The organism is Bradyrhizobium sp. dw_411, assembly GCF_018449695.1.
GTDB lineage: Bacteria > Pseudomonadota > Alphaproteobacteria > Rhizobiales > Xanthobacteraceae > Bradyrhizobium.
The window spans coordinates 1-112,631 of the sequence record NZ_JAAVUY010000009.1 but is presented as its reverse complement, the minus strand read 5'-3'; the positions used below and the strand labels follow the sequence as shown (position 1 = coordinate 112,631).

115 protein-coding genes and 1 riboswitch (1 of these 116 running past the window's edge) are annotated in these 112,631 nt (G+C 61.6%); of the genes, 57 read left to right on the top strand and 58 right to left on the bottom strand.

The features are described 5' to 3' along the window. From HB676_RS17175 to pqqA, 8 genes are all read right to left on the bottom strand, one after another. A protein-coding gene (locus HB676_RS17175) for an FAD-dependent oxidoreductase (RefSeq protein ID WP_213739030.1) crosses the window boundary here: on the bottom strand, nt 1–1,070 show its 5' portion. 730 nt of this gene lie to the left of the window's left edge; only the first 1,070 of its 1,800 coding nucleotides appear in the window; its start codon is at nt 1,068–1,070; its stop codon lies beyond the left edge, outside the window. 223 nt (nt 1,071–1,293) lie between these two features. Further along, on the bottom strand, nt 1,294–1,956 hold the full coding sequence (locus tag HB676_RS17170; RefSeq protein WP_213739029.1) for a DUF4286 family protein: 663 nt from the start codon (nt 1,954–1,956) through the stop codon (nt 1,294–1,296). Nucleotides 1,957–1,965: 9 nt separating this feature from the next. After that, nucleotides 1,966–2,964, bottom strand: a complete 999-nt coding sequence (pip, locus tag HB676_RS17165) for a prolyl aminopeptidase (RefSeq protein WP_213739194.1) — start codon at nt 2,962–2,964, stop codon at nt 1,966–1,968. Continuing rightward, entirely contained in the window at nt 2,954–4,177 is a 1,224-nt protein-coding gene (pqqE, locus tag HB676_RS17160; RefSeq protein ID WP_213739028.1) for a pyrroloquinoline quinone biosynthesis protein PqqE, read from the bottom strand. The genes pip and pqqE overlap by 11 nt, the downstream gene beginning before the upstream one ends. Further along, nucleotides 4,174–4,485 (bottom strand): pyrroloquinoline quinone biosynthesis peptide chaperone PqqD, encoded by a 312-nt coding sequence (pqqD, locus tag HB676_RS17155; protein ID WP_213739027.1) that lies wholly within the window; start codon nt 4,483–4,485, stop codon nt 4,174–4,176. The genes pqqE and pqqD overlap by 4 nt, the downstream gene beginning before the upstream one ends. Before the next feature lie 11 nt (nt 4,486–4,496). Further along, complete coding sequence (pqqC, locus tag HB676_RS17150; protein ID WP_213739193.1) at nt 4,497–5,249, bottom strand: pyrroloquinoline-quinone synthase PqqC; 753 nt, start codon at nt 5,247–5,249, stop codon at nt 4,497–4,499. 14 nt (nt 5,250–5,263) lie between these two features. After that, entirely contained in the window at nt 5,264–6,193 is a 930-nt protein-coding gene (gene pqqB / locus HB676_RS17145) for a pyrroloquinoline quinone biosynthesis protein PqqB (RefSeq protein WP_213739026.1), read from the bottom strand. 168 nt (nt 6,194–6,361) lie between these two features. Further along, nucleotides 6,362–6,442 carry a pyrroloquinoline quinone precursor peptide PqqA gene (pqqA, locus tag HB676_RS17140; protein ID WP_084807017.1) on the bottom strand — a complete coding sequence of 27 codons (81 nt, stop codon included), beginning with the start codon at nt 6,440–6,442 and terminating at the stop codon, nt 6,362–6,364. Between the two features lie 298 nt (nt 6,443–6,740). Between pqqA and HB676_RS17135 the strand changes: the two genes are divergently transcribed. The 11 genes from HB676_RS17135 (at nt 6,741) to HB676_RS17085 (ending at nt 19,224) form a co-directional block, all read left to right on the top strand. Continuing rightward, nucleotides 6,741–6,992 (top strand): hypothetical protein, encoded by a 252-nt coding sequence (locus HB676_RS17135; protein ID WP_213739025.1) that lies wholly within the window; start codon nt 6,741–6,743, stop codon nt 6,990–6,992. A gap of 152 nt (nt 6,993–7,144) precedes the next feature. Further along, nucleotides 7,145–8,404: a PQQ-dependent sugar dehydrogenase gene (locus HB676_RS17130; RefSeq protein ID WP_213739024.1), complete on the top strand. Its 1,260-nt coding sequence runs from the start codon at nt 7,145–7,147 to the stop codon at nt 8,402–8,404. A 73-nt stretch (nt 8,405–8,477) separates the two neighbouring features. Further along, a complete protein-coding gene (locus tag HB676_RS17125) occupies nt 8,478–9,053 on the top strand; it encodes a c-type cytochrome (RefSeq protein WP_213739023.1) in 576 nt (191 codons plus the stop codon). Between the two features lie 86 nt (nt 9,054–9,139). Beyond that, entirely contained in the window at nt 9,140–10,540 is a 1,401-nt protein-coding gene (locus HB676_RS17120) for an amidase family protein (protein WP_213739022.1), read from the top strand. A gap of 32 nt (nt 10,541–10,572) precedes the next feature. Then, nucleotides 10,573–11,049, top strand: coding sequence for a glutathione peroxidase (locus tag HB676_RS17115; protein WP_213739021.1), 477 nt, complete (start codon nt 10,573–10,575; stop codon nt 11,047–11,049). After that, nucleotides 11,046–11,315, top strand: coding sequence for a DUF3297 family protein (locus HB676_RS33870; RefSeq protein WP_346347360.1), 270 nt, complete (start codon nt 11,046–11,048; stop codon nt 11,313–11,315). The genes HB676_RS17115 and HB676_RS33870 overlap by 4 nt, the downstream gene beginning before the upstream one ends. A 127-nt stretch (nt 11,316–11,442) precedes the next feature. Continuing rightward, nucleotides 11,443–12,612 (top strand): mandelate racemase/muconate lactonizing enzyme family protein, encoded by a 1,170-nt coding sequence (locus HB676_RS17105; RefSeq protein WP_213739019.1) that lies wholly within the window; start codon nt 11,443–11,445, stop codon nt 12,610–12,612. 299 nt (nt 12,613–12,911) lie between these two features. Then, a complete protein-coding gene (locus HB676_RS17100; protein WP_346347359.1) occupies nt 12,912–15,305 on the top strand; it encodes a TonB-dependent siderophore receptor in 2,394 nt (797 codons plus the stop codon). Nucleotides 15,306–15,446: 141 nt separating this feature from the next. Next, a complete protein-coding gene (locus tag HB676_RS17095) occupies nt 15,447–15,686 on the top strand; it encodes a hypothetical protein (RefSeq protein ID WP_213739018.1) in 240 nt (79 codons plus the stop codon). Between the two features lie 257 nt (nt 15,687–15,943). Continuing rightward, a complete protein-coding gene (locus HB676_RS17090) occupies nt 15,944–18,523 on the top strand; it encodes a TonB-dependent receptor (protein WP_213739017.1) in 2,580 nt (859 codons plus the stop codon). Nucleotides 18,524–18,534: 11 nt separating this feature from the next. After that, complete coding sequence (locus HB676_RS17085; protein ID WP_213739016.1) at nt 18,535–19,224, top strand: Fe2+-dependent dioxygenase; 690 nt, start codon at nt 18,535–18,537, stop codon at nt 19,222–19,224. Between the two features lie 47 nt (nt 19,225–19,271). Here HB676_RS17085 and HB676_RS17080 read toward each other — a convergent pair whose 3' ends face one another. Further along, entirely contained in the window at nt 19,272–20,627 is a 1,356-nt protein-coding gene (locus HB676_RS17080; RefSeq protein WP_213739015.1) for a malonyl-CoA decarboxylase, read from the bottom strand. 268 nt (nt 20,628–20,895) lie between these two features. Continuing rightward, nucleotides 20,896–21,696: a helix-turn-helix transcriptional regulator gene (locus HB676_RS17075; RefSeq protein ID WP_249780298.1), complete on the bottom strand. Its 801-nt coding sequence runs from the start codon at nt 21,694–21,696 to the stop codon at nt 20,896–20,898. Nucleotides 21,697–21,791: 95 nt separating this feature from the next. On the opposite strand from HB676_RS17075, the gene HB676_RS17070 reads away from it, so the two are divergent. The 5 genes from HB676_RS17070 (at nt 21,792) to HB676_RS17050 (ending at nt 28,845) form a co-directional block, all read left to right on the top strand. Further along, nucleotides 21,792–22,970: an MFS transporter gene (locus tag HB676_RS17070; protein WP_213739013.1), complete on the top strand. Its 1,179-nt coding sequence runs from the start codon at nt 21,792–21,794 to the stop codon at nt 22,968–22,970. Between the two features lie 178 nt (nt 22,971–23,148). Next, the gene (locus tag HB676_RS17065) at nt 23,149–24,630 is read left to right on the top strand and encodes a caspase family protein (protein ID WP_213739012.1); all 1,482 of its coding nucleotides are present in this window, start codon (nt 23,149–23,151) and stop codon (nt 24,628–24,630) included. Between the two features lie 90 nt (nt 24,631–24,720). Beyond that, the gene (locus HB676_RS17060; protein ID WP_249780297.1) at nt 24,721–26,709 is read left to right on the top strand and encodes a KUP/HAK/KT family potassium transporter; all 1,989 of its coding nucleotides are present in this window, start codon (nt 24,721–24,723) and stop codon (nt 26,707–26,709) included. Between the two features lie 196 nt (nt 26,710–26,905). Continuing rightward, nucleotides 26,906–28,213 (top strand): MFS transporter, encoded by a 1,308-nt coding sequence (locus HB676_RS17055; protein WP_213739011.1) that lies wholly within the window; start codon nt 26,906–26,908, stop codon nt 28,211–28,213. Nucleotides 28,214–28,218: 5 nt separating this feature from the next. Beyond that, complete coding sequence (locus HB676_RS17050; RefSeq protein ID WP_213739010.1) at nt 28,219–28,845, top strand: DJ-1/PfpI family protein; 627 nt, start codon at nt 28,219–28,221, stop codon at nt 28,843–28,845. Between the two features lie 30 nt (nt 28,846–28,875). Here the strand turns inward: HB676_RS17050 and HB676_RS17045 are convergent, their stop codons facing one another. Then, the gene (locus HB676_RS17045) at nt 28,876–29,043 is read right to left on the bottom strand and encodes a hypothetical protein (RefSeq protein WP_213739009.1); all 168 of its coding nucleotides are present in this window, start codon (nt 29,041–29,043) and stop codon (nt 28,876–28,878) included. 252 nt (nt 29,044–29,295) lie between these two features. On the opposite strand from HB676_RS17045, the gene HB676_RS17040 reads away from it, so the two are divergent. Beyond that, nucleotides 29,296–30,039, top strand: coding sequence for an ABC transporter substrate-binding protein (locus tag HB676_RS17040; protein WP_213739190.1), 744 nt, complete (start codon nt 29,296–29,298; stop codon nt 30,037–30,039). 53 nt (nt 30,040–30,092) lie between these two features. Here HB676_RS17040 and HB676_RS17035 read toward each other — a convergent pair whose 3' ends face one another. After that, nucleotides 30,093–30,992 (bottom strand): AraC family transcriptional regulator, encoded by a 900-nt coding sequence (locus HB676_RS17035; protein WP_213739008.1) that lies wholly within the window; start codon nt 30,990–30,992, stop codon nt 30,093–30,095. A gap of 197 nt (nt 30,993–31,189) precedes the next feature. Between HB676_RS17035 and HB676_RS17030 the strand changes: the two genes are divergently transcribed. Further along, nucleotides 31,190–31,945, top strand: a complete 756-nt coding sequence (locus HB676_RS17030; protein ID WP_213739007.1) for an SDR family oxidoreductase — start codon at nt 31,190–31,192, stop codon at nt 31,943–31,945. Between the two features lie 58 nt (nt 31,946–32,003). Next, nucleotides 32,004–32,786, top strand: coding sequence for an N-acyl homoserine lactonase family protein (locus tag HB676_RS17025; RefSeq protein ID WP_213739006.1), 783 nt, complete (start codon nt 32,004–32,006; stop codon nt 32,784–32,786). Nucleotides 32,787–32,901: 115 nt separating this feature from the next. On the opposite strand, the gene modA is transcribed toward HB676_RS17025, so the two are convergent. Continuing rightward, the gene (gene modA / locus HB676_RS17020) at nt 32,902–33,690 is read right to left on the bottom strand and encodes a molybdate ABC transporter substrate-binding protein (RefSeq protein ID WP_213739005.1); all 789 of its coding nucleotides are present in this window, start codon (nt 33,688–33,690) and stop codon (nt 32,902–32,904) included. Nucleotides 33,691–33,927: 237 nt separating this feature from the next. Further along, the gene (phaZ, locus tag HB676_RS17015) at nt 33,928–35,151 is read right to left on the bottom strand and encodes a polyhydroxyalkanoate depolymerase (RefSeq protein ID WP_213739004.1); all 1,224 of its coding nucleotides are present in this window, start codon (nt 35,149–35,151) and stop codon (nt 33,928–33,930) included. 215 nt (nt 35,152–35,366) lie between these two features. Here phaZ and HB676_RS17010 point away from each other — a divergent pair, with 215 nt between their 5' ends. Together HB676_RS17010 and HB676_RS17005 are read left to right on the top strand one after the other, a co-directional pair. Beyond that, on the top strand, nt 35,367–36,020 hold the full coding sequence (locus HB676_RS17010) for a glutathione S-transferase family protein (protein WP_213739003.1): 654 nt from the start codon (nt 35,367–35,369) through the stop codon (nt 36,018–36,020). A gap of 317 nt (nt 36,021–36,337) precedes the next feature. Then, nucleotides 36,338–37,480, top strand: coding sequence for a hypothetical protein (locus HB676_RS17005; RefSeq protein ID WP_213739002.1), 1,143 nt, complete (start codon nt 36,338–36,340; stop codon nt 37,478–37,480). A 255-nt stretch (nt 37,481–37,735) separates the two neighbouring features. Here HB676_RS17005 and HB676_RS17000 read toward each other — a convergent pair whose 3' ends face one another. Further along, nucleotides 37,736–37,939: a hypothetical protein gene (locus tag HB676_RS17000; protein WP_213739001.1), complete on the bottom strand. Its 204-nt coding sequence runs from the start codon at nt 37,937–37,939 to the stop codon at nt 37,736–37,738. A gap of 184 nt (nt 37,940–38,123) precedes the next feature. On the opposite strand from HB676_RS17000, the gene HB676_RS16995 reads away from it, so the two are divergent. From HB676_RS16995 to HB676_RS16970, 6 genes are all read left to right on the top strand, one after another. Further along, nucleotides 38,124–38,501, top strand: a complete 378-nt coding sequence (locus HB676_RS16995) for a hypothetical protein (protein ID WP_213739000.1) — start codon at nt 38,124–38,126, stop codon at nt 38,499–38,501. 248 nt (nt 38,502–38,749) lie between these two features. Next, nucleotides 38,750–39,583 (top strand): AraC family transcriptional regulator, encoded by an 834-nt coding sequence (locus HB676_RS16990; RefSeq protein ID WP_213738999.1) that lies wholly within the window; start codon nt 38,750–38,752, stop codon nt 39,581–39,583. Nucleotides 39,584–39,826: 243 nt separating this feature from the next. Then, nucleotides 39,827–40,756 (top strand): SMP-30/gluconolactonase/LRE family protein, encoded by a 930-nt coding sequence (locus HB676_RS16985; RefSeq protein WP_213738998.1) that lies wholly within the window; start codon nt 39,827–39,829, stop codon nt 40,754–40,756. A gap of 178 nt (nt 40,757–40,934) precedes the next feature. Continuing rightward, entirely contained in the window at nt 40,935–41,528 is a 594-nt protein-coding gene (locus HB676_RS16980) for a GNAT family protein (RefSeq protein WP_213738997.1), read from the top strand. Between the two features lie 20 nt (nt 41,529–41,548). Then, nucleotides 41,549–43,189 carry a GMC family oxidoreductase N-terminal domain-containing protein gene (locus HB676_RS16975; RefSeq protein ID WP_213738996.1) on the top strand — a complete coding sequence of 547 codons (1,641 nt, stop codon included), beginning with the start codon at nt 41,549–41,551 and terminating at the stop codon, nt 43,187–43,189. 89 nt (nt 43,190–43,278) lie between these two features. Then, on the top strand, nt 43,279–44,034 hold the full coding sequence (locus tag HB676_RS16970) for a hypothetical protein (RefSeq protein ID WP_213738995.1): 756 nt from the start codon (nt 43,279–43,281) through the stop codon (nt 44,032–44,034). A gap of 8 nt (nt 44,035–44,042) precedes the next feature. Here HB676_RS16970 and HB676_RS34260 read toward each other — a convergent pair whose 3' ends face one another. Beyond that, nucleotides 44,043–44,609, bottom strand: a complete 567-nt coding sequence (locus HB676_RS34260) for a TetR/AcrR family transcriptional regulator C-terminal ligand-binding domain-containing protein (protein ID WP_213738994.1) — start codon at nt 44,607–44,609, stop codon at nt 44,043–44,045. Nucleotides 44,610–44,824: 215 nt separating this feature from the next. On the opposite strand from HB676_RS34260, the gene HB676_RS16960 reads away from it, so the two are divergent. Then, nucleotides 44,825–45,964 carry an MFS transporter gene (locus tag HB676_RS16960; RefSeq protein ID WP_213738993.1) on the top strand — a complete coding sequence of 380 codons (1,140 nt, stop codon included), beginning with the start codon at nt 44,825–44,827 and terminating at the stop codon, nt 45,962–45,964. 188 nt (nt 45,965–46,152) lie between these two features. Here HB676_RS16960 and HB676_RS16955 read toward each other — a convergent pair whose 3' ends face one another. Further along, the gene (locus HB676_RS16955; protein ID WP_213738992.1) at nt 46,153–46,995 is read right to left on the bottom strand and encodes a MoxR family ATPase; all 843 of its coding nucleotides are present in this window, start codon (nt 46,993–46,995) and stop codon (nt 46,153–46,155) included. Between the two features lie 91 nt (nt 46,996–47,086). Beyond that, nucleotides 47,087–47,332, bottom strand: coding sequence for a GlsB/YeaQ/YmgE family stress response membrane protein (locus HB676_RS16950; RefSeq protein WP_213738991.1), 246 nt, complete (start codon nt 47,330–47,332; stop codon nt 47,087–47,089). Between the two features lie 152 nt (nt 47,333–47,484). Between HB676_RS16950 and HB676_RS16945 the strand changes: the two genes are divergently transcribed. The 3 genes from HB676_RS16945 to sseA all read left to right on the top strand — a co-directional run bounded on the left by HB676_RS16945 (nt 47,485) and on the right by sseA (nt 50,204). Next, entirely contained in the window at nt 47,485–48,660 is a 1,176-nt protein-coding gene (locus HB676_RS16945) for a VWA domain-containing protein (RefSeq protein ID WP_213738990.1), read from the top strand. Nucleotides 48,661–48,803: 143 nt separating this feature from the next. Beyond that, complete coding sequence (locus tag HB676_RS16940; protein WP_213738989.1) at nt 48,804–49,220, top strand: rhodanese-like domain-containing protein; 417 nt, start codon at nt 48,804–48,806, stop codon at nt 49,218–49,220. A 120-nt stretch (nt 49,221–49,340) separates the two neighbouring features. After that, a complete protein-coding gene (gene sseA, locus HB676_RS16935) occupies nt 49,341–50,204 on the top strand; it encodes a 3-mercaptopyruvate sulfurtransferase (RefSeq protein WP_213738988.1) in 864 nt (287 codons plus the stop codon). 5 nt (nt 50,205–50,209) lie between these two features. On the opposite strand, the gene HB676_RS16930 is transcribed toward sseA, so the two are convergent. Further along, nucleotides 50,210–51,010, bottom strand: a complete 801-nt coding sequence (locus HB676_RS16930; RefSeq protein WP_213738987.1) for a hypothetical protein — start codon at nt 51,008–51,010, stop codon at nt 50,210–50,212. A 421-nt stretch (nt 51,011–51,431) separates the two neighbouring features. Between HB676_RS16930 and HB676_RS16925 the strand changes: the two genes are divergently transcribed. Then, entirely contained in the window at nt 51,432–52,700 is a 1,269-nt protein-coding gene (locus tag HB676_RS16925; RefSeq protein ID WP_213738986.1) for a L,D-transpeptidase, read from the top strand. Between the two features lie 80 nt (nt 52,701–52,780). Here HB676_RS16925 and HB676_RS16920 read toward each other — a convergent pair whose 3' ends face one another. Next, nucleotides 52,781–53,740, bottom strand: a complete 960-nt coding sequence (locus HB676_RS16920) for a D-2-hydroxyacid dehydrogenase family protein (RefSeq protein WP_213738985.1) — start codon at nt 53,738–53,740, stop codon at nt 52,781–52,783. A 14-nt stretch (nt 53,741–53,754) separates the two neighbouring features. On the opposite strand from HB676_RS16920, the gene HB676_RS16915 reads away from it, so the two are divergent. Continuing rightward, on the top strand, nt 53,755–53,901 hold the full coding sequence (locus HB676_RS16915; protein WP_213738984.1) for a hypothetical protein: 147 nt from the start codon (nt 53,755–53,757) through the stop codon (nt 53,899–53,901). Here the strand turns inward: HB676_RS16915 and HB676_RS16910 are convergent, their stop codons facing one another. Next, complete coding sequence (locus HB676_RS16910; RefSeq protein ID WP_213738983.1) at nt 53,902–54,108, bottom strand: hypothetical protein; 207 nt, start codon at nt 54,106–54,108, stop codon at nt 53,902–53,904. A 229-nt stretch (nt 54,109–54,337) separates the two neighbouring features. Between HB676_RS16910 and ettA the strand changes: the two genes are divergently transcribed. Then, nucleotides 54,338–55,987: an energy-dependent translational throttle protein EttA gene (ettA, locus tag HB676_RS16905; RefSeq protein WP_213738982.1), complete on the top strand. Its 1,650-nt coding sequence runs from the start codon at nt 54,338–54,340 to the stop codon at nt 55,985–55,987. A 5-nt stretch (nt 55,988–55,992) separates the two neighbouring features. After that, nucleotides 55,993–57,222, top strand: coding sequence for a lytic murein transglycosylase (locus HB676_RS16900; protein ID WP_213738981.1), 1,230 nt, complete (start codon nt 55,993–55,995; stop codon nt 57,220–57,222). 405 nt (nt 57,223–57,627) lie between these two features. Here the strand turns inward: HB676_RS16900 and HB676_RS16895 are convergent, their stop codons facing one another. Further along, nucleotides 57,628–57,792, bottom strand: a complete 165-nt coding sequence (locus tag HB676_RS16895; RefSeq protein ID WP_213739212.1) for a hypothetical protein — start codon at nt 57,790–57,792, stop codon at nt 57,628–57,630. Nucleotides 57,793–58,078: 286 nt separating this feature from the next. Between HB676_RS16895 and HB676_RS16890 the strand changes: the two genes are divergently transcribed. Continuing rightward, nucleotides 58,079–58,702, top strand: a complete 624-nt coding sequence (locus tag HB676_RS16890; RefSeq protein WP_213738980.1) for a cyclic nucleotide-binding domain-containing protein — start codon at nt 58,079–58,081, stop codon at nt 58,700–58,702. Between the two features lie 159 nt (nt 58,703–58,861). Here HB676_RS16890 and HB676_RS16885 read toward each other — a convergent pair whose 3' ends face one another. The 3 genes from HB676_RS16885 to HB676_RS34090 form a co-directional block, all read right to left on the bottom strand. Beyond that, nucleotides 58,862–59,143, bottom strand: a complete 282-nt coding sequence (locus HB676_RS16885) for a hypothetical protein (RefSeq protein ID WP_213738979.1) — start codon at nt 59,141–59,143, stop codon at nt 58,862–58,864. A 246-nt stretch (nt 59,144–59,389) separates the two neighbouring features. Further along, nucleotides 59,390–59,707, bottom strand: a complete 318-nt coding sequence (locus HB676_RS16880) for a hypothetical protein (protein ID WP_213738978.1) — start codon at nt 59,705–59,707, stop codon at nt 59,390–59,392. Nucleotides 59,708–59,807: 100 nt separating this feature from the next. Next, nucleotides 59,808–59,933, bottom strand: coding sequence for a hypothetical protein (locus HB676_RS34090; protein ID WP_275944945.1), 126 nt, complete (start codon nt 59,931–59,933; stop codon nt 59,808–59,810). Between the two features lie 128 nt (nt 59,934–60,061). Here HB676_RS34090 and HB676_RS16875 point away from each other — a divergent pair, with 128 nt between their 5' ends. The 3 genes from HB676_RS16875 (at nt 60,062) to bfr (ending at nt 61,311) form a co-directional block, all read left to right on the top strand. Beyond that, complete coding sequence (locus HB676_RS16875) at nt 60,062–60,220, top strand: hypothetical protein (RefSeq protein WP_213738977.1); 159 nt, start codon at nt 60,062–60,064, stop codon at nt 60,218–60,220. Between the two features lie 125 nt (nt 60,221–60,345). Beyond that, a complete protein-coding gene (locus tag HB676_RS16870; protein WP_213739189.1) occupies nt 60,346–60,618 on the top strand; it encodes a (2Fe-2S)-binding protein in 273 nt (90 codons plus the stop codon). A gap of 207 nt (nt 60,619–60,825) precedes the next feature. Further along, complete coding sequence (gene bfr, locus HB676_RS16865) at nt 60,826–61,311, top strand: bacterioferritin (protein ID WP_213738976.1); 486 nt, start codon at nt 60,826–60,828, stop codon at nt 61,309–61,311. Between the two features lie 142 nt (nt 61,312–61,453). Here the strand turns inward: bfr and HB676_RS16860 are convergent, their stop codons facing one another. The 5 genes from HB676_RS16860 to HB676_RS16840 form a co-directional block, all read right to left on the bottom strand. Continuing rightward, a complete protein-coding gene (locus HB676_RS16860; protein ID WP_213738975.1) occupies nt 61,454–62,059 on the bottom strand; it encodes a pyridoxamine 5'-phosphate oxidase family protein in 606 nt (201 codons plus the stop codon). 68 nt (nt 62,060–62,127) lie between these two features. After that, on the bottom strand, nt 62,128–62,547 hold the full coding sequence (locus HB676_RS16855) for a DoxX family protein (protein ID WP_213739188.1): 420 nt from the start codon (nt 62,545–62,547) through the stop codon (nt 62,128–62,130). Between the two features lie 136 nt (nt 62,548–62,683). Further along, entirely contained in the window at nt 62,684–63,037 is a 354-nt protein-coding gene (locus HB676_RS16850) for a hypothetical protein (protein WP_213738974.1), read from the bottom strand. Nucleotides 63,038–63,203: 166 nt separating this feature from the next. Next, complete coding sequence (locus HB676_RS16845) at nt 63,204–64,274, bottom strand: alpha/beta fold hydrolase (RefSeq protein WP_213738973.1); 1,071 nt, start codon at nt 64,272–64,274, stop codon at nt 63,204–63,206. A 157-nt stretch (nt 64,275–64,431) separates the two neighbouring features. After that, the gene (locus tag HB676_RS16840) at nt 64,432–64,677 is read right to left on the bottom strand and encodes a DUF2188 domain-containing protein (RefSeq protein ID WP_213738972.1); all 246 of its coding nucleotides are present in this window, start codon (nt 64,675–64,677) and stop codon (nt 64,432–64,434) included. A 122-nt stretch (nt 64,678–64,799) separates the two neighbouring features. On the opposite strand from HB676_RS16840, the gene HB676_RS16835 reads away from it, so the two are divergent. Next, the gene (locus HB676_RS16835; protein WP_213738971.1) at nt 64,800–65,066 is read left to right on the top strand and encodes a DUF2277 domain-containing protein; all 267 of its coding nucleotides are present in this window, start codon (nt 64,800–64,802) and stop codon (nt 65,064–65,066) included. A gap of 181 nt (nt 65,067–65,247) precedes the next feature. Here the strand turns inward: HB676_RS16835 and HB676_RS16830 are convergent, their stop codons facing one another. The 3 genes from HB676_RS16830 to HB676_RS16820 all read right to left on the bottom strand — a co-directional run bounded on the left by HB676_RS16830 (nt 65,248) and on the right by HB676_RS16820 (nt 67,000). Then, the gene (locus HB676_RS16830; RefSeq protein ID WP_213738970.1) at nt 65,248–65,745 is read right to left on the bottom strand and encodes a collagen-like protein; all 498 of its coding nucleotides are present in this window, start codon (nt 65,743–65,745) and stop codon (nt 65,248–65,250) included. A 111-nt stretch (nt 65,746–65,856) separates the two neighbouring features. Continuing rightward, nucleotides 65,857–66,108, bottom strand: a complete 252-nt coding sequence (locus HB676_RS16825) for a helix-turn-helix domain-containing protein (protein ID WP_213738969.1) — start codon at nt 66,106–66,108, stop codon at nt 65,857–65,859. 124 nt (nt 66,109–66,232) lie between these two features. Continuing rightward, the gene (locus HB676_RS16820; RefSeq protein WP_213738968.1) at nt 66,233–67,000 is read right to left on the bottom strand and encodes an SDR family oxidoreductase; all 768 of its coding nucleotides are present in this window, start codon (nt 66,998–67,000) and stop codon (nt 66,233–66,235) included. A 203-nt stretch (nt 67,001–67,203) separates the two neighbouring features. Between HB676_RS16820 and HB676_RS16815 the strand changes: the two genes are divergently transcribed. Further along, nucleotides 67,204–67,599: a hypothetical protein gene (locus HB676_RS16815; protein WP_249780296.1), complete on the top strand. Its 396-nt coding sequence runs from the start codon at nt 67,204–67,206 to the stop codon at nt 67,597–67,599. A 51-nt stretch (nt 67,600–67,650) separates the two neighbouring features. On the opposite strand, the gene HB676_RS16810 is transcribed toward HB676_RS16815, so the two are convergent. The 3 genes from HB676_RS16810 to HB676_RS16800 form a co-directional block, all read right to left on the bottom strand. After that, a complete protein-coding gene (locus HB676_RS16810; protein ID WP_213738966.1) occupies nt 67,651–67,995 on the bottom strand; it encodes an enhanced serine sensitivity protein SseB C-terminal domain-containing protein in 345 nt (114 codons plus the stop codon). A gap of 85 nt (nt 67,996–68,080) precedes the next feature. Continuing rightward, a complete protein-coding gene (locus tag HB676_RS16805) occupies nt 68,081–68,332 on the bottom strand; it encodes a hypothetical protein (RefSeq protein ID WP_213738965.1) in 252 nt (83 codons plus the stop codon). A 202-nt stretch (nt 68,333–68,534) separates the two neighbouring features. Beyond that, a complete protein-coding gene (locus HB676_RS16800; protein ID WP_213738964.1) occupies nt 68,535–68,921 on the bottom strand; it encodes a RidA family protein in 387 nt (128 codons plus the stop codon). Between the two features lie 127 nt (nt 68,922–69,048). Here HB676_RS16800 and HB676_RS16795 point away from each other — a divergent pair, with 127 nt between their 5' ends. Beyond that, a complete protein-coding gene (locus tag HB676_RS16795; protein WP_213738963.1) occupies nt 69,049–69,483 on the top strand; it encodes a hypothetical protein in 435 nt (144 codons plus the stop codon). Nucleotides 69,484–69,567: 84 nt separating this feature from the next. On the opposite strand, the gene HB676_RS16790 is transcribed toward HB676_RS16795, so the two are convergent. The 11 genes from HB676_RS16790 to HB676_RS16740 all read right to left on the bottom strand — a co-directional run bounded on the left by HB676_RS16790 (nt 69,568) and on the right by HB676_RS16740 (nt 79,090). Continuing rightward, nucleotides 69,568–70,359 carry a hypothetical protein gene (locus HB676_RS16790; RefSeq protein ID WP_213738962.1) on the bottom strand — a complete coding sequence of 264 codons (792 nt, stop codon included), beginning with the start codon at nt 70,357–70,359 and terminating at the stop codon, nt 69,568–69,570. A gap of 53 nt (nt 70,360–70,412) precedes the next feature. Next, a complete protein-coding gene (locus tag HB676_RS16785; RefSeq protein WP_213738961.1) occupies nt 70,413–70,670 on the bottom strand; it encodes a hypothetical protein in 258 nt (85 codons plus the stop codon). Between the two features lie 218 nt (nt 70,671–70,888). Then, the gene (locus HB676_RS16780; RefSeq protein ID WP_213738960.1) at nt 70,889–71,548 is read right to left on the bottom strand and encodes a hypothetical protein; all 660 of its coding nucleotides are present in this window, start codon (nt 71,546–71,548) and stop codon (nt 70,889–70,891) included. Between the two features lie 43 nt (nt 71,549–71,591). Next, the gene (locus tag HB676_RS34255; protein WP_213738959.1) at nt 71,592–73,118 is read right to left on the bottom strand and encodes a S8 family serine peptidase; all 1,527 of its coding nucleotides are present in this window, start codon (nt 73,116–73,118) and stop codon (nt 71,592–71,594) included. Nucleotides 73,119–73,208: 90 nt separating this feature from the next. After that, nucleotides 73,209–73,439, bottom strand: a complete 231-nt coding sequence (locus tag HB676_RS16770) for a hypothetical protein (protein ID WP_213738958.1) — start codon at nt 73,437–73,439, stop codon at nt 73,209–73,211. A 214-nt stretch (nt 73,440–73,653) separates the two neighbouring features. After that, nucleotides 73,654–75,567 carry a phosphomethylpyrimidine synthase ThiC gene (gene thiC, locus HB676_RS16765; RefSeq protein ID WP_213738957.1) on the bottom strand — a complete coding sequence of 638 codons (1,914 nt, stop codon included), beginning with the start codon at nt 75,565–75,567 and terminating at the stop codon, nt 73,654–73,656. Between the two features lie 149 nt (nt 75,568–75,716). After that, nucleotides 75,717–76,343: a thiamine phosphate synthase gene (locus tag HB676_RS16760; RefSeq protein WP_213738956.1), complete on the bottom strand. Its 627-nt coding sequence runs from the start codon at nt 76,341–76,343 to the stop codon at nt 75,717–75,719. Continuing rightward, nucleotides 76,330–77,112 carry a thiazole synthase gene (locus tag HB676_RS16755; RefSeq protein ID WP_213738955.1) on the bottom strand — a complete coding sequence of 261 codons (783 nt, stop codon included), beginning with the start codon at nt 77,110–77,112 and terminating at the stop codon, nt 76,330–76,332. The genes HB676_RS16760 and HB676_RS16755 overlap by 14 nt, the downstream gene beginning before the upstream one ends. Nucleotides 77,113–77,164: 52 nt before the next feature. Further along, on the bottom strand, nt 77,165–77,362 hold the full coding sequence (gene thiS / locus HB676_RS16750) for a sulfur carrier protein ThiS (RefSeq protein ID WP_213738954.1): 198 nt from the start codon (nt 77,360–77,362) through the stop codon (nt 77,165–77,167). Beyond that, nucleotides 77,353–78,393: an FAD-dependent oxidoreductase gene (locus tag HB676_RS16745; RefSeq protein ID WP_213738953.1), complete on the bottom strand. Its 1,041-nt coding sequence runs from the start codon at nt 78,391–78,393 to the stop codon at nt 77,353–77,355. Before HB676_RS16745 ends, thiS begins: the two co-directional genes overlap by 10 nt. Next, nucleotides 78,381–78,532, bottom strand: a riboswitch (TPP riboswitch). (Overlaps the previous gene by 13 nt.) A gap of 57 nt (nt 78,533–78,589) precedes the next feature. Then, nucleotides 78,590–79,090 carry a lytic transglycosylase domain-containing protein gene (locus tag HB676_RS16740; RefSeq protein ID WP_213738952.1) on the bottom strand — a complete coding sequence of 167 codons (501 nt, stop codon included), beginning with the start codon at nt 79,088–79,090 and terminating at the stop codon, nt 78,590–78,592. Nucleotides 79,091–79,312: 222 nt separating this feature from the next. Here HB676_RS16740 and HB676_RS16735 point away from each other — a divergent pair, with 222 nt between their 5' ends. Beyond that, nucleotides 79,313–80,794: a hypothetical protein gene (locus HB676_RS16735; RefSeq protein ID WP_213738951.1), complete on the top strand. Its 1,482-nt coding sequence runs from the start codon at nt 79,313–79,315 to the stop codon at nt 80,792–80,794. Between the two features lie 158 nt (nt 80,795–80,952). Next, on the top strand, nt 80,953–81,153 hold the full coding sequence (locus HB676_RS16730; RefSeq protein ID WP_213738950.1) for a hypothetical protein: 201 nt from the start codon (nt 80,953–80,955) through the stop codon (nt 81,151–81,153). A gap of 126 nt (nt 81,154–81,279) precedes the next feature. On the opposite strand, the gene HB676_RS16725 is transcribed toward HB676_RS16730, so the two are convergent. Both HB676_RS16725 and HB676_RS16720 read right to left on the bottom strand, forming a co-directional pair. Next, nucleotides 81,280–82,614 (bottom strand): ATP-binding protein, encoded by a 1,335-nt coding sequence (locus HB676_RS16725; protein WP_213738949.1) that lies wholly within the window; start codon nt 82,612–82,614, stop codon nt 81,280–81,282. Beyond that, a complete protein-coding gene (locus tag HB676_RS16720) occupies nt 82,611–83,357 on the bottom strand; it encodes a response regulator (protein ID WP_213738948.1) in 747 nt (248 codons plus the stop codon). The genes HB676_RS16725 and HB676_RS16720 overlap by 4 nt, the downstream gene beginning before the upstream one ends. A 168-nt stretch (nt 83,358–83,525) precedes the next feature. Here HB676_RS16720 and HB676_RS16715 point away from each other — a divergent pair, with 168 nt between their 5' ends. From HB676_RS16715 to HB676_RS16700, 4 genes are all read left to right on the top strand, one after another. Beyond that, nucleotides 83,526–84,188 carry a hypothetical protein gene (locus HB676_RS16715; RefSeq protein WP_213738947.1) on the top strand — a complete coding sequence of 221 codons (663 nt, stop codon included), beginning with the start codon at nt 83,526–83,528 and terminating at the stop codon, nt 84,186–84,188. Nucleotides 84,189–84,223: 35 nt separating this feature from the next. Continuing rightward, nucleotides 84,224–84,898 (top strand): formyltransferase family protein, encoded by a 675-nt coding sequence (locus HB676_RS16710; RefSeq protein ID WP_213738946.1) that lies wholly within the window; start codon nt 84,224–84,226, stop codon nt 84,896–84,898. A 68-nt stretch (nt 84,899–84,966) separates the two neighbouring features. Continuing rightward, nucleotides 84,967–85,341: a PRC-barrel domain-containing protein gene (locus HB676_RS16705; protein WP_249780295.1), complete on the top strand. Its 375-nt coding sequence runs from the start codon at nt 84,967–84,969 to the stop codon at nt 85,339–85,341. Nucleotides 85,342–85,507: 166 nt separating this feature from the next. Further along, the gene (locus tag HB676_RS16700; RefSeq protein WP_213738944.1) at nt 85,508–86,038 is read left to right on the top strand and encodes a PRC-barrel domain-containing protein; all 531 of its coding nucleotides are present in this window, start codon (nt 85,508–85,510) and stop codon (nt 86,036–86,038) included. Nucleotides 86,039–86,216: 178 nt separating this feature from the next. Here the strand turns inward: HB676_RS16700 and HB676_RS16695 are convergent, their stop codons facing one another. From HB676_RS16695 to HB676_RS16685, 3 genes are all read right to left on the bottom strand, one after another. Further along, the gene (locus HB676_RS16695) at nt 86,217–87,431 is read right to left on the bottom strand and encodes an ABC transporter substrate-binding protein (RefSeq protein ID WP_213738943.1); all 1,215 of its coding nucleotides are present in this window, start codon (nt 87,429–87,431) and stop codon (nt 86,217–86,219) included. A 170-nt stretch (nt 87,432–87,601) separates the two neighbouring features. Next, the gene (locus tag HB676_RS16690) at nt 87,602–89,158 is read right to left on the bottom strand and encodes a DUF4403 family protein (RefSeq protein WP_213738942.1); all 1,557 of its coding nucleotides are present in this window, start codon (nt 89,156–89,158) and stop codon (nt 87,602–87,604) included. 248 nt (nt 89,159–89,406) lie between these two features. Beyond that, nucleotides 89,407–90,105, bottom strand: a complete 699-nt coding sequence (locus HB676_RS16685) for a L,D-transpeptidase (protein WP_249780294.1) — start codon at nt 90,103–90,105, stop codon at nt 89,407–89,409. Nucleotides 90,106–90,386: 281 nt separating this feature from the next. Between HB676_RS16685 and HB676_RS16680 the strand changes: the two genes are divergently transcribed. The 3 genes from HB676_RS16680 (at nt 90,387) to HB676_RS16670 (ending at nt 92,949) form a co-directional block, all read left to right on the top strand. Next, the gene (locus tag HB676_RS16680) at nt 90,387–91,442 is read left to right on the top strand and encodes a glycosyltransferase family 1 protein (RefSeq protein ID WP_213738941.1); all 1,056 of its coding nucleotides are present in this window, start codon (nt 90,387–90,389) and stop codon (nt 91,440–91,442) included. 67 nt (nt 91,443–91,509) lie between these two features. Next, on the top strand, nt 91,510–92,196 hold the full coding sequence (locus HB676_RS16675; RefSeq protein ID WP_213738940.1) for a methyltransferase domain-containing protein: 687 nt from the start codon (nt 91,510–91,512) through the stop codon (nt 92,194–92,196). Between the two features lie 132 nt (nt 92,197–92,328). Further along, a complete protein-coding gene (locus HB676_RS16670) occupies nt 92,329–92,949 on the top strand; it encodes a hypothetical protein (RefSeq protein ID WP_213738939.1) in 621 nt (206 codons plus the stop codon). A 186-nt stretch (nt 92,950–93,135) separates the two neighbouring features. On the opposite strand, the gene HB676_RS16665 is transcribed toward HB676_RS16670, so the two are convergent. After that, on the bottom strand, nt 93,136–94,800 hold the full coding sequence (locus HB676_RS16665) for an aminotransferase class III-fold pyridoxal phosphate-dependent enzyme (protein WP_213738938.1): 1,665 nt from the start codon (nt 94,798–94,800) through the stop codon (nt 93,136–93,138). Between the two features lie 34 nt (nt 94,801–94,834). Here HB676_RS16665 and asd point away from each other — a divergent pair, with 34 nt between their 5' ends. Together asd and HB676_RS16655 are read left to right on the top strand one after the other, a co-directional pair. Then, a complete protein-coding gene (gene asd / locus HB676_RS16660; protein WP_213738937.1) occupies nt 94,835–95,707 on the top strand; it encodes an archaetidylserine decarboxylase in 873 nt (290 codons plus the stop codon). Nucleotides 95,708–95,832: 125 nt separating this feature from the next. Next, nucleotides 95,833–96,588, top strand: a complete 756-nt coding sequence (locus HB676_RS16655; protein ID WP_213738936.1) for an NUDIX hydrolase — start codon at nt 95,833–95,835, stop codon at nt 96,586–96,588. A 231-nt stretch (nt 96,589–96,819) separates the two neighbouring features. On the opposite strand, the gene HB676_RS16650 is transcribed toward HB676_RS16655, so the two are convergent. Beyond that, nucleotides 96,820–98,031, bottom strand: coding sequence for a FecR domain-containing protein (locus HB676_RS16650; protein ID WP_249780293.1), 1,212 nt, complete (start codon nt 98,029–98,031; stop codon nt 96,820–96,822). 209 nt (nt 98,032–98,240) lie between these two features. Next, complete coding sequence (locus HB676_RS16645) at nt 98,241–98,579, bottom strand: hypothetical protein (RefSeq protein WP_213738935.1); 339 nt, start codon at nt 98,577–98,579, stop codon at nt 98,241–98,243. A gap of 355 nt (nt 98,580–98,934) precedes the next feature. Here HB676_RS16645 and HB676_RS34250 point away from each other — a divergent pair, with 355 nt between their 5' ends. Further along, complete coding sequence (locus HB676_RS34250; protein ID WP_213738934.1) at nt 98,935–102,504, top strand: autotransporter domain-containing protein; 3,570 nt, start codon at nt 98,935–98,937, stop codon at nt 102,502–102,504. A 10-nt stretch (nt 102,505–102,514) separates the two neighbouring features. Here HB676_RS34250 and HB676_RS16635 read toward each other — a convergent pair whose 3' ends face one another. Then, on the bottom strand, nt 102,515–103,246 hold the full coding sequence (locus HB676_RS16635; RefSeq protein WP_213738933.1) for a DUF2147 domain-containing protein: 732 nt from the start codon (nt 103,244–103,246) through the stop codon (nt 102,515–102,517). 514 nt (nt 103,247–103,760) lie between these two features. Here HB676_RS16635 and HB676_RS16630 point away from each other — a divergent pair. Together HB676_RS16630 and HB676_RS16625 are read left to right on the top strand one after the other, a co-directional pair. After that, entirely contained in the window at nt 103,761–105,020 is a 1,260-nt protein-coding gene (locus HB676_RS16630; protein WP_213738932.1) for an extensin family protein, read from the top strand. Between the two features lie 120 nt (nt 105,021–105,140). After that, the gene (locus HB676_RS16625) at nt 105,141–106,112 is read left to right on the top strand and encodes a Dyp-type peroxidase (protein ID WP_213738931.1); all 972 of its coding nucleotides are present in this window, start codon (nt 105,141–105,143) and stop codon (nt 106,110–106,112) included. 6 nt (nt 106,113–106,118) lie between these two features. On the opposite strand, the gene HB676_RS16620 is transcribed toward HB676_RS16625, so the two are convergent. Together HB676_RS16620 and HB676_RS16615 are read right to left on the bottom strand one after the other, a co-directional pair. Then, nucleotides 106,119–107,258 (bottom strand): transporter substrate-binding domain-containing protein, encoded by a 1,140-nt coding sequence (locus HB676_RS16620; RefSeq protein ID WP_213738930.1) that lies wholly within the window; start codon nt 107,256–107,258, stop codon nt 106,119–106,121. A gap of 122 nt (nt 107,259–107,380) precedes the next feature. Then, nucleotides 107,381–108,436 carry a TIGR03032 family protein gene (locus HB676_RS16615; protein ID WP_213738929.1) on the bottom strand — a complete coding sequence of 352 codons (1,056 nt, stop codon included), beginning with the start codon at nt 108,434–108,436 and terminating at the stop codon, nt 107,381–107,383. A gap of 463 nt (nt 108,437–108,899) precedes the next feature. Here HB676_RS16615 and HB676_RS16610 point away from each other — a divergent pair, with 463 nt between their 5' ends. Then, entirely contained in the window at nt 108,900–112,553 is a 3,654-nt protein-coding gene (locus tag HB676_RS16610) for an autotransporter outer membrane beta-barrel domain-containing protein (RefSeq protein WP_213738928.1), read from the top strand. Nucleotides 112,554–112,631 lie beyond the last annotated feature (78 nt).

The window sequence follows — 112,631 nt, the reverse complement described above, 5'->3', positions numbered from 1 at the left end:
TCGATCCAGGGGAACGCATTTTCCTGGCCGACCGCGACCAGCACGTCGTCGCAGGCGATGGTCTCGTCCGGTTCGCCCGAGGGCACCAGCGAGCGCTTGCCCTTGGCGTCGTATTCCGCCTTCACCTTCTGGAAAGTGACGCCGGTAAGCTTGCCCTTGTCGTGGGTGAACGCGACCGGCACCATGAAATTGAGGATCGGAATGTCCTCGTGAAGCGCGTCTTCCTTCTCCCAGGGCGATGCCTTCATCTCCTCGAAGCCGGAACGCACGATCACCTTGACGTCCTCGCCGCCGAGACGGCGCGCGGTGCGGCAGCAGTCCATCGCGGTATTGCCGCCGCCAAGCACGATGACGCGCCGGCCGATCTTCTCGACATGACCGAACGATACGCTGGAGAGCCAGTCGATGCCGATATGGATATTGGCGGCGGCTTCCTTGCGGCCGGGAATCTCAAGCTCACGGCCACGCGGGGCGCCGGAGCCGACAAAGATCGCGTCGTGGGTCTCGCCGAGCAGCTTCTTCAGGCTGTCGATGCGCTGGCCGCCTTTGAACTCGATGCCGAGATCGAGGATGTAATCGGTTTCCTCGTCGATCACCGAGTCCGGCAGCCGGAATTTCGGAATCTGCGTGCGCATCATGCCGCCCGCCTTGGGGTCGGCATCGAACACGGTGCAGTGATAACCGAGCGGTGCGAGATCGCGCGCGACCGTGAGCGAGGCAGGTCCGCCGCCGACGATCGCAACGCGCTTGCCATTTTTCGCGGACGGACGCGGCATGCGTCCCTTGACGTCATCCTTGAAGTCGGCGGCAACGCGCTTCAGACGGCAGATCGCCACTGGAGTCTCCTCGACGCGGCCGCGGCGGCATGCGGGCTCGCATGGACGATCGCAGGTGCGGCCGAGAATGCCGGGAAACACGTTCGACTTCCAATTGATCATGTAGGCGTCGCTGTAGCGGCCTTCTGCGATCAAGCGGATGTATTCGGGAACGGGTGTGTGTGCGGGACAGGCCCATTGGCAATCGACCACTTTATGAAAGTAGTCAGGCGCCGAGATATCAGTCGGTTTCATTCCTACCTTATCCGCGCCAAAACTTTGGTACCGCGCGGCCTTACTTTTCTGCGAACGTTCAGATGACGTTCTTGTGGTTTTTAAATTGCTTCATTGGCTTATCTTATTAGAGCCATTCCAGATGATCCACAAAGGCAATTTTGCTTGATCAGGAGATTTCCTGCGGCAAACGCACAGCGTTAATGTCGCGCCGCTATGCGGCAGTGCAACATTGCGCATTGTTTCAGGCGGGCAGGTCGCTCTTCGCGAGGTCCCACATCAGGCGGTAGACGCCGGTCGAAATGACCAGCGATTTGAACCCGCCAAGGCGCGCCGCGATGGCGGCCGGAATGGCATTCACATCCGTGGCGTCGATCAGCACGAACCAATCGCCGGCGCCGGGATCGGCCGCCGCAGGGTTATCTGTCAGCGGCTTGGACAGTGCGGCATCGTTTTCGATCAGATGCATCGAGATGATGCCGTCCAGCGAGCCGGGATCGAGCGCGTCGTGAAGTGCTGCGCGTAATTTCGCTTCGTCACCGGCAGACGGGCGAAGGCGGATGATGCCGAGTGCTGCGCCACGGCCCTGTCCGCGGCTGATCGTAATGCGCGCGACCCCGCGGATCATGTTCTCGAAACGCGCGATGTTGGCTTTGGACCGCTCGGTCTGATTGGCCAATGCGGTGCGATAGGCCGGACTTAGGAGAACCTCGAACGTCTCGGTCGAGTAAAGGCTGAGATATTTCGGCGCGCCCTGATGCGCGATGTAGCGCCGCGCTTCCAGAAAGCCTTCGATCGCGACGCGTTCTTCGAGGTGCTCGCGGTCGTACCATCGGTTGAATTCGGCCTCATCGGAGGGATCGATATCCATGGAGGTCAGCAGCATGCCTTTTCCGGCGAGCGGCATGCGTAGATCCTATTTTACTTTCGACGCGAGATCGGCGATCGCTTTCATCACGGCGTCTCTCACGCCGGGATCGTAGAGCGAATGGCCGGCGCCTTCGACGAAGCGAACTTCAGATTCGCGCCATCGCGCGGCCAGCGCATGCGAAGTCGCTGGCGGGCAGAGCAGGTCGTAGCGGCCCTGCACGATAATACCGGGAATGCCCGCGAGCTTATCGGCTTCTTCCAGAAGCTGGTTGGGCGTCATGAAGCAATCGTTCTGGAAATAGTGCGCCTCCATCGATGGCGTCGAGGGCAGTGCGCCGCTCGATTTCAGCGATGCGAGATCGAGCCGCTTCTGCCGTGGCGCCTGCTGGGAGAGGATCTGTTCGGTGTCGTGCCAGGCGCGGATGAATGGGCCATGGCTTGCAGCATCTGGATCGAGAATGCGGCGCCAATAGCCTTCCAGCGGTTCGGCGCGTTCCTCCGGCGGCAACAGGCTGAGGAAGTCGTCGCTGAGGCCGGGATAGAAGCGCGGCAGCGTGTTGAGAAAGGCGCCGTCGAGTTCAGCGCGGGTGCCGAGAAACGTCGCGCGCAACACGATGCCGCTGACGCGGTCGGGATGGGCCTGCGCGTAGGCCAGCGCCAGCGTCGCGCCCCAGGAGCCGCCGACCACCATCCATCTGGCGATGCCGAATTGCTCGCGGATCGTTTCCATGTCCGCGATCAGATGCGGCAGCGTATTGGCCTCGCGGCGGCCCTTGGGGCGGCTGCGCCCGGCGCCGCGCTGGTCGAACAGCACCGCATGGAAGCGCTCGGGATCGAACAGCCGGCGATGGTCGGGCTGGCAGCCGCTGCCCGGGCCGCCATGCAGATAGACTGCCGGGATGCCGTCGGTGCGGCCGATGGTTTCGACATAAATCTCGTGGCCGTCGCCCACCGCCAGTATTTGCGATGTCAGCGGTGCGAGAGGGTCGGAACGGTTGCCCGCAACGAGACTGGCGGATTTGCCCGCGTCGGCGTCAGGCGCCATGGTCACCGTCTGTCTCGGGCGTGCCCCCGGCAAAATTGCGATAGATGAAACGGTTCTGGTCGCCGGCGGCTTCGGTCTCCGCCAGCTTGAAGATTTTTTCGTGCAGCGGCGACAGCGTGCAGGCCGGATCGGTATTGCCGGCATCGCCAGTCAGTGCGAAGGCCTGGCAGCGGCAGCCGCCGAAATCGATTTCCTTGAACTCGCAGCTTTGGCAGGGCTCGGGCATCCAGCCGGTGCCGCGATAGCGGTTGAAGGCCTCGGAATTCTGCCAGATCCAGGCGATCGAATGATTGGATCGTACCGACTCGAATTCGAGCCCGGTGATGGATTCAGCGGCGTGGCAGGGCAGCACCTTGCCGGCGGGCGAGATGTTGAAGAACTGCCGGCCCCAGCCGCCCATGCATTTCTTCGGGCGCAACGCATAATAATCCGGCACCACGTAGTCGATGGCGAGCACGCCTTTCAGGCGCACTTCGGCTTCCTCGACGATGCGGCTGGTCTCCTCGATCTGCTCCAGCGTAGGCATCAGCGCAGCGCGGTTCTTCAGCGCCCAGCCGTAATATTGCACATTGGCGACTTCGAGCCGGTCGGCATCGAGATCGACCGCCATCTGGATGATGTCCTGCAGTTGAAACAGGTTCTGGCGATGCATGACGGCATTGACCGTCAGCGGCAGGTCCAGCTCGCGGGTCCATTTGGCGACTTCGAGCTTCTTCTGGTGCGCGTTTTTCAAGCCCGCGACGCGGTTGGCGACGATGGGCTCATTGCCCTGAAAGCTGATCTGCACGTGGCAGAGCCCGGCGTCGGCCAGCGCGGCGAGTTTTTCGCGGGTCAGCAGCACGGCCGAGGTGATCAGATTGGAATAGAGCCCGACATCGCTGGCGTGCTGCACCAGTTCGACCAGATCCTTGCGCGCGGTGGGTTCGCCGCCGGAGAAATGAATCTGCAGCACGCCGATTTCGGCGAGCTCGGAAAGCACCTTCTTCCATTCCGCCGTCGTCAGTTCGGTGCCGCCGCGGTCGAGTTCGACCGGGTTGGAGCAATAGGGGCATTGCAGCGGGCAGCGATGTGTCAGTTCGGCCAGCACTGCGAGCGGAATACCAAAAGTTTCCGCCGTGGAGCCGCGCCTTTCCAGCGCCGCGATCCCGTCTTTTGGATCACTCGGTTTAAGTTCGGTTGCCGCAATGCCGGCATCTGTCAGCGTCGGGCTCATGAGGTCTTCTCGCGCGCCTGGGTGAGAAATCCCTTGTCGGCAAGGTCCTGCAGCATCGCGATAACATCGGTCGCGATCGCGCCGCGCTCGGCGGCGTATTTCTCAGCAAGCACGTCGATCATGTCGGCGACGCTGCGAACGCCGTCGCAGAGTTGCAGGACTTCGACCGCGATCTCGTCAGGCGCCAGCACGCGCTCCGGCGCCAGGATCACCCAAACCTGCCGGGTTTCGTCGAATTTCAGCTTGGCATGCCGCGGCAGGACCGGGCGGCTGTCCTCACTGACGCTGATGTTGCGTGAGCCTGCCATCGCTTCGCCTCTTATTCCTTCGGCACAAACGCGCCCGGCGGTACATGCCCGTCAACATAGGCATGATACAGCGCGTCGAGCTGAACCCATAGCACATTGGTCTTGAACAACAGCGCGTTACAGACGGCTTCGCGCTCCGCCGGAGTGTGCGCATGGGTCTTGACGTAATCGAGCGCGAAATTGGCATCGCGCGGCGCCTGCGTCAGCCGCCGGCTGAAATAGCTCATGATGTCGGGATTGACGAAGTTATAATGCGCCAGCATGCCCGAGATGCGTTCTTCATGCAGGTTCGGCGCGAACAGTTCCGTCAGCGACGACGCGATGGCCTCGAGCGGTGTCTTGTCGCGCACGAAATGCACATAGGCTTCCACCGCAAAGCGCGTCGCGGGCAGGATGCCGACGGCGGATTCGACATAGTCGCTGTCGAGGCCAAGGCCTTCGGTCAGCTTCAGCCAGCGTTCGATCCCGCCTTCGGTGCCGATATTGCCGTCATGATCCTCGATCCGGTGCCGCCATTCGATCCGGGTGGCGCGGTCGCAAAAGCGCGAGATCACCACCGCGTCTTTAATGGGAATGGTGCTCTGGTAATAATAACGGTTCAGCGCCCAAGCCTGCACCTGGCCCTTGTTGAGCTTGCCGCCATGCAGCAGCCCGTGAAACGGATGCAGATTGTGATAGCGGGTCTGGCCGATGTGACGCAGTGCGGCTTCCAGCTCTTCGGCGCTGTTGAGCACGACGCCCTTGCCGAGCGCGGAGGCCGTCATCGGGATAGCAGCGGTCACAGCGTAAACTCCGTTCCATCGGCGGGAATCTGCCAGCCCGCGCGCTCGGCCGTCTTGCGTTCCGCGGAATCGTGCAGCAGGGCCGGGTTGGAATTATTGATATGTAGGAACACCTTCCGGTCGATATCAAGGCTGGCCAATGCGGTAATCGCACCGCTTTCGCCCGACATCGCGATGTGTCCCATGCCTTGTCCGGTCTTGGTGCCGAGACCAGCCACGATCAATTCGTCGTCGCGCCATACCGTGCCGTCGAAAAACACCAGCGGTGCGCCGGCGATGCGGGATTTGAGTTCGTCGGACACGCCGGCACAGGCGGCGAGGAAGTAGAAGAATTTGCCGGTCGCCTTGTCGCCGATGCGAAGCCCGAGCGTATCGCCGACGCCGGTGTCACCGGCGGGATGTGCCTTGCCTTCGAGATACCATGCGCTCTTGCCGGCGACGGCGAACGGCAAAACCTCGATGCCGGAGGGCGTGCCGTCGGGCAGCGCCGGTTCGAACGTCTCGTCCTCTTCGATCGGCTGACGACGCACGTTCTTTTCGCCGAGCACGTTGAAGATGCTGTTGGTGGCCAGGATCGCCAGCACTTTGCTGTGGGCATAGATCGTGAAGGGCCAGCCTTCGCGCATCGACAAAAGACCCGCGACCGCGTCGATCTCGCCATTGGTCAGGATCACGCCCGCGATCGGGCTATGGCGCAACTGGCCGGGTGCGGGGTGCAATTGCGGCGTCGCGATCAATTGCTGGCGCAGATCGGGAGACGCGTTGATCAAAAACCAGTGACGGCCGTCGGCGCTAACAGCGATCGAGGCCTGGGTGCTCTGAAGTTCGGGATGTTCGGTGCGCGCGGCCCGACAAACCGGACAGCCGCAATTCCACTGGGGAACGCCACCACCTGCCGCGGCGCCCAGGACGACGACGCGAAGCATGATCCGTCTCCTGGAGATTTCTAAGCTTGGGGTACTTCGAGACGCGCTCCAAAAGCGAAGCGTGCTCAAAAAGCTTCGAAGGTGGACCCAGACACGAACACATCCCCAAAAGCGGGGTGCGTCATGCCCGGAAGTCCACCTGCGTAAACTTAATGCTGTCGCAGCCGCTTACTTGCGGGCGGCGCACGCATACATGTTGATTTCCATGCCGACCGACACTTCAACGATCTTCGGTGCTTTCCAGGCCATTTTGGCTCTCCATTTCACGTCCGGACGAACTCCGCCCGGGGGTTAAGGTAGCGCGGATCATAAAGTTCGCCAGTAAAATCTTTTATTATCAGCCCGGTGTTTTCCATGCTGCAATGCACAATGAATTCACGGTTTTGTGCGGCTGAGCGTCAAAACAATGAGGGATCAATGGGTTCATAGTTGAGGAGAAAATCTGGGGGCTGTAGCCGGTCGAATATACCGCAGTGCACCTAGGATAAAGAACGCGTGAAATGCTGCCGGCGCCGGTCGGGAGCTGTCAAAGGAAGCAGTTGGAGCCATGCCGCGATATTTCTTCAACACCCGTATCGGCACTGAACTGGTCGCAGATCTCGAGGGTGAGGAGCTGCGCGACCCCGATCGCGCCTGGGAGGTCGCCCGCGCCATGATCAAGGAATTGCTCAAGACCGAAGGCGTCCAGGATAGCCTCCTGAACGCGGTTCTCGAAGTCACCGACGACGAAGGCGAGATCGTACTGGAGTTTCCTTTTACCGAAGCGTTGCTCGATGCGTCGGACGTCACAAAGCATTGATAACACCGGCGCGATTCCTGGCGATTCCAGGAATGTTTCCGATTGCGTACCTGCGGAAAAATATTGAAGAGTATCGGTATGAAAGCCACCGGCACGTGGAGTGTACTTGTGCGTGCAAGGTTCAAAGGCTTCCACAAAGGGGAGAACATTATATGAGAATCTACTCATCGGCGTCACGCAGCCTGCTGCTGGCTGGTGCCGTTTTTGGAGCTATGACATTTGGCGCTGCCGCGCAGCAGCCTGCTGCGGCGCCCGCCGCTGCGCCGGCATTGCCGCCGGGGTCGCCCCTGATCGGGCGGCCGGATAGCGAAGCTGCCGGCAAGCTCGCGCCCGTCGCGGGCCCGCCGATTGCCGCCGCGCCCGACAAATTGCCATTGGCAAAGCTCAAGGTGCCGGCCGGCTTCAATATCGAAGTCTACGCTGCGGGCATGGCGAATGCGCGTTCGCTCGCCGAAGGCGACAAAGGCACGGTGTTCGTCGGCAGCCGCACGGTCGACAAGGTCTATGCCATCGTCAACAAGGACGGCAAGCGATCGGTCAAGATCATCGCTTCGGGCCTCTATCGGCCGAATGGCGTCGCGTTCAAGGACGGCACGCTGTATATCGCCGAGCTCTCGAAGATCTCCAAGATCGACAAGATCGAGGACAATCTCGACAACCCGCCGAAGCCGACGATGGTTTACGATCAGCTTCCGAAGGACGAAGCCCACGGCTGGAAGTTCATCGCCATCGGGCCTGACAACAAACTCTACGTTCCGGTCGGTCAGCCCGGCAACAACGTCCTGCATGACGAGGCGCACGGCCAGATCCGGCGCATGAACCTCGATGGCACCGGCGCGGAAGTTTATGCGCTCGGCGTTCGCAACACCGTCGGTTTCGACTGGAATCCCGAAAACAAGCAGATGTACTTCACCGATAACGGCCGCGACTGGTTGTCGGAAGACGTGCCGCAGGACGAACTCAACCGCATCACCAAGGCGGGCGAGGATTTCGGCGCGCCCTATTGCTATCAGGGCAACATTCCGGATCCTGAATTCGGCTGGGGACATTCCTGCAGCGAATTCACCGCACCGGTTGGCTTGATGGGACCGCACACCGCCTCGCTCGGCATGCGCTTCTATACCGGCAACATGTTCCCGAAGAGCTACAAGAATGCGATCATCGTCGCCCGGCACGGTTCCTGGAACCGCTCCAACAAGGCCGGCGGTGACGTCGTCGTCGTCAAGCTCAACAAGGACGGCACGGTCAAGTCGATGGAGCCGCTCGTCACCGGATTCCTGGAAGACAACAAATATGTCGGCCGTCCGGTCGATGTGATGCAGATGAAGGACGGTTCGCTTTTGGTCTCCGATGACTGGAACGGCGCCGTCTACCGCATCACCTACGGCAAGCAGAAGGTCGCTGCAAAGTAAGGATGAGACAACGATCGGGGGCAGCACGTGCTGCCCCCGATTTTCTTTTGAGGATGGGTCAAGGATCAGGTCGATGCCAAAAATAGCAAAAATAATAACCGTGCTTGTGTTGGCGTCTGCCGCTTTCTCCGCTGACGCGGCCACCGTTGAGGAGCGTGCGGTGACCTGTTTTGCCTGTCACGGCGAGCACGGCCAATCCGAGATGGAAAACACGCCGTCGCTCGGCGGCCAGCAGGCACCTTACGCGCTGATCCAGCTCTTTATGTTTCGTGAGAAACTGCGCACTTTCGAGCCGATGAACGACATGACGAAGTCGTTTACCGATGACGATCTGCGCGTCTTCTCGGATTTTATCGCCAAGCTGCCTAAGCCCGCGCCGCCGGCCGACGCCGCCGATCCCGCGCGCATTGCGCGCGCCCAGGCCCTGGTGGCGCAGCACCGCTGCAATACCTGCCACAACCCGGATTTTTCCGGCAAGGAAAACGTTCCGCGCATAGCCAACCAGCGCGAGGATTATCTCGCCAAGACCATGCGGGAATACAAGGACAACAGCCGCCACGGCTATGACGGCACCATGGCGGAAGTCCTGCAGCCGGTGACGACGGATCAGATCGCCGATCTCGCTTATTTTCTGGCCCGCGTTCACTAGGCCCTTCTGCTGAACCTGGAACCCTGTGGTATGGCGCTGTCTTGTCGGCGGCGCTACAACGAGGGCGCGATCCAAGGGAGTTGGCTATGGAAGGTCTCTGGCGTCTATCGGCCCAAGAACTCGCTGCCCTCGTCAAGTCGAAGAAGGTTTCCGCCAAGGAGGCAGCGCTTGCCGCGCTGGCCCGATTGGATGCGGTGAACCCGTCCATCAATGCGGTGGTCGATCATCGCCCGGAAGATGTGCTGGCGCAGGCCGCTTCCGTCGATGCGGCGATCGCGCGTGGCGAGGATGTTGGTGTGCTGGCCGGCGTGCCGGTCACGATCAAGGTCAATATCGATCAGGCCGGATTCGCCACCACCAACGGCCTCAAGCTGCAGCGCGATGCGATCGCGGGCAGCAATAGTCCCGTGGTGGACAATCTGCGCAAGGCTGGTGCCGTTATTCTGGGACGCACCAACTGCCCGGCGTTTTCCTACCGCTGGTTCACCACTAATTTGATCCATGGCGACACCAAAAATCCGCGCGATCCGTCGATCACGCCGGGCGGCTCTTCCGGCGGCGCGGGCGCGGCGGTCGCCGCGGGCATCGGCCATATTGCGCACGGCACCGATATCGCCGGCTCCATTCGCTATCCTGCCTACGCCTGTGGCGTACATGGCCTGCGCCCGACGGTGGGCCGCATCGCGGCCTTCAATGCGTCGCTGCCGGAACGATCGATCGGGCCGCAGATCTCGGCGGTATCAGGTCCGCTCGCGCGCACCATCGGCGATCTCAGGATCGCGCTGGCGGCGATGTCCGCGCCTGACATGCGCGATCCCTGGTGGGTGCCGGCGCCGCTCGAAGGGCCTGCAATGCCGAAGCGCGCGGCGGTATGTCTGCAGCCGGATGGTCTTGAGCCCGTCGCAGAGGTGAAAGCGGCCGTCGCGGACGCCGCCAAGCGCCTTGAGCGCGCCGGATGGGTAGTCGAGGAAATCACGGCAACGCCGCCGCTGCGCGAGGCTGCCGAACTTCAGACCAAACTCTGGATCGGCGATGGCTATGAAGCGCAGCTCGAGGCCGCCGAGCGCGAAGGCGATCCCGGGGCTATCGCCTGCCTGCGCGGCAACCGGGCCAAGGTTTTTCCGTTCGACGCGATGACGCTATCCAGGGTTTTGACGCGGCGGGCGACCCTGGCGCGGGAATGGCTGCAGTTCTTCGAGACCTATTCGGTGCTGTTGATGCCGGTATCCGGTGAACTGCCGTTCCCGGATGGTCTCGACAGGCGCGATGACGCCTCTTTCGCGCGGGTGTGGCGGGCGCAATTGACGCAAATTGCTATTCCCTTCATGGGGCTGCCTGCGCTAACGGTCTCGACAGGTTTGGTCGGTCGCATTCCCGTCGGTGTCCAGGTGGTTTCCGGCCGCTTTCGCGAGGATCTCTGTTTGCTGGCGGGCGAGGCCATCGAAGCCGGTGGAACGCCGCCGGCGCCGATCGATCCCGTGAGCTGATTGAATTCCGAACAGGGCGTGAAGGAATTACGATGGCAGGCATCTACGATTTTACGGCCACCTCGCTTGCCGGCGAGGAGGTTCCGCTGAAGCGTTATGAAGGTCAGGTTCTCTTGATCGTCAACACCGCGAGCGCCTGCGGATTCACGCCGCAATATAAGGGCCTCGAAGCGCTGCAGCGCCAATTGGGTCCGCGCGGCTTTTCGGTGCTCGGCTTTCCCTGCAACCAGTTCGGCAAGCAGGAGCCGGGCGACGCCGCAGAAATCGGCGAGTTCTGCTCGACCAATTATGGCGTGAGCTTTCCGATGTTTGACAAGATCGACGTCAACGGCGGGAGCGCGCATCCGCTGTATCAATATCTCAAGAGCGAGAAATCCGGATTGCTGGGGTCTTCGATCAAATGGAATTTCACCAAATTCCTGGTCGATCGCTCCGGCAAGGTGGTCGCGCGGCACGCGCCGACGGCAACTCCGGAAGGACTGACAAAGGAAATCGAGGCCTTGCTGTGAACGAAGAAAACGAAGTTAACACCGACCAATTGCCCGACCGGCTGTCGAGCGATCCGAAAAGCCCTTACTACAATGAAGAAATCCTGGCGCGCGACGTCGGCATTCGCTTCAAGGGCGTCGAGAAGACCAACGTGGAGGAATATTGCGTCAGCGAGGGCTGGGTTCGCGTCACCGCCGGCGCCGCCAAGGACCGCTATGGCAACCCGCTGACCATCAAGGTTCACGGCCCGGTCGAGCCGTATTTTCGTAGCAAGCCCGCGTCCTGACATTCGTCATTGCGAGGAGCTCTTGCGACGAAGCAATCCATGGCTCGGCCTGTATCCGCCATGGATTGCTTCGCTTCGCTCGCAATGACGATGCAATAGATCCCGCCATCTTCTGAAAGCCAAACCCATGTCCGTCCGTATCGTCGACGTCCGAGAGATCACAAAACCGATCGCTTCGCCCATTCGCAACGCCTATATCGATTTCTCGAAGATGACGACGAGCCTCGTCGCTGTCGTCACCGACGTGGTGCGCGATGGCAAGACGGTGGTTGGTTATGGTTTCAATTCGAATGGCCGGTACGGGCAGGGCGGATTGATCCGCGAACGTTTCGCGCCGCGGCTGCTGGAGGCCGATCCCAAAACCATGCTCGATGCGGGCGGCGACAATCTCGACCCGGACAAGGTCTGGGCGACGCTGATGTCGAACGAAAAGCCCGGCGGACACGGCGAGCGTTCGGTCGCGGTCGGCACCATCGACATGGCGGTGTGGGATGCGGTGGCCAAGATCGCGGGCAAGCCGCTGTTTCGGCTGCTCGCCGAGCGTCACGGGTTGAAGGCCAATCCGCGCGTGTTCGTCTATGCCGCCGGCGGCTATTATTACCCCGGCAAGGACCTGTCGGCGCTGCGCGGCGAAATGCGCAGCTATCTCGATCGCGGCTACAGCGTCGTCAAAATGAAAATCGGTGGCGCGCCGATCGCGGAAGACCGCGAGCGGATCGAGGCCGTGTTGAAGGAGATCGGCAGCCAGGCACAACTCGCCGTCGACGCCAACGGCCGGTTCGATCTGGAGACCGCAGTGGCTTACGCCAAGATGCTGCGCGACTATCCGCTGTTCTGGTACGAGGAGGCCGGCGATCCCCTGGACTTCCAGTTGCAGGCCGCGCTCGCGGAATTCTATCCGGGGCCGATGGCGACCGGCGAAAACCTGTTCAGCCATCAGGACGCGCGGAATCTCATTCGCTATGGCGGCATGCGGCCCGACCGCGACTGGCTGCAATTCGATTGCGCGCTGTCCTATGGGCTTTGCGAATATCAGCGCACCCTGGGCGTCTTGAAAACCCTGGGCTGGTCGCCGAGCCGGTGCATCCCGCATGGCGGCCATCAGATGTCGCTCAACATCGCGGCCGGCCTCGGCCTCGGCGGCAATGAGAGCTATCCCGATCTGTTCCAGCCCTATGGCGGCTTTCCGGACGGCGTCCGCGTCGAGAATGGTCACATCACCATGCCGGATCTGCCGGGGATCGGCTTTGAAGGAAAGTCCGATCTCTACACCGAGATGAAGGCGCTGGCATCCTGAGATCGATGCGGGATTGATCGCCGCTTGCGATTAAAAGTAATCAGCGATCATGCGGCGAAACGGATTTTAGAATACGTCAAAGACATTCAGCGCTGCGACAATTTGCAGCAGACGCCGAAAATAGCTTGGTTATAGCTGTTTCAAAATTATTCCCGATGCGATTTTGCCCCGGCAAAGTTTTTCGCGCGAGCCGATTTGGAATCGTTCGCAAGTAAGCTGGACGCGTTGTTCGCTCGTGAGTCATGACCCCCACGCACGCCGCTAAAAAAATCGCGGCAAATTGTTTGGGGGTTGTACTCGTGGAAAATGCATTCAAATTCGCGCATCGAATCCGTCTCGCATCGGGAGCGATGCTGCTCTCGGTCAGTTACGTGACGCTCGGCCTGCTGGCGCAGGTCCAGGAAACACGCGCGCAGTCTTCCGGCGCAGCGCCGCTGCCGCCGGTCACGGTGACCGCGCCCGAAGCCAAGCGCCGCAGCACTGGCACGTCGTCAACGCGCGCCGACAATGGCAGCCGCAAGCGCCGTCAGCAGGCGGTGCGGCGCGAACCAGCCCCGCCGAAGCCTTTCGCCGTCTCGCAGGACGGCCGCACCGGCACCGTTGGCGTTTATGCCAACAGCACCTCAGTCGCGACGAAAACCAATACGCCGCTGCTCGACATTCCGCAGTCGCTCAGCGTGATCACCAAGGATTTCATCCGGGATCAGAGCCCCCAGAACCTGACCGACGTCACCCGCTACGTTCCCGGCGTCGCCGTGCATCAGGGCGAAGGCAACCGCGACGAACTCGTAATCCGCGGCGTCGATACCAGCGCGAACTTCTTCGTCAATGGTTTTCGCGATGACGTTCAATATTTCCGCGACCTCTACAATGCACAAAGCGTCGAGGTTTTGAAGGGGCCGGCCGCGATCACCTTCGGCCGTGGCGCCGGTGGCGGGCTGCTCAACCGGACGCTCAAGGAAGCCGACGGCACCCGGGTCTATGAGGCCAGCGTGCAGACAGGCTCCTGGGGTGACCGGCGTTTCACGCTCGACGCCGGGCAGGCGATCAATGAAAACGTGGCCGTGCGCTTGAACGCTTTCTACGAAGGGGCGGACTCGTTCCGCGATTTCGGCCAGCTCGAGCGCTACGGCATCAATCCGACCGTCACACTGAAGCCCGACGACAATACCAGGATCAAGCTCAGCTACGAATATTTCCACGACGATCGCACCGCCGACCGCGGTAACCCGTCGCAGGCCATCAACGCCACATCACCGGCGGCCACTCGTTTTAATCCGACCACGCCGTTCGCGCCGTTCGGAAATGTCGCAGTCTGTTTTTGCAGCCCATCGCTCAACGTGGCCATCGCCACGGTGCAAACCGGCATGGCCACGATCGAGCATGATTTCGAAAACGGATTGACGGTCAAGAACGGCACCATCGTCGCCGACTACAAGAAATTCTACCAGAACGTCTATCCGGCCAACGGCACGCTGCTGGGCGCGGTGAACCCCGCCGATACCAGCGTCAACCTCGGCGCCTATCAGCACTGGACCAATCGCGACAACGTCTTCAACCAGACCGATTTCATCTACAAGACCGCCACTGGGCCTGCGCTGCATACCATCGGTTTCGGTACTGAGTTTGGCCGTCAGACCGGCATCGATCTGCGCAATACCGGTATCTTTCCATCCACCGGGACCAGCACCATTGCGGTGAACCCGTTCGCTCCGACTTATTTCGGGCCGGTCAATTTCGTTCACCATTCCACCTTCGTGAACAACGGCGATGGCGTCACCACGGCGGATTCCAACAGCAAATACGGCCTCAACATCGAGTCGGCCTATGTGCGCGATACGGTGGACATCACCCGCTGGGTCCAGCTGATCGGCGGCCTGCGCTTCGACCGCTTTGAGATGGCGGCGACCGACCAGAACACCGGTGTCTTTCGAACCAGAACCGATAATCTGACGTCGCCGCAGGCTGCCGTGATCGTCAAGCCGATCAACAATCTGTCAGTCTACACCTCATATAGCGTTTCCTATCTGCCGTCCTCCGGCGACCAGTTCAGCTCGTTGACGCAGGGCACGCTGATCCTTGCGCCGCAGAAATTCGTCAATACCGAAGTCGGCTTGAAGTGGAACATCAATCCGAAACTGCTGTTCTCGACCGCGATCTATAATCTGGACCGCACCAACCAGCCGATTCCGGATCCGACCGCGCCGGCCGGCTCGGGGCTCGCATTTCCAAATGGTGCGACCAGGGTGCGCGGCTATGAGGCCAGCCTGACCGGGTATGTCACTACTGCCTGGCAATCCTCGCTCGGCTACGCCTACACCGACGCCAGGATTGCGCATGATCTGACGGCGGCGACGGTATCGCTGCCGATCCTGACCGGAATGCGGGTGCAGCTCGTGCCCTACAATCAGTTCGCGTGGTGGAACAAGTACCAGTTCAACGAGACCTGGGGCGCGGCGCTGGGCATGATCTATTTCGGCGACTCCTTTGCAACGTCTGACGACACGGTGAGGCTGCCGAGCTTCGTGCGTTTCGACACCGCGCTTTACGTGAAGATCAACGAGATGTGGCGGGCGCAGCTCAACGTCGAGAATATCTTCAACAAGGGGTACTGGGCCTCGGCGGATGGCGACAACAACATCTCGCCGGGTCAGTCGCGTACCTTCCGCCTGTCGGCCCGCGCAACGTTCTAAGGTAACGTTCTGATCGAACGTGAGGGCTAATCTGCTGTTGCCTGAAATTGACGGCAATGTAGTAAGACCCCGTGTGGCGGCATATCGATGCCGCCACGGTTGCCGCGCTACCTCGCGGTGTGAAATTGATCGGGGCCGACCATGGATGAACTGAATGGACGCATGATTGCCTGCCAACTTCTGATCACGGGCTTGATCGCGCGCGTGGCCAACAATTCGCCGGATCCGCTACGGTTTCTCACTGATTTTCGCGACGAGATCAGGGCGGTCGTGGCGGGCATCAATATCGCCGGCATGGAAGAGACCGATCGCGTGCGGCAGACCGCGCAAAAAACCATCGACGAGTTGTTTTCTCTCATGAAGCCGCCCAGTGCCGATTGATTGGTGCTGATGTACCAGAAAGGCTTGATTTACGGGCCTTGTTTAGAACCGTTTCAAAGTTCAGTTTAGAATGGTTTCAATAAAGATTAGAACGATTTCAATCTCGAAATTAGAATCGTTTTGATCTGGATAGATTCAACCATCTTTGCGCCTTCATCGCATTGACCCGAAATTTCACGCTCGATACCAAACCGGTCATGGGCTCACTGCAGATTCAACTGCATGAGAATTTGGAATTCCGTTATGGGGCGAGTGTCATGAATCAGGTAAAAGCACCGAGGTCGTTGCGCATGAGCGCGGCGATGAACTCAGTCAGTGAGACCTTCGAAAATTATTCCGGCCGCAAGGTCTCTGCGGTCGCCGGTCTAATGGCGGTCGCCTCCTTCTCTGGCGCTGAAGCGCAGCAATCAACCCTTCCGCCGGTAACGGTCGATGCGCCGGTCGCGCGCCCACGCCCCGCGGCATCTGCGCCGACTGCGGCGCAAATCAGGGCACGTAACGCGCTGCGGCGCGCAGCACGCCGGGCACAGCCTGCCGCTGTGCCGTTTCCCAATGCCGGCGGCTTGCCCGCCGATCGCAATCCCTACGCCGATGCAGCCGCGCCTTACAAGGTCGATCACATCCAGGCTTCGGGCAAATTCCCCGAACCACTGTTGAACACGCCAAAGACCGTCACTGTCATCAGCAAGGACGTGTTGGCCGACGAGAACGCCACGACGTTGAAGCAGGCGCTCCTGAACACTGCCGGCGTGACGCTCGGTACCGGCGAGGGCGGCAACGCCTTCGGCGACCGGTTCTTCGTCCGTGGCTTCGATACCCGTAATGACATCTTCATCGATGGCGTCCGCGACTCCGGCGTCAGCGTCCGCGAGAATTTCTTCACCGAGCAGATCGAGATCCTGCGCGGACCGGGCTCGTCGTTTGCCGGCCGCGGCACGACCGGTGGGGCGATCAATATCGTCACCAAGCAGGCGACCACCGAAAAATCCTTCTACAACATGGACGAGACGGTCTCGACCGATCCCGGTGAGCGCGTGACGCTCGACGTCAATCAGGTGATCAATCCGACGCTGGCAGTCCGCGCCGGCGGCGTGTTCCAGGATTCCAGTATCGCCGGGCGCGATTATGCCAAGGATGATCGCGGCGGCGGTTTCGTTGCCACGACGTGGAAGCCCACCGATGCGATCAAGGTCACGGCGGATTACGTTCATACCGACATCCACGGATTGCCCGATTTCGGCGTGCCGTATTATCGGCCGGGTTCCACCGGGTCTTCCCTGGCCGGCGGCGTACCGTTCAACACGACGGCTGGTGGTCCACTTCCGGCTTTCGGCGGCAACAGCAATGCTTTTTACGGCTTCGCCAATCGCGACTTCTATGAAGTCCATCAGGATCTCGCGACCATCAACGCCGAAGTGAAGGTCACTCCCGACCTGACCCTCAGCGATAAGGTGCGGGCCTCGCGGTCGCTGCTGAATTACATCGGCACGATTCCTGAATCGCCCGTGGAGACCAATCCAAATCCGGCGCTGTGGACCATCACCGCCAATCCGCAAAGCCGCCGCCAGCAAACCGATGTCACCGCCAATCAGAGCGAGGCAAAATACACATTCGACACTTATAACTGGAAGCACACGGCCGTTGCCGGCGTCGAGATTTCGCGCGAAATTTCCAGCATCGACTCATACACAGGCTTGACCTCGGAACTGGTTACCGCCGGTTCGCCCTTCAACGGCACCGGATCGCAGAGCGGCGTGAACGCCCTCAATCCGCAATTCACGAACATCCCGTTCGGGACGACACCAACGCTCACCGGCAGGCCGACCAAGATCGCGATCGACACCACGAGCGGATACCTGATGGATTCCGCCAATTACCGCGACCTGGTCATCCTCAACGGCGGTATCCGCTTCGATGACTACAACATCAAAACCAGTGGTTGGGGCTCGTCGGGCACGGCTGCGGGTGTATTCGGCTCGCAGGCTGCGGACTTCCTGATGCCGAACTTCAATCTCGGCCTTACATTAAAGCCGCTGCCGATTACCGCCGTTTATGTCGCCTATGCTACGTCGTCTAATCCGGTGGGCGCTGAATTCGACGGTACAAGTGCCGCCTATGGCGGACTTGCGCCGAACCTCAACGGAAATTCGAACCAGATTTTCGGACCGCAGAAGAACACGGCGATCGAAGTCGGCAATAAATGGGAGTTGTTTCAACGGCATTTGCTCGTGAGCGGTGCTCTGTTCGAGACCGACGTCACCAACGCACGCGAGTCGGTTAACGCCAGCGCGACAAGTACGACTTGTCCGATTCCGACCGGATCCACGGGCACGATTTCCTGCATCACCGCCGGTGCGGCGTATCAAGTCCGCGGTATCGATCTCGAAGTCACCGGCAAGATCACCGACAAATGGAGCGTGTTCGGCGGTCTCGTGCTGATGAAGTCGGAGGTGACGAAGTCGCTGGTTCCACCGGCCAACACCACGCTTTATTCGTCGAATGTCGGCTTACCGCTTGCCAACATCGCCAACCAGTCATTCACCCTGCTCAGCAAATATCAGGTCGATGATATCTGGGAGGTTGGCGCGCAGGCCGTCTATCGTTCCAAGATGTACGGCGGCACCTTGCTTGCTGCGAACCAGGGCACGTCGCTGCCGAGCTTCTGGCGTTTCGATGCGTTTACGGAGGCCAGGATCACCAAGAACTGGACGTTGAAGTTCTTCGTCAACAACATCTTCAACACGATCTACTACAACGCGCTGTACCAGAGTGCGACGCCGTTCGTGCTCGAAGCTCCGGGCCGCACGGCATCGTTGGTGCTCTCGGCACGGTTCTGATTGTCGAGACAATGCTGATTTGCGTTCCCAATGTGCTGACAAAAGACGATGTGGCGGATTTCCGCCACATCATGGACGAGTGTGCGTGGGAGGACGGCCGCTCGACCGCCGGCGCGCAGTCGGCGCTGGTGAAAAACAACGAGCAACTGCCACCGGACAGCGAAGTTGCGCGCAAGCTCGGCAAGCGTGTGATCTCGGCGCTGACGGCCAATCCGCGGTTCATTTCGGCGGCGATCCCGCTGCAGATCTTTCCGCCGCTGTTCAATCGTTATGCGGCCGCGGACGGGCATCATTTCGGCATTCATGTCGACAATGCCGTGCGCGGCGATCGCCTGACAGGCTTGCGAATCCGCACGGACTTATCGGTCACGCTGTTTCTGGCCGAACCGGATGAGTATGACGGCGGCGAGTTGGTGATCGAGGACAATTACGGTTCGCACGAGATCAAGCTGCCTGCCGGCGATCTCGTGGTCTATCCCGCCTCCAGCCTGCACATGGTCACGCCGGTCACGCGCGGCATGCGCGTCGCGTCGTTCTTCTGGCTGCAGAGCATGATCCGGGATGCTCATGCCCGCAGCCTGATCTTCGATCTGGATACCGCGATACAGGCGCTGGTGGAGCGGCTCGGGCGCGACGATCCCGAGACGGTCAAGCTGACCGGGATCTATCACAATCTGATCCGCAAATGGGCTGAAGTGTAATCGGGCCGGAGTATAACTGGCCGAAGCATAAGCTCGTCGCGGCGGTTTTAATCTGCCGAAAATGATAGCAAGCGCCGGCCCTCGGTCTTCAGCAGTTTCTTCACAGCGCTGGAGGCCGCGATCGTGTCCTGATTGGCATAGGCCTCGTGGTTCTTCTCGATATCGTCGAGCCGATAGAGATAGTTGACCATGAAGCCGGCGGATTCGCGCAGGCCCTTTGGCGAGAGATCGCCGAGCCAGTCGATCCGCTCCAGCCGCGCGCCATTGCCGAGATGGAATCGCGCCACCGAGTCGATCAGCCGGCCCTTGGAGGTACGTGCTTTGAGAAAATAATGCGCCGCCAGCGGTTCCAGGACCGAACGCAGTTGCGTCGCCAGCTCCGCATTCTCGAACCAGTCGGGCTTTTCCAGTTGTTCGAGCAGCGTTCGCTCCTCGTCCGACAAGGGAACGTCGCTGGCCTGCTTGACCCAGTGCATGAAGCCCGGCACCGGCGACAGCGTGACGAAATTCTCCAGCTTCGGCAGCTCGCGCCGCAATTCCTCGACCACCTGCTTGATCAGGAAACTGCCAAAGGAAATGCCGCCGAGACCGCGCTGGGTGTTGGAGATCGAATAGAACACGGCGGTTCGGGCACGCTCGATCGGCACGGGCTGCCTGTCTTCGGCGAGCAGCGGCGCGATTGCTCCGGGAATCGACTCCGTCAGCGCCACTTCAACGAAGATTAATGGCTCGTCGACCAGCGCGGGATGAAAGAAGGCGTAGCAGCGCCGGTCGATCGGATCGATGCGGCGGCGCAGATCGTCCCAGTCGCGGATCTCATGCACGGCCTCGTAGCGAATGATCTTTTCCAGAATGTTGGCCGGCGTCGACCAGTCGATCCTGCGCAGCACGAGAAACCCCCTGTTGAACCATGAGGCCAGCAAATGCACGACGTCGCGGTCGAGCGCGGCGAGCTCCTTGTCGCCGTTCAAATGATCGAGCAGATCGGCACGCATCGCCACGAGATCGCTGGTGCCGCCCGGCGCGCGGTTGAGTCTGCGGATCAGTTCCTGCCGCCGCGGTTCGGAGGCGAAATGCAGATCGCTGGCGTCATCGTCGTTCGGCTGCGCCCGCCAGGTCTCGATCGCTTGCGCCAGTCGTTCGCGGTCCGGACCGTATTTGCGGGCCAGTTCGCCGAAGAACGAGAGCCGGCCGGCGGCGTCGAGATGGTGGTAGCGATCGAGCACCTCGCGCGCCATCGCGGTACCGGAAGCCTCGCCGCGGCCCGATAACAGGGCCTCGCACAGCAGGATCAGGTCGGAAGGGTCCTGCTTGGCGTCGGGCGATCCCACGCGTCCAAGCAAACTGCGGCCGCGCTCGGAGATCGAGGCGAGGAGGTCGGAAAAGAAGGCGTTGCTGCTCATGTCAGAGGGTTATATCCAGCCGGACGGAATTATTACATTGGATTTAAGGCGAAGGGGATCACATTCAAGCGGGCGACGGAAGAGCGGAAATGAGCAGCACGGGTACGATGACTCGTCATGGCCGGGCTTGACCCGGCCATCCATCAGCTTCGAAAAAAAGAGTTTTATGAAGATTGATGGATACGCGGGGCGCAGGCAAGCGAAAGCGACGCCGTCCTTTTGACGGCTATGCCCGCGTATGACGATCAAGATTGTTGAAGCCTCTAATTCATTCCTTCGCCGCAAACTCGGTCGGCGTTTTGCCCGTCACCTGCCGGAAGGCGTGCGAGAACGCCGGGACGCTCGCATAGCCCAAATCCGCGGCAAGTTGCTTGACCGAGACATTGGCGTCCGTCGACAGTTTTTCGATCGCCGCGGCGATCCGTGCGCGCTGGCACCAGCTTTTGAAACTCAGTTGAGTTTCCGATGAAAACAACCGCGACAGCGTCCGCGCCGAGGTGCCGACTTCGCGCGCCAGCGTATCGATCTCGTGCAGCCCGGTGGGATCGCCGAGCACGATTTCCGCCGCGCGCCGGCACCGCGGCTCGTGCGGCAGCGGAATGAAGGTCGCTGAGTCCTCGGCGTGATCCAGTTCCAGCAACGCCAATCTGACCAGCAAGCCGGTCCGATCGGGATCGTTGCGGCCATCGAACAGCGCCAGGATCGTCTCGTGCAACAGACGCGACACCCGTACGACGAATTCGGCATCCAGGCTCGTGCTGCGCTCCTCGCGCTTGAGCCACGCCAGATCGAAATACAGTGTGCGCATTTCGATATCGGCCAGCACGTCGATGGCGTGTTCGGATAGCGCCGGCACCCACACCGCGCGATCCGGTGGCACCAGCCAGCGTCCGCCGGGGGTCGTGACCTGCATGGTGCCGCGCGCGGCGTACACCAATTGCGCCTCGCGGTGCATATGGGGGTCGAGCCGCACGCCCTTCTTGTAATGCCGCGCGACCAGATGAACGCCATCACCCGCGATCGGGCGGCTTCCGCTGATGGCAGCGATTGGCGTTTCGGCGATATTCATTGGCCACATCTCGTCAGGACAAGATCATATAACCCATTTCAGAGCATTGCAGGAATTCCCCGCAAGATCGCTTCAAAAAAGTCCAAGGAATTCCAATGAACAGTCCCGTCCGGGTGATCGGCTTCGTCAACGCCGCGCATTTTATCGACCATTATTCGATGCTGATCTTTGCTGCCGCTGTCATCGTGATGGGGCCGGCGCTCGGCATGGCCTATTCGGAGCTGTTGCCTTACGCCACCCCCGGCTTCATCGCCTTTGGCGCGGGATCGCTGTTGACCGGCTGGCTCGGCGACCGCTGGAGCCGGCGCCATATGATGGTGATCTTCTTTGCCGGGATCGGCGCCTCGATGATCGCGGTCGGCCTGGTGCAGACGCCGCTGCAACTCGGCACGGCGTTGCTCTCGATCGGCCTGTTTGCGTCGATCTACCATCCCGTCGGGACTGCGATGATCGTGTCCTACGCCGACAGTCTCGGGCGCGAGATGGGTCTCAACGGCGTCTGGGGCAATCTCGGCGTTGCGTCATCGGCGCTGGTGACCGGCGTGGTCGGGCAATATCTCGGCTGGCGCTGGGCCTTCATCATCCCCGGCATTGTCACGATCCTGATCGGGGTCGCCTTCATGCGTCTCGTGGTGCATGAGGATCGCTCGGGCTTCAAACAGGCCGCGGCGCAGGCGCGGGTGGCGAAGCAGGATATGTGGCGCGTGATCGTATCGATCCTGATTGTGGTGATCGCGATATCCACCACCTTCAATGCGGTGACGGTAGCATTGCCGAAATTGTTCGCGGAACGGCTGGCCGACCTCACGGCAAGCCCGGCGCTGCTCGGCGTCATCGCGGCCTTTGTCTATGTGTTCGGTGCGATGACGCAATACACCATCGGCAAACTGATCGACCGCTATTCGCTCAAAACCGTCTCGCTGCCGTTGTCGTTCGTGCTGGCGCCGTTTCTGTACATGGCGGCGACCTTGTCGAACCTGCCGCTGATCCTGGCCGCGATCGGCATCGTGATGGGCGCGTTCGGACAAGTGACGGTGAACGATGCGATGGTCGGCAAATACACCAGCGAGGAATGGCGCTCGCGCGCCTATGCAGTGCGTTATTTCGTCGGCTTCACCGCGGCCGGCGCCTCCGTGGGGCTGGTGGCGTGGCTGTACCAGCAGGGCGGCTTCGTCACCATGCTGCATGCGTTCGCGGGATTGTGCCTGCTGGTGATCGCCGCGGCGATCATCCTGCCGACCGAAATCAAGGTGCCGGTGGCGGGCGCGAATTAAGTTTGCGATGCGCGCTTTTTGAAGCGCGCATCGCAAATGCGATTCAATTTGGAGTCGTGCCGGACAGCACCGTCTTCAGGAGGTGTGGGGCTGTGAGGTAGCTCACACACAACGCATTGGCGCGGATGTTAATAAGCTGCCATCATGCAATGATATTCATTGCGACGGAGGTGTTGTGATGCGCCGTTTCCTTTTTCGCGATTTCTTTTTGCCATCCTCGCTGTTGCTTTTGTTCCAGGTCTGCGCCGCGCCTGCCGCGTTGGCGGAAAACCGCGTAGCCCTCGTGATCGGCCAGTCGGCCTACCGCGCCGTGCCGGCGTTGCCTAACGCCGCCAATGACGGCAAGCGAATGACCGAGCTGCTCGGCAATGCCGGCTTCGAAGTTACCGCCGCGCCCGATCTGGCGCAGAACGACATGCGCCAGGCCGTCAGTGATTTCGCGGCCAAGGTGGCGGCGAGCGGACCCGATACCGTCGCGCTGGTATTTTACGCCGGTCACGGGCTGCAGATCGACGGCGAGAATTATCTGGTGCCGGTCGATGTCGATCCGAAACGTGAAGCCGATATTCCGTTGCAGGCCGTGCGGCTCAACGATCTCATGAACACCTTGGCTGCGTTGCCGACGCGGATGCGTGTCCTGATGCTGGATGCCTGCCGCAACAACCCGTTCCCGGCGCTCAACAAGACCGCAGGCCATGGGCTCGCGATCATCGATACCAAGTCCGGCGCATCCGGCTGGTTCATTTCGTTTTCCACGTCGCCGGGCGCGGAAGCGGAAGACGGTGACGGCGACAACAGTCCGTACACCAAGGCGGTGCTCTCGGTCGTGAAAGAGCCGAACCTTCCGATCGAGGAAGCTTTCAAGCGCGTCCGCGTCTCGGTGAATCAGGCGACCGATGGCCGGCAGGTTCCCTGGGAAAGCTCGTCGTTGACTTCAGACTTCAGGTTCTTCGGCGACAAGGGTGCCGGCCAGAGCATGGCCGGGCCGAAGCCGACGACAGCGCGCAGTGTCGACGATTGGCGCAAGGATCTCACGGGCAAGGAACCGAAGGATGCCTACGATCTGGTGATCGCGGATGACTCGGTCGCGGCCTATGAAGCCTTCACCAACGTATTTGCGCAGTCGTCCTACACCCCGCGGGTGCGCTCGCTGCTGGACCGCCGGCGCGAGATGCAGGCGTGGGCAAACGCGGTCGCGACCAACACGGGCTCGTCGTTCAATGCATTTCTGGCGAGCTATGGCAGCAGCGATCTGGCCGCTACCGCGCGCAAGATGGAAGAACGCGTGCGTAACCGTTCGCTCGGCGTCAGTGCCGCGCTGTTGCAGCCGACCAACGTCGCGCTGGGGCCGACCTGCCCCTGCAGCATCACGCCGGCGACACCGCCGGTGCTCAAAAAAGTGGAGCCGGAGCCGCGGACGAGGAACGTCGAAAAGAAGCGTCCCGACAGGAGGCACGCCGAAGAAGCTCCGCCGAAGCGCAAGCCGCGGCCTGCGGTCTATTATGAGGAAGAAGAGGAAAGCAGCCCGTCCTCGAATTACAGCTCGCCGGTCGGAGTTGGAGGCTACGTTGGTGGCTTTGGCGGCGGCGGCGGAGGTTATGGTGGCAACGGTGGTTATGGTGGCGGTGGGCGCGGAGGTGGTGGCGGCGGCCGGCGATAGTCAGGGTTTTCCAGACGACGTCTCGATGGCCTAAATCTTGAATGCTGAACGCACGAGCTCAGACAGCGTCCTTGTGTCGTGAGGTTCAGTATGGATATGCCATCGAGTGCGCCGGTCGGCGGCCTGGTTGATCGCGCGGTTTCCGATGCCAGTCTCGTTGGCGCGGGTCTCAGTCCATCCGAGGCGTTAAAAGATCAGCCCAAATATGTGCATCACGCCGGCAGTCCCGGGTTTTTGGCGCTGACGGCGCTCGGTGTCGTGTTCGGCGATATCGGCACCAGTCCTCTTTATGCCTTTCAGGTCGCGCTGACCGGCATCGGCCATCCCGTTCCGGCGCCGGCGGACGTTCTCGGGATCGTCTCGCTCATTCTTTGGGCGCTGACCATGATGGTGTCGCTCAAATATGTGGTCTTCGTGCTGCGCGCCGACAATGACGGCGAGGGCGGCATCCTGGCATTGCTGTCGCTGGTCGGCGCGGAGCAGGTCGCCAATGGCAACCGGCTGCCGGCGCTGGTGCTGCTGGGCGTGATCGGCGCATCCTTGCTTTACGGCGACGGCGTGATCACGCCGGCGATCTCGGTGCTGTCGGCGATGGAAGGATTAAAGCTGGTCGCACCGGCGTTTGAGCATTTCATCGTGCCGGCGACGATTGCGGTTCTGATCGGCCTGTTCGTGATCCAGCGTTATGGCACCGGCGGCATCGGCAAGCTGTTCGGCCCGATCATGGTGGTCTGGTTTGTGGTTCTTGGCGGGCTCGGCGCTGCCAACATCTTCATGGCCCCCGCCATTCTGGGTGCGATCAATCCCGCGGAAGCCGCGCGGTTTTTAGTCGCCGATCCCAAAGTTTCTTTTGTCGTGATCGGCGCGGTGTTCCTGGCGCTCACAGGCGGCGAGGCGCTCTACGCCGATATGGGCCATGTCGGCGCCACCGCGATCCGCCGGGCGTGGTTCGGTCTGGTGCTGCCGGCATTGCTGTTGAATTATTTCGGGCAGGGCGCGCTGATCCTGGCCGATCCCGCCGCGGCCGATAATCCCTTTTACAAACTGGCACCAAGCTGGGCGCTGATCCCGATGGTGGTGCTGGCGACGTTCGCGACCATCATCGCCTCGCAGGCGCTGGTCTCCGGCGTATTCTCGCTGACCCGGCAGGCCATGCAGATGGGACTGTGTCCGCGCGCCAAGATCATCCCGACATCGGTCGACGAGGCCGGCCAGATCTATGTGCCCGCCGCCAACTGGCTGTTGATGACGGGCACGTTGCTGACTGTCGTTCTGTTCCGGTCGTCGGAAAATTTAGCCGCCGCCTATGGCATCGCGGTGTCCGGCACCATGCTGATCACCACGATCTTGCTGTATCGGGTCGCGGTGACGCGCTGGCAATGGACGCCCGCGATCGCGATCCCCATCATTGTGGTGTTCGGTGCGATCGACGCGACCTTCCTGGTTTCGAATTCGATCAAGATCGTCGAAGGCGGCTGGTTTCCGCTCATCGTCGGCACTCTCATTGCATCGCTGATGCTGTCCTGGCGCAAGGGCGCGTCGGTGGTGCGGCATCGTCTCCAGGAGATGTCGATGCCGCTCAAGCAATTTCTCGAATATGCCGACACCACCTGTATCGGCCGGGCGCCGGGCATGGGGGTATGGCTGACAAAGGTCGAGCACGGCGCCTCGCCGATGCTGCTGCGCCATATCGAGCACAACAGGGTGTTGCATGCGACCGTGGTGCTGCTGACCTTCGTATCGGATCGCCGGCCGCGGGTGCCGTTTCACGAGCGCCATTCGGTGCACCGTCTCGGCCACGGCTTCTACCGAATCCAGGTCAGGCTCGGCTTCATGCAGACGCCGGATATTCCGCTCAGCCTGATCAATTGCAACCGGCTCGGCTTCGATGCGGATCTGGACCACAAGAATTACTACATCGCGCATGAGACCATCGTTCGCAAGGAAGAAGGATCGGCGATGGATCCCGTGTCGTTTGCGATTTTCTCCTTCCTCAACCGGATCGCGAGCCGCGCGCCCGATTTCTTCAAGATCCCGCACGACGCCATCATCGAGGTCGGCTTCCGGGCGGATATCTGAAATCGCCGCTGCCGCGGCTGGTGGTGCCGCATGGGGACGGTACTACCGGGCAGTTTCTGGTGCGTGCGCGGCAGCAAATGCGCAGGCGTCTCGATCCGGCACAGACGAATCAGTTCGCTTCCGGCATGCTGCTTGCATTCATTAAGCCGATATTTCCCTCCGCTTTTCGCGGATTGCGCAGCAACAGGAGGCCCCAATGACCATTATGGCCACGGCGCCGGTCGTCGGTATCGAGCGTCCCAGGATCAATTCCATCGTGTTCGCGAGCGCACTCGGAACCGTCATCGAATGGTATGATTTCCTGATCTACGCCACCGCGGCAACGCTGGTGTTCAACAAGGCGTTCTTCCCGACCTTCGATCCGCTCGCAGGGACATTGGCGGCGCTCGGCAGCTACGCCGTCGGCTTTCTGGCGCGGCCGCTCGGCGGCGCGCTGTTCGGTCATTTCGGCGATCGGCTTGGCCGCAAATCCATGCTGGTGCTGACGCTGTTCATCATGGGGCTCAGCACCTTCTGTATCGGGCTGTTGCCGACCTATGCCTCGATCGGCGTGTTCGCGCCGATCCTGCTGATCGTGTTGCGCCTGATCCAGGGCATCGGCCTTGGCGGCGAATGGGGCGGCGCTTCGCTGATGGTGCTGGAGCACGCGCCGACCGACAAACGCGGTTTCTATACGAGCTTCGTGCAGATCGGATTTCCGATCGGGCTGGTATTGGCCACCCTGATGTTCACCCTGGTCAGCAAATTGCCCGAGGCCGATTTCGCGGCCTATGGCTGGCGGATTCCGTTCCTCGTCAGCGTCGTGCTGCTCGCCGTCGGAACTTTCGTGCGATCCCGGATACCGGAGACGCCGGTATTCGAAGGGCTCAAGAAGCGCGACGGCCTGTCGAACAATCCGGTCGGCGAAGCCGTCGGCAAGAACGGGAAAATGTTTCTGATCGCTGTCGGGTTGAAGCTCTCCGAAGTTTCCTGGGTCTACATGCTCACGGTGTTCGTCGTCGGCTATGCGACCGGCAAGCTCGGCCTGCCGAAGCCGATGATGCTCGATGCGGTGTTGTATGCCGCGTTGCTCGAACTGATCAGCCTGCCATTGTTCGGCTGGCTGTCCGACAAGATCGGGCGGCGGCCACTGTATATTCTCGGCGCGCTGTTCACCATCGTGTTCGCCTTCCCGCTGTTCTGGATGGTGGAGAGCAAGAGCACCGCGCTGATTTTCACCGCGATCATGATCGCGATGAATTTCGGCCACGGCATGATGTTCGGGCCGGAATCCTGCTACTTCCCCGAACTGTTCGGCTCCCGCGTCCGCTACAGCGGCGCGTCCTTTGGATTTCAGGTTTCCGCGGCGATCGGCGGCGGCTTCGCGCCGATCATAGCGACCGCGATGGTCGGATATCTCGGCGGCACCACCGGCGTGTCGATCATGATGATCGTGCTGGCGCTGATTACGCTGGCGGCCGCGCTCGCGGCGCACGAGACCAAAGGCGTTCCGCTGAAGGAATGAAGCGGGTGCAGTTTGGCATTTTCATCTATGACGGCGTCGAGCCGATTGATCTCGCGACCTTCGGGGTGCTGTCGATGGCGCGCCGGATCGCGCCGGAGATTGCGATCTGCACCATTGCGCCCCATGCCGGTCCGGTCGCGCTCGCCAACGGGCTGAAGGTCACGGCTGACTTCGGCATCGACAATGCGCCGCCCTGCGATCTGGTCATCGTCACCGGCGGTCCCGGCTGGACCGCACAGGCGCAGACGCCCGCGACGCTCGATTACATCAGGCGGGTTCATGCCTCGCAGCGTATCGCATCGGTATGCACCGGCGGCATGATCCTGGCGGCGAGCGGTGTGCTCGACAACGGTCCGGCGACCACCAAACGCGAGGTCGTGCCGCCCGAGACTTCGCCGATCGAGGTGATGCGCGCGACCTATCCGCAGATCGACGTGCGCGAGACGATGCTGGTGGACACGGGAACGGTCGTGACCGGCGGCGGGGTCTCACTCTGCATCGATACCACGTTGCATCTGATCGCCGATATGCTCGGCCAGCAGGTCGCGGATGAGACCGCCCGGATCATGGAATATCAGCGGGCGTGGCGCGCCAATCGCGAGGGCTTTGCGCCGGTTCTGATCGCCGAATAGCGCGCGCCTGCAGGCTAGTCGCGTCCGTCGTCAGGATTCCCTTGTCGTGGCGGTATACTGCCATTCAACGCCGAGGCTCGCATCGGGCGATTGTTTCGCACGGGTCAATTTGACCGAAAGGAAGGCCGCGGTGCAGGCGAACGCCACGATGACAACGATGAGCGCAAGCTCTTTACGGGTCCACGATGCTGAGGTCATTGCCGTCACTCCCATTCCGGTGCGCGTAGGAATAGGGGTGGGCTGTGCTGATTTATGTGATTAAAGTCACAATCCCGCGACTTGCTGGAAAATGGCGGGCCGGTCGGCGAAAGCCAGCTTTCAACAACCGTCGCAATCCTTCACAATAGCGGCTGAAAGCTCGACACTGATAACGAGCTGTGGGAGCAACAAGCCATGTCCAATCTTTCCTTGCCGCGCATTGCCGGCCTTATCCTGGGTGTTTCAATGATGATGTCGGGTTCCGCGAGCGCTGATGCGCTGAAGGATCAGTTGTTTCCTACCGGCAAGCTGCGGGTAGCGATCGGAATCAGCGCAGCAGGCGGCGCGTACTGGTCCACCAAGACCGAAACCGGCGGCTATGCCGGCGTCCCGGTCGATCTCGGCAAGGCGATGGCCGACCAGCTCGGCGTCCCCGTCGAATATGTCGCCTACCAGAATTCGGGATTGATCACGGACTCGGTCGGTACAGGCGCCTGGGACATCACCTGGCTGCCCAAGGACGCCGAGCGCGAGGCGAAAATGTCGTTCGGGCCGATCTATGAGGTCACCGAAGCCACCTATATCGTCAAGGCAGGCTCGACCATCACGAACTTTGCGACCCTCGATCAGCCCGGCGTCAAGGTCGTGGCAGTCAATAACACCACCACCATGCGAGGTGCGGTCGCGCATTTGAAGCAAGCCAAGGTCACGGGCTATCAGACCTATGACGAGATCTTCAACCTGCTCAAGAACGGCGAGATCGATGCCTTTGCGCTGTCGCGCGACCAGCTCACGGCGTTGTCGAAGAAGATTCCCGGCACGCGCGTGCTGGATGAAACCTTCAAACAGACCGTGACCGCGATCGCAGTGCCGCTGGGCCGTCCGCAGGCGCTGGAATATGCGACCAAGTTCATGAACGAAGCCAAGACCAGCGGCCTGTTGCGCAAGGCATTCGATAATAACGGGTTGAAGGACACGCCGCTGCGGGCGCAGTAAGAGGCGTTCTGATCTTCACTTCTCTTAGGGGAGAGGTGGGATTGCATCGCGCCTCACGCAGCGGATCGCATTCTGTCTTGGGCCTGTCTGATGTCGCGGGCGGGCGACATACCGAATAGACGGCCATATTCGCGGGTAAATTGCGTCACGCTCTCATAACCGACGGTATAGGCGGCGCTGCTTACCGTCGCGCCGTCGGCCAGCATCATCCGGCGTGCCTCGATCAACCGCATCTGTTTCTGGAATTGCAGGGGCGTCAGCGAGGTGATCGCGCGGAAATGCTCGTGAAAGGACGAGATGCTCATGCCGGCAGCCTCCGCCAGACATTCGAGTCGCAAGGGCTTCGCGTAATTCTCGCGGATGATGGATACGGCTCGACCGATCCGCTGCGCATGGCCGTTTGTCACGCCAAGGCCGCGGATGGCGGTGCCATGCCGGCCACTCATCAGCCAGAAATGCAGTTCGCGGAATAATTGACGATGCAAGACGGCCAGAGATGCCGGGCGATCAAGCAGACGCAAAAGCCGCAATGCCGTGTCTGCTACATCGGCCTCGGTAGCATCGACGTGAACGGAAGAAGTTACGGCCGCCGCAGGCGCGGGAGAGCCCATGTCGACCATCAGCCCCTCGATGATGGCCGCGTCGAGGTCAAATACGATTGAAAAATAAGGAGCCGCAACAGATGCCCGAGTGATTTGGCTAACGGTCGGAATATCAGCCGCGATCACCAACGACTCTCCGGCGCCGAAATCGAGACTTTCGCTACCCAGGGTGACGCGCTTGTTACCTTGCAGGAGCAGCGCAACCAGCGGCTTTGAGACCGCATATTGCAAGGCGGTTGGTCCCATCTCCCGAATAATCGTCAGCCCCGGGATCGGCGTAAAGGAGGTCACGTCGCGCGTGAGGTTCACCTCGGCATGATGGCGTACAATATCGACTAAGGCGGCACTCATGCCTTCCAGCTTAGGTCGCGTGGGTCCGCTTGCACAAGGCTATACTGGCAAATTGGGCAAGAATTTGCACGCGTTATGAGCGTCAGATCGGCTCCGTTCGTAGAAATAGGCAACAATCACCGATGTTCTGGCAACTTCGGTCTCAAGTTTGCTGATGATGTTTCGGCCATCGAAACACTTGATCCAGGAGATGACCGATGAGCACGATTTCTCTCGTCACCGGCGCCAGCAGGGGCCTCGGGCGCAACACGGCCCTTAGCATCGCGCGTCACGGCGGCGACGTCATCATCACCTATCGCAATGGCGCGCAGGAGGCGCAATCCGTCGTCGCAGAGATCGCTGCGATCGGCCGCAAGGCCGTTGCCCTGCCGCTGGACGTGAGCGCCATCGCGCGCTTTCCTGCTTTCGCGCAGAACGTCCGATCGATCCTCGCCTCCGAGTGGGCGCGCGACAGCATCGACCATCTGGTCAACAATGCGGGCCAAGGCGAAATGGCCGGCATTGCCGAAACGACCGAGGCGCAGTTCGACACGCTCTTCGACACGCATGTCAAAGGTGTTTTTTTCCTGACCCAGGCGTTGCTGCCGATCATCGCCGATGGCGGCCGCATCGTGAATTTCTCGTCAGGCCTGACCCGCATATCCTTTGCAGGATTTTCCGCCTATGCGGCGGCCAAAGGGGCTGTTGAAATTCTTACCCTCTACATGGCAAAGGAACTGGCCAGCCGCGGGATCACCGCGAATACGGTGGCGCCTGGCGCAATCGAGACCGATTTCCTTGGTGGCGCGGTACGCGACATGCCCGACCTTAACAAGCAATTCGCTGGCATGACCGCGCTCGGCCGGGTCGGCATGCCCGACGACATCGGACCGATGGTTGCGAGCTTGCTCGGCCCCGATAATCGCTGGGTTACCGGCCAGCGCATTGAAGTATCCGGTGGCCAAGTTATCTAGCTAATCGTCTGCGCTGCCTCCGGGCCCGGCCATCGAAGAGCAAGAAAAGAGAAGTCCCATGGAAAACGCGAACTGCGTCGAGAGAATTTACATCCTCGATGGGGGATTGGCCAAGGTCGACGATGGATCGATCTATTCGCCGGGCATCAATGTCGGCGTTCCGATGACGTTAAGCTGCAACGCCTATCTCATTCGCCATCCGGAAGGCTGGCTGCTTTGGGACACAGGTACGGCCGATGAGATGACAAAACAGCCGGAGGGGAGGGTCGTCGCTCACGGCATCAGGGGTGTCGTGAGAACGACCATTGCGTCGCAACTTGAAAGTATCGGCGTTGCTCCCGACGAGATTGATCGACTCGTGCTGTCGCACGCCCATTACGATCATGTCGGCAACTGCCGTCTATTTCCAAAGGCACGATGGATTGCCCAGAAGGCGGAACGCGACGCCATGTTCGGCCCAAATCCGGAAGAATTCGGATATGTCCGCGAGCTCTATGAGACGTTGGGTGGAAATCCGACTGAAATCGTCGAGGGTGATCACGACATTTTCGGCGATGGCTCCGTACGCCTCATCTTCACGCCTGGGCACACGCTGGGCCATTGCTCGCTACTAGTGCGGCTGCCGGAGACCGGCCCAATCATCCTCAGCGGAGACGTTGCTCATAATCGCGAGAATTTCCGTCTTCGTCGTATCCCGACCTTTAATGCCGATCACGCCGCTACGGTAGCGTCGATGGACCGGGTAGACGCGCTCGTGCGAGAGCTGGACGCCGGTTTCTGGATTAATCACGACACCGAGCAAAACGGGACTTTGGCCCATGCCCCTCGATGGGTCGTGTGACGGATTCCAGGTTGCGCAGGGCCACTTATGGCACTTAACGGACCTGGCGCTCTAACCTGGCATCTTCCGCTTTCGGAGCGGAAGCGGAGACGCCGGCGTTCGCTGCGCTGCAGCTTTACTTCGTCGCCGGGATCGGCTCCAGGCCGCTCTTGATGATGGTGGGAGTGGCGGCCGGAGAGCCGAGGAATTTGATCAGCGCCTTAGCGGCGTCAGGTTCTTTCGACACGGTGGCAATGCCGGCCGAGAAGATCGTGATCTTCTGCAAATCCGCCGGCAGCGGTCCGACGATATCGACGCCTGCGACGGGGAGCATCTCGCTGAGCTGCTGCATGCCGATCTCGGCCTCGCCATGGGCCACGATCTCGGCAACTGGTGTTGCCGGAATTTTCCTCGCCTTGTCCTTCATCGCGTCTGCAATACCGAGCTTTTGAAACATTTCGGTCGAGACGTAGACGCCGCTGGCGCTATCGGAATAGGCCACCGTCTTCGCCGCCAACAGCGCGCGCTTGAGGGATTCAGAGGAGCTGATGTCGGGCTTCGGCGCGCCTGACTTGACGCAGATGCCGATCGGCGATTTCACCAGATCGACGCGGCTGTCGGCGCTCGCCTTGCCCTTCTTGATCAGATCCTCCAGCGCATAACCGACCAGGATCAGGACATCGGCCGGTTCGCCGCGATCGAGGCGCATCGGGATCGCGTTGGTGGTCGTGCCCATCGAAGGTCCGTAAGAGGTGATCACCTTGTTGCCGGTCTGGCGCTCGAATTCCGGCACCAGCGCGTTAAAGGCCGCGGTCAATCCGCCCGAAATCATCACCCGGACCTCGGCTGCGCCAGCGGAGCCGGCCAGCGACAAGGCGGCGACAAAGCCCAGCGCGAGGCTGCGGATAGTTGCGGATATTCTCATGATGATTTCCTCCAGGGACGGCTCTTGATCGGCCGCACTATTACGGGAGGGATCGTATCTGGCCAAGGGGGATTAGCCTAGGACTGCTTCATCCACGCGGTCATTCCGGACGGTCCGCCACGCGGACCGATCCGGAATCTCGAGCAGGTGTACGAGGACACGTCCTCTAGATTCCCCGATGTGCAATTGCACATCTGAGGTTCGCGTCTTCGACGCGCCCCGGAATGACGCAAGAGCTCACGAATTAACATGCACGAAATCCCGCAGCAGCGGATAGATCTCGTTGTTCCAGCGCCGGCCGCTGAAGACACCGTAATGGCCGACGCCGGCCTGCATGTGATGCACCTTGCGATAGGCGCGCACACCCGTGCAGAGATCCTGCGCCGCCAGGGTCTGGCCGATCGAGCAGATGTCGTCCTTTTCGCCCTCGACCGTCATCAGGCCCATGCGCTTGATCGAGGCCGGATTCACCGGACGGCCGCGGTACATCAATTTGCCCTGCGGCAGCAGATGCTCCTGAAACACGTCGCGGATGGTCTCGATGTAGAACTCCGCCGGCAGATCCATCACGGCGAAATATTCGTCGTAGAAGGTCTTGATGGTCTCGGCCTTCTCGACCTCGCCCTTGGCCAGATGGTCGGCAAGATCGACATGGGACTTGATGTGGCGCTCGAGATTCATCGAGACGAAAGCGGTGAGCTGGATGAAGCCGGGATAGACCTGCCGGAACGCGCCCTTGCATTGAAACGGCACGTAATTGATCAGGTTCTCCTCGAACCATTTCAGCGGCTTGCTCTTGGCGAATTCGTTCACTTTGGTCGGCTGGATGCGGGTGTCGATCGGGCCGGCCATCAGGGTCAGCGTGGCCGGGCGGGCGGGGTGATTGTCCTCCGACATGATCGCCGCGGCCGCGAGTGCCGACACGGAGGGCTGGCAGATCGCCACCATATGCGCGCGCGGGCCTAACTGGTCGAGAAAGGTGATGAGGTGCTCGGTATATTCGTCGAGCCCGAATTTGCCTTCATCAGGCGGAATGTCGCGCGGGTTATGCCAGTCGGTGATGTAGACGTCATGATCCTGCAGCAGGGTTTTGACCGTGCCGCGCAGCAGCGTCGCGAAGTGGCCGGACATCGGCGCGACCAGCAGCAGGCGCGGCTGTTCCGGTGAATTTTCCTTCTTGAAGTGCAGCAGCGAGCCGAACGGCGTCGCGTAGGCGATTTCCTCTGATACCGCCAGTTCCTGATTGCCGACCATCACCTTGTCGATGCCGTACGGTGGACGCGTATAGGTGAGGGAGGTGCGCGAGATCAGCTCCAGGGCGGCGGCGAGCCGTCCGAACAATTTGTCGGACACGCCCTGGGGGACCAGGTTGAGATAGCGCAGCGCCGACGCAGCGCCGGTCCGCCACGGCGCGGTCAGATCCATATGGTTCTGGTAGGCTTGATACATCATCGACATCATCCGGAATCCGCCCCTGGCACCTAATGTTGCTATGCAATATTGAAGCCAAAGAAGAGTCAAATAGCCTCTGAAACTGGCACGTCGCTTGCTGATTAACCGCCATAACCCGGTATGAATCGGGTGAAGCGTAAACAATGGGCACCTGGTGGGGCGCTTCGGCGAGAAGCGGTATCCGGCGGGTGCTGTCGGGCGTTCAGGCGTAAGGGAAAAGCCATATGGCGAAAGCGACACTGACCATCAGCAGCAAGAATTATTCGTCCTGGTCGCTGCGCGGCTGGCTGCTGACCAAGTTTTCCGGGCTGGAGTTCGACGAAATCGTTACCGCGCCCGATGACGCCTCGGCGCGGGCTGAAATCCTGCTGCTGTCGTCCTCCATTCTGGTGCCGTGTCTGCGGCACGACGGCGCCACCGTCTGGGATACGCTGGCGATCGCCGACTACCTCAACGAAGTGATGCCGAATGCCGGCCTGCTGCCGGCGGACCGTATTCACCGCGCCCATTGCCGCTCGATCTGCGGTGAAATCCATTCCGGCTTCACCACGCTGCGGGCGTCGCTGCCGGTCAATCTGAAGGGGCATTTTCCCGGTTTCAAGATCTGGTCGCGCGCCCAGGCGGATATCGATCGGGTCTGCACGATCTGGCGCGAGTGTCTGGCGATGTCGGGCGGTCCGTTTCTGTTAGGCCAGCGCTCGATGGCGGATGCCATGTACGCACCGGTGGTGACCCGCTTCATGACCTATGATGTGAAGCTGGAGCCGCGCCTGAAGGAGTATGCCGACATGATCATGGCGCTCCCGGAAATGCAGGAATGGATCGAAGCCGCCAAGGCCGAGCCCGCCGACATCGAAGAGCTTGAGGTTGAATATTAGGCAGTACTAGCCATCGGCTGCCTGTTTGAAGGGCTCAAGCCGCGGGCACGTCTTGCTTAACTTCGGATCACGCAGGGCTTCGATAAGGCCCTTCGCGGCGCACCGGCCGTAGGCTGCGAAAAATCGCGTGACCGAAATTCCAACCGGCGTCCAAGAGCTTCGCCGTTTTCATAACCGCGATCTGCAAAATTGCCGCGGTGCAGCGCGGCTGGCGTGATTTTCGCATAGCACCACTGGGTTGTGAACGCGGCAATTTCGGCTGCCAAAATATTGGACGCTGCGCCGTCGCGGCCGAAACGCAGAGATTGGAGGGTGCCATGAATATGCATGCCGCAGTCGATCCCAAATGGCTTGGCCTTGCTCACCCGAACGGCGATCCGCTTCACCTGAACAACAAGAACTTCGTCGCCATCGATCGCAACCGGGATGCGTCGTACGAGGCGACCTATCGCCCGCAGGCGCTCTACAACCGGGTGAACGAAGGCTTTCATGCCAACAACGAAACCTTCCTGCTCCACGAGGTCGCGACAAATCTGCCGATTTACCGGCCCGACACCGGCCCCACCGATTTCCATCTTCACCTTCCGCCGGGAGGCTTTCAGTTGGTGCTGGTTACGTCGGGCATGTTTACCTTCGATTACGACGGCCGCTACTACGCCGTCAGCCCTGGCGCGGTGATGCTGCAGAGCGCGATCGTTCATCGCCAACTCTTTTACACCTGGTCAGGATTGTCGACTGAAGAGAATCTGAAAACGCCGCAGACGGTGGTGCCGGATCCGATTTCCATGGGCTATTCCGGCAAGTTTCTTGAAGCCTTCATTACCGATCCTACGACCTTCCCCAACCCGACGGTGGTGGGTCCGGATGCCATCAACGAAGCGGAAACGCCGCGCGTGGCCTGGAGCCATCCTTTGCATGATCGTCCGGCCGATGCCGGCTTCTGGCTTCAGGATCCGCTGGAGCTGGAAGCGCTCTACAAGCCGTTGCCGGCTGGTACGCCCATCAAATCCGCCGGGCCGGTTTATGTACGCGACATCGGGATCGAAATTCCGAGCGGCCGTTTGACCACGGGCCATATCATCGCGACCGATCCGCGTGGCCATTCGCTGCTGCCGAAGAGCGTATCGGCGACGGCGGATATGGCCTTTCTCGAAAAGGGCGAGGTCGTTATCTACCGCGTCATTCGCGGCAGTGCCGAATTCAAGAACAGCGCCGGTGAGAATTTTGAACTTGCGACCGGCGACACGGTGACGGCGGGCAAGAACACGATCGATCTCGTGGGGATGGGTGAGAATACGCAAATCCTCCGGCTCGGCCTGCTGAAAGGCATCGAGAATCTTCGTAGCTGGACGCCGACGCAGCGTGACGAAATTGACGGCCTGGCCGGTCAGATCATCACCGGGAAGGATGTCCGTCCGCTGCGCACCGAAGGAAAGCCGGTCGGCTATTTGTACGAGTAAGCGCTGTTAACGTTTGAAGCCGGGGCCGGCGACGCCGCCGATCCGGATGGTCTGGATATGGTGCGATCCCTGACAAGCTCGCCGATATCTAGCCGTGAACAGCGGCGTACAGGCTGCTTCGGCTGATTCGGGCGCGATTCGTTCCATCGGCGTTCCGAACCTTAAGACAAACCTTCATAGTCAGGCGATAGCGCCGGCTTCCGTTGCATTTTGGCACAGCGGCAATGCCGCCGCGCCGACTTGCGTGGATATGAATCAGCGCCGCACGCGCCAGCCGACCACGGTTGCCTCGACCGCGCCGCCCGACTCGTGATTGCGCCAGACGCCATCGATGAAGCGGCACGGGAACGGCAGTTGATAGGTGCCGCTATGATCCTCGCACAGCACCTGCACCGGCTGATCCGGCGGCGGTTGTCCTTCGCCGTTGAATTCCGCCAGCCGTCGTTCACGCGTTGCCATTCAAATTTTCTCCGTCAGGGCGCGCCGGACGCGCCATCATATTTTTTATATCCGGCATCCCGCCGGCATTCCTGGCCAGGATGCACTCGATAAAACCTCAACGCGCGAATGAGGTTTCAGTGTGGTATCGTCAACATCTCGCAACAATTTGACCGCGATGAGCACCGTTTCAATGAGGATATTGATGATAGACCGAATTGCTCTCGTTGCATCTGTGCTTTCAGGGGTTTGTGCGCTGACATCGGTGGAGACCTGCGCGCAGGACGTTCCCGGTATTGAGATCTGCACCGTCGAAAAGACCATGGAGCGCCGCACCAGTTGCCTGCAGAGCAATGTCGATTTCCTGCAGAAGACCATCGTCAAACTCAGCGCCGACCATGCGCAGAAGCTCGATGCCGCGAACCGGCAGATCGAGGGTTTGAAGAGTACGGTCGTCGGTTTGCAGAAGATTGTCGATGATCTGCAGACGGCGCAGAAGAAATCGGCGGAGGATCAGAAGAAGAAAGCGGATGGAGCGCCGGGGAAGGATGGTGCGCCGGCGGTGAAGGAAGGCGCGAAGTAGTAGTTTGGCTCTCCGTCATTCCGGGGCGATGCGAAGCATCGAACCCGGAATCTCGAGATTCCCCGATGTGCAATTGCACATCTGAGGTCTGGTGCTTGCGCACCATCCCGGAATGACGGGATAGATAGCAGCGGATGCGGACTGCGCGCTGGGTTCCATCCCCCCTAAACCAACCAGCGCAAGGACTGTCAAATGACGCGCGCGCAAACAAGTCACACTGCGCGTGCTTCGAATGAAGGCCGTTGTTCATGAATCCAGCCCAGAAGGCGCTCTGGTTTATCGAAAGCCATCTGGCCGAGGCTTTGACTCTCGACGAGGTCGCGGCGATCGGTGGCGTCTCGCGCTTCCACATGGTGCGGGCGTTCGCCGCCGCGACGGGGTTGTCGGTCATGCGCTATGTGCGTGCCCGGCGCCTTAGTGAAGCGGCGCGGGCGCTCGCGAGCGGTGCGCCCGATATCCTGACCTTGGCGCTGGATGCGGATTACGGCTCTCACGAAGCATTCACCCGCGCGTTCCGCGACCATTTCGGGGTGACGCCCGAAGCGGTCCGCAGCGCCAAGCGTCTTGATCATATCAAGCTTCAGGAGCCGATCCCCATGGACTCAACCCTCACGGACAGTCTGCAGCCGCCGCGTTTTGAAACCAGCAAGCCGCTGCTGATCGCCGGCCTCAGCGAGCGCTACAATCACGAGAACGGTGCCGGCATTCCCAACCAATGGCAACGCTTCCACCAATCGGTCGGGAACATTCCCGGCCGGATCGGGGCTGTCGCGTATGGCGTGTGTTGCAATGGCGACGATGCCGGAAATTTCGATTACATCGCGGGCGTCGAGGTGTCCGATTTTTCGGATTTGCCGCGCGAGTTTTCCAGCGTCCGCATTCCCGAACAGCGCTATGCGGTATTCGTTCACAGCGAACATATCTCGACGGTGCGCCGCACCATCAACACGATCTGGAATCACTGGCTGCCGGCATCCGGATTGAAGATCGCCGACGCGCCTAATTTCGAGCGCTACGACGACAAATTCGATCCGCTCACCGGCAATGGCGGATTGGAGATTTGGGTGCCGGTGCGGGACTGAAGGTAAAGTGCGTAGGATGGGTAGAGCGAAGCGAAACCCATCACCTTCTTTGTGCGATAATTGATGGGTATCGCTTCGCTCCACCCATCCTACGGGAATCTCGGTCGCCGCAGGGCAGCCCTGCGCGGTCCAATCATCCCCGTGCTTGCTTGGCAAGCGAGATCGACTTTGTCATAACATTGCGCAACGAACTATTGCGCAATGCGGAATCCGCGGCGCTGAAGAAGACTGCCGGAGGATTCCATGCCGAACGTGCGCGTTCTCGCCACCGATCTTGAATTCCCGGAAGGGCCGGTGGTGATGCCGGACGGATCGGTGGTGCTGGTCGAAATCCGCGGCCGGCGGCTGACGCGGGTATGGCCTGATGGGCGCAAAGAGATCGTCGCGGAAATTCCCGGCGGCCCCAATGGCGCGGCGATCGGGCCCGACGGCAAATGCTACATCGCCAACAATGGCGGCTTCAGCTGGATTGCCTCGCGCGGCACCATGATGCCGGCTGGGCCGGCGCCGCATGAATATATCGGCGGATCGATCCAGCGCGTCGATCTCGTATCGGGCAAGGTCGAAACCCTGTTCGATAAATGCGGCGAGCATCCGCTGAAGGGGCCGAACGATCTGGTGTTCGACAAGCACGGCGGGCTCTGGTTCACGGATCTGGGCAAGCGCCGCGCGCGCGACCTGGATGTCGGCGCGTTCTATTACATGAAGCCCGGTGGCAGCGAAGTGGTGGAAGGCCATTTCGGCATGCTCCCGGCCAATGGCATCGGGCTGTCGCCGGATGAAAACACCGTCTATGTCGCGGAGACGCCGACGGCGCGGCTATGGGCGTTCGATCTGTCCGCGCCCGGCGAAGTCAGGCCGGGCGATGTGATCTATCGCGGCGAACGCGGTAGACCCATTGCGGGTCTTGGCGGCTACCAGATGTTCGACTCGCTCGCGGTAGAAGCGAGCGGAAATGTCTGCGTTGCGACTTTGATATCCGGCTGCATTTCGGTGATCGCGCCCGATGGCCGCATTGTCGAGCAGGTGCCGACCGGCGACCGCGTCACCACCAACATCGCCTTCGGCGGGCCTGAGTTGAAGACGGCTTACATCGCGTTGTCGGGCAGGGGCGAGTTGATCGCGATGGACTGGGCGCGGCCGGGTCTGGCACTGAATTTTTTGAATAAGTGATGACGTCATTGCGAGCGAAGTATCAGAAGCCGTCATTCCGGGATGGTGCGTTAGCACCAGACCTCAGATGTGCAATTGCACATCGGGGAATCTCGAGATTCCGGGTTCGATGCTACGCATCGCCCCGGAATGACGAAATCTGGGTCTCTCGCAATGACGGTTCGAGATGGAGAGTATAATGCCCTGGCCTGATCCCGTTTCCCTCAGCGGCCCGCACGCGCAATTAAAACCGCTGTTGCGGGATCATTGCGACGGGCTGACGGAGGCCGTCAAGGACGGCGAGTTGTGGAAGCTCTGGTACACCTCCATTCCCAAAGCCGAGGACATGAGCAAGGAGATCGATCGCCGGCTCGGGCTGCAGGCCTCCGGCGCGATGCTGCCGTTCACGGCGTTCGATGCCGATGGCAGGATCGCGGGCATGACGACCTATATGAACGTCGATGCGGCGAACCGGCGCGTCGAGATCGGCTCGACCTGGTATGCCAAGCGCGTGCAGCGTAGCGCGCTCAATACCCAGTGCAAGTTATTGCTGCTGACGCATGCCTTCGAAAAACTCGACTGCATCGCGGTTGAATTCCGTACGCATTTTTTTAATCATGCCAGCCGGCGCGGCATCGAGCGGCTCGGAGCCAAGCAGGACGGCATTTTGCGTAACCATCAGATCGCGTCGAACGGCACGCTGCGCGACACGGTGGTCTACAGTATCCTTCCGGCCGAATGGCCGACGGTGAAGGTGCATCTGAATTTTCAACTCAACGAAAAGGCGCGGTAACAGCCGCCGGAATTGGGATCATGGAAACGTTCGATTATGTGATCGTGGGAGCGGGCTCGGCGGGATGCGTGCTCGCCAGCCGTCTGAGCGAAGATGCCCGCAGCAGCGTCTGCGTGCTCGAAGCCGGTCCCAGTGACTGGCACCCCTACATTCATCTGCCGGCGGGCTTCATCAAGACCTTCCATATGCGCAGCCTGAACTGGGCCTATCAGCAGGAGCCGGGGCCGTGGACCGGCGGACGCAGCATCTATGCGCCGCGCGGCAAGACGCTCGGCGGCTCCTCCTCGATCAACGGCCACATCTACAATCGCGGCCAGCGCCAGGACTTCAACACCTGGGCGCAACTCGGCAATCGCGGTTGGGGCTATCCCGATGTGTTGCCCTACTTCAAGCGGCTGGAGCGGCGCGTTGGCGATGGCGACGAGGCGTTTCGCGGGCGCGACGGCAAGCTGACCGTTACCACGATGGATTGGCGCGATCCGCTCTGCGAAGCGTTCATGGCGGGCGCGATGAGTCTGGGGATTCCGCGCAATCCCGATTACAACGGTGCGATCCAGGAGGGCGTTTCCTACGCCCAGCGCACCATTCAAAATGGCTTGCGCGTCAGTGCCGCGACCGCGTTCCTGCATCCGGCGATGAAGCGGCCCAATGTCCATGTGCACACCCATGCCCATGCGACGCAAATCATCTTTGAGGGCAAGCGCGCGGTGGGCGTGCGCTACAGCAAAGGCGGCAAGGGCGGCACGCCGGTTGAAGTGCGCGCCGCGAAGGAGGTGATCCTGTCCGGCGGCACGTATAATTCGCCGCAACTGCTGCAATTGTCCGGCGTCGGCTCGCCTGATTTACTGAACTCGCTCGGCATCGAAGTGCGCCATGCGCTCACAGGCGTGGGCGAGGGATTGCAGGACCACTACGCGCCGCGCTCGGTCGCGCGTGTCAAGAACATCAAGACCATCAATGAACGCCGGCGCGGTCTCAGCCTCGTTGGCGAAGCGATCAAATGGGCGACGACGCGGCGCGGGCTGCTGTCGCTGTCGCCGACCATGGTCTATTGCTTCTGGCATTCCGGCGAAAGCACCGAGAGCTCCGACCTGCAACTGACCTTCACGCCGGCGAGCTACAAGGAAGGCGTGCAGGGGCAGCTCGAAGACCAGCCCGGCATGACGGTCGCATCATGGCAGCAGCGGCCCGAAAGCCGCGGCTATGTCCGGGTTCGCTCGTCCAATCCATTCGAACCGCCGATCATCCAGACCAATTATCTGGTCGAGGAGCTTGATCGCCGCACGGTTGTTGCCGGCATGAAGCTGGCGCGGCGGCTGTTGGCGTCGGCGCCGCTTGCGCCCTATTACGCCTATGAGGATTTCCCCGGACCCAATGTGCAGACCGACGACGAGTTTTTGGCCGCGGCGACGCAGCGTGGCACCACGACGTTCCATCCCGGCTGCACCTGCCGGATGGGACCGGCCGATGCCAAATGGGCCGTGGTCGACGATGAGCTGCGCGTCCACGGGCTGCAGGGTCTGCGCGTGGTTGATGCCTCGATCATGCCGCGCATGATCTCGGCCAATCTCAATGCCTCGGCCATGATGATCGCCGACAAGGCATCGGATTTGATCCGCGGCAAGAGCGCGCCGGCGAGTGAGAGTGCGCTGGCGAATTGAACGGCTGGTAGCGTTCGCCGGTATAAGTTTCTGACTTGCGCTGCTATATTGCGTTCACGTTTTAGAAAGTCCGATTGAGAGGGGCGGTTTTGACATCCGGTTGGACTTTCCTGATCTCCTTTGTGTCAATCGTGGCCGGCATCGTCCTGGGGATGACATTGCGCGCCCGGCTTCCCGCACCAAAACTTGGCCATGACACCAAGGAAGTCATCCGGCTCGGCGCAAGCCTGCTGGCGACCTTGGCGGCTGTTGTCATCAGTCTGCTGATCGCGTCGGCGAAGTCGTCTTACGATACCCAGGACGCCCACTTCCGGCAGCTCGCCGCCTATATCGTCGAGACCGATCAATTGCTCGTCCAATACGGCCCGGAAGCGCTGCCGGTTCGCAAGCTGATGCGGGAGAACGTGCCCGCGGCGATGGACCGGATCTGGAACGAGAAAGCGACGGCTTCGCAAAACACCGCTTTCACTGTGAACTCGCTCGCCGAACAGCTCCATAACGCGATCGAGGCGCTGTCGCCCGTCAACGACGCGCAGCGTTTGCTCAAGCCCCGCATCGTGCAGGCCAGCGATGAAATCGCGCGCACGCGGCTCTTGATCTTCGCCGATGGCGACAAGCCGATCCTGACGCCGTTCCTGCTGATCTTGATCGTCTGGCTGACGGTGATCTTCACCAGCTTCGGGATGTTCGTCGAACCGGGTGCGGTGGCCTGGACGGCGCTGCTGGTGTTCGCGCTATCGGTATCGAGTGCGCTGTTCCTGGTGGCGGATCTGAGCCAGCCGTTTGCCGGGTTGATGCAGATCTCTAAAGATCAGCTTCGGCACACGCTGGCGCCGTTGAGCTGATTTCGCCGTCAATTCTTCTGCGGCAGCGACCTGATACGGTCGAGCAGGGCATGGCAGTAATCCAGCGTCACTTTCCGGCCACCATAGAGAATGTGATAGATGATCGGCGCGATCACATGGTCGATCACCTCATCGACATCGAACGGCGTTTCGCCGCGCGCCCTGGCGCGTTCGGCGATGGTCTTCAGATGATCTGTCGTAAAGCAGCCGCATTGAGCCGAATGGGCGTCTCCCGGCTGGGAGAACACATCCCGCATCAATTCCCGGCCGACCGGCGACGACATCTCTTCCATGAATTGTTCGATGAAGGCCCGCAGGTCTGATGTCATCGACCCGGTGTCTTCGGGATCGGAGATCGGTCTCAATCGTTGCACGGCGACATCGGCAAATAGCGCGGACAGATCGCCCCATCGCCGGTAGATCGTCGAGGGGGTCACCCCGGCGGCGGCGGCGATTTGCGGTACTGTTAATTCATCGCGCGGGGTCGCCGCGCCGAGACGCGTCACCGCCTCATGCACCGCGCTCTGGATGCGGGCACTCCGTCCCCCGACCCGAATGCGCTCTTTGACCGCCACGCTGTTACTCCCTGCAATCTTGCCATGCCAAAACGAGGGTCAATCTTAACGCAAATAATTTGCATTAAGGCCTCAGGCTCCCATATAGCTAAGGCTATATATTAGCTTTAGGAGCCTCCGATGCAAGTCTGCCAGACAAATCAGCAGGGTACGGCCCCGCCGAGGCCCTCGTTGCCGGGTCGGAGAGCGCCACCCGCGCCCTGCCATCCGGCGCGATGACCGCGTTTAGCTTTGCAGGCGCGATCCTGATCGCAGCCAGCAGCAGCGCGGTGACGCCGCTTTATCATCTCTATCAGGCGTCGATGCACCTCACGCCATTCTGGATCACGATCGTGTTCGCGAGCTATGTCGCGAGCCTGCTCGCGGCGCTTCTGACGCTCGGCGGATTGTCCGACTATGTCGGCCGCCGCCCAGTGATCCTCGCGGCTTTGTTGCTGAACGCCGTGGCGATGGTCTTGTTCTCGGAGGCCGGGGATGTTGGGCAATTGATCCTGGCGCGGGTCGTGCAGGGGCTTAGCGTCGGTGTTGGCACCACGGCATTGGGGGCGGCGATCCTCGATACCAATCGCGCGCGCGGGCCTCTTCTCAACAGCGTGACGGCGTTTCTCGGTCTGACCGCCGGCTCATTGGGAGCGGCCGCGCTGATTACCTTCGCATCCGACCCGTTGCACCGGGTTTACGAGGTTCTGCTTGGGCTCACGGTGCTGATGATCGCGCTATTGTATGTGATGCCGGAAAGCAGCACGCGAAAAACCGGTGCGCTGGCCTCGCTGCGTCCGAATGTCCGCGTCCCGCCGCAGTCACGCGCCATTCTGGTCAGGCTGACGCCGGCCAATGTCGCGGCCTGGGCGCTCGGCGGGCTCTATCTTTCGCTGATGCCGACCGTGGTCAAGACGACGATGCACGTCGCGTCGCCCTGGGTCGGCGGCGTTGTGGTGGCGGCGTTGACGTTGAGCGGGGCCATTGCGGTCGCAGTGTTCCGGGAATCGCCGGTGCGGCGCCTGATCGTGATGAGTACCAGTACGCTGGGGCTTGGCGTGGCGATCTCGATGATCGGTATCCAGCAGCAGCAAGTGGCTGCGCTGTTCGCAGGGACCGTGATCGCCGGAGTGGGATTCGGCGCGACCTTCTCGGGAACGCTACGCGCGCTATTGCCGACCGCCGAACCGCATCAGCGCGCCGGGCTGCTCGCGGCGTTCTATCTGCAATCTTATCTGGCGTTCGCCGTGCCGGCGGTCCTTGCCGGATTGTCGGTCCCGCAGATCGGGCTTTCGACCACCGCCTATCTCTACGGCGCTGTCATCATCCTGCTCGCCTTCGTCTCGCTGGTGGCGTCGGTTTGGTCGGATCGGTGAACACGGTTGTTTGAAATTTAAATCGGCAAACTCGCCACACAACAGGTGTCGTCCCGGCCTTGAGCCGGGACCCATAACCACAGGACGTTGTGTTGCGCGAAAGCCCTCGCACAGCGTTTTTTAACGACAGGCCGCGGAGTATGGGTCCCTGCGTTCGCAGGGACGACATGGAGAGAGGGGTGAACCCGTCACACTTCCCGCCGGCTCAGAAACGCCAGCCGCTCGAACAGATGCACGTCCTGCTCGTTCTTCAGAAGCGCGCCGTGCAGCGGCGGGATCAGCTTGCGGGGATCGCGCTCCCGGAGCATTTCCGGCGTGATGTCTTCGTTGAGCAATAGCTTGAGCCAGTCGAGCAGCTCCGACGTCGATGGTTTCTTCTTCAGGCCCGGCACTTCGCGGACCTCGAAGAAGATCCGCAGGGCTTCTTCCACCATGCGCTTCTTGATGCCGGGAAAATGCACGTCGACGATCCGGTTCATGGTGTCGACATCGGGAAACTTGATGTAATGGAAGAAGCAACGTCGCAGGAATGCGTCCGGCAATTCCTTCTCGTTGTTGGACGTGATCATCACGATCGGGCGCAGCTTGGCCTTGATGATCTCGCCGGTCTCGTAGACGAAGAATTCCATGCGGTCGAGTTCGAGCAGCAGATCGTTCGGGAATTCGATGTCGGCCTTGTCGATTTCGTCGATCAGCAGCACCGGGCGCTGCTCATGGGTGAAGGCCTCCCATAATTTGCCGCGCTTGATGTAATTCGAGATGTCCGAAACCCTGGAATCGCCGAGCTGGCTGTCGCGCAGCCGAGACACCGCGTCATATTCGTAGAGCCCTTGCTGGGCCTTGGTGGTGGACTTGATGTGCCAGGTCAAAAGCGGAGCGCCGAGCGCCTTGGCGACTTCCTCGGCCAGCACCGTCTTGCCGGTGCCGGGCTCGCCCTTTACCAGCAGCGGACGCTCGAGCACGATCGAGGCATTGACGGCGATCTTGAGATCGTCGGTCGCGACGTAGTCCTTGGTACCGGTAAATTTCATCGACACTGTGCCTTGCTTATTCGTAAGCGCGGATGCGCTGAACAGGAAACGGCCGCCAGCCGGGCGGCCGTTGTGGAAATCGGGACGGTGATCAGGCGCGCTTGATCAGCGAGAGCACGACGAGCACGACGACCGCGCCGACGGTGGCGTCGAGGATCGAGCCCAGCGTGCCGGACGCCAGCACGATGCCGAGTTGCGGCAGCAGCCAGCCGGCGACCAGCGCGCCGATGATGCCGACGACGATGTTTCCGATCAGCCCGAAACCGGCGCCGCGCACGATCAGGCCGGCGAGCCAGCCGGCGATCGCGCCGATGATGAGGGAAGCCAGGATACCCATGGATGTAGCCTTATTTCGAACGTTGACGGCTCAATTCTAGTTGAAAAAAGCCTCAGGTCTAGGCGGTCGGACCGCCATTTCCGCGAAACAAGCGGCCCTGATCCGCGCTGCCGGCCCTTGACGGTGGCGGGGCGCCGGGCAATCTGTCACGCATGTTTCTGCAATTCTTCACCTCGCTGCGCGATGCCCAGGTCCCGGTCAGTCTGCGCGAATATCTGACGCTGATGGAGGCGCTCGACGCCGACCTCGCGGAGCACTCGATCGATAATTTCTATTTTCTGGCGCGCACCGCGCTGGTGAAGGACGAGCGCAATCTCGACAAGTTCGATCGCGTGTTTGGCACCGTGTTCAAGGGGCTGGAGAGCCTGCTCGACGCGATGGAGAAGGCGGATATTCCGGCCGAATGGCTGAAGAAGCTCGCTGAGAAATATCTCACCGAGGAAGAAAAGAAACAGATCGAGGCGATGGGCTGGGACAAGCTCATGGAAACCCTGCGCGAGCGCCTCAAGGAACAGAAGGGCCGCCATCAGGGCGGCAACAAATGGATCGGCACCGCCGGCACTTCGCCGTTCGGCGCCGAGGGCTACAATCCCGAAGGCATTCGCATCGGGCAGGAGAAGAACCGCAATTTCCGCGCCGTGAAGGTGTGGGATCGCCGCGAGTTCAAGGATCTCGATGGCAATGTCGAACTCGGCATCCGCAACATCAAGATTGCTCTAAGACGCCTGCGCAAATTCGCCCGCACCGGCGCGCCCGACGAGCTTGATCTGGACACCACGATCAAGGAAACCGCCAACCACGGCTATCTCGACGTCCATATGCGCCCCGAACGGCGCAACGCGGTCAAGGTGCTGGTGTTCTTCGATATCGGCGGCTCAATGGATTCGCACATCGAGCAGGTCGAGGAATTGTTTTCGGCGGCGAAGACCGAATTCAAGCACATGGAATATTTCTACTTCCACAACTGCCTGTATGAAGGAGTATGGAAGCAAAATCGCCGCCGCTTTACCGATCGCACACCGACTTGGGACGTGCTGCATAAATATCCGCACGACTACAAGGTGGTGTTCGTCGGCGATGCCTCGATGTCGCCCTACGAGATCATGGTGCCCGGCGGCTCGGTCGAGCATGTCAATGAAGAGGCCGGAACGGTTTGGCTTGAACGCATCGTCAGGACCTATCCGCACGCGGTATGGCTCAACCCGGTGGCGCAACGGCATTGGGACTATTCGGAATCGACCATCATCATCCGCCGGCTGTTTTCGCAGCGCATGTTCCCGATCACGATCGAAGGTCTTGAAGGAGCGATGAAGGAATTGGTGCGGTAAAATTACTTCTCGTCATTCCGGGGCGCGCGCAACGCGAACCTCAGATGTGCTATGCACATCGGGGAATCTCGAGCTGAGGGAAACTCGATCGAGATTCCGGGTCTCGTCCTTCGGACGATCCTGGAATGACGGAGTTAAATTCAATGCCCCAAACCATCCATCGCGGCATCAAGTCCCTGGTCGACGAGGCCAACGCGCAGATCGAAACCCTAAGCGCGGCGGAGGCGATCAAGGCCGCGCAGAGCGATGATGTCGTGATCGTCGATATCCGCGATCCCCGCGAGATCGAGCGCGACGGACGGATCCCCGGCGCGTTCTCCTGCACCCGCGGTATGCTGGAATTCTGGATCGATCCGGCCAGTCCCTATGCCAAGCCGATCTTCCAGAGCGACAAGAAATTCATCTTTCACTGCGCCGGCGGCATGCGCTCGGCGCTGGCGGCGAAGACCGCCGACGATATGGGACTGAAACCGGTGGCGCATATCGCAGGCGGATTCGCCGCCTGGCGCGACGCCGGCGGTCCGGTCGAGAAATTCGAGCCGAAGCAGCCGAAGGGATGAAGGGGCACCGTCATTCCGGGGCGTCCGCAAAGCGGACGAACCCGGAATCTCGCAGACGTTTTCTGGATTCCGGGTCTGTGTGCTTTGCACACATCCCGGAATGACAACGAGGATTTTCCAATGACATCACCCACCGCCGACGATCCGCTAGTCTCCACCGACTGGCTCGCCGCCCGTCTCGATGATCCCAAGACCAAAATCATCGACGCGAGCTTCAAATTGCCCGGCGTGTTGCCGCTGCCGGTGGACGATTATCTCGCCGCGCATCTTCCGGGTGCGGTGTTTTTCGATGTCGATCACATCGCCGATCGGAACGACGCGCGGCCGCATATGTTTCCGGCCGCCGAGCAATTCGCGCGCGACGTCTCAGCGCTCGGCATTTCCTCCGGCGATACCGTGGTCGTTTATGATGCCGGGGGCTGGGTTGCCGCCCCCCGGGTGTGGTGGATGTTCCTGGCGTTCGGCCATCCCAATGTGAAGGTGCTCGACGGCGGCTTGAAGAAATGGCTGCGCGAAGGCCGTCCCACGCATTCCGGTCAGGTCACCCCCAAGCCCGGAAAATTTCAGGCCAGGTTCGATCCGTCTTATGTACGCAGCCAGCAGCAGTTGGTCGGCAATCTCGCGACGCACGCCGAGCAGTTGATCGACGCGCGGCCGTATCAGCGCTTTGAAGGCAGCGTGGCCGAACCGCGTCCGGGTCTGCGTCCCGGTCACATTCCCGGCAGTCGCAGCGTGCCCTATGCGGGATTGTTCGATGCTACAACTGGCGCGATGAAATCGCTGGACGATCTGCGAGAGGCCTTCAGGAGCGCGGGCGTCGATCTGGCCAAGCCGACCGTGACGACCTGCGGCTCCGGTGTTTCCGCGCTGGTGGTGACGCTGGCGCTGTATCGGCTGGGCGTGCGTGGCTCAGCACTTTACGACGGCTCGTGGTCCGAATGGGGCCTGCCTGACGGACCGCCGGTCGCGACCGGCGCCGCGTGATCGCTTTAGCGGCGGCGAACGATCGTCTGTGCCGGCTGGCCGAACGGGTTATCCGGTTGCAGTTGGGCGAGCTGAGCCGCCAGGCGCGCGCGAGCCGCAAGCCTGCGCCGCGCCGCGCGCCGGGCGTGCTGACGTTTTTTGATGATGCTCGAGCCTGTTTTTACGGAATCTTTCTTGGCGGTTTCGGCCTTGCCCCGCCGCGGCGTTTCGATACTGACGGCGGGCCCGCCCAGCGTCGCGATTTTTGTCGCGGCGATATTGGCATCCGGTGAAGTTGGTGTGACCACGGGCTCGGACGCTGTCGGGGCGGCCGCCTGATAGGCCGGCGGTGCGCTATCTTCCGATAGTGCAATCCTGGTCTCGGCAATCTGGGTTTCGACGCTCTTGGTCTCGGCGACGACAACGTAGGACTCCGCCGGAGCCGATGCGGTTTCACCCTGCGCCGGACTTTCCGTGACGATGGCTTCCGGTTTTGCGGTTTCAGGCGACGGTGAATCTTCCGGCTTGAGCGCGGCGATCCGCTCGGGTTCGGACGGCGCCGCGGTGGTCGCGGCAGGCGCGGTGTTGACCGGCACGTCGTCCGCGGCCTTGTCGGCGACAGGCGTATCGACGCGCAGCAGCGCGAGCACGGGCGGGGTGGTCTCGACCGGCTGCGCGAATACCATTTCGGGCGGCCCGCGCCAGGCCGGGGTGCTGGCAAATTCTTCGTGGGCCGCGCGCAGCAAAGCGGCAGCGCCCAGTCCGAAGACCAGGATCGATAACGACAACACGGTGGCGGCGAACAGGAAACGAAAGCCGGGAAGCATGGACGCGAATTCTGCCTTCGGGATATCTCTATTGGATATCTTGCAAAGGCCCTTGAGCCATCGGGAACGCGGTGACCACAACACTGGCCGCGTTCGCGACGCAGCGCATAACACCGGCGCGCGCGAATCAGGCTGATTCAAGAATACCGCAACGGCCTGCGCGCGTTTGTTAAAAATCCAAGCTTTTAAAAGTCGAAGCCCGTTAAAAATCCCGGCCTGTTAAAAATTGACGGCTTGAACGCCGTCTGCGCTGCCGAAATTCGTTTTCCGGCCGGTGCGGCCCGGTGGCCGCAGGGGGCGTGGGCGGTCACAATACCGGAATTGGGCCCGAATTGGCCGGATTTGTCTTGAATGCGCCGCTATCTTCCGTCATCAGCCGTTAACGATCCGGTGTCGGCTTGGGGACTATACAAGAGCGATGATGATCAAACGAATTCATACGATGAGTGCTGCCGTTTTGGCCGCCTTGGCAGCAGGCGCAGCGGTAACTTCGCTCGCCTCGGCGCAAGGCTATCCGCCGCCTAGCGGGATCTATTCGCCCTATCCGCCCGGTGGGGGTGCCGATTATCGCCGCGGCCCGCGCCCGGCTGATTTCGACGCGCTGGACGATGACGACGCACCGAACGGGCCGGGTTCCACCGCGCTGTCGCCGCCGGGACCTGTGTTGTCGCCCGATGATCCGCGCTATGGCCGACCGATGGGTGCTCCGCCCGTTTATTCTGACCGTGGCCCCGTGATGTCGCCGGACGATCCGCGCTACGGCCGGCCGATGGGCGCGCCGCCTGTCTATTCCGACCGCGGCCCTGTGATGTCGCCGGATGATCCGCGTTATGGCCGCCGCGATGGCCCGCCGCCGGTGATCTACTCGGATCGCGGCGAGAATCGCCCGCCCGCCTATGTCTATCCCGATGAAGAAGGCCGTCCCCGTCCGCCGGGCGCCGTGGGCGGTCAGCCCTATGTCACGGGTGCCGTGCAGCCGCCGCAAGGCCAGCCCCAACAGGGACAACCGCCGCTGGGAGCGGATGGCCGGCCGGTGATGATGGCGGCGTTGCCGCCGGAGGAACAGCCGGAAGTGGCGCCTGCGCCGCTTGCGCCGAACCTGCGCCGGCAGGAAGTCACGTTCCCGACCAAGGAACCGCCGGGAACGCTGATCGTCGATACGCCCAACACCTATCTCTATTACGTGCTGGGTGGTGGACGCGCGATCCGCTACGGCGTCCGCGTCGGCCGCGACGGCTTCACCTGGACCGGGGTGCAGAAGATCTCGCGCAAGGCCGAGTGGCCGGATTGGCATCCGCCGACCGAGATGATCGAACGCCAGCCCTATCTGCCGCGCTTCATGGCCGGTGGCCCCGGCAATCCGCTGGGCGCGCGCGCGATGTATCTCGGCAATACCGTCTATCGCATCCACGGCACCAACCAGCCGTCGACGATCGGCAAGTTCGTCTCTTCCGGCTGCATCGGCATGTTGAACGAGGACGTCTCGGACCTGTTCGACCGCGTCAAGGTCGGCACCCGCGTGGTCGTGCTGCCGGGCGGCGCGCCGCCAACCGCAACCGCTTCGGCGCAGCCGATGCCCGGACCGAATGCCGGGTATAATGCCGGACCTGGGCCGATGCCGCAGCCGGGCCTCCCCGGCGCCCAGCCGACCGTGGTGCCGCCGCTGCCCGCGCCGGTCACAGTGCGCTGAGCCGCAAGAAAGAACGATAAACATTCAAAAAGGGCGCGCTGCGGTGCGCCCTTTTTCTTTGCGCTATTTTCTTGACGTCCTCACGCCAGCCGGCGCACCGGCTCGCTCTTGAGCCAGCCGCCGATGCCTTCGACCATCTGGCCGTAATGGGCTCGAAAGCCCTCTTCGGTGACGTAGCCGAGATGCGGTGTCAGCACGAGATTGTCGAGCTTGCGGAAGGGGTGATCGACCGGCAGCGGCTCGACCGAGAACACGTCGATCGCGGCACCCGCGATCTTGTTCTGCTGCAAGGTTTCCAACAGCGCGGTTTCGTCGACGATTGGTCCGCGCGAGGTGTTGACGAGGAACGCTGTCGGCTTCATGCCCGCCAGATCCGCGCGCCCGACCAGCCCGCGCGAGCGATCGCTCAGCACCACATGAATGGTGATGATGTCGGCGTTGGCGAACAGCTCTTCCTTGGTGGCGTAGCCGACGCCGACTTCCTTGCAGCGTTCCGCCGTCAGGTTCGGACTCCAGGCGATCACGTTCATGCCGAACGCCTTCGCCAGCCCCGCCACCTTGGCGCCAAGCTTGCCGAGACCGATAATCCCGAGCGTGCGGCCTTCGATCTCCAGTCCGATGAATTTCTGCAGGGGTTCGCCGGCATGCATGCGCGCGTTTTCACGGCCAATGCTGCGGGTCAGTTCCAGGATCAGGCCCATCGTCAGCGCCGAGGTCGGATCCCGGTTCCATTGCGTTCCGCAGAACACGACGCCCTGTTCCTTGGCGGCTTCCGAATCGATCGAGGCGTTGCGCATGCCCGAGGTGATCAGGAGCTTCAGCTTGGGCAGTGCCGCGAGCAGGGAGCGCGGAAATGGCGTGCGTTCGCGCATCACGCAGATGATCTCGAAATCCTTCAAGGCGCTGGCGGCGGCCTCGGAAGAGGCAAAGGGCTGGTTGAATACGGTGACATCGACGCGATCGGCGATCTTCGACCAGTCCGCGATTTTCAGGGTTATATCGAAATAGTCGTCGAGAATTGCACAGCGCAGCCGCGTCATGGGAAGGTCCGTTCATGGCGATGATGGCGGTGCGAAGACGCGCCGCCCTGGGAGGCGCCATGGTCGCGCGCAACGCCTCGACGCGCAAGCGTCCAGCGATCAATGTGACGTCAAAAATGGCAGCTCAAATGGATCTGCCCGCAAGTCTCGGGACGTCGTAATCAGGCGGAATGCCGGTGCGACGAGGCCGTCAATTTGGCGCGGCAGGCCGGGCCCGGGCCGCGCATATAATGCAGCTCCGGCCGGTAGGGGTCGAATGCCCTGATGAAGAACTGGCGCCAGAAGGCGATGAGCCCGTTGAGCGGCCTGGAGCGTCCGTCACGGCTGTCCGCCGGGGAGGAAAGAGAGGTCGAGGTCACGGTCGCCATGACGAATCCTGTCTTTTTTCCGGCGGCTTCTGCCACGCGGAGCGCTTTCCGGGGCGTTGACGGGGAGTTTCGGTTCCGAGTTATTAAAAGAAGGTTTCAATTGTCGCTATCCGTACTGATACTGGTAAACGGATGGAAAACGCCCAGTCGCGCGGTTGCCCTTTGGGGGCCGCGCCGCTACATCAGCGGCAGCAAATTTCCATAAATTCTCTCGTTTTCAGGGATCACGATGGCGCGCCAGTTCGTCTATTTCATGCAGGGCCTGACCAAGAGCTATCCGACCCGCAAGGTGCTCGATAACGTCCATTTGTCGTTCTATCCGGACGCCAAGATCGGCGTGCTCGGCGTCAACGGCTCCGGCAAATCGACCCTGCTGCGAATCATGGCCGGGCTCGACAAGGAATATAATGGCGAGGCCTGGGTCGCCGAGGGCGCCCGGGTCGGCTACCTCGAGCAGGAGCCGCAGCTCGATCCGGCCAAGACCGTGCGCGAGAACGTCATGCTGGGCGTCGCCAAGCAGAAGGCGATCCTCGACCGCTACAATGATCTGGCGGTAAATTATTCCGACGAGACCGCCGACGAGATGACCAAGCTGCAGGACGAGATCGAGGCCGCCGGGCTATGGGATCTCGACAGCAAGGTCGATCAGGCGATGGACGCGCTGCGTTGCCCGCCCGACGATGCCGACGTGACAAAACTCTCCGGCGGTGAGCGGCGTCGCGTTGCTTTGTGCAAACTGCTGCTCGACCAGCCGGATCTGCTGCTGCTGGACGAGCCGACCAACCATCTCGACGCCGAATCGGTGTCGTGGCTGGAAGGCCATCTGCGCAACTATCCCGGCGCCATCCTGATCGTGACCCATGACCGCTACTTCCTCGACAACGTTACGTCCTGGATCCTCGAGCTCGACCGCGGCAAGGGCATCCCCTATGAGGGCAACTATTCGTCCTGGCTGGTGCAGAAGCAGAAACGCCTGGCTCAGGAAGGCCGTGAGGATGCCGCGCACCAGAAGACGCTTGAGCGCGAACAGGAGTGGATCGCATCCTCGCCCAAGGCGCGTCAGGCCAAGTCCAAGGCGCGCTACCAGCGCTATGAGGAGTTGCTGAAGCAGGCCAGCGAGAAGCAGGCCCAGACCGCGCAGATCACGATTCCGGTGGCTGAGCGGCTCGGCCAGAACGTGGTCGATTTCGAGGGGCTGACAAAAGGATTCGGCGATCGCGTCCTGATCGACGACCTCACCTTCAAACTGCCGCCCGGCGGCATCGTCGGCGTGATCGGCGCCAACGGCGCCGGCAAGACCACGCTGTTTCGGATGATCACCAAGCAGGAGACGCCGGACAAGGGTTCGATCACGGTCGGCGAGAGCGTGCATCTCGGTTATGTCGACCAGTCCCGCGACTCGCTCGACGGCAAGAAGACCGTGTGGGAAGAAATTTCCGGCGGTAACGACCTTATCCTTCTGGGCAAACGCGAGGTGAATTCGCGTGGCTATTGCTCGTCGTTCAATTTCAAGGGCGCCGACCAGCAAAAGAAGGTCGGCGCGCTGTCAGGCGGCGAGCGCAACCGCGTTCATCTCGCCAAGATGCTCAAGTCCGGCGCCAATGTGCTGCTGCTCGACGAACCCACCAACGATCTCGACGTCGATACCCTGCGCGCGCTCGAAGAGGCGCTGGAGGATTTCGCCGGCTGCGCCGTGATCATCAGCCATGACCGCTGGTTCCTCGACCGTATCGCGACGCATATCCTGGCCTTCGAGGGCGACAGCCATGTCGAATGGTTCGAGGGCAATTTCCAGGACTACGAAAAAGACAAGATGCGCCGCCTCGGCCAGGACTCCATCATCCCGCATCGCGTGAAGTACAAAAAGCTGACGCGGTGAAGGATATGCGGCGATTGGCACTGACAGTTGCGATCGCCGCCATTCTCTGCGGAGCGTCTTTGGCTCACGCCGCCGCCGATGCAGCTTTCACGCAATTCATCGTCTCATTGTGGCCGGAGGCGCAGGCGGCGGGTGTGTCGCGCGCGACCTTCGATGCCGAGACCAAGGGGCTTGAGCCGGATTACAAACTGCCCGATCTGATTTTGCCCGGACGTCCCGCGACCGGTGCGGCGACGCAGGCCGAGTTCGTGCAGGTGCCGGCGGATTACATCAGGGAGCCCAGCATCATCAAGCTGGCCGAAGAGGGGCAGCGGCTGATGGCCAAGCATCGCGCCGCGCTCACCGCGATCGAGCAGCGTTTCGGTGTGCCCGGCACCATCGTTTTGGCGATCTGGGGCCGCGAGACTGATTACGGCCGCTATACGCTGCCCTATGACGGGCTGCGCGTGATGGCGACGCAGGCCTATGTCGGGCGGCGCAAGGATCAATATCGCAACGAATTTATTCTGGCGCTGAAATTGATCAGCGACGGTGAGGTGACGCGCAAGGACATGCGCGCCTCCTGGGCCGGTGCGACGGGTCTGACGCAATTCCTGCCATCCGAGCTCTACAAGCACGGGGTCGATTTTGACGGAGATGGCCGCCGCGACATCTGGCACTCGGTGCCGGACGCGCTCGCCTCGGCGGCGCAGCAACTGGTCAACAAGGGCTGGCAACCCGGCGTGCGCTGGGCCTATGAGGTGCAGGCGCCGGCCAATGCCGATTGCACCATGGGCGTGCCCGAGGTGACCAAACCGATCGGCGAATGGATCCGCGACGGTTTCGCGCCGGTGCGCGGCGAGAAACTCAAAGCCGCCGAGCTGGTCGAGCCGGCCTCACTGCTGCAGCCGGAGGGCATCTATGGCCCGGCTTTTCTGACCACCAAGAACTACTTTGTGATCAAGGAATACAATTTCTCGGATCTCTATGTGCTGTATGTCGGCCATCTCAGCGATCGCATGACGACGCCGCAGCCCTTCGCGACGCCGTGGTCGGCGTCGACGCAACTGCGCACCGCCGATGTCGAAGCCATGCAGCGTCACCTCACGCGCGTCGGTCTTTACACGGACAAGCTCGACGGCAAGGCCGGCATGAAAACCCGGGCTGCGCTCGGCGCCTATCAGAAGAAAGCCGGGCTCAAGGTAGATTGCTGGCCGAGCGAGGCCGTGCTGCGCTCGATCAGCGCCGCGCGCTAGATAAAATCAGCAAGTTTTTGATCAAGCGCAAATCGATAGCGCGCTCCTGCTGTACTCTTTCAAAACTTTGAGCACGTTGGCAGCAGCGAAAGAGCGGCAAAATGCGCGACTGGCATCCGATATCGACCGCACCGTTTGACCGCGATCTGCAACTCAGCGTGCACGAGCGTGATGAGATGCATTCTCTTGTGTTTCCCTGCCGGCGAACGGAAGGCGGATGGGTGAATTCCATCACAAAGCAACCTGTTTTCGCCGATCCTACGCATTGGCGTGAATGGCTTGACTAGAGCACGATCCGGAAAAGTGGGCGATGGTTTTCCGAAAAGATCATGCCCAAAAAGATCGAGTGGGATGACGCTTCAAATGACCCATCCCGTCTGAATTCGAGCCGGGACTGCTCAAAATTTATCGATCCTTGTTTGGCGGTGTCTGCAGTTCCGCCAGTCGTGCCTCTTCCCGGGATAGTAACTTGGAAATGACCTGCCGCTTCGATGCGTCTGTCTCGGTCTTCAACAGCCCCCGGTAATGCTTGATGTTGAGTTCCATGATTGTCCGTGCAGAAGTGTTCATGGAAGCATTCCAAAGGTTACCAAGTCGAACCGCAAAACTTTAGCGGTGCTTGATTGACGAGGCCAGACATGGCCGGAAGAACAATTTGATCAGGATCAAATTCCTGGTTGATTTGTAGCGCAATGATGCACCGGCAGAGTTGATAAATTATCGCAATCCGAAGGCGCAAATGGCGAGAGCAAAAATCCGGGCGAATACTCACGGTCCGGTTATTCGCGCCCGTGACCCATGGGCCGCTTCAGCGGGTAAAACGCATCAGTTGCTCAGCGAAGAAGAGCGCGCCCGATTGGCCGTTCTCGCATCGATTGCCCGGTTCAACAAAGACGAGGAGATCTATCGCGAGGGTCGGCGCGCTGATGCCGTGTTCAACATCATTACCGGAGTTGTAAAGGCGTACAGGATCGCTCCCGACGGCAGCGAACGTATAACGGCGTTCCTGTTTCCAGGCGACGTGTTCGGGCTGTCCGAGGAAGGAAAGTACACAAACGCCGCCAAGGCGATCACACCATTGGCCGCGTATCGATTCCCGGTGTCTGCCTTAAGAAGCCGGCTTGCAAAGGACGCGGATCTGGAATTCCACGTTATTTGCAAGCTCATCCACGAACTGCGGGAGACCCAGCGTCACGCCCTTCTGCTGGCCCGCAGGGGAGCGCTCTCCAGAGTAGTGATGTTCCTTCAGCTATTGGAAAATCTTCAGGCCGGCAGAGGCGAGCGCACGGTGGAGATATATCTCCCGATGAAGCGGTCGGATATCGGCGAATATCTTGGAATGTCGCTTGAGGCCGTAAGCCGGGCATTTCGGACCTTGACCTCGCGCGGCATCATCAAGAGCCGTGACCGGCGGCATCTGAAAATCACGGATCGCAATACATTCGACGAGATCGCAGGCGATACGGCGAGCGCATCCTAGATCGAAGTGGATGGCTGTTCGGGCCGTGCGGCATTCGCGCGACCCGTTGGCTCGCAGTGACGGTCTCAAATCTTGCCCTGCAGCAAACAAAAAACCCGGCCGAAGCATCGGCCGGGTTTTTAAAATCAGGACGCTGAGATCAGCGCCGGTCCGCAGAGATTAGTTGCAGACCTGGATGCGGCGGAAGCGCCAGTCGTAACCATCCCAGTAACGCTCACGAACCCAGCGGCAGGGCGGGCCTTCGACATATACCGGGCCGCCGCCGCCGTAGTAGGCCGGCGGGGGAGCAGCCTGGGAGGCAATAGCGCCGCCAACAATGGCGCCGCCGATGATGCCGCCGGCGACGGCCGCACCGAGGCCGCGCTGTGCGCTGGCGGGGGTGACCGCGAATGTGCTGGCGATCGCTGCAACAGCGACGAAGGCAGCAAGTGTCTTCTTCATGTCTTGGGCTCTCCTGGGGATGATGGCGCCCTCATGTCAGCGCCGGTTTAAAGTGACTCACACGCTGTATTCTGAACGGACGGTGTCGCTAGAAAGCGCACAACAGTCAACCCAAAGTAAACGCTGGCGGAATCTTGGCCTGAAAAACGGTTTTTTCAGGCCCAAATTTAAGGCGTCCCCGGAAACGGGCGTTTCCGGGCACGCCTTGTACGTTTGTAACGAAGATGAACGGCTCAACTGCGAAACTTAGCCGCAAACCTGAACGCGGCGAATCCGCCAGCCGTAACCGTCCCAGAAGCGCTGGCGCTGCCAGTAGCAGCCGCCGGTATCGGCGACGTAAGCGGGGCCGCCATAGTAACCGTAGGGGCGCCCGTAATAGCCATAGCCTGGTCCATATCCATAGTAGCCCGGGCCGGCGATCGCGCCGCCGACGATCGCGCCGCCAATCAACCCGCCGGCGATGGCCGCGCCCAGATATCGTTGCGCGTGGGCAGGGGCGGGCGCGGCCACGGCCGAAACGGCCACGGTGGCGACGGCGGCCAGTGCCATCAATGTTTTCCTCATGGCATCACCTTTCTGATTGAGCAGGACAGCGGATATAGCGGTCTATAACGGTGAAAGTTCCACATTCCACTTGAATGATCAATGAACGGGAGCGCCATATTTAGCGACCAATATGGGCCATTACGGGGCTTTTGCGGCGCAATGCCGTCCCCGTCGCGAGCGGCTGGGTAACCATGGATGCGTTGACGGCAATCATGATCGCGGTCGGCGGTTCGCTGATCGTCATTGTGATATCGCAAATCCAGAATCGCCGAATTCGGGAGCGATCGGGCGGCAGCGCTGGATCGGACGGCGGCGCCCATGCCGGTGGCGGGGACAATGGAAGCGATTTCTTGAGCTGGAGCGACAGCAGTCATGGCGGATCCAGCCATTCCTCTGGTTTTGACGCTTCCGGCGGAAGCGACAGCGGTGGAGGCGATGGTGGGGGAGGCGGTGGCGGCGGAAGCGATTAGCGGCCGGCGCTATTTTACCAGGACCGGCATGGCCGTTGGATTATTCCCGAAGCTTTTTTAGATTCATTCCAGTGTGAATGGCGCATCAGTTTGGAATCACTTGAAAAAGCGGTTTTTCCTTTTGCATCTCGCCGCACTCTTAAATATCGAATGGGCATCGTTTTTCTGAAGGGCCCGGCCGGTTTCATGATTGTCTGTTCCTGTAACGTCCTCAGCGACCATGATGTCCGTAGCGCCGTCGAGTCCGCAGAAGACCTTCCCCGAAATGCCAAGCAGATCTACGGCTGCCTCGGCTGCAGCGCCGAATGCGGCCGCTGTGCGCGCACCATCAAGACCATCATCGATGAAGCGCTCGGTGCCTGCGCCAAGGCCTGCTGCTCCGGCTGCCCGCACGCCCGCACCGAGGCGCATCAGCACGAGCCGGCCCACGCCGGTCTACCTCTCGTCGCCGCCGCCTGAAATCTGAAAATCTCGCCGTTTCTCGCCTGGCCGATCTGATCGGCTGTGGGTTGGCTTTGATCGGCGCCGAAACCCCATCTAAATACCAGCGTCGTCCCAGATATTGCCCTTCAAACCGCTTACACTGGGGCGGATTATGCGTTATTAGCGTTGTTTAGAATCATTTTAAACTGGGGCGCCTCAGGGCCCCCGCAGCGAGAGTGCACCATGCAGGGCGACGCAAAAGTCATCGATTATCTCAACAAGGGTTTGCGCAGCGAGCTCACTGCTATCAACCAGTACTGGCTGCATTTCCGGCTGCTGAATCATTGGGGCCTCCTCGATATGGCCAAGACCTGGCGCAAGGAATCCATCGAGGAAATGCACCACGCCGACCGCTTCACCGACCGGATTCTGTTTCTCGACGGTTTTCCCAACATGCAGGTGCTCGATCCCTTGCGGATCGGCCAGAACGTCAAGGAAATCATCGAATGCGACCTGGCCGCTGAAGTCGGCGCGCGCACGCTGTACCAGGAAGCCGCGACCTACTGCCACGGCGTCAAGGACTACGTCTCGCGCGACCTGTTCGAAAGCCTGATGAAGGACGAGGAGCATCACATCGATTTCCTCGAAACCCAGCTCGATCTGATCGAGCGGATCGGGCTCGAGCTTTATACGCAGAAGCACGTCGGCGGGCTCGAGGGCGAGCACTAAGATTATTCAGCGCCGGTTACGTCATCCTTCGAGATGCGGCCAACTGGCCGCTCCTCAGGATGAGGGGCCGGTGCGGAGTGAAGTTCTCAACTCCTCATGGTGAGGAGCGGCCAGTTGGCCGCGTCTCGAACCATGGGAGAATTCACAACTGCGTCTTGTAGCGTGCTTCGACGGCGGCCTGGGTTTCCCGCTCGCCGAGGCTGGTCTGGTCGTGAATGATCTCGCCGATACTTGGAAATATCTCGCGTTCGACCTGAGTATCTTTCAACCACAGCTTTGAGCGCATCAGCGCCTTGCCGCAATGAAAATACGCCTCGTGCACATCGACGCGCAGCACCGCGCGGGGCAGTTTGCCGAACTCTTCCATCGCGGCCAGCAAATCCGGCTCCGCCGACAGTTTGCCCTTGCCGCCGACGCGAAGCGTCTCGTCGATCCCGGGCACGAAGAAGATCAACTGCACGAAGCCTGAACCCTCGACGATGTTTTTGAAACTGTCGATCCGGTTGTTGCCGGCGCGATCCGGCATCAGAAGCTGGTTGGGACCCGCGACGTTGACGAAGCCGGGATTGCCACCGCGCGGCGAGGCATCGACGCTGCCGTCGGTGCCCGATGTCGCCAGTACGCAGAATGGCGACATCGCGATGAATTTTCGGGCGTGAACGTCGATCTCAGGGCGTGCCTTCGCGATTACGCGCGGCGTTGGCTTTGGGTAGATCGAAGCGAGGTCGCTGGCGGCGAGTTCGGTCAAGATCTGTCTCCGCAAAAAGGATGGCTTGGTTGAAGCTATCATCGCGCCGTTGCGGCAGCTACGATTTATCACCGCCGCCACGGCCAATCGATCACGTCAGCGCAATAGAGCGCCCACCAGATCAGGACCGGCTGAAACGCCAGTCGCGGTCCATGATAGAGCCAGCTATTGGTGATGTGGGGCAGGTCGATGCCATCAATGGCATGCTTGAAATTCGCCGGCCACACGCACAGCGCATAGGCCGCGAAGGCGATGCCGGCATACCAGCGCAACGGCCGCGTTACCAGCGCCACTGCGCCGGTCAGTTCGCATAGTCCGGTGATGAAGATGACCTGCGGCGCGAGCGGCACCCAGGACGGCGTGATCGCGAGAAATTTCTCGGGCGCCCAGAGATGGCCGATCCCCGCTGCCACGTAGAGCGCGGCGAGAATCCATCGCATCACCGCGCGTGCAGTGACGGAACGATCGGGTAAAGATTCAGGGGACATTTGCGGACGTAACATTTGCAGCGTCGTGACGCCAGAGCTCATAGCGTTTTCGAGCCAACGGGTCGCGCGAACGCGCGCCCGATGACAGGCTCCGTGGGTGCCGGTTCGCGTGAAGAAAACGCGTCAAAAAATAGAGTCACACCGCATCCGCCGGCACGAAGCAACTGATGATGATGGTGCCGCGGTGATGCACATACCACACCACGGCTTCGCCGACGGGATTGCCGCGGTCGCGGATAATGGCGTGTGCCGGCACCGCCATCCACTGGCCTTCGATCGGCACCCAATAGGAACCTTCGCGGAAATTATATTCAGTGCGGTGTCCGTCGGAGATATCGCAACAGGGCACGCCGTTCGGCGCTATCACGCCCTTGAACCAGGCGCGGATGTCGGGCGGAACGTTTTCGAATTGACCGTTGTCGAAGGCAAGCGCCGCGCTCGTCAGCACGGACAAGCTCGCCAGCAAGACGATCTGTGCGAAAGAGCGCATGCGATCCTCCACTGTGTCGCCGGTGTCGTCGTCGTTTGCCGATGTTGCGGCAATTACGAATCGTCCAGGCGAGCGCAATTAAGCCTCAGCGATCAGAGGGATGCATGCTCAAAAAATATGCGAAGCGCGGCGCAGCAAATTTGGTGCGATGCGAAATCTGAAAATTTTACATCGTGCGCTGCGGCGCGGTCTGCAGCAATTCCTGCAGTTGTTGTTTGTAGAACGCCGCGTTGCCGGTCGTCAGATGCCCGCGCGTCTCGGAGCTGGCGGGGATCAGATAGAGCCTGGCGTTCTTGATCTGCTTCAGCGCAGCATCGGTCACACCGGTCTCCGGCGGATTGCGTTCGTCATCGGCCGCATTGATCGCGAGCAGCGTCGCCGTGATTCGCTCCAGCCCGGCGGGTTTGTAATCGTGCGAGGCTTCCCACTGATAGATGAAATCATTGGCGTCCGCCGTCACCGGCGTTGCCAGCCGGTCGTCCACCATCTTGTCGGCTTTGGCCGCGGTGGGCGCCAGCGCCTGATAGCCGAGCGTGCCGCCGCCGGTCGCGATGCCGTAGGCAGCGACCGCGTATTTCATCATCCGGGGCTGTGCGGTGTAGTTGCCGCTGACATAATCGGGGTCGTTGCGGATGGTTTCGATCATCATCCGCCGCAGCATCCAGTTGCGCGCCGCCATCTCGGTCGGTTGCGCGGCCATCGGCACCAGCGCATCCATCGCGTCGGGATATTTTGTCGCCCACAGCCAGGTGTGCATGCCGCCCATTGAATTGCCGAGCACCAACCGCAAATGCTTGATGCCAAGGCCTTCCTTCACCAGCCGATATTGCGCATCGACCATGTCCTCGTAATCATATCGGGGAAATGCGGTCTTGAGGCCATCGGACGGTTTCGACGATTGACCGTGGCCGATGCTGTCGGGAATGATGATGTAATATTTCGATGCATCGAGCGGCTGGCCGGGGCCGAACAATTCGCCCGCGAAGGTCGGTGTCAGCAGGCTGGCCGCCGAGCCGCCGGAACCATGCAGCACCAGCACCGGCTGCCCGGTGGGTTCGCCGACCGTCGTATAGTGAAGCCGCAATTCCGGCATGGTCTCGCCGGTGTGGAATTTGAAATCCCTGGCGGTCCAGTCGCCTTGCTTCGGGGTGGGATAATCTGCCGCCAGCGCGGGAATGGAAGTCATTGCCATAAGAGCCAATGCGATAATCGATAGCGCGGCGCGCGAACATGTCATGATGCACTTCCCACGATGCGTTACCCCCCGAAGCTTTTTTGGGCGCGGTCGCGTTGCCGGGGCCGCTTGCAGACGAGCCTATCACGCCGTTTGAGGCGATCCGAGGGTCCGACAACTGATACGTAGGGTCACTTTTCCGGGAAAGCGCAGGTAGCGTCTACCGCGAGTCCTCGACGTCGGTTTCCGGACGGTCGCTGCCCGCCGCGGTTTCGGTGTGCCACTTGCCGTCGGCGGTCTCATATTCGATGGCTTCGGTGCGGCCGGGCACACGCTGTTCGGCGGCGGCACGCCGGGCGGCGGCAAGCGCCGTGGCATGGGTCGGGAAGGCTTCCGAGAAGACGCCGCTAACGGTGTAGGCCCAGCCGCCGTCGTGCTGGACGATCTTGTAGGTGACGTGGCTCATCGGGAACTCGCTTTGTTGGCGTTGGCGCGGCGACAGGGGGTGAACGCGTGATTTATTCTATGACAAAATAGGGCCTGATGGGAGATTTTACGACAGGTCCGCTGGGTTAAGGAGAAAAACAGATGTGCCGCAATATCAAGACGCTGTTCAATTTCGAGCCGCCCGCGACCGAGGACGAGATTCACGCCTCGGCGCTGCAGTTTGTGCGAAAGCTCTCCGGCTTCAACAAGCCGTCGCAGGCCAATGCCGAGGTGTTCGACCGCGCGGTTGCCGAAGTCTCGGCCTCGGCGCGGCGGCTTCTGGTCTCGCTGCATACCCACGCCCCGGCGCGCGACCGCGAGATCGAGGCCGAGCGGGCCAGGGAACGCTCAAAATTGCGGTTCGGATGATGTGGCTGAGCATTGGGGCTTCATCCTTCGAGACGCATCGCTTTGCGATGCTCCTTCAGGATGAGATCCACGCATTGCGCTGGCGCGGGGATGAGGATTTCCGTTCGGCACGAATACCTGAGGCCTCATGGTGAGGAGCGCGGCAACGCCGCGCGTCTCGAACCATGTGATACGCACAGCCCTACTTCTTGTGCTTGTCCTTGTGCTTCTTTTTCTTCTTGTGATCGTCATCGTCCTCGTCGCCGGATACATCGTCGTCTACCGGCTGCAGTTCCGCCTGCTCAAGGGCCAGACGTTCGGCGGCGGCAAGTTCGGCCGCCTCGAACTCGCGCAGGCGTTTGTAGTCTTCCCAGGCGTCGAACAGCATGTGCAGCCACGGCATCACCTGCTCGATCGACGGCAGTTGGCCGGGCGGACCGGGTTCGCCACGCGGACCGGCCGGGCCCTGCACGCCAGGCTTGCCTTGTGGTCCGGCTTCGCCGGCTTTGCCTTGTGGGCCGGCCTCGCCGCGCTTGCCTTGCAGGCCGGGCTTGCCCGGTTTGCCTTCTGGTCCAATTTTGCCGCGCGGGCCGTCAGGTCCGGGCCGTCCCGGATGACCCTGGGGTCCCGGACGTCCCGCCTCACCCGGACGCCCGCGCGCGCCCTGCGGCCCCTGTCGTCCTATTGTCTCGTCCGCCACCTGCGTCGTCTCCCGATCATGTCCGGGCTTTTATTAGCAGACGTTTGATGACAGCAGCAATTGCGCGCTGCGAAGACGCGGACTTGATCAACAGCCAAGCGTGTCACGGCGCTAGTCGCTGTGCGCCGGCACGTCGATTCCTTCGGCCGAATATTGCCGGATCTTGTTGCGCAAGGTGCGGACGGACACGCCGAGCACGCGCGCGGCGCGGGTTCGGTTTCCGTCGCAACGCGCCAGCGTTTGCAGTACCAGCTCCCGCTCGACTTCGCCGACGGTTGACCCGATCAGCAGCGGCACGACTTCGTTCGGGGCCAGCGAAGGCGCCGGAGTTTCCGGCGCAGGGACATCGGACTCATAGGTCATTGACACCTCCCGATCAACGCCCGCTCCAGTCGTGAGCGGAAACATCGAGAACCAACAACCCCCAGCGTGTCGGACCGTGCGCGGAGTCGGTTAATGAATCCTTAACGCCGCAGTGCGGCGCCGCTCAAACCGCCCGGTAGCCGCCATCCGCCATCACGATCGAGCCTGTCACATACGCCGACAGATCGGAGGCGAGGAAGATCGCCGGGCCCACAATGTCCTCCGGCGTGCCCGCACGGCCGAGCGGCGTGTGATCGACGAATATCTTGACATATTCGGGGTGGTCGCTGCGCGTCTTGGCATTCAGCGGCGTCGCAATGAAGCCCGGGCCGATTGCATTGACGCGCACGCCATCCTTGCCGAGTTCGGCGGCCAGCGCCTTGGTGAAGCCGAGCACGCCGTGCTTCGCGGCGGTATAGGCCGGCGAACTCGGAGTGCGGATATGCACGAACGACTGGATCGAACCGATATTGACGATGCGTCCCTTGTTGGCGCGCAACGGTTCGAGAAAGGCATGCGTAACATTGAACACGCCGGTGAGATTGATCGCGATGATATCTTCCCAGTCGCTGATCACGGCCTCCGCGGCGCCCAGCATGCCATTGCGCCGCGCGATGCCGGCATTGTTGACCAGGATCGAGACTTTTCCGACATGCTCGGCGATACGCTTGGCGATCGCGATGCAATCCGCGCGTTTGCTCACGTCGAGCTTGAAACTTTCGGCCTGGCCGCCGGACCTGCGGATTTCCTGCGCCGCCTCGGCGACGGCCTCCTCATTCGTGTCGAGCAGCGCGACCTGCGCGCCTTCGCGGGCATAGCCCAGTGCGATTGCGCGTCCGATCCCTGACGCGGCTCCCGTGATGACAGCGATATGATTCTGGAGAAGCGGCATGGCGGGGTTCCCTTTGTTTTCTTGGTTTTGGTCTTCTTGGTTTTGCGCGTTTCGATACAAACTAATTCAAAGTTGCGGTCGCGGAAACGGAAAGCTTTACCGGTGTGCGGTAGTCATTCGACACCATGGATAGAAAGCTCTCGGAATGGAAGCTCGGTGTCGACCGGATCTGGTGGGCCGCCACGCCGGACTATGCAGATGCCATGCGCATCGTGGCCGAAATCGCCGACCTCAGCGAGGAGACGCTGCTGCGGCAGGCAGCGACGCAGGCGTTGCCCAGCCTGCGCAACGCTTCGCCGGGGAATGCGGATGGCAATGCAAAAGACGCGGCGCGGCGTCGTCTGCGTATCGTCCGCGAAGTCCTGCACACACTCGCCAGCCCACGGTTCGGCAGGCGCGAAGCCAGTGTGAAGGTGCCGACATTGGAGGAGCGTTACCGGCAGCTTTTGGAACTGCCGCTCGATCGCCGGCTGTCCGCGGCCGAAATTCACCGGGCCTATAAGCACGTCGCCAAGCGTGCGCATCCGGATGCCGGCGGCAGCGCTGAAGAATTTCTGGAGCTGGCCGCGGCGCGGGAAGCGCTGATGAAGCCGAAATAAAACAGAGCGTTTCGGGCGGGGGCTTTGGCGGCGTGAGCGCCGGCGCGCCTTCTATGCCATCGTCCGGTCGTAGAACGGCGTGCACGCCTTTCGGATTTCGGCGTCGCGCTCGTTGTCGAGAAACATGATGTCGAGATGGGTCTTGGTGTTGAACAGCGCCGCGAAAGTCTTGCCCATCTGGCCGGCGACTTTTTCGCTGTTGCGTTCGTCGTCGGTCACCAGGCCCAGCATGACGCCGTTGGTTTTGTCATCATAGCGAACGCGGGCGAGGTAGGCCCTGGATACGGTGGCGCCGAGGCCGAGCAAGACCGCCAGCGCCTCTTTCAGGCGCTGCTCGGCCGGGCCGTCCTGTTCGCCCAGGAAGGTGACTTCGGGTGGGGTCAATTGGTGAAGCAATCTAACCTCCCTTCGCGAGCCGGAGAGCGATGGGCCCGGTGCGACGTTGCACGCGAGCCCACCATCTTCCGCCGATCGAACGGTTTCAGAACTTGCAAGTTCCCCGATGCAGCAAAACATCCTTGACGGCGAGCGCGTGGCCGAAGGTATGGATGCGGTGGGTGACGGTGGTGTAACCGGCGGGCCACGGCGTGGGGGCAAAGGAATTATCCCAGACCTGACAGAAACCAGTGTCGTGCCAGCGGATCACATGAAAAGCGGCCTGCGCCGGGCTGGCAGCGGCAAGCGCGGTGAAACCAAGTCCGGCAACGGCACAAAGAACGGAAAGTCGACGCATATTGAAATATCTCCTCGTGAGAAATGTCTGTCCTGTCGGCGCAAACAGTTTGCGCGGATCAGGCGCCGGGGAGGGGGTCGCCCCGAACATGGAGTGAGTGTCGGAGAATCGCAATCGGGTTCAAGGCACGGCGGCAAAATGGCGCGCCTTAACGGCGGCTTGGACGCCTTGCCGTGACAGTTTGGTGAATTGTTCGCTCAGCCTATTGCGCAGCAAGCGATGCGACGCCTTCGATTTCGATCAGCATCTTCGGATCGGGCAGCGCCTGGACCACGCAGGTGGTGCGCGCAGGATAGGGTGCGGGTCCGAAAGCCGACGCATACAGCGCATTCATGACGGCGACATCGGATGCACGCGTCAGCAATACGTTAATCTTCACCAGATCGCGAAAGGTGACGCCGGTCTCGTCGAGCACGCGCCTGATGTTAGTGACGACGAAACCAAATTGCGCCTCGAAATCATCCGGCAGTGCGCCTTTCTCGTCAAAGCCCGGGATACCAGAGATAAACAGGAGATCACCGACCCGGGTAGCAAAGGACAGCGGCGGGGCCTTGATGTTGGCAGGCGGAGCAAAGTGCTGGATCGGCATGGGTCCCCCTTGTGATCTTGAGGCATGGTCGCAGGTGGCCCAAGCGGGCCATGCTTGCTACCGTCTGTAAAGTACGAATCGATCCGCTTGGCCGCAACAACCTGCAACAATCCCGGGGAGCCATTTCATGAAACTATCATCCGTCCTTCGTGTCGCGCTGCTGGCGCTTGCTTCGATCGCCGGCACTTCGCTGCCGGCCTTCGCCGACGGCGGCACCGTGTCACTCGTGATCTACAAGGCGGGATGGATCATCGGCGGCTCCGGCGGCGGCGGCATGCTGAGTTTCCGCGGCCGTAATTACCCGCTATCGACCGGCGGCCTGGACTACGGCCTCGTGTTCGGCGGATCGAAAACCGTGCTGCGCGGCACCGTGACCAACATCTACCGTCCCTCCGACGTCGCCGGTGTCTATGCGGCCGCAGGTGCCGGCATCGCGGTCGGCCGCGGCGCACGCGCAATCGTGCTGACCAATCAGAAGGGGGCGGTGTTGCAATTGTCCGGCCACCAGTTCGGGCTGATGGCGAATGCGGATTTGAGCGGGCTGGCGATTACGTTGAAGTAGGGGGCATTTGTAGGGTGGGTTAGGCGAAGCCGAAACCCACCGTTAAGATGCGATGCCTCGAAGGGTATGGCGGATTACGCTTCGCTAATCCGTCCGACGGGTTAGTGGTTGATTCGACATCGCGACACTTGTCCAGGCTCCGCTTTGGACAGGCTCTCGCCGCGAGATCGCTACGCAATCGGTCCCTTCTTTTCCTTCCGTGGATTTGAGTATCCCGGCGGCGACCAGGGTGGCGCGATCACCCGGACAAAACTCGAAAGATTTTCGATCCAGTTCTTCAAGGCTTCTTGGAAAGGCAAGAACGCAGGCGTCAGGACTTCTAAGTCCAGCGAGCCGCGCGATCGACTTAAGGATCAGTTTGTATGCCCGCATTGCCGTGATCTCGCTGCCTTGATGGTGCGGTTGCCTCGGATTGCCTGCATCAAGACGCGCAGTGGATACGACGCCGACGTGATAAGACGGATTTTCACTTCCAAGGCTTGTTGAGAAAACATAGCGCCAAGGCTCGGCTTTTAAGTCAAACGGAACGAGAAGGTATTTGAATGATTGGGAGTTTCCATTTGCAGCAGTAGCTTGAACAAATCGGCTTCCAACTTTTTCGACGTCGAACTGCGTCGGAGTTGCGAGCAATTCGGGTCCAAGCCGTAGATTCAACATTTGTGTGGAAACAGGGGCAGTTAATACGCGCTGGAGCGCGCAGACTAGCGGCTGCACGAAATCCGTGCTCTTTAAATCCGACTGAATGTAGAGAATGACTTCCGAAGGAACGATAAGGCCGCCGCCCGCTGTACGAACAAGATCTTGCGCCGGCGCAGGGGTTGCGCCGGCGAGGAACCACGCGACTGCGACTAGCAGTCGGAGCGATCGGTGGGTCACGTGCTGAGGCACATAACTACTCACAACCTGGTTGCTGTCCGCGCCGCCCTATCTCACAGCGTGCACTGCCGCTCCATCCGCATCTTCTGCTGCACCGCCATCGCGCCGGTCAAGGTCGGGGCCGGCTTGCTGACGACCTTGTAGGTCGAGGGCCATTGGATCGGCTTTTGCTGGAGGTCTTCGTTCCAGATCTGGCAGATGCCGGTGTTGTCCCAGCGGATCACATAATAGCCGGCCTGTGCGGGCGCTGACACGGCGAGGGCCGAGATGGCGATAGCGGTGGCGGCACAGAAGGCGGTAACGCGGCGCATGACGAAAACTCCTGAACTTTAAAAAGCTGCGGGGCGGTGACATCACCGCCCCACGATCTACCTAGCACAAAAAGGGCTCAGAGCACCTTATTGCTTTCCTTCACCTTCTCGGCATCGAGATAGACTTGGTTGCCCATCTCCTTGAACTTGGCGCTCATCTGCGCCATGCCGTCTTCGATGGTGCCAGTGTGTTATTGCCCCGGTGGGCTGCGTGTTCGTCAGGCCGACGACACCGGCAAATTCCAACGTGCGATCTTGTCGGTCAAGAATGACGCCAGCGTATCGGCATCTTTCAAGCGATCTTCCAAATCATCGAACAGTTCGGGGGCATTCGCGTAAATTTTCAAACGGTCGCGTAACTGTATCGCTGTCTCGCACTTCGCACAGACCTCCCCGAACTCTTCGGATATTTTCGTTCCTCCTTCCATTCGCGTTGCGATCAGGGTGAGCACGGAGGCAACGACAGCCAGCAGCCCGAGTGCGATCGACCATGCCTTGTCACCTCCGAGTCCGAGGCTTCCCACGACCGATGACGAAAGAACGGTGGTTATGATGGCACTAGAGAGCTTTACATTTTCCACCTTGCGCAGCCGGTTTTGAATTTCAGCTTTCAGCGGCTCAAAGCGGTCAATGATATTCGTCAACGTGGTCACGGCGAGCGTCAGCAACGCGGTCTTTCGGCGCTTCGAAACCTCGTCGGCGGTGGTCGGCAGCAAAACCTGGGTTTCCGCAAGATCGGTCGTCGCCGGTTGCACGCCCTCGCCGATTCCCGCTTTCGCCAGTTCGGCGCTGACCTCACGGCGGCCCTGAGGGTCAACGCGGGCCAAAAATCCCATCAAGGAATCAATCGTACTGATTTTGAGAGTTTGATTGGTCATTCGATAAAATCCTCATCAGTCAAAACTATTTTCCGATTCGATCTTATCCATGCGCTTCCATGAGAGAGAGCATGCGTTGCACGCTGGGACGTCCGCGGCCTTCGCGTTCAATGCCCCACCCGAAAGGGCGGCACGAGCGGATGAGCCATTCTCTGACTAGTTCAACTCGGTCACTTCCCCTGGGTACCCGATCAAAAATCTCGGGACGCCGCATCATGGCAAACGCAACCAACCCTGCCACGTGCGCGGCTGCCAAACTGGTGCCTTGCGCGGCTGCATAGCCTCCGAAGACAGTAGAAATACAGGCAACGCCTGGAGCGATGACATCAATACCGGGAGGACCGTTCTGTGTGCCGCGGCTGCTGAAGGCTGCGTGAAAAAAACCCGCATTGTTGTAATCCGAAATCGCCTGCTCGAAAATCGTATTGGCACGAATGACGTCGGTGCGTCCAAAGGCGGCTGTCGAAATGACATTAGGCAGACCAGATGCTGCGGGCCAGCCCACCTGGCCCGCCTTGTTTCCGGCCGCAGCGCAGACGAACACGCCCTTGGTCCCGGCGTATTCGATGGCGCGAACCACGCCGATGTTCGAGGTCTCGGAACAAAAGGCCAAGCATAGAACATCGATACGATCGTCGGCCGCCTGGGTAATGGCCCTGGCAATATCGATGGTGGACGCAGAGCCCATCCGCGGGAAGGCCTTGTAAACCGCGAGTTCGGCTTCCGGTACATATCCGGGGCTCGACCCACAGGCTGAGATGATGCCCGCGATAAGGGTGCCATGTCGATGGTGATCCGCGCGCCAGCTTGCGCTGTCTTCTGCGTCCACAAAATTCGTGCCGCGGATATTTTGGGGCAAGTCCTGATGGTCAGATACGCCCGTATCGACGATGCCTACCCTGATAGGGGCTCTATCTGGCCGGCGCTGCGGTGGGCCATCGGCACCCATTTCGCGATAGTCCCATTGGTAGCCTTGCTCCGGCGTGAGGGTCTGGAGGACGATCTTTTGATATTTCGAGGCGCTGCGATCGAGCGTGCCAATATGGGCGCTCCAATAGGAGTGCCTCGGGTGAACCTCGAAGATCGCATCCGATCGCAGGACGTTGAGGATGACCTTCCCCTCTTTGCTGGTAACGCCACCAAACGGCAGGCTAAGGCCAGGTACTTTCTGGACGACCGTCACGTCAGGGATCGGACGGTCTTCGAAATCGACGACCTCAAACATTACCGTCCACCCGTCGGCCCCTGCCGCTGGTTCCGGGAATATCGCGCCGGCCAGATCCTGGTCCGCGTGATCAACGAATTTCTCTTCGTCTAAAACCAGCTCAGGAAAGTGGTGAGTGAAGGCGTCCGCTTCGTCGGGTGTCAGCTTGAGAACCTTGATCCCACTCGACAGGCTGTGCAGAATTTCCAGATGGCGCCAAAGGCCTTCAAAAGGCGTCGGTGCAAGAGCCAGCCCGCCGCTGATAGAAGGGAATTGAGACGAATAAACTGCCTCGATGGCCGACGAAGAAGCGCGGCCGTCATCGAGTTCGTGCCCCATGATCATATACTTCTTCTCAAGCGGCACGGTCCGACCCCCCTCTGATCATCACCATTGTGGCGGAGGGACGAAACTAAGCCAAGAAGAATCGGCTACGTGAAGTTGTTGTCTGGAATTCTATCTACCGGCCAAATCGACGAAGCCTTCTTCGGCGATATCGAGGTTCGGGAACTCCCGCCTGACCACACCTACCAATGTAGGGTCTGAACGTACGACGATGCCCCAAGGGAGACGGTGGGTAATACGCGCATGGATGCCGTCATGCGCAAGCGCCTGACACATTTCTGCGTCAGTTTCAGAAGTGGCCGCGAGTTTGCGGGAGGTCAGGATATAAGTTTTATCATACATCGGCCTAACCTAGCCTAGCTACTACAGCTTTCCCACCAATTGCTGATCGGTCCGTTAACAACTGAACCCATATAGCCGTTCCACGCCCGCAATTCAACCGATGGGGGTCTCTCGATACCACCCAGAAGAGGACAGATCTTACCATATTACCGTTATCTTTCGAGCCGAGGGGGTGGATTGCTATGAAAACACCCCCTCCAGCAGTCAACCACTCTCACAATACCTTATTGCTTTCCTTCACCTTCTCGGCATCGAGATAGACTTGGTTGCCCATCTCCTTGAACTTGGCGCTCATCTGCGCCATGCCGTCTTCGATGGTGCCCGAGATGGAAAGGCCGACGCCGGCGACGGCGCGCCGATCCGGGTCGTTCAATGTCGCGGCGTAGTCGCGCACATCCTGCGTGATTTTCATCGAGCAGAATTTCGGGCCGCACATCGAGCAGAAATGCGCGACCTTGTGGGCGTCCTTGGGCAGCGTCTCGTCGTGATAGCTGCGCGCGGTGTCCGGATCGAGCCCGAGGTTGAACTGGTCCTCCCAGCGGAAGTCGAACCGCGCACGCGACAATGCGTCGTCGCGCAGTTGCGCCGCCGGATGCCCCTTGCCGAGATCGGACGCGTGCGCGGCGATCTTGTAGGTGATGACGCCGACTTTGACATCGTCGCGGTTGGGCAGGCCGAGATGCTCCTTCGGGGTCACATAACACAGCATCGCGCAGCCGAACCAGCCGATCATGGCCGCTCCGATGCCCGAGGTGATGTGGTCGTAGCCCGGCGCGATGTCGGTGGTCAGAGGGCCCAAGGTGTAGAACGGCGCTTCGCCGCATTCCTTGAGCTGCTTGTCCATGTTGACCTTGATCTTGTGCAGCGGCACGTGGCCGGGGCCTTCGATCATCACCTGGCAGCCTTTCTTCCACGCGATCTGCGTCAGCTCGCCGAGCGTTTCGAGTTCGGCGAATTGCGCGCGGTCGTTGGCATCCGCGATCGAGCCGGGCCGCAGGCCGTCGCCGAGCGAGAACGACACGTCATATTTGCGCATCAGGTCGCAAATCTCTTCGAAGTGCGTGTAGAGGAAGCTTTCCTTGTGATGCGCGAGGCACCACTTCGCCATGATCGAGCCGCCGCGCGACACGATGCCGGTGACGCGGCTGGCGGTGAGGTGGATATAGGGCAGCCGCACGCCGGCGTGGATGGTGAAGTAGTCGACGCCTTGTTCGCACTGTTCGATCAGCGTGTCCTTGTAGAGTTCCCAGGTCAGCTTGACCGGATCGCCGTCGCACTTTTCCAGCGCCTGATAGATCGGAACGGTGCCGATCGGGATCGGCGCATTTCGAAGAATCCATTCCCGGGTGGTGTGGATGTTGCGGCCGGTCGAGAGGTCCATCACGGTGTCGGCGCCCCAGCGGATCGCCCACACCATCTTGTCGACTTCTTCCTCGACCGACGACGTCACCGCGGAGTTGCCGATATTGGCATTGATCTTGGTCAGGAAGTTGCGGCCGATGATCATCGGCTCGAGTTCGCCGTGGTTGATGTTGCAGGGGATGATCGCGCGACCGCGGGCGATCTCGCTGCGAACGAACTCCGGCGTCACGAAGGCGGGCACGGACGCGCCAAAGCTTTCGCCGTCGGCCAGGGCGGCTTCGGCGCGCTCGAGTTGGACCTTGCGGCCGAGATTTTCGCGCGTCGCGACATAGATCATCTCCTTGGTGATGATCCCGGCGCGGGCGAATTCAAGCTGCGTGATCATGTGATCGCCGACGCCGCGCAGCGGCTTGTGATGCGCGGTGAAGGATTTCGCGGCATGGGCGGCGCCGACATTGCCGTTGTCTTCCGGCTTGATGTCGCGGCCTTCATATTCCTCGACGCCGCCGCGCTCCTTGACCCAGGCGATGCGCGCGCGGGAAAGACCGGCATTGACGTCGATGGTCACTGTGGGATCGGTGTAGGGACCGGAGGTGTCATACACCGGCAGATTGGGCTCGCCGGCGCCCGGGCTGAGAATGATCTCGCGCAGCGGCACGCGCACATCCGCCGCCTCGTCCGGCGTGACAAAGATCTTGCGCGACGCGGGCAGCGGGCCGGTGGTCACGGCGGGAAGAGTGGTGTCGGGATTGGAGCGAATGTTCATGGGATCCTCCTTTGAATTTCTACTTGCTGTGCATTTTGTTCGTCATTGCGAGCGCAGCGAAGCAATCCATAGCGGTGCAAACGGCACCATGGATTGCTTCGTCGCTTGCGCTCCTCGCAATGACGGTAGGGAGCGGTGGTGAAATCATCTCACGCGGCCTCCGCGTTCAGGCCGAGCCAGGCGCGCACGCGCGCGTCGGGTTCGGGATTCTGGGTGATGTCGCTGACGACCGCGATCGAATCGGCGCCGGCGGCAAAAATCTCGCGGGCCTGTTCGAGCTTGATGCCGCCGATCGCAACCAGCGGGATATCGCCGATGCGCTTTTTCCATTCGGTGATCTTCGGGATGCCCTGCGGCGCGAAGCGCATCGATTTCAGTGTGGTCGGAAAGATCGGCCCGAGTGCGATGTAATCGGGATCGGCGCGCAGCGCGGTTTCGAGTTCCTCGTCGTCATGGGTTGAGATGCCGAACGTGATCCCGGCATCGCGGATTGCTTTCAGATCGGCATCGGCAAGATCTTCCTGGCCCAGATGCAGATGCTTGGCGCCGGCCAAGATCGCGGCGCGCCAGTAATCATTGACCACGAGCTTGGCATCCGTGCCCCGGATGATCTCGATCGCGTCGGTCACCGTCTGCAGCGCCTCGGAATCGTTGAGATCCTTGGCGCGCAACTGAATCGTGCCGACGCCCAGCAGCGCGAGGCGCGCAACCCAGGCGACGGTGTCGACGACAGGATAAAAACGATCAGGATACGCGTGGCGATCAGGATACGGCATGCCAGAACGGGGTCCCAATGACTGGAGTGGAAGGGGAGGCGAAGTCGCGGGCTTCCATCAGCCCGGCTTCATAGGCGGTGCGTCCGGCTTCGACGCCGGATTTGAACGCGCTGGCCATCGCGACGGGATCGGCGGCTTTGGCGATGGCGGTGTTGAGCAGCACGGCGTCGTAGCCGAGCTCGAACGCTTGCGCGGCGTGCGAGGGCGCGCCGAGGCCGGCATCGACCACCAGCGTGATATCCGGCAGGCGGTCGCGCAGCAGTTTCAGTGCGTCGCGGTTGATGACGCCCTTGGCGCTGCCGATCGGCGCGGCCCACGGCATCACCACCTTGCAGCCGGCATCGACCAGCCGCATCGCGACGCCGAGGTCTTCGGTGCAGTAGGGAAATACTTCAAAGCCGTCCTTGATCAGGATGTCGGCGGCCTCGACAAGCCCGACCACGTCGGGCTGCAGCGTGTCGTTGTCGGCGATCACTTCGAGCTTGATCCAGGGCGTTCCGAACAATTCGCGCGCCAGCTTCGCCGTGGTCACGGCCTCGCGCACGCTGCGGCAGCCCGCGGTGTTCGGCAGCACCGTTACGTCAAGCTCGCGGATCAGCGACCAGAACGCATCGCCGGTCTTGCCGCCGGCGCTCTCGCGCCGCAGCGCCACCGTGACGATCTGCGCGCCGGATGCCCGTATCGCTGCCTGCATGATTGCCGGCGACGGATACAGCGCACTGCCGATCAGGAGGCGCGAGGAAAATTCGCGGTCGTAGAATTTCAGCATGGCAAGCTTCCCAACTTGTCGTCCCGCCGTAGAGTTGTGCGCGCTCCCATCATCACCCTCCCTGCCGCGGCGTGATGATCTCGATCTCGTCGCCGTTCTTGAGTGGCGTCTGCGCCCATTGGCTGCGTGGCAGCACGTCGTAGTTCAGGGCGATCGCGAAATGCGTGCCTTCATATTCGAGTTCGCCGAGCAGCGCATCGACGTGGCTGGAGGCGATCTCCCGCTGCTCGCCGTTGACGATCACGCGCATTGCATCACCTCATTGTCGATCACGCCGCGCTCGACATAGAACAGCGTCAGCTCCGCCAGCGCCGGGGCCAGCAGGAAGCCGTGGCGATAGAGCCCGTTGACTTCGATCTTGTGGTTGTGAACCGCGATGCGCGGCAGGTTGTCAGGGTAAGCCGGGCGCAGGCCCGAACCGAACTCGATAATGCGCGCCTCACCGAATGCCGGATGCACGGCATAGGCGGCGCCCAGCAATTCCAGCGCGGAGCGCACGCTGACGCCGGTATCCTCGGCTTCGATCGAGGTCGCACCGAGCATGAAACGGCCGTCGCCGCGCGGGATGACATAGAGCGGCCAGCGTGGATGGATCAGGCGCAGCGGGCGCGACAGTTCGACCTCGGAGGTCTCGACGATGATCATCTCGCCCTTGACGCCGCGCAGCTCCGGTTGCGTGTCGCGCGCAGCAAGGCCGCGGCAATCGATCACGATACCGTCGATATCTTCGGGATCAGGATCGCTGTTGAATTTGATGGTGCCGCCGGCCGCCGCCAGCCGCGCATGCAATTGCGGCAACACCCGCCGCGGCTCGACATGGCCTTCATCGGCATAGAACAGCCCATCGCGAAAGCGGCCTTCGAGCGACGGTTCGATCTCGCTGACGCCGCGCGCGTCAAGCCGGCGATGGCCTGATGTGAGCCTGGCGAAACGCTCGAAATCAGCACGGTCGCGCGCATGCGCCACCACCAGCGATCCATTAAAGGGGGTTTGCGGAAAATTCTCGCGCCACAGGTCGAGCGAGCGGATGCCGAGCCGGACGATCACGGGCTCGGACGCCTCGGCCTCGCACCAGGGCGCCAGCATGCCGCCGGCCCAGTGGCTGGTCGATTGCGTCATCTCAGAGCCGCTGCGCTCGTGTAGCGTCACGGTGTGGCCGGCCTGCGCAAACAACAGCGCCTGCCATGCGCCCGCAATGCCCGCGCCGATCACGGAAACCGGGGATTCGCTTTTCGATGCGACGGGCGAACGCCCGCGCTGTGGGTCTGAACTCTGGTACATCCCTGTCCCTTCGCCGGCATGACCCGGATCAGGTTCAAAGGGTCACCGCGGTCTCTGGCTCTACCAGCAGGATTTCCTGCGTGCAGGGTTTGAGCGTGCGGTCTCTCAGCTCCTCATCGGAGCTCCCCTCGGAACAGGTCCAATGTAAACCGATGCGGGGGGGTGTCAACGCGCGCATTGCGGTTTGCACCGGTAGCTATTTGGGAACCTGCTCTGCTTCCGCTGCAGCCGGCGCCTTCTCCAGCTCTTTCGGTGGTGCGCTGGCGGCCACGGATACGGCCTCCTTGCGATGTTCGAGGCGCTGGCGTTTGGCTGCCTGGTAATAGCCGCTGGCGTAATAGGACACCGCGCGGTTGTGATCGCCGTTTGCGGCGCGGTAGGCGCCGGCGAGATATTTCACCGCATAGGTGAGATTGGTGTCGGGATCGCGCAGGCCTTCGGCGGTCCCGGTGTAACCGAGGCCGCGGGCGGTCGGCAGCTTGATCTGCATCAGGCCAATCGCGCCGCCGTGTCCGACCAGATTTGGCTGATAGCGGCTTTCCCGCACGATCACCCGATGCACCAGCTCCTCCGGCACCAGATTGGCCTTGGCGTGCTTCGCCACCAGCGCATCATAGTCGGCTTTGCCTGCCATGGCGGTGTGCGGCAACAGCAGCGTGGCGGCGGCAAGCCAGGCGAGCGACAGCGATCGTTTCATCGGAAAATGGCCTCGGACACGGCCCGTTATAGTGGCGGAACCGTTAACGCGCAGGGAATGCCGCATGGATGTGGCGAAAACCCGGCATGGCGAGGTTTTTGCCGGCTTTTTGCCAGTCCTGCGCCGGTGTTTTGGCGGCATTCGCCGCAGCCAGTTTTACCAAGAATTATGCCCTGGCGTGCTTCGATCAGCCGGAAACTTCGGGAAATTCCGGCCACGCCGATGACCATGTCCGTCACCCATAGCGCCGAGCGCGCGAGTTCAATGCGTGGCCTGCTGCCGCTGTGGGTCGGCGTCTTCGTCTATGTGTTGCTGGTGCTGGCCGGGAACAGCTTGCTGCGCGATCCCGACACGATGTGGCACATTACCGTCGGCCAGTGGATGCTGGATAATCACGCGGTCCCGCACACCGACATCTATTCCCTGACCATGCGCGGCCAGCCCTGGATTTCGATGCAGTGGGTGGCCGAGCTGCTCTACGCCAAGGCCTATGCCCTGTTCGGCTGGAGCGGGCCGGTGGCGCTGGCCGCCGCGGGAAGCGCGCTGACCTTCGCACTGCTGACAAGATTCCTGACGCGGCATTTGAACGACAGCACGGCGCTGGTTTTCGTCGCCGCGGCGCTGGCGCTGACCATGGGGCATTTGCTGGCGCGGCCGCATGTGCTGGCGCTTCCGGTGATGATCGCGTGGGTCGGCGGACTGATCGACGCGGCGGACCGGCGCGCGGCGCCGTCGTTTTGGCTGCTGCCGCTGATCGCGCTGTGGGCCAATCTGCATGGCGGGTTTATTCTCGGCCTGATGCTGGTGGGGCCGATCGCGCTCGATGCGGTCGTCAGTGCGGAAGCAGCGTCGCGAAAATCGCTGGCATTGCGCTGGGTGGCATTCGGGCTCGCCGCGCTGGTCGCCGCGTGCTGCACGCCCTATGGCTGGAATTCGATGCTGGCGTCGAAGAATATCCTGTCGCTGGGCAGTGTGCTGTTGTTGATCAGCGAGTGGCTGCCGGCCGATTTCAGCAGCCTCGGCCCCTTCGAAATCTGCCTGTTGATGGGACTGGGCATGGTGCTGCTCTACGGCATCAAGCTGCCGCCGACGCGAATATTGCTGCTGCTGGGACTATTGCATATGGCGCTGGCCCAGGGCCGGTCCGCCGAAACGCTGGCGTTGCTGGCCCCGATGGTTCTCGCCGTGCCGCTGGCCAAACAGATCGGCGGCGTCGAGGCCTCCCCTTCGAGCGCCGCATCGATGCCGCGCGGTCTGCTGTTCGCCGGCATCGCCACCGTATTGATGGTGGCAACGCTGGCTTACGGCTCCGTCGTGCGCTTCAAGCCCGATGTGCGGCATGCACCGGTCGCGGCGGTCGCGATACTGAAGCAGATGAATCTGACCCGCGTGCTCAACGATTACGATTTCGGCAGCTATCTGATCTCCAACGGCGTCGCGCCGTTCATTGACGGCCGTACCGATCTTTATGGCGAGAAGTTCTTTATCGACCACAACAATGCGATCATGTCGCTGGAGCCGAACGCGATGTTCCGGCTGCTCGATGAATACAAGATCGAGGCGGTCCTGTTGCGGACGACGAGGCCGGGAGCCAAGCTGCTCGATCACATCGACGGCTGGCAGAAGGTCTATTCCGACGACGTCGCGACGCTTCACGTCCGCGTGCCCGGCGCGATGCATACGTCCGAACCGCCGGTGAAATAATTTCGCCTGGCGTTGCGGAGCGCCGTTCAAAAGACTCAAACCTCTCCCAGAATTTGGCGCGACGGAGCGGTCATATCCGACAGCAACGCTGTCCAATCCGCCGTCACACAATTCGATTCAAAAAATCGATCCAAAAAACCAAAAGGGAGAGATGTGTCATGGTCAGCATGGACTCTGGTTTTTTGCCCCTCGGAAATCCCTGCGCCCAATGCGGCAAGCCGATCGCCGCCCCGGAATGGATCGAATCCGGGCCGCGCCGCACCGCCTATCTCTGGCACTGCTGGGCCTGCGATTACCGCTTCGAGGCGGTGGCGTTCTTTGACGATGCGCAACAGGATAACGAAGCGCTCGCGGCTTGAGGGCAATGGGTGGTTTCGTAGCCCGGATGAGCGCAGCGACATCCGGGGTTGGCGTATGGTGTGTTCCCGGATATCGCTACGCTCATCCGGGCTACAGTTCGCCCTCATCAGGAAGTCGCACGAATCTCACGCCGCCGATTGCCGGTTGGGCTGGCGCACCGGCAGTTCAATGCGCACGATCAACCCGTGCGGCTGGCGGTCGTTGAGCGACAGCGTGCCGCCATGCGCCAGTACGATGGAGCGCGCGATGGAGAGCCCGAGGCCGAAGCCCGCGGTTTCGTCCATGTTCCTGGCGTCGTCGCCGCGCACGAAGGGTTCCAGCATCACATTCTTGCGCGCATCGGAAATGCCGGGGCCGTCGTCCTCGACCTCGATCGTCGCGATATCCGGCGACACGCCAAGACGGATCGTGGCGACCGCGCCGAACCGGGCTGCGTTCTCGACCAGATTGGTGACGCTGCGATGCAGGTCGTCCGGCCGCACCGTGGCCATGGCATGCGCCGGACCGTCGTAGATCACCTTGTGTCCCATATCCGTGAACTGGTCGGTGATCAGTTGCAGCGTGGAGGCGATGTCGGTCAGCGTCATGGCCTCGAGCTTGCGGTCGTTGCGCAGGAAGGAAAGCACGGATTCCAGCATCGATCGCATCTGGTCGAGATCGCTCAGCATCCGGTGACGCTGCATGTCGTCTTCGATGAATTCCGAGCGGAGTCTCATGCGGGTGATCGGCGTGCGCAGATCGTGGCTGATCGCCGCCAGCATCTTGGTGCGGTCGTCAATGAGAGTCGTGATCCGCTCCCGCATCCGGTTGAGCGCCTTGGCGACGGAACGAATTTCCTCAGGCCCGCGCTCGGGCAGCGGTGGTGCCGCGCCATTCAGGCTGAAATTCTCGGCCGCCTTCGCGATCGATGACAGCGGCGCGGTCAAGGCGCGGGCGGCCCATAGTCCAAGTATGCTGACGCTGACGATCGCGAACAGCAAGGTTACCATCCAGGGCCCGGCCCAGAACGGGCGTTGCCGCAGATCCGGCAGGATCCTTGCGGAAATCATCGCGCCGTCCGGCAGCGCGATGCCGACCCGGTGGTTGTCGCCATCACGCGCAAACGGAAATATCCGGTAGCTGCTGTCAAGCCGGCGATGCAGGCTGCGCAAGTCAGGCCGATCCAGATCCCTGGCGGCGGGAACGGGACCCGGCGGCAGGCTTTCGACATCGAGCTGCGGAAACGCCCGCGCAATATCAGCGTAAAGCCGTGGCCGCTCGGCCGCGGACGCCGAGCCCAGAAGCTGCACGGCGGCGGCAAGCTGGGCGTGACCGCGATCGATTGTGGGATCGGGCGGCTCCGGCCGATTGAGGAGAAAGATGGCGGTGAGGATCAGGTGGATTGCGACAATCGAGGCGATCACCAAAGCGGCGATCTGTCCGCTGATGTTCTTCAGGTTCAGGAAGCTCAGCAGTCTCATGACGGGCTGTCTGCCGGAATCGCAATCGGATCCACCGCCGGGGTGAACATGTAGCCGCCGGAGCGCACCGTCTTGATCATGGTGGCGTCCTGCGGATCGGGCTCGATCTTGCGCCGGATGCGGCTGACCAGGACGTCGATGCTGCGCTCGAACGAACCGGCATTGCGACCTTGGGTGAGATCGAGCAGGCTGTCGCGCGACAGCACGCGGCCCGGCCGCTCACAGAAGGTTCGCAGCAGATCGAACTCGGCGCTGGTCATCGCGACGCGCGCGCCGGCCGGATTGCGCAGCTCGCGCAATCTGAAATCGATCCGCCATCCGAGGAAAGTGAGCGTGGTCGCGCCATTGGCGGCGCTGACGGTTTGGGCGGCGGCCTGGCGGCGCAGCACTGCGTTGATCCGGGCCAGCAATTCGCGCGGATTGAACGGCTTCGGCAGATAGTCGTCGGCGCCCATCTCCAGGCCGAGGATCCGGTCGACGTCCTCGCCGCGTGCGGTGAGCATGATGATCGGTATCTGTGATTCCGAGCGGATCTTGCGGCACAGGCTGAGGCCATCCTCGCCCGGCAGCATCACATCGAGAATGACGAGATCGACGCGATGCTCGGTCATCGCGCGGACCATCTCGCGTCCGTCGTTTGCCGTCATCACGTTGCACGCATTGCTGCGCAGATATTTTGCGATCAGCGCGCGGGTTTCGCGATCGTCTTCAACAACCAGGATATTCGGTGCCACTGTGACCATGCAGAGCCCTTGCCAGAGATTTGTGGCAACTGACGGAATATTTGTTTCGTGATGTTTCCGACATGACCCGCGTAACACGAGGCAACATGTCCGCGGGACAATCAAAACATCTCGTTAAGATCATTAACCTTAACGTCGTGGCGTCTTGCAAGAACCTTTGGAGCCATCATGACCTCAATCTCTGCGACGTCCAGCAACAATTATCTGTCGCCGCTGCAGCAACTGCAGAATGAGCTGCAGTCCGAGGTCTCCTCAGGCACCGTCAGTTCGTCCGACCAGAGCGCGTTGTCTTCCGCGCTGACGGATATCAATTCCTCGCTGCAGAACGGCAGCGCGGGCGCCTCGACAGGCAGCTCCAACTCGTCTCCGGGCGACCTGCAGTCGAAGATCAACAATTTGATAGCCGGGGAAGTCTCCAGCGGCAAACTGACCAGTGCGCAGGCGACGCAATTGCAGGGCGTGTTCACGGCCGCGTTTGCCAATGGTCCCGGCGCGCCGCCGGATGCCAGCGGTTCGAATGCCACGGGCGCCGCTGCTGCGATCGGTCAATCCGGCGGGCCCGGTGGTTCGGGCGGCGCTGGCGCCGCGCATCACGGCCATCATGGTGGCCACGGCGGACCGCCGCCGGTAGACGGTTCGTCCTCGACGAGCAGCACCACCAGCAGTTCATCAAGCACCAGTTCCACGGATGACGTTTTGCAACAGTTCCTGCAATCGCTGCAGAATTCGCTGTCGTCCTCGGCGTCCTCTACCTACGGCGCGACCGGAAGCGCCGACACCGGCAACACCAGCACCCTCTCGGCCTCGCTTCTGATCAACTATCAGACCTGATTCAACCAGACGGCGGTCGTAAAGCCGCGGAACGCATGTTCGATATCGTCATTCTTCTGGCCGGCGCGGCCGAGCGGCCGGTGTTGCGGTCTCTGTTGCTCGGGCACAATCCGGGTCTGACGGTGATGGCGGTCGAGACCCGCGAAGACCTTACGGCGCTCAGTCTCGATCAGTTGCGGCGGGCGCGGCTGGTCGCCTTCGTCACGCCCGAAATCGTGCCGGCGAGCATTCTCGCTCAGCTCGGCTATGGCGCCTTCAATTTCCATCCCGGTCCGCCGGCCTATCCCGGATGGGCGCCGTCGCATTTCGCGCTGTACGATCAGGTCACGGAATTCGGCGCGACCGCCCATATCATGGTCGAACAGGTCGATGCCGGCCCGATCCTCGACGTTTCGCTGTTTCCAATCCCGCCCGATATCTCGGTGCTGGGTTTGGAAGGACTGGCCTATGCGCATCTGGCGCTATTGTTCTGGCGCATGTCGAAATCGCTGGCGACGGATCCGGAGCCGCCGCCGGCGCGCCCGATTCCCTGGGGCGCCATCAAATACTCCCGCCGCGCCTATCGGGCGATCTGCGACATCCCTCTCGATATTTCGAAGCCCGAACTCGACCGGCGCATTAAAGTGTTCGGCGGGAACCATTTCGGCATGGCGCCGACCATCAAGCTGCACGGAATCGAGTTTCGCGCAGTCCAGCCGTCCGCCGCCTGATCGAGAAGGTGGAACCGGATTGCGGCTGACGCGTTGGTTTCGCTCATCAACCCTCAGGGAGGCTGATGATGAACGACGTGAAGGTGAGACCGCACCAGTTGATCGCCAGCGACCGGGTCGAAGGTACGGCTGTGCGAAGACCGAACGGCGACAGGATCGGCCACATCGAACGGCTGATGATCGACAAGATCAGCGGCAAGGTGTCCTACGCGATCCTTAGTTTCGGCGGTTTCCTTGGCATGGGAACCAATCTGCTGCCGTTGCCATGGGCGCGCCTGAGCTACAATCCCAAATTCGAAGCCTACCAGCTCGACATCGATGATGACGAATTGCGGCGTGCGCCGTCGTTCCGCGCCGACAAGGATTTCGACTGGGGCGATCGTTCGCAGGAAGCCGAGTTGCATGCCTATTATGGCATCCCGCCCTATTGGGGTGGTTTCTGAGCGAGTGTGTTTTGCAAGCGCTGGCGCGGTCGCGGAGTTGTTCCGTGGAACCGGAATGAAACCGTATCGATCGTCTGCGGCGCAATATTGAAATGCGCATCACCACCGGGAACGGCGCGTGCGGTGAGGGGTTCTCTTCCTATCAATTGATATCAGGGAGAAATCCATGTCATTCAAACACATCTCGGCCGCTGTGGCGGCGTCGGCATTGCTTGCGTCCGTTGCGTTTGCGCAAACCCCCACCGCGACGTCGGATCGCGGCAACATGGCAGCGTCGGAGACGTCTTCCTCGTTCCAGGGTGACTGGCGCGCGTCGAAGGTGGTCGGCTTGAGCGTTTACAACGACAACAACCAGAGCATCGGCTCGATCAACGATCTGCTCACCGACAAGAGCGGGAACATCAAGGCCGCGGTGATCGGCGTTGGCGGCTTTCTCGGCGTTGGCGAGCATCTGGTCGTGATACCCTTCGACAAGATCAAATTCGTCAACGAGCCCGTCGCTTATGTCGGCGCGTCCGGCAACGCGACCGGCCAGCCGCCGATGTCGTCGACGACCACGACGGGTTCCGCGTCAACAACGGGCACCGCGTCGACGGCAACGTCGTCAAAACCCAGTCCGTGGTATCCGGACCATGCCGTGTACAATGCGACCAAGGATGAGCTGAAGGCGATGCCGGAGTTCAAATATTCGAACTAACGCCGCGTCGGGGTAAGCCCACAAAGCAAAAGCGCGTCCGGTTTGGCCGGGCGCGCTTTTTATGATGCGATGAACGTAGGGTAGGCAAAGCGAAGCGTGCCCACCATTTCCAGATCGCTCAAACCGCGTGGTGGGCACGGCGCAAGCGCGCCTTTGCCCACCCTACGAATACGCTGGCTTAATTCGTCTTCACCAGCGGGCAGCCGCCCTTGTCGAGCGGACGGAAGGCTTCGTCGCCGGGGACGGTGGCGAGCAGTTTGTAGAGATCCCACTCGCCCTTCGATTCCTCGGGCTTCTTGACCTCGAAAAGATACATGTCGTGGACCATGCGGCCGTCGATGCGGATCTTGCCGCCCTTGGCGAAGAAATCGTTGATCGGCGTGGCGCGCATCTGCGCCATTACCTTCGGCGCTTCGTCGGTGCCGATCGCCTCGATCGCCTTCAAATAATGCATGGTCGCGGAGTAAAGCCCGGCCTGGATCATGGTCGGCATGTGGCCGACCTTCTCGATGAAGCGTTTCGAGAAGGCACGGGTTTCGTCATCCCGGTCCCAGTAGAAGGCGTCGGTGACGATCAGGCCCTGGGTTTCCTTGATGCCCAGCGAATGCGTGTCGGTGATTTCCTGCAGCAGGGCGATCATCTTCTGGCCGCCCTTGGTGATGCCGAATTCCGCGGCCTGCTTCAGCGCATTGGTGGTGTCGCCGCCGGCATTGGCCAGCGCCACGACCTTGGCCTTGGAGGCCTGGGCCTGCAGCAGGAAGGACGAGAAGTCCGACGAGTTCAGGGGATGGCGAACCTCGCCCAGCACCTTGCCGCCGCTCTCCTTGACCACGTTGGCCGCGTCGCGCTGCAGCGCCATGCCGAAAGCGTAATCCGCGGTGACGAAGAACCAGGTGTCCTCGCCGCGCTTGACCATCGCCTTGCCGGCGACGTTGGACAGCGAGTAGGTGTCGTAGGTCCAGTGCACGGTGTTGGGCGAGCAGGCGGGGCCGGTGATGTCGGAACTGCCGCCGCCGCTATTGATGTGGATCTTGTTCTTCTCGCGGGTGAGTGCGGAGATCGGCAGCGCGACCGAAGACGTCGGCACGTCGAAGATCGCATCGACCTTCTCGTTGTCATACCAGTTGCGGGCGATGCCGACGCCGACATCCGGCTTGTTCTGGTGGTCGGCCGCGATCACCTCGACCGGCTTGCCCTTCACCTTGCTGCCGTAATCGGCGACGGCCATCTGGACCGCGACCAGCGAGCCCTTGCCCGTGGCGTCCGCATAAAGGCTGGACATGTCGGTCAGCACGCCGATTTTGACGACGTCGTCGGAAATTTGCGCCGACGCGGCACCGCCGGACGCGGCATAAGCAAGTCCGGCCACCAGCGTGGCTGCGAGCGATTTCATGGTCTCTTCTCCCTTGGGTTTGCCTTCGTTGAGGCTTTGTTTGAATCTCTTTTACCCGGCTTGCGTCGCCTCCGCAAAGGCGAAGGCGGCGTGGCAATGCGCCGGGTTGACTAAATTGCGGGCGGGGCGGGCGTTAACTTTTCAGCCAGCCCGGCCAAAGCGGGAAGGGGTCAAAACGCCGGCAGCGCGGTGATGACGACGCTGATGGTGCCCGCGGCTTCTGCGATCACGCGCAGCGTTTTGGAATCGAAGGCGATGTCGGCGAGGCTGAGGCTGGTGATTTCAGCCGCCACCCGCACGCCGTCCTCGTTCTTCTGGAAATCCGCGATCGAGGTTGCAATCTTCTTCTGCGCATTGCCGATAAAGGGCTTCAGGTCGACGGTGGCCTTCTCGGCCAGCGCTTTTTGCAGGTGCGGCATCGCCGCGCGCGCCGCGGCGCCGAGCAGCCCGAACGCGGCTTCGGACTCGACCGCGAGTTCGATATTGGCAAGCCGCAGCGTCTGCTGCCCCTGATCGAGCATCGGCCGGCCCCAGATGTGCACCGTGGCTTCGCCGCCGAAGCCGAAGAAGCTCTTTTTCTCCTTGGCGTTGACCAGGAGCGAGATGAGCAGCCGGTCGCCCGACGCCGCGACGGAGGCGCGCTTCACGATGACGTCGACCGAGCCCGAGCCGTCTTCCGGAAATGTCCGGCCGCTCAATTGTGCTTCCAGCACCTTGTTGATGTCGACAAAGGGGATATCGATCGGGATGCCGACGCTCACGCCGCCGGGGATCGGCGGCCCAATGGAAATCTTCTCCGGAAACGGGCAATCGGGTTTGGTCTGCGCCGAGGTGATGCGGGTCTCCGCCTCGATGCCGAGCGTCAATGTGAGGTTGGCGGCATCGACGCGTGGCTGCGCCGCGATGGCGCGGGTCGGCCGCAGTTCCAGCCACAACGCCGGCAGCGACGAGGCGGCGCCGTTGCCCTGGATCGGAATCGAGCGGCACGTCTTGGCCCATTGGATCCGGGCATTGCGCTCGAAAGCCTGATCGGCGTGAATTCGCGCGCCGGCCGCGGCGAGTTGATCGGCGACATTCTTGTCGATCACCGGCTTGATCTGCGCGGGGACATTGACGCGCGCGCCCGCCACCGTGAGGCTGCTGTCACTGAGCGTGACTTGTCCCGCCAAATTCGGCTCGATGCGCCAGTTGGCGGCGAGCTTGGGCCGCGAAGTGATGACGATATTGCCCTTGATCTCTGCGCTGGCGTTGAGCGCCTTGATGTTCACGCTGCCGATTTGTTTGGCGACATTGCCGCCGAGCAGGCCGCCGAGCGCGTCGCCGACCGCGCCGGTCGCCTTTGACGACAGCGAGCCCGTCACGTTCAGCTTTCCGGTCAGCGGTGTCGCCAGCGACAGCACGTCCTGCGCGCCGGTCGCCGCGATCGGCCCGCGCGATGCGGTCCAGCCGATATCGGCATTTTGGAGGATCTGCGACACCGGGTTGTCGGCCTTGCCGGCGAAGTTGCGCGGCGCGGCGCGGTCGGCGGCCTCGCGAATGGCGGTGAGCGGAATCGTGATCGGGGCGATGATGCTGGAGATGCGGGGCGCGGGCGGCAGCGGCGGCAATTCGGCAAGCGCCGGCGACGCGACGGTACCACGCCTCGACAGCCAGTCCATGGCCTTGAGACTGACGAAAAACGAGGCCGCGACCACTGCGATCGCCAGCACAATAACCTTAGGACGCATCGTCCCCCCGGACTGATTTCAGCCGGTGAGACTACAGGGCGGGATGCGGGGACGCCAGAGCGGGAGGATCGGCGTCGTTTCCAGCCGGACACAAAAATGGCGCGTTGAACGCGCCGGGTTTTGGAGGGAATTCCGTTTCTGTAGGGTGGGCAAAGGCGCACTTGCGCCGTGCCCACCATATTTGCTGAACCGCGCTAATGGTGGGCACGCTTCGCTTTGCCCACCCTACGAAATCCGAAGTTAATCCATCAACTCCGCTTGCCGCTCGTATTGTCGACGCGGCGATCCATCGGCAGCACGATCACCTTGGTTCCGACGTTAACCCGCGAATACAGATCGGCGACGTCCTGGTTGGTGAGGCGGATGCAGCCTGACGACACGTGGGTGCCGATGGTGCCCGGTGCGTTGGTGCCGTGAATGCGATACACGGTGCCGCCGAGATACATCGCGCGTGCGCCGAGCGGATTGCCGGGGCCACCGGCCATCTGGCGCGGCAGATAAGGCTGGCGCGCGATCATTTCCGGCGGCGGAGTCCAATCCGGCCACTCGGCCTTTTTGGTGATGGACTGCACGCCCGACCAGGTGAAGCCGTCGCGGCCAACGCCGATGCCGTAGCGGATCGCCTGACCGCCGCCGAGCACATAATAGAGATAGGTGTTGGGCGTATCGATGATGACAGTGCCCGGGGCTTCGCGGGTCGGATAGTTGACGATCTGGCGCTTCAATCGCGCCGGCAATTCGGCGGCAACGTTTTCATCCTGCGATGGCGCGGGTTGAACGACCGGCGGGGTCATCTGAACCTGCGGGTCAACAATAAATGGAAACAGCGGCAGCGGCGCGGCCGAAGCTGCGCCGGACAAAGTGACGCCAATCGCCAGCGCCCCGAAGGCGGCAACACGGCAAACATTCAGCCTGAGCGTCCCGAGATTCAGCATCCGAGGTTTCATGTCTTCTCGCCCTGTTTTGTTAATCTGTTTGATCGCCCGTGCACGCGTTCGGTGCATCGTTAACCAGACCACTACAGGGAAAAGGTTTCAGGTCGTTTTCGTCAGGAGGCCAAAATGACTTCGTCGGATTCAGGAATTGTTTCATTTAGATGTCGTGCGGCCCCGAAAACTGCATAGCAAATCGTTAAAAAGGAGGCTCAGGGCGTGTGACGTCACACGTTTGAAATATCCTTGGCACAACGTCGAATTTAGAGAATCAGCAACGCTCTGGATTCCCAAAGATGCGGATATTGATCGCGACCGACGCTTGGCACCCGCAGGTTAACGGCGTGGTGCGCACCCTGACATCGCTGGCGCGCAGCGCTCCGGCGCTGGGGGCCAATATCGAATTCCTCACGCCGGAAGGGTTTCCCTCCGTTGCGCTTCCGACCTATCCGGGGCTGCGCGTCGCGCTGCCGAACCGTCGCAAGATCGCCGACCGGATAGAAGAGGTGGCGCCGGACGCGATCCATATCGCAACTGAAGGACCGATCGGCTGGTCGGCGCGGGCCTATTGCCGCCGCCACAACCTGGCTTTCACGACGTCCTATACGACGCGCTTTCCGGAATACATCGCGGTGCGCTCGCCGATCCCGGCCTCGTTCAGCTATGCCGTGCTGCGGCATTTTCACGCGGCCGGCGCGATGACCATGGTCGCGACGCCGTCGCTGCGGCAGGAACTCGCCGGGAAAGGGTTCCGGAAGCTCGGCTTCTGGGGGCGCGGCGTCGATACACAACTATTCACGCCCGACGATGCCGCCGAACTCGATCTGCCGCGGCCGATCTTCATGACCATGGGCCGGGTCGCGGTGGAAAAAAACATCGAGGCGTTTCTCGCGCTGGACCTGCCGGGCTCCAAGGTAGTGATCGGCGACGGGCCGCAGAAGGCGCTGCTGGAGCAGCGCTATCCGAAGGTCAAATTTCTCGGTGAAAAGACCGGCAAGGATCTGACCACGCATCTGGCAGCGGCCGATGTCTTTGTGTTTCCGAGCCTCACCGACACTTTCGGCGTCGTGCAGTTGGAGGCATTGGCCTGCGGCACGCCGGTCGCGGCGTTCCCGGTGACGGGACCGCTCGACGTGATCGCGGATCATCCGGTCGGCGCGCTCGACCGGGATTTGCGCAAGGCCTGTATCCGGGCGCTCAGCATGTCGCGTGAGGCGTGCCGCAACTTTGCGCTCGAGCGTTCCTGGGAAAACAGCGCAAGGCAGTTCATCGGCAATCTGTCGGCGTTGCAGCCGAGCCGCGTGCCGCGGCCGGCGCATCGTCTGGCCAGCCGAAGCGCCGTTCGGGGCTAAGCGTAGCAGTCACCGCAAGATCGATCGCAAGATTCATTTAACGAACAAGACAACGAGGTAATGTCACATGGCAGAGATCATCAAACTTGACGGCGCCACGCCGCTCGATTTCGACCGCGAGATGGTCGAGACCGCCTATGACCGCTGGGCACCGATCTACGACCTGGTCTTCGGCGGGGTGTTCAGCAAGGGCCGGCGCGCCGCAATTCTTGCCACCAACAATATCGGCGGCCGCGTGCTGGAAGTCGGCGTCGGCACCGGAATTTCGTTGCCGCAATACGCGCCCAACCTGCGCATCTTCGGCACGGACATTTCGGAAGGCATGCTGGACAAGGCCAAGGCGCGGGTCAAGGAACACCGTCTGAAGAATGTCGAAGGCCTCGCGGTGATGGACGCCGAGAAGCTCGAATTCCCGGACAATTCATTCGACGTCGTGATGGCGCAATATGTCGTCACCGCGGTGCCGAACCCGGAAGCAGCGATGGACGAATTCGCGCGCGTGCTGCGGCCGGGCGGCGAGATCATCCTGCTCAGCCGCGTCAGCGCGGATGCGGGTTTGCGCCGCTTCATCGAACAGCGGCTGCAGCCGGTGGTGCGCCAGCTCGGCTTCCGCACGGATTTTGCGTGGTCGCGTTACACCCAATGGGTCGCGAAAGCGCATGGCGTCGAGTTGGTCGAGCGCCGCCCGGTGCCGCCGTTCGGTCACTTCTCGCTGATCCGTTTCCGCAAGCTTCCGCCGGCTGTCGCCGCCTAGTTCAGGCGGCCCGTGCGAGTGTTGTTTCGTAAGTGTGCCATCGTGAAACGTCATATGTCATTATGATGATGTCACACGCCGTACATCGAATCTCTGTACACCAATCACAGCTACCTTATTTTGGGGAAGAAAATGGACATCAAGGATTTCCGCGAGCAATTGCGAACCCAGCGCTGGGATGACCACCGTTTTTATCACCACAGCCGCATCAACCAGAGCCTGCACTTCGTCAGCGCGGCGAGCTTCCTGATCAGCTACGTCATGATGTTCTTCGATCCTGTCGTGGCCGCGCTGATCGGCTGGCTGGTGTCGATGACCTCACGTCAGGCCGGCCACTTCTTCTTCGAGCCCAAGGGATACGATCACGTCAACGACGCGACCCATGAGCACAAGGAAGAGATCAAGGTCGGCTACAATCTGCAGCGCAAGGTCGTGCTGATGGCGATCTGGGCCTTGTCGCCCGCGGTGCTCTATGTCGATCCGACCATGTTCGGCCTCTTCACGCCCTGGGCGTCGCCGGCGGATTTCATGCGTCAGGTGGCCAAGATCTGGCTCGCGATCGGCATCGGCGGATTGTTGTTCCGCACCGTGCATCTGTTCTTCATCCGTGACATCGAGACCGGTCTGGTCTGGATGACCAAAATCCTGACCGACCCGTTCCACGATCTCAAGCTCTACCATAAGGCGCCGCTGTTCCTGCTGAAGGGCGAGCTGATCGATCCGGGTCTCGAGAAGCACGTCAGGCACGCCTGAGCTTGGCGAGAAGTTCTCCCTCGCCCCGCTTGCGGGGAGAGGGTTGGGGTGAGGGGGACTCTCTACGAGCACGGTGCTCGGAGAGTCCCCCTCACCCGAATTGCATCTGACGATGCAATTCGACCTCTCCCCGCAGGCGGGGCGAGGTGATCCGAGCGGTGACGCCAATTCAGTTCAAGGCCATCGTTATCTGGAAAATCTCTTCTTCAGCATCTCGCGCAGGATCTTCCGGCGGATGCCCTTATTGGTCAGTGACGCATCGTGCCACCACCAGCCGTCCTGTTTCATCTTCCCGGCCGCGGCGACAAAGCGTTTTGTGACTTCGGCGAAATCCGCGTCGGTGTAGTTCAGGCTGAAGATCAAGCGGCCGGTGCCGACCCAGCTCAGCGCGAGCTGCTCGGCCCGCAGGTAATACTGGAACATCCAGTTGTAGCGCGACGGCTCGGTATAATGAACGCTCCAGATCGACGACAGATTGGCGACCCGGACCGGCAGGTTCTGCGCGGCCAGCATCTCGTTCAATTGCTGCGCCCGCGCGTTCCAGGTCTCGTCGAGGCCGTCATAGACGGTGCGGAAATTCGGGCTGGCGAGCCGGCCGAGGAATTCATCCATCGCGGTCATGACGTAGGGATGCGAATTGAAGGTGCCGCGGGCGAAGCAGACATCGACCGGGCGATCGTCGCGAAAACGCCGCATCAACTCCTTGCGGCCACAGACCGCGCCGATCGGCAAGCCGCCGGCGAGACTCTTGCCATAAGTCACCATGTCGGCGCGGACGCCGAAATATTCCTGCGCGCCGCCGGCCGCGAGCCGGAAGCCGACAAAAACCTCGTCGAAGATCAGGACGATATTGCGCTCGGTGCAGACTTCCCTGAGCTTCTTGAGCCAGTCGGTGTAGGCCGCGCGATCGAACCGCGCGCTGCGCGAACTGTCGGCCAGCGCCGAATCCGCGGGCGCATTGCCGTTGGGGTGCAGCGCCTGCAGCGGATTGACCAGCACGCAGGCAATATCGTGCCGCGTGCGCAGCACATGCAGCGTGCGCTCCGACATTTCGGCCAGCGTATAGGTTTCGTGCGGGGCGATCGGATTGCCGACGCCGGGCTGCACGTCGCCCCACCAGCCATGATAGGCGCCGGCGAAACGCACCAGATGGCTGCGTTTGGTGTGATAGCGCGCCAGCCGCACCGCCTGCATGACGGCTTCGGTGCCGGACATGTGGAACGAGACTTCGTCGAGTCCGGAAATCTCGCACAGCCGTGTCACATTGTCGGTGATCACGGGATGGTAGGAGCCGAGCACCGGCCCCAGCGCATGGGCGCGGGTCTGCGCGCTGGCGATGCAATCCTTGTAGAAGTCGTTGCCGAAGATATTGACGCCATACGAGCCGGTCAGGTCGTAGAACACATTGCCGTCGGGATCGGTGACCGTGACCCCCGACGAGGATTCCATGAACGCGCCGGTGCCCAGATGCTCGCGCACCAGCCGGCTGTACTGGAAGGGCACCCGGTACACTTCGGTGAATTGCAGGTCGGAGATGTGCGCTGCGGCTTCCTGGGTCATCTGCCGGCTCAGCGCGAAGCGGTCCTGGTAGAAGCCGGCGAGCTGGAAGAAGGCGTCGTGACGCTGCTTGGCGATCGCGGCGGGCGCGCCATCGGAGCAGAAGAATTGCTCGTCGTCGTATTCGTAGAACGGGATCAGGCGCGACACCCGCCGCGACATCTTGGAATGTCCGGCCAGCGATCGGTGCTTGGCGCGCGACAGCGCCAGGCGCGCCTTCAATTTGGGGAATACAGCGGCGGCGCCAGCCATCGCTGCGGCGGATAAAGACAGAATCGGGAGTGACGAATCCATGCCACCAGCGCTAGCGGGTCCATCTAACAGAATCATGACAGTCCGGGGCTTGATCTCGGCCCTGACGCAGCAGGAGGACCTGAATTTCCTGTTGACCAACCGCATTCCGCGGGCGGCGCTGACGCGGTTCATGGGTTGGTTCAGCAAGATCGAGAACCCATGGGTGCGGGATGCCTCGATCGCCTGCTGGCGGATGTTTTCGGACCTCGATCTGTCCGAAGCAAAGAAAACCGAATTCAAAAGCCTGCACGATTGTTTCACCCGCGAACTCAAGCCGGGCCTGCGGCCGTCCGATCCCGATCCGTCGATCGTGGTGAGCCCCAGCGACGGAATCGTCGGCGCGTTCGGCGCGATCCAGGATACGGAGCTGTTCCAGATCAAGGGCGCGCCCTATTCGCTGCTCGATCTGCTCGGCGATCCCAAACTGGTGGACGCGCACCGCAACGGCCGGTTCCTCACGCTGCGGCTGACTTCCAGCATGTATCACCGCTTTCACGCGCCGCACGATTTCCGGATCGAGCGGGTCACCTTCATCAGCGGCGATACCTGGAACGTCAATCCGATCGCGCTCAAGAGGGTCGAGCGGCTGTTCTGCAAGAACGAGCGCGCGGTGATCGAAACCAAACTCACCTCGGGCGAAAGTCTGACGCTGGTGCCGGTCGCCGCCATTCTTGTCGCGAGCATCCGGCTGCACTTTCTCGATCTGTTGTTGAACGCCGATACGCGCGGCCCCACCGTGTTTCCCTGTGACGCCAGCGTGCACAAGGGTGACGAACTTGGCTGGTTCGAGCACGGTTCGACCATCATCGTGCTGGCGCCGGATCATTTCGAGTTCTGTGACAATATAAAGGACGGCGCGCGGATTTTGGCCGGGCAGCCCTTGATGCGCAAACCGGCTTCCACATGACGCGCGTTTGAGCATTTCGCCGGCCGGTTCAAGCGGGAAAACAAATCGACGATCTCGATTTTGCCCGGATGCTTGATTATATGAGGCCGATCCACCACGATTCGAAAATCATTTAGGGAACTGAGATGGCGCGAGCGGCTGTTTTGGCGGCGGGAGGCATTGTGCTGCGGCAGGAGGAAACCCCGTTGATCGCGGTGGTTCGGCTGCGCAAGCGTAACGAATGGGTGCTTCCAAAGGGCAAGCTCGACGACGGCGAAACGCCGCGCGATGCGGCTGAGCGCGAAGTGCTGGAAGAAACCGGGCATGATGTTTTGGTGCATGAGTTTCTGGGAACGCTGGTCTATGAATCCGGCGGCCGCTTCAAGGCCGTTCATTACTGGCGCATGGAGGCCGGCGGCGAGCCGACGCACGAATTGATGGATGACATCAAGGCGGTCGACTGGCTGCCGCTCGATGCCGCGATCGAGCGGCTGTCGCGCGGCTATGAGCGGGCGTTTCTGGAGAATGTCGGTCCGATCGCGCTTGAATCTGCCGCACTGGCTCAGCCGGCGCGGCGCGCTCGCATCAAGAAGCAACCGGCGCCCGAGAAGCGCCGCCGCCAGCCGGCCGTCGCTCCGCCGCCTGCGCTGCCGATGACGGATGTGCCGCTCGTTGCCGGAAGCGAGGGTATCGAAGCCGGATTGCCGGTCGATACAACGACGCTGGAAATCATGGCGTCCCCGATTGCGCCGCCATTGGCGCAAGACATCGCGGAACAAGATATCCCTGCACAAGATATCGCGGCGACAGAAGCGGAGCCTCGATCCGATAACGAGATAGCTCAAAGCCAGCGCATCAATCTGGTGCAGAAAGTCCGCGACTGGCTGCGCCGCGCGGCTTGAAGCGGTTAGCTCCCTTACCTCGCCCCGCTTGCGGGGAGAGGTCGGCGCGTAGCGCCGGGTGAGGGGGGCTCTCCGCGAGTCCGTCCCTGTCGGGGATCATCCCGGTCTAATCTGTCGGCAATCTATCCGGTCTGTACCCGAGAGTCCCCCTCACCCCAACCCTCTCCCCGCAAGCGGGGCGAGGGAGCGCATCTCCGATGCCGTTACAGATCGACCCAATCTCATCACGCCCTACCGCTTCTTCTCCTTCGGCGGCGGTTTCCTCGGCGGGGCAAGCCGCTGAACTGCGGGCTTGTTCGGCACGCCGGGCCGCGCGATGGCGGGCGCGGCAGGTGCGCCGGGTGGTCGCTGTAACTGCGCGGGTTGGCCCGGCCGCTGCAATTGTGCGGGTTGTCCCGGTTGTCCTGGCTGCCGAGGTTGCGGCTGCTGTATCTGCCGGTTCGGTTGCGTCGGCTGTGCTTGTCCCTGCCGTCCCGGCTGCTGCGGCGAACCTGGCCGTGGCGCGAGATTGTTCTGCCGCTGCGGGCCCGGACGCGCCGGATTGTTGCGCAGATTATTCCGGTTCGGATTGGCCTGACGCAAGGCGCGCTGCTGGGTCACGATCTGGCGGCCGACGGCCTGTGCGGCATGGACCTGGCGCACGATGCCTTGGTCGCGCGCCATCTGCTGCGGCGAGATCATCAATGGTGCAGCGGTGAAACGGCCACCGGCTCCGGCGCGGATCGTAAAGCCGCTAGCGCCTTGCGTGAGCGAACCCAGCCGCGTGCCCGCGCGATCGCTGACGTCGATATGGCCGACCCTGCCGTCGGGATCTGGATAGAGCTTGATCGCGACATTGTTCGGATTATTGGCGGAGGCACCCTGCGGCACCTCGACCAGGCCGGTGGTGCCGCGAATGCCGAGCGCTGCCGACGGCGTCGATATTTTCATGTCGCCGGTCTTGGCAACGGCGGCGGCGACAAAGGCCACGGTACCCCTTGTGATATCGAACAGCGCCGCGTTCTGCTGGCCGCCGTCTTGATAGACGTAATTGTCGACCGTGATCTGTGCGTTGGCGGTGAGATTGAAGGTGGTGCCGTCGTTGAAGGTGACGCCGAGCTTGGAATTCGCGGACGTATTAAGCGCGTCGTTGAGGAAGATGTCGTCCTTCAATTTGAGCGGCGTCGGTACATTGTTGCGGGTGACGGTCGCGTTGCCGGTCAGGGTTGCGACATTTCCGATCGGCTCATTGGCGGGATCCTGGGATGAATCCTGAGCGGGCGCTTGCGGAGGCGCGGCTGCCGGCTGAGCGGCGGCGGGCGCTGCAGGTGATGGCGCGACAGGTGCGGACGCTGGCGGTGCGGCCGTTGGCGCCGGTTGAGCCTGCGCCCACCCATTCGTCGGTCCGGCCAGCACAAGGCAACAAACCAGCCAGATCGCGAATGAAAACCGATGCCGTGTCAAGATGTACCCCGGGCGAGAAAGAACTGGCGAGTGCAGAGACAATTGAGGGCCTTGCGGCCTGAATGCCGGATGAATGCGGGTTGGTGAATGCGGGCTTGTGAAATTGAAGCTTGGCTATGCGGGTAGACATCATCAAGCGCCGAACACTGCGGCAGCAGTGCGGCGCCTGATGGGATCGACGATCAATAAAGGATGAGTTTTGCGATTTCCTAGCTGCGCCCGAACCTCGGCGTGAGGTTCATCGGCCTCGAGTGCCTCGGTGCCGGCGTTTCGGCCGGAGACTCGGTGACGGCGGCCGGCGCATCCACCTCGAACACGGCCCGGCAGCGCTCGCTCAGGGAATCGCGTTGCCGCTCCATGCAGGCAGTGATGCGATCCACGTTCGGAATGTCGGAAGCGCAAAGCCGCATCGCATCGCCCGTGCACATTTCCTGTTGCTCAAGCGTGTAAGCCTGCGAGCCCGTCGTCAGCATGCCCAGCACGAACGTGGTCGCGATTGCCAATTTGCAGCGGCTTGAAAATGTTGTCGTTGAAATGAATGTTGCCATCTGATGCCCCCTGGTTGCGGGGCGCGCGGGTCGTAAACCGATCCGTGGCCTCTTGGAGCGAGACCGTAGGCCGCGATGGTTTCGGGCTTTTTGCGCCGCAAGCCCAAAATGGTTTCGTCGGTTGCTGCAATTGTTTCGTTGCGGTTTCGTCTGGCCGGGTGCTCCAGGAAATCGCCTGAGCGCCCATTGGTCCAAGCACAGCGCTGGCTGGTCCAAGTATACCACCCGGCTTCCGGCTAACCTCCGGTTGCTCGATGGGAAGCGTTGCCTGTTGCTCCGCGATACCCCGATCGACAGACGGTAACGGCGTATGCGTCCCCTTGTAAGTACCCTTTCAAGTACCCTTGCACGGATAGTGATCGTCTTCGGCGGACTGTGCCTCACAGCCGGCGTCGTGCAGGCCCAGTCGCTCGATATTCCCCTGAACCTGACCCTCCAGGGCACCAACGACCCGGCTCCGGTCCTGACCATCAATATCGGGATCAACGGTCAGGCGCCGCGGCCTTATCTGTTCGATACCGGCTCCGAAGTTTTCGTCGCGCAATACACCCAATCTGCGTTTGGCAGCGTGCCTTCCAGCATGAGCGGCCAGCGGCAGAACGTCACCATTACCTACGGCGATGGCAGCTTCGGCTACACCTACAACGTTACCGGCACGCCATCCCTGACCTTCTATCCGACCTACACGTCGACAAGCGGCGGCGTCACCCTCAACGCGGTCTCTCCTTCGGGCAGCACGTCGCAATTCCTGATCGGCGCGGTTACCAGCGAAAACCATTTTCCGTTTCCGGATGGTCCGCTGCCGGGCGGTTACAGCGGCGGCTACGGAATTTTCGGAGCTGCCAATTTCGTCCGCGGCGGGCCGGGCAGCGTGCTCGGCCAGGCCATGCTGCCGGGAACGACAGCAGGCTACATCGTGGCCGCCAACGGCCAGCCGCTAAGCGCGATGAACGCCGGTCCCGACCCGCAGTCCTCGCCAAACGGGCCGCAGGTCAGCCAGAGCGTCACGTCGTGCAGTCCTTGCGTGATGCTCGGTTTGACGTCGGCGCTGCTCGCGCAATTCATGCCGGTCAATACCATCGCGACGCCGGCCTTCGGCACATTCGCAAATTCCGGCACGACCGCCACCAACCAATACGCTTTTTTCCTGCCGATCACGGCGAGCGCGCCGGGACAGCCGAGCGTCACCGTGTCGTCGCGCACTCTGTTCGATACCGGCACTTATTACTATCAGTTGAGCAATCTGATCCCGACCGCGAATTACGCCAATGGCGGCACGCTGACGATTTCAGGTCCGGCGAGCGGCTCGACCCCCAGCACCGTCACGCTCTACAACAACAACGATCCCGCCACCTGTTGCAATCCGTACTACGGCGAATCCTCCACCCAGATCGGGATTGGGCCTGAGTCTATTTTTGGCCTCGGCTTTTTTCTCAACAATTCGGTTTTGTTCAATCTGTCAGGACAGGCGGTCGGTTACACCTCCAACTTCGTGACCGACGCCAGCATCGCAACCACCTCAAGCTCGCCGCTTGTGATCGACTCCAACTCAGTCCCGCTCGGCCTTGCCGGCGTGATTTCCGGCAGCGGCCCGGTCCAGGTCGTCAACGGCGGATCGGCCACGCTGAGCGGCACCAACACCTATACCGGCACGACCACGGTCAATAACGGCTTCCTGGCGCTGGTCGGTCCCGGCAGCATTTCCACGTCGAGCGGCGTCAGCGTATCGAACTTCGGCGTCTTCGATATTTCCGGCGTCGGCGGCGGCGGCACGCCGTCCGGCGCCTATATCAAGTCACTGTCGAGCACCGACAATGCGGGTCTCGTCCTGCTCGGCGCCAATCAGCTCGTTCTCACCAACGCCAACGGCACCTTCGCGGGCACGATCGCCGATGGCGGTTCTTATGGCGGCAGCGGCGGCACGCTGGTGCTGGCGGGCGGCATCGAGACCCTGACCGGTGTCAACACCTATACCGGTGGCACGATCGTCGTGTCCGGCACGTTGCAGATGTCGGGCGCGGGCACGCTCGGCGCCACGACCAGCACGGCGGCGCTGTTGGGCGGCGTGCTCGATCTCGGCGCCACGACGCAGACGCTGAGCGCTCTGTATCTTGCCGGCGGCACGCTGCAGAACGGCAATCTGAACGCGCCGATCTCGTCCTTTGGCGGCACCATCAACAGCATCGGCGGCACCGCGAGTCTCACGACCTCCGCCGGCCTGACATTTGTGCTGGGCACCAACACCTATACCGGGCCGACGGCGGTTAATGGCGGCATCCTGGATGTGATCGGCTCGATCACCGATCCCACCGTCAATGCCGGCGGCCTGTTGATGGGCACCGGTCAGGTCGGCGCCACGCAAGTTAACGCCGGCGGTATCTTCGCGCCCGGCAATGGCACGGCGGGCACGTCGCTGACGGTGAACGGCAATCTCGCTTTTGCGTCGGGTGCGCTCTATCTGGTGGCAGTGAACCCGGCGACGTCGAGCTTCGCCAATGTGACGGGCACGGCCGCGCTCGCCGGCAACGTGCTGGCGACGTTTTCGCCCGGCGCCTATGCGGTGAACCAGTACACCATCCTGAAATCCGCCGGGCTCGGTGACACCACCTTCGCCGGCGCCACGGCCAGCCTTCCCGGCTTTGCGGCGAACCTGAGCTATACGCCGACCAACGTGCTGCTGAACTTTACCGCAGCGCTGGGGGCGCAAAGCGGGCTCGGCAGCAACCAGCAGGCCGTCGCGAATGTCATCAATAATTTCTTCAATGGCGGCGGCGCACTGCCGCCGAACTTCCTCAATATTTTTGGTCTGAGCGGCAGTAATCTGGCCGCGACGCTGGCGCAGATCTCCGGCGAATCCAATGTCGGTTCGCAGCAGGCCACCTTCAGCGCGATGACCCAGTTCATGGGCGTGCTGACCGATCCCTTTGTCAATGGCCGTGGGATCGGCGCAGGCAACCCGACGCCTGGCGCTTCGCACTATGCCGATGACGGCGCGGCCAGTGCGTACGCTTCTGTCAGCAAATCACGCGGCGCCTATGCGATGTTCACCAAGACACCGATGGCCTCGACCTATGATCCGCGCTGGAGCGTGTGGGCATCCGGCTTCGGCGGCGCGCAGACCACTTCCGGCAATGCCGCGCTCGGCTCCAACAGTTCGGCCTCGAGCATTGCCGGCACGGCGGTCGGCGCCGATTATCGCTTCTCGCCATTCACGATCGCCGGCTTCGCGCTGGCCGGCGGCGGCACCAGCTTCAGCACGGTGGGTGGCGGCAGCGGACATTCCGACCTGTTCCAGGCCGGCGTGTTTGTTCGTCATACTGTTGGCCAGGCCTACATCACCGGCGCACTCGCCTATGGTTGGCAGGACATCACGACAAATCGCACGTTAACCGCCGCCGGCATCGATCAACTGCGCGCCGAGTTCAACGCCAATGCGTATTCCGGCCGGATCGAAGGCGGCTATCGCTTTGTCACGCCATGGATCGGCGGCATTGGCATCACGCCTTACGCGGCCGGACAGTTCACGACGTTCGATCTGCCGGCCTATGCCGAAAGCGTGGTGTCGGGATCGAATGCGTTCGCGCTGGCCTATGGCGCCCGGGATGTCACGGATGTCCGCAGTGAACTCGGCATCCGCACCGATAAATCATACGCGATGCCAAACGGCGTGTTGACGCTGCGTGGCCGCGTGGCCTGGGCGCATGATTTCGATCCGGATCGCTCGATCGGCGCCACGTTCCAGACGCTGCCGGGCGCCAGCTTCGTGGTCAACGGCGCGGTGCAGGCGTCGGAGTCCGCGCTGACCACCGCATCGGTCGAGATGAAATGGCTGAACGGCTGGTCCACCGCCGCCACCTTCGAGGGCGAGTTCTCCAAGGTGACGGCGAGCTACGCCGGCAAGGGTGTCGTGCGCTACGTCTGGTAGCGGTGCGTGATTAGCTGACCCGGCTCCAGGTCTGGCCGCCGCAGAACATGCCGCCGAAGGCGCAGCCCTGAACCCGCAGCGCATTCGGGCCCTTCATCGTGATCGTCGAGTCGTAATTGCGGCCGCTGTCGGGATCGTGAATCCGGCCGGTCCATTTGCTGTCAGACGGCTTCATGTTGATCAGGATCTTCTCGCCGCTATTGACGGCATAGCCGCACAGATTGTCGCCGCACGGCTCGACGCGAACGCGCCCCTTGTTTCCCTCGGTGCTCCAGATGCCGACCGGCGTTGTCGGTGTGGCGGCTGGTGCGACATCGTTTCCGGCTGCCGGGGCAGGGGAGTTGGAAGCCACAACGGCCGGAGCCACGGGAGCATTGACGGGTGCGGGCGCGGTCGCGGCCGGAGCCACAACAGGTGCCGGGGCCGGAGCAACTTGCACCGGAGCTTGGGCGACGGGCGCCGCGGCCTGAACGGCAGGCGCCGGCTGCGATTTCGTCACCGGCTGATCCGAATTCGAGGTCACATTATTGTCGTCGTCGTAATTGCTTTCGTCGAAACGTTTCGATTTTGAACCGAAGCCTGAACCTGAAATGCCCGATATCTGCAGGCACGACAGTGAGTCGCAATTCCGAGGCGCTTCGATACGGATCCTGTGACCGTTGACCTCGAAGGAAATTGCATTGCCGGCATAGGCAGAGGTCGTGGCCAGCAGCAGTGTGGCGACAATGGCGAGCTTCTTCATGATTGTGTCCTCCAGCGGGTGGGTGGATCTGGGCTGACCCTACTCGTCGGCGACGTTGGCCTCTGTGATCTACGTCACGGGACGTGGGCGGGGCTGCTTCCGAGGTGTCAATTTGTAACCGAAGCGGCTCGAACCGAACTTCTGAAAACCGCTTACGTATAACAGAGGCTATGCACAAAGAGCCCGGCGGCTGGAGCGATCCAACCGCCGGGCTCTTGTCATTGGGAAGCTGTTGAAAGGATCAGATCACGCCGAGCACGATCGCGCCGACAAAGGCAAAAGCGATATACGCGGTGACCACGCTTAGCCTGCTGGCGATGGACATCGGAAACCTCCGGGGTTTACGTCGCTGCCCGCTTTAACGCAGAGAATAACAGGGCGTTCCCCGCCAAAAAAGGCAGCGTTGCTGTCTATCCGCGCTCGCGCGGCCAGGCCGGGGTTCCCCAACGTGGTTAAAGAGTCGTGAAATCAACGCGTTGAAGAGTCCTTAAATATATTCGTTGAGATTGCGCGCATGACGCGCGGAGTTCGTTTGTATCTCGTCGGCTCCTTCGTCCTTGTCTCGTTGGCGGGTTGCGGTCGCGGCTATTTTCAGTCCGAAGAGCGCGAACCGTGGCGGGCCGAGGCCGAGATCGCTTGCCTGAAATCCGGCGCCGTTAAAGAGAGTCCCGAACTGGTCCGGATCGATCCGATCTCGGGCCCCGGGATGTGCGGCGCGGAGTTTCCGCTCAAGGTCGCCGCACTCGGCGAAAGCAACAGCTCGTTCGGTTTTGCTGACGAAGATCTGCGGCCGCCCGGCACCATCGGCAATCAGCCGCGCTGGCCCGGCTCGCAACCGCCGCCTCCGCCACGCGCGCCGCTTTATCCCGACAATGCGCAGCGCGCGCCCGGCTATGGCGCGCCATCCAGCGGTCCGATTTCGCTGAGTGCGCCCGGTGTTTCGCAGTACGAAGACCAGATCAATCTGCCGCCCGACGGCACGCCGGACTACCGGTCGCCGCCACCGCAGCGGTCGTATTCGCAACAGCAAGCCCCGCAACAGGCTTACCCGCAGCAACAAACCTATCCGCAGCAACCCTATCCGCAGCGGCCGCCCTATGCCGCACTCTATTCGGAGCGTCCCGATGCTGCCGCAGCCGCGCCCCTGCCGCGGCTCGGGCCTTCGCAGGGCAATCCCGTCAGCGCGGTCGGACCGGTCGCGGTCAAACCGGTCGCGACGCTGGCGTGCCCGATCGTCTCGGTGCTCGATCGCTGGCTCGCCGATTCCGTGCAGCCTGCCGCGATGCGCTGGTTCGGCGCGCGCGTGGTCGAGATCAAGCAGATATCGGCGTATTCCTGCCGCGGCATGAACGGCAACGCCAATGCGCATATTTCCGAACACGCCTTCGGCAACGCGCTCGACATCGCCGCCTTCACGCTGGCCGATGGACGGCGCATTTCGGTCAAGGACGGCTGGAAGGGGATGCCGGAAGAGCAGGGCTTTCTGCATGACGTGCAGGCCTCGGCCTGCCAGCAATTCACCACCGTGCTGGCGCCCGGCTCCAATGTCTATCATTACGATCACATCCACGTCGACCTGATGCGCCGCGCGTCCCGGCGCCTGATCTGCCAGCCAGCCGCAATGTCGGGCGAGGAAGTCGCCGCGCGCGCGCAACAACGCAATCCCTATGCGTCCGGCTCGCGCGAGCCGTTCACGACAGGGTCGATCAGCAAGCCACAGGCCCGGCACAAGACCGCGAAGGTCAACGAGGAAGACGAGTTCGAGGACGAATAGCGCTTACTCTTTCATTCTTCCGGCCGTATCTACCCGAAAATTGAAGCCGAAAAATTCCTGCGCTGTTGCGTGCGCGTGTGCGATCGCGATATCTTCCCCGCGGCAAGTGGGGAATTTGGAATGTCAGGTAAAAATTGGGACAGGGTGCCGATCGACGCGCAGAGCATCGACGCGCCGCTGTCGCAGGCGGCGATTTTTCTGGTGGTCACGGTCGGAAGCGAGCAGACAGCCCTCGCGAAAGTGGCCTTCGTCCTTGAAGGGCTCGACGATCTCGTCAAAACGGTCGGATTCCGGGACCTGTCCGGGCGGCTGTCGTGCATTGCCGGGATCGGCAGGGAGCTCTGGGATCGTTTTCATTCGGACGGTCGGCCCAAGGAATTGAAACCGTTTGCGGCGATCAAGGGCGCGGCGCATGACGCGCCGTCTACCCCGGGCGACCTGTTGTTTCATATCCGCTCCGAGCGAACCGATCTGTGCTTTGAGTTCGAGCGGATTCTGCTCGACAATCTCGGCGACAGCATCACCGTGGTCGACGAAGTCTCGGGCTTTCGATATTTCGATGCGCGCGACCTTCTGGGCTTTGTCGATGGCACCGCCAACCCGACCGGCCTCGATCTGCCCGCTTCCGCGCTGGTCGGCGAGGAAGATGCCGACTTCGCCGGTGGCAGCTATGTCGTGGTTCAGAAGTACCTGCACGATCTCGGCGCGTGGGCGAAGACGCCGACGCCGGTGCAGGAGGAGATCATCGGCCGCACCAAGATCGACAATATCGAAATCGATGACGACGATGCGCCGCGCAAATCGCACAAGTCGCTGGCCACGATCGAGGATGCCGACGGCAACGAATATGACATCCTGCGCGACAACATGCCGTTCGGCCGGCCGGGGCAGCAGGAATTCGGAACCTATTTCATCGGCTATTCCAGGTATCTCTGGGTGATCGAGAAGATGCTGCAGCGCATGTATATCGGCGATCCCCCGGGCGCTTACGATCGCCTCCTGGATTTCTCGACGCCGCATACCGGTGTGACGTTCTTCGCGCCGACCCGCCCGATGTTGCAAGCGCTGGTGCAGGCGGACTCAGGCGATTGATTGAAGTCACTTGCCGAAAAATCGTTCCTCGAGCGCGATCCATTCCGGGTCGGATGTGATCTTCAACAGCGCCTCGTCGATCGGCCGCTTGAGCGGGCTGTGCTCTGGCAACGCGATTGCCATATAGGCCGGCGCCAGCAGGCCTTGCGGCATTTCCTCGGTGTTGGCGTGACGTTTTGAAATCAGATATTGCAACGCGCCGACGCTGTTGACGACCGCGTCGGATTTTCCGTCGGCCAGCGAGTCCAGCGCATCCGGCAGGTTGTTGAATTTTACGTAAGTGAGACGGTGCTCGTCGAGATATTCGGCGCCAGAGGACTGCGCCACCGCCGCGAGTTTTTTCTTGGCGAGATCGATCGTGTTGACCATTTCGCGGGCTTCGACGCGATCGGCGGTCAATCGCGACACGAGACTCGTCGACAACAGCGAAACCCACACCAGGCTGGCGAACATCCAGGACACCGCGATGACGCGGCCGGTGGTCGATTTCGGCGTCTTGTCGCCGTAGCCCACGGTGGTCATGGTGACGATGGCCCAGTAAAGGCCGTCGCGCAGCGTGACCACGGAGGATTCTGATCCCAGCGCCGAGGGGTGACGGCGTTCGATCACCCACATCATGACGCCGATAAAAATCAGCATCGCCAGGCTGCCGAAAATCAGCGGGCTCAGCTCCGTCGTCGCCGCGCCGTAGGAGCGCAGCGCCGACAGCGTCCCTTTATCCTTGCGTAGCGCGACCGCGACGCCGGATCGGTGGGCGGGATAGGAAAAATCCACGCGCTTCTCGCGTTCCGATGTGATCGTGATCGCGCCGATTGCCGCGTCGAAACGGCCCTGCTCAAGACCGCCCAGGATCGATTCCATGTCCGCCACCGGGATCAGCTTGAATTGCCGTTCCAGCCGCTCCGCGATCCGGCGCCACAGGTCGACGCTGATGCCGGATATCGAGCCGTCCGGGTTGGTGTAGCCGTAAGGCGGCACGTCATAGACGGCAATCCGAAGCGGCGGGGCCTGCGCCGGTTCGGCATCCAATGCGCGGGCCATCGGTGGGGCGAGCCAGAACAGCAGGCCGGCAAGCAACATCAAATAAAGCACTCTGGAAACAGGCGTCAGGCAATCGACGCTCCGGTCTGCACCGCGGGCAATCATTTAAGATCCGTGAAATGGGCTGCTTCGACAAAAGCGTCCCCATAAAATGACGGCCTAACATGAACCTGTCATGTCACCGCGCCGCATCGCGTCTCACGGTGCCCAAACGCGAGTTGGGCGCCTCACATCTCGAAGGTGAGGGGATCGTTGATCTCGGGGCCGGTGAAGGAGGCCGCCATCGGCCGCCGCACGCCGGGCAGCACCGCGACGTCATAGAGTTCGCTCACCGCGCCCTCGATTCGGATCCATTGCACGATGTCGCCGGAGGCGAGGTTGACGATCTGAAGGCCGCACCAGCCGTCGGCGTCGCGCTTCTTCATCTCGTCGTCGAGTGCGAGGCCCGAGAACGACCCGTCGCGTGATAGCGAGAGGCCGACCACAGCATGGTTGTTGTGGAACGCCAGCCCACGCAGGAAGCCCGGACAGAACGCGCGCGGCGTGAAGTCGCCGCTGCCGAGATCGACGGTGCCGAGATGCCCGGAGCCTGAGTTCAGCACCCAGAGTTTGTTGCCGTACCAGCGCGGCGAATGCGGCATCGAGAGTTTCTCGGTGACGATGGCGCCGCTTGCGACATCGATCACAATGCCGCCCTCGGCGCGGCGCGCCCGCCAGCCGCCGATCACGTCGCTGCGGCTGGTCGCCGTCACCCAAGCCACTTCGCCGTCTTTGACCGCGAGGCCGTTGAGATGACAGCGATCTTCGGCGGCGAGTTTCGAGATGAACGGCGGTTTCCACAACACGCGGAAGGCGTGCACCGGCGACAGCAGCGACAGGCAGGAATAGGCGGTGTTGACGAATACGATACGGCCATCGCTGAGCACGCTGATGTCGTGGATGTCGATCTCGCCGGTGGTGTGCCCGACCCGCGGCACATAATAGCGATCGGCGCCGTTCATGGTCTGGTCGGGGCCCAGGATATTTTCGAAGCGCCAGACCTGGAAGGCGGTCGCCAGCACCAGGCGCTGCGCGTCGGCCCACACCCCCATCGCGCGGCCGGTGCCGACCTCGTGGATCGCAAGACCGCCGGCATCATCGACGCCGACGAGGTAGAGTCTGCCGGTCTGGTACGAGGTGAAGGCGAGGCTGACCTGATTGGCCTGCAGCCAGCCCGCCATGCCGCGCGAGCAGGTGATGTGCGCCGATGTCAGTTGCGGCAGCGGGGCGGGGGCGTCGGTCAACTGCGTTAGGTCCTTAGGTCTCTGGCGCGCGTCATTGTTACGGCGAGGCTCAGATGTCTGGCTATCAGGTTTTGCTATGTGACACGGCTTGGAAGCGCGGTCCACCGCCTCATCCTCACCCGGCCTTATCCTGAGGAGCGGCCTTTAGGCCGCATCTCGAAGGATGGATGCAACATTTGGACTCGCCGCCCATCCTTCGAGACGCGCGCAAGGGCGCGCTCTTCAGGATGAGGACTATGCTTGCTTCGCAGTCTTGCGCTGCCAGCAAAATTTGAAAGCGCGGTCCACCGTGTGACCATTTTTGGTGGTCGATCGATCTTTCCGACAATTTTCCCGCGAGTGTTGCCGCAAGGCTGCATTTTGGGACCTGTTTTGATGGATGCCGCTCGCCGCGGATTAGACGCGCGCGGCAATGTTCAATATCAATCATTTCAAATAATATCCCGGGGCTGTTGGGGGCTCGATGACTGACGTGTGGGCTTGCCCGGGCAACGTTGCCGCGGGCCGTGCGAGTCAGCAAATAGGGCTGCGTTTCCGGGATGCGTTTCTCGGGACGGTTGCCGCTGGCGCGCTGTCGCTGGCGTTCGGGGGCCCGGCGCTGGCGGGGCCGGATGCCTGCACGCCATCCGGTGGCGGCACCATCGAGACCTGTAGCGGCAATCAATCCGCCGGGATCGCCAGCGGCACCGATTTTACGGCGCCGCCGGTCACCACCCTCAACGTCAACAATTTGAACCAGGCCATCGCACCTGCGAGCGGCACGGCCGGGATCAGCTTTAGTTCTGCCGGCGCCATCACCATCACCAGCAACACCGGCGCGTTCGGCATCACCACCGCCAATGCGAAGGGAATTTATGCCAACGGCTCCCTGGCGGTGAGCGTGACCTCGACAGGCAACATTGCCACCACGGGCGCCAGCGCCTACGCGATCGATGCCATCAGCAGCCTCGCATCCACGGTAACCTCAACCGGGAATATCAGCACCACCGGCAACAACGCGGGCGGGATCTATTCCGCGGCCTTCAGCGTTTCCGGCGCAACGGCGACGGTGACGTCGACCGGTAACGTTGTCACAGCGGGTCTCAACGCGTTCGGGATCAAGGCCTATAGTACGGCCGGCGATGTTGTGCTGACCTCGAGCGGCAATATCACCACCACGGGGTCTGGGATCCTCGGCGTGGGCCACGGCCACGGCAGCGTGACGACGGTGACCTCGACCGGCAACATCACCACCACGGGCCTCCAGGCGCGCGGGATTTTTGCGTCGAACAATGATGGCCTGGTGACTGTGACCTCAACCGGCAACATCGCTACCGCGGGCAATTACGCGTTCGGAATTTTCAGCAGCGGCGGCACGGTGACGGTGACTTCGACTGGCAACGTCCTCACCAGGGGCAATAGCGCGTCAGGGCTTTATGCCAACAGCTTCGGCGCGGTGACGATGACCTCGACCGGTAACATCAGCACGGGGGGGATGCTCTCGAACGGAATTCAAGCCTATGGCGGGGGCGGCGCCATCACCGTACTCTCAAAGGGCAACATCACCATCGCGGGCGATGACGGTCTTGGTATTTTGGTCCGCAGCGGCCACGGCGCTGCGATCAACGTGACCTCGACCGGCAACATTTCCACCGCTGGTGCTAGCGGCGACGGGATTCTCGTCTTTGGTACAGGCGCTGTAACGGTGACCTCGACCGGCAATATCGCGACCGCGGGCGACAATGCGCACGGGATTTATGCCGCCCAGAGCGGCAATTACGCCGGTACCCTGACGGTGACCTCCACTGGCAACATCACCACCCAGGGTGCCAACGCGTCCGGGATTCGTGTCTTTCAAGATATCAATTTTACCGGTGCCATCACGGTGACGTCGACCGGCAACATCACCACGACGGGCACCGGCGCGTCCGGGATTGTTGCTTCGGGCTCTGTGGCGGTAACGATTGTATCGACCGGCAACATCGCCACCACAGGCGGCGGTTCCTACGCGATTAACGCCAGGAGCCTCGGCGCCTTGACGGTGACCTCGACCGGCAACCTTACTACCGCAGGCAACGCGACTGCGATTTTTGCCTTCGCCTCGAGTGGCACTGGCGCGCTCGCCGTGACTTCGACCGGCAACATCACCACCGCGGGTGACACCGGCGCCGGGATTTTGGCCGTCGGCCATGGCGCTGTCACGGTGACATCGGCCGGCAACATCGTCACCACCGGCAACGCGACGTACGGGATCGTCGGCGAAACCCTCGGCCTCGGCGCTCCGATCAACGTTACCGTCACCTCGGGTACGGTGTCCGGCGGGACGGGGCTCGGGGCGGGTGTTGCCCTCCTTGGCGGGACCGACAACACGCTGGTCAACCGGGGCACGGTGATGGCCCTGTCGGGGTTGGCGATCGTGGCCAGCACGGGCAACGACACCGTCAGCAATTTCGGCACCGTGATCGGCAATGTCGATCTGGGAGCCGGGACAAACGCCTTCAACAACATGGCGGGCGGGCTGTTTAATTCTGGCGCCAGCGTCAATCTCGGCGCGGGCAACACGCTGACCAATGCCGGCACGCTGTCGCCGGGCGGCGCGGGCATGATTCAGACCACAGCCTTGATCGGCAACCTCGTGCAGACCACGACCGGACGGCTGGCTATCGACATGGCCGGCGCCAGCGCTGACCGGGTCAACGTGTCGGGAACCGCCAACATGGCGGGCGTCGTGCAGGTGCAGGTGTCGAATCCACAACTTGGCGCGTTCCAGCAGACCATTGTGTCGGCGGCAGGCGGCGCTACCAATAACGGCTTGTCGCTGCTGGTGAGCCCGGCGCTGCAGGCGCAATTGGTATTTCCCAACGCGACCGACGTCGTCGTGAAAAGCGCAGGCGTCAATTTCGCGGTGGCCGGCCTCGGCGTCAACCAGACTGTGTTCGGCAATGCGCTCAACGGTGCGGCGCAGACTGCGGGTCTCGGTGGCCCGATATTCAATGTGCTGCTTAACGGTGTCACCTCGCTACCCGGTTATAATGCTGCGCTCAACCAATTGTCGGGCGAGGCCGCGAGCGGCACGCAGCAGGCGACCTTCAGCGCGATGAACACTTTCATGGGCACGATGCTCGATCCCTTCAATCGCGGCACGACATCGACGCCGGGCAATGGCGTGAGTGGTTTTGCATCGGAGAGCGATGCCAGTGCCTACGCTTCCGATGGCCGCACGCGCAGCGCTGCCGAACGCGACGCCTATGCGATGTTCACCAAGAAGCCGCCGCAGAATTTCGAGCCACGCTGGAACGTGTGGGCCGCGGGTTTTGGTGGTTCGCAAACGACGGATGGCAGCGTCGCGGCCGGCACTAACGGTTCGACCAGCCGTATCGCCGGCACGGCCGTGGGTGCCGACTATCTGATCTCGCCGAACACGATCGCGGGCTTTGCGCTGGCCGGTGGCGGCACCAGTTACACCATCGGCAATGGTCTCGGCAGCGGCCGCTCCGATCTGTTCCAGGCTGGCGTGTATGTCCGCCACACCATGGGTGTCGCCTATATCGCCGGCGCGCTGGCTTACGGCTGGCAGGACATCACCACCAATCGCACGGTGACGTTGGCCGGTTTCGATCAGCTACAGGCGCGCTTTAACGCCAATGCCTATTCGGGCCGCATCGAAGGCGGCTATCGCCTTGTCACGCCATGGATCGGCGGCATCGGCATCACGCCTTATGGAGCCGCGCAGTTCACGACGTTCGATCTGCCTGCTTATGCGGAGCAGGCGACGGCCGGCACCAATAACTTTGCGCTGGCTTACGGCGCCAAGAGCGTGACCGATCCGCGCAGCGAAGTCGGTTTCCGCACCGACAAATCCTACGCGGTGCAGGACGGCATCCTCACGCTGCGCAGCCGCTTTGCCTGGGCGCATGATTACGATCCGGGCCGCTCGGTCGGCGCGACGTTCCAGACATTGCCCGGTGCGTCGTTTGTCGTGAACGGCGCGGCACAGGGATCGGACTCGGCGTTGACTACCGCGTCCATTGAAATGAAGTGGCGCAACAACTGGTCGGTCGCCGCGACGTTCGAAGGCGAGTTCTCCAATGTGACATCGAGCTATGCCGGCAAGGGCGTGGTGCGATACGCGTGGTGAGGGCGACACCGTCCTCATCCTGAGGAGCGCGCCTTTGCGCGCGTCTCGAAGGATGATGCAACATCCGGACTCGTGGCT

Bases quoted from the DNA above. Each gene is read 5' to 3' on its own strand.
- HB676_RS17170 (WP_213739029.1), bottom strand. From the start codon at position 1,956: ATGCCGCTCGCCGGAAAAGGCATGCTGCTGACCTCCATGGATATCGAT.
- pip (WP_213739194.1), bottom strand. From the start codon at position 2,964: ATGGCGCCTGACGCCGACGCGGGCAAATCCGCCAGTCTCGTTGCGGGC.
- pqqE (WP_213739028.1), bottom strand. From the start codon at position 4,177: ATGAGCCCGACGCTGACAGATGCCGGCATTGCGGCAACCGAACTTAAA.
- pqqD (WP_213739027.1), bottom strand. From the start codon at position 4,485: ATGGCAGGCTCACGCAACATCAGCGTCAGTGAGGACAGCCGCCCGGTC.
- pqqC (WP_213739193.1), bottom strand. From the start codon at position 5,249: ATGACGGCCTCCGCGCTCGGCAAGGGCGTCGTGCTCAACAGCGCCGAA.
- pqqB (WP_213739026.1), bottom strand. From the start codon at position 6,193: ATGCTTCGCGTCGTCGTCCTGGGCGCCGCGGCAGGTGGTGGCGTTCCC.
- pqqA (WP_084807017.1), bottom strand. From the start codon at position 6,442: ATGGCCTGGAAAGCACCGAAGATCGTTGAAGTGTCGGTCGGCATGGAA.
- HB676_RS17135 (WP_213739025.1), top strand. From the start codon at position 6,741: ATGCCGCGATATTTCTTCAACACCCGTATCGGCACTGAACTGGTCGCA.
- HB676_RS17130 (WP_213739024.1), top strand. From the start codon at position 7,145: ATGAGAATCTACTCATCGGCGTCACGCAGCCTGCTGCTGGCTGGTGCC.
- HB676_RS17125 (WP_213739023.1), top strand. From the start codon at position 8,478: ATGCCAAAAATAGCAAAAATAATAACCGTGCTTGTGTTGGCGTCTGCC.
- HB676_RS17120 (WP_213739022.1), top strand. From the start codon at position 9,140: ATGGAAGGTCTCTGGCGTCTATCGGCCCAAGAACTCGCTGCCCTCGTC.
- HB676_RS17115 (WP_213739021.1), top strand. From the start codon at position 10,573: ATGGCAGGCATCTACGATTTTACGGCCACCTCGCTTGCCGGCGAGGAG.
- HB676_RS17105 (WP_213739019.1), top strand. From the start codon at position 11,443: ATGTCCGTCCGTATCGTCGACGTCCGAGAGATCACAAAACCGATCGCT.
- HB676_RS17095 (WP_213739018.1), top strand. From the start codon at position 15,447: ATGGATGAACTGAATGGACGCATGATTGCCTGCCAACTTCTGATCACG.
- HB676_RS17090 (WP_213739017.1), top strand. From the start codon at position 15,944: ATGAATCAGGTAAAAGCACCGAGGTCGTTGCGCATGAGCGCGGCGATG.
- HB676_RS17085 (WP_213739016.1), top strand. From the start codon at position 18,535: ATGCTGATTTGCGTTCCCAATGTGCTGACAAAAGACGATGTGGCGGAT.
- HB676_RS17080 (WP_213739015.1), bottom strand. From the start codon at position 20,627: ATGAGCAGCAACGCCTTCTTTTCCGACCTCCTCGCCTCGATCTCCGAG.
- HB676_RS17075 (WP_249780298.1), bottom strand. From the start codon at position 21,696: ATGAATATCGCCGAAACGCCAATCGCTGCCATCAGCGGAAGCCGCCCG.
- HB676_RS17070 (WP_213739013.1), top strand. From the start codon at position 21,792: ATGAACAGTCCCGTCCGGGTGATCGGCTTCGTCAACGCCGCGCATTTT.
- HB676_RS17065 (WP_213739012.1), top strand. From the start codon at position 23,149: ATGCGCCGTTTCCTTTTTCGCGATTTCTTTTTGCCATCCTCGCTGTTG.
- HB676_RS17060 (WP_249780297.1), top strand. From the start codon at position 24,721: ATGGATATGCCATCGAGTGCGCCGGTCGGCGGCCTGGTTGATCGCGCG.
- HB676_RS17055 (WP_213739011.1), top strand. From the start codon at position 26,906: ATGACCATTATGGCCACGGCGCCGGTCGTCGGTATCGAGCGTCCCAGG.
- HB676_RS17045 (WP_213739009.1), bottom strand. From the start codon at position 29,043: ATGACCTCAGCATCGTGGACCCGTAAAGAGCTTGCGCTCATCGTTGTC.
- HB676_RS17040 (WP_213739190.1), top strand. From the start codon at position 29,296: ATGTCGGGTTCCGCGAGCGCTGATGCGCTGAAGGATCAGTTGTTTCCT.
- HB676_RS17035 (WP_213739008.1), bottom strand. From the start codon at position 30,992: ATGAGTGCCGCCTTAGTCGATATTGTACGCCATCATGCCGAGGTGAAC.
- HB676_RS17030 (WP_213739007.1), top strand. From the start codon at position 31,190: ATGAGCACGATTTCTCTCGTCACCGGCGCCAGCAGGGGCCTCGGGCGC.
- HB676_RS17025 (WP_213739006.1), top strand. From the start codon at position 32,004: ATGGAAAACGCGAACTGCGTCGAGAGAATTTACATCCTCGATGGGGGA.
- modA (WP_213739005.1), bottom strand. From the start codon at position 33,690: ATGAGAATATCCGCAACTATCCGCAGCCTCGCGCTGGGCTTTGTCGCC.
- phaZ (WP_213739004.1), bottom strand. From the start codon at position 35,151: ATGATGTCGATGATGTATCAAGCCTACCAGAACCATATGGATCTGACC.
- HB676_RS17010 (WP_213739003.1), top strand. From the start codon at position 35,367: ATGGCGAAAGCGACACTGACCATCAGCAGCAAGAATTATTCGTCCTGG.
- HB676_RS17005 (WP_213739002.1), top strand. From the start codon at position 36,338: ATGAATATGCATGCCGCAGTCGATCCCAAATGGCTTGGCCTTGCTCAC.
- HB676_RS17000 (WP_213739001.1), bottom strand. From the start codon at position 37,939: ATGGCAACGCGTGAACGACGGCTGGCGGAATTCAACGGCGAAGGACAA.
- HB676_RS16995 (WP_213739000.1), top strand. From the start codon at position 38,124: ATGATAGACCGAATTGCTCTCGTTGCATCTGTGCTTTCAGGGGTTTGT.
- HB676_RS16990 (WP_213738999.1), top strand. From the start codon at position 38,750: ATGAATCCAGCCCAGAAGGCGCTCTGGTTTATCGAAAGCCATCTGGCC.
- HB676_RS16985 (WP_213738998.1), top strand. From the start codon at position 39,827: ATGCCGAACGTGCGCGTTCTCGCCACCGATCTTGAATTCCCGGAAGGG.
- HB676_RS16980 (WP_213738997.1), top strand. From the start codon at position 40,935: ATGCCCTGGCCTGATCCCGTTTCCCTCAGCGGCCCGCACGCGCAATTA.
- HB676_RS16975 (WP_213738996.1), top strand. From the start codon at position 41,549: ATGGAAACGTTCGATTATGTGATCGTGGGAGCGGGCTCGGCGGGATGC.
- HB676_RS16960 (WP_213738993.1), top strand. From the start codon at position 44,825: ATGACCGCGTTTAGCTTTGCAGGCGCGATCCTGATCGCAGCCAGCAGC.
- HB676_RS16955 (WP_213738992.1), bottom strand. From the start codon at position 46,995: ATGAAATTTACCGGTACCAAGGACTACGTCGCGACCGACGATCTCAAG.
- HB676_RS16950 (WP_213738991.1), bottom strand. From the start codon at position 47,332: ATGGGTATCCTGGCTTCCCTCATCATCGGCGCGATCGCCGGCTGGCTC.
- HB676_RS16945 (WP_213738990.1), top strand. From the start codon at position 47,485: ATGTTTCTGCAATTCTTCACCTCGCTGCGCGATGCCCAGGTCCCGGTC.
- HB676_RS16940 (WP_213738989.1), top strand. From the start codon at position 48,804: ATGCCCCAAACCATCCATCGCGGCATCAAGTCCCTGGTCGACGAGGCC.
- sseA (WP_213738988.1), top strand. From the start codon at position 49,341: ATGACATCACCCACCGCCGACGATCCGCTAGTCTCCACCGACTGGCTC.
- HB676_RS16930 (WP_213738987.1), bottom strand. From the start codon at position 51,010: ATGCTTCCCGGCTTTCGTTTCCTGTTCGCCGCCACCGTGTTGTCGTTA.
- HB676_RS16925 (WP_213738986.1), top strand. From the start codon at position 51,432: ATGATCAAACGAATTCATACGATGAGTGCTGCCGTTTTGGCCGCCTTG.
- HB676_RS16920 (WP_213738985.1), bottom strand. From the start codon at position 53,740: ATGACGCGGCTGCGCTGTGCAATTCTCGACGACTATTTCGATATAACC.
- HB676_RS16915 (WP_213738984.1), top strand. From the start codon at position 53,755: ATGGCGATGATGGCGGTGCGAAGACGCGCCGCCCTGGGAGGCGCCATG.
- HB676_RS16910 (WP_213738983.1), bottom strand. From the start codon at position 54,108: ATGGCGACCGTGACCTCGACCTCTCTTTCCTCCCCGGCGGACAGCCGT.
- ettA (WP_213738982.1), top strand. From the start codon at position 54,338: ATGGCGCGCCAGTTCGTCTATTTCATGCAGGGCCTGACCAAGAGCTAT.
- HB676_RS16900 (WP_213738981.1), top strand. From the start codon at position 55,993: ATGCGGCGATTGGCACTGACAGTTGCGATCGCCGCCATTCTCTGCGGA.
- HB676_RS16895 (WP_213739212.1), bottom strand. From the start codon at position 57,792: ATGAACACTTCTGCACGGACAATCATGGAACTCAACATCAAGCATTAC.
- HB676_RS16885 (WP_213738979.1), bottom strand. From the start codon at position 59,143: ATGAAGAAGACACTTGCTGCCTTCGTCGCTGTTGCAGCGATCGCCAGC.
- HB676_RS16880 (WP_213738978.1), bottom strand. From the start codon at position 59,707: ATGAGGAAAACATTGATGGCACTGGCCGCCGTCGCCACCGTGGCCGTT.
- HB676_RS34090 (WP_275944945.1), bottom strand. From the start codon at position 59,933: ATGACGATCAGCGAACCGCCGACCGCGATCATGATTGCCGTCAACGCA.
- HB676_RS16875 (WP_213738977.1), top strand. From the start codon at position 60,062: ATGGCGGATCCAGCCATTCCTCTGGTTTTGACGCTTCCGGCGGAAGCG.
- HB676_RS16870 (WP_213739189.1), top strand. From the start codon at position 60,346: ATGATTGTCTGTTCCTGTAACGTCCTCAGCGACCATGATGTCCGTAGC.
- bfr (WP_213738976.1), top strand. From the start codon at position 60,826: ATGCAGGGCGACGCAAAAGTCATCGATTATCTCAACAAGGGTTTGCGC.
- HB676_RS16855 (WP_213739188.1), bottom strand. From the start codon at position 62,547: ATGTCCCCTGAATCTTTACCCGATCGTTCCGTCACTGCACGCGCGGTG.
- HB676_RS16850 (WP_213738974.1), bottom strand. From the start codon at position 63,037: ATGCGCTCTTTCGCACAGATCGTCTTGCTGGCGAGCTTGTCCGTGCTG.
- HB676_RS16845 (WP_213738973.1), bottom strand. From the start codon at position 64,274: ATGACATGTTCGCGCGCCGCGCTATCGATTATCGCATTGGCTCTTATG.
- HB676_RS16840 (WP_213738972.1), bottom strand. From the start codon at position 64,677: ATGAGCCACGTCACCTACAAGATCGTCCAGCACGACGGCGGCTGGGCC.
- HB676_RS16835 (WP_213738971.1), top strand. From the start codon at position 64,800: ATGTGCCGCAATATCAAGACGCTGTTCAATTTCGAGCCGCCCGCGACC.
- HB676_RS16825 (WP_213738969.1), bottom strand. From the start codon at position 66,108: ATGACCTATGAGTCCGATGTCCCTGCGCCGGAAACTCCGGCGCCTTCG.
- HB676_RS16820 (WP_213738968.1), bottom strand. From the start codon at position 67,000: ATGCCGCTTCTCCAGAATCATATCGCTGTCATCACGGGAGCCGCGTCA.
- HB676_RS16815 (WP_249780296.1), top strand. From the start codon at position 67,204: ATGCGCATCGTGGCCGAAATCGCCGACCTCAGCGAGGAGACGCTGCTG.
- HB676_RS16805 (WP_213738965.1), bottom strand. From the start codon at position 68,332: ATGCGTCGACTTTCCGTTCTTTGTGCCGTTGCCGGACTTGGTTTCACC.
- HB676_RS16800 (WP_213738964.1), bottom strand. From the start codon at position 68,921: ATGCCGATCCAGCACTTTGCTCCGCCTGCCAACATCAAGGCCCCGCCG.
- HB676_RS16795 (WP_213738963.1), top strand. From the start codon at position 69,049: ATGAAACTATCATCCGTCCTTCGTGTCGCGCTGCTGGCGCTTGCTTCG.
- HB676_RS16785 (WP_213738961.1), bottom strand. From the start codon at position 70,670: ATGCGCCGCGTTACCGCCTTCTGTGCCGCCACCGCTATCGCCATCTCG.
- HB676_RS16780 (WP_213738960.1), bottom strand. From the start codon at position 71,548: ATGACCAATCAAACTCTCAAAATCAGTACGATTGATTCCTTGATGGGA.
- HB676_RS16770 (WP_213738958.1), bottom strand. From the start codon at position 73,439: ATGTATGATAAAACTTATATCCTGACCTCCCGCAAACTCGCGGCCACT.
- thiC (WP_213738957.1), bottom strand. From the start codon at position 75,567: ATGAACATTCGCTCCAATCCCGACACCACTCTTCCCGCCGTGACCACC.
- HB676_RS16760 (WP_213738956.1), bottom strand. From the start codon at position 76,343: ATGCCGTATCCTGATCGCCACGCGTATCCTGATCGTTTTTATCCTGTC.
- HB676_RS16755 (WP_213738955.1), bottom strand. From the start codon at position 77,112: ATGCTGAAATTCTACGACCGCGAATTTTCCTCGCGCCTCCTGATCGGC.
- thiS (WP_213738954.1), bottom strand. From the start codon at position 77,362: ATGCGCGTGATCGTCAACGGCGAGCAGCGGGAGATCGCCTCCAGCCAC.
- HB676_RS16745 (WP_213738953.1), bottom strand. From the start codon at position 78,393: ATGTACCAGAGTTCAGACCCACAGCGCGGGCGTTCGCCCGTCGCATCG.
- HB676_RS16740 (WP_213738952.1), bottom strand. From the start codon at position 79,090: ATGAAACGATCGCTGTCGCTCGCCTGGCTTGCCGCCGCCACGCTGCTG.
- HB676_RS16735 (WP_213738951.1), top strand. From the start codon at position 79,313: ATGACCATGTCCGTCACCCATAGCGCCGAGCGCGCGAGTTCAATGCGT.
- HB676_RS16730 (WP_213738950.1), top strand. From the start codon at position 80,953: ATGGTCAGCATGGACTCTGGTTTTTTGCCCCTCGGAAATCCCTGCGCC.
- HB676_RS16725 (WP_213738949.1), bottom strand. From the start codon at position 82,614: ATGAGACTGCTGAGCTTCCTGAACCTGAAGAACATCAGCGGACAGATC.
- HB676_RS16720 (WP_213738948.1), bottom strand. From the start codon at position 83,357: ATGGTCACAGTGGCACCGAATATCCTGGTTGTTGAAGACGATCGCGAA.
- HB676_RS16715 (WP_213738947.1), top strand. From the start codon at position 83,526: ATGACCTCAATCTCTGCGACGTCCAGCAACAATTATCTGTCGCCGCTG.
- HB676_RS16710 (WP_213738946.1), top strand. From the start codon at position 84,224: ATGTTCGATATCGTCATTCTTCTGGCCGGCGCGGCCGAGCGGCCGGTG.
- HB676_RS16705 (WP_249780295.1), top strand. From the start codon at position 84,967: ATGAACGACGTGAAGGTGAGACCGCACCAGTTGATCGCCAGCGACCGG.
- HB676_RS16700 (WP_213738944.1), top strand. From the start codon at position 85,508: ATGTCATTCAAACACATCTCGGCCGCTGTGGCGGCGTCGGCATTGCTT.
- HB676_RS16695 (WP_213738943.1), bottom strand. From the start codon at position 87,431: ATGAAATCGCTCGCAGCCACGCTGGTGGCCGGACTTGCTTATGCCGCG.
- HB676_RS16690 (WP_213738942.1), bottom strand. From the start codon at position 89,158: ATGCGTCCTAAGGTTATTGTGCTGGCGATCGCAGTGGTCGCGGCCTCG.
- HB676_RS16685 (WP_249780294.1), bottom strand. From the start codon at position 90,105: ATGAAACCTCGGATGCTGAATCTCGGGACGCTCAGGCTGAATGTTTGC.
- HB676_RS16680 (WP_213738941.1), top strand. From the start codon at position 90,387: ATGCGGATATTGATCGCGACCGACGCTTGGCACCCGCAGGTTAACGGC.
- HB676_RS16675 (WP_213738940.1), top strand. From the start codon at position 91,510: ATGGCAGAGATCATCAAACTTGACGGCGCCACGCCGCTCGATTTCGAC.
- HB676_RS16670 (WP_213738939.1), top strand. From the start codon at position 92,329: ATGGACATCAAGGATTTCCGCGAGCAATTGCGAACCCAGCGCTGGGAT.
- HB676_RS16665 (WP_213738938.1), bottom strand. From the start codon at position 94,800: ATGGATTCGTCACTCCCGATTCTGTCTTTATCCGCCGCAGCGATGGCT.
- asd (WP_213738937.1), top strand. From the start codon at position 94,835: ATGACAGTCCGGGGCTTGATCTCGGCCCTGACGCAGCAGGAGGACCTG.
- HB676_RS16655 (WP_213738936.1), top strand. From the start codon at position 95,833: ATGGCGCGAGCGGCTGTTTTGGCGGCGGGAGGCATTGTGCTGCGGCAG.
- HB676_RS16645 (WP_213738935.1), bottom strand. From the start codon at position 98,579: ATGGCAACATTCATTTCAACGACAACATTTTCAAGCCGCTGCAAATTG.
- HB676_RS16635 (WP_213738933.1), bottom strand. From the start codon at position 103,246: ATGAAGAAGCTCGCCATTGTCGCCACACTGCTGCTGGCCACGACCTCT.
- HB676_RS16630 (WP_213738932.1), top strand. From the start codon at position 103,761: ATGACGCGCGGAGTTCGTTTGTATCTCGTCGGCTCCTTCGTCCTTGTC.
- HB676_RS16625 (WP_213738931.1), top strand. From the start codon at position 105,141: ATGTCAGGTAAAAATTGGGACAGGGTGCCGATCGACGCGCAGAGCATC.
- HB676_RS16620 (WP_213738930.1), bottom strand. From the start codon at position 107,258: ATGATTGCCCGCGGTGCAGACCGGAGCGTCGATTGCCTGACGCCTGTT.
- HB676_RS16610 (WP_213738928.1), top strand. From the start codon at position 108,900: ATGACTGACGTGTGGGCTTGCCCGGGCAACGTTGCCGCGGGCCGTGCG.